Origin of the sequence: Undibacterium sp. 14-3-2 (assembly GCF_016595265.1) — a bacterium.
Lineage (GTDB): Bacteria > Pseudomonadota > Gammaproteobacteria > Burkholderiales > Burkholderiaceae_D > Undibacterium > Undibacterium aquatile.
Genome location: NZ_JAENGS010000005.1, coordinates 288,357 through 377,972, shown reverse-complemented (window position 1 = coordinate 377,972; position 89,616 = coordinate 288,357). Strand labels below are relative to the sequence as shown.

The following is an 89,616-nucleotide window of genomic DNA, read 5'->3' as shown; positions in this document are numbered from 1 at the left end:
GAAAAATGCTGAATCTTGAGGCCTGCTTCCCAGCCGTTGCTGAACACGTAGCCTACGCCGATGTGGTCTCCGAACTGGAATGCGGTTGAAAAGGCACGGCCGTTGTTGTTATAGACGTGGGAGCCTGGTTTGCGACTACGCTTTATTGCCAGCAATTCTGGCTAAGACTTCGTAAAGTATAGCGCGGTTGATTGGTTTGGTGAGGTATCCATCAAGGCCGGATTTTAATGCTTCTTCTTTTTCGTCCAACATCGCCGAAGCTGTTAATGCGTATATCGGTATTTTGTAGGCGGTCTTTTTTTCTTCTTCAAATTTGCGTATTTCTTTTTTTGCTTCCATGCCGCCCATGACTGGCATTTGCATGTCCATTAAAATCAGATCAAATTCATTTTCTTTCCAGTAATTGATCGCTTCCACGCCATTATTTGCCAGAGTAGTGGAGTGTCCTTGCCGTTCAACTAAATTTGTAATCAGCGTTTGATTAACGAGATTGTCCTCAGCAATTAAAACTCTTAACTGACGTTGAACTGGACTTTGATGTAGATGTTGTTTCCGTTCACCTGGCAGGATTTTTTTCTCAGAAAATTTCAATGGCAAACTGAATGTGAATTTACTTCCTTTTCCTACTTCACTTTGTATGGAAATACGCCCACCCATGAGTTGTGCCAGTTTATGACTGATACTGAGCCCCAGGCCTGTGCCGCCAAAGCGACGTGTGGTAGAGGCATCTTGCTGAGAAAATGCGTCAAAGATGTAGGTTTGTTCTGATGCCGGGATACCAATACCTGAGTCAGTAACTGAAATGAGTAACTGAGGCGCGTCTTTTACATCGCGACTAACGGCAACATCGAAATGAACGCCTCCCCGATCTGTGAATTTCACTGCATTCGCAAGCAGATTGTGAACGATCTGGCGGATGCGAACTGGATCGCCGACGATGACATCAGGTAAATTTTCAGCGAAATGACATTGCATACTGAGGTTTTTCTTATGAGCGCTAATTTCGTGTAACTTGAATATTTCATGCAATAAGTCATGCAGCTCAATATCGATGAACTCCAGTTCAATTTTGTCGGCCTCTATTTTGCTGAAATCGAGAATATCGTTGATGATGACCAGCAAATTTTTAGCGGAACTATGCGCCATATTCAGGAATTCTCGTTGCTCAGTCGTGAGTGGAGTATCCATGCTTAGCTCCAGCATGCCGATCACACCATTCATTGGTGTCCGTATCTCGTGACTCATATTCGCGAGGAATGCACTCTTTGCCTTGTTGGCTCCTTCCGCAGCTTCTTTCGCTGTTATCAGATCCTGTCGTATCTGTTCGGCTTCAGCTACCAGTTTTTCTATGCTGCTCAGAATGACGGAAATATTCTCTCCTTCTATAGGTTTATCTTTGACGTCAGGTAGCAGGCTGATCAGAATTTGCTTGAGTGAAGTGAGGGTGTTTTCGCGTTCATTGAGTTCAGTGCGCAGTTGACTCGCAGTGTTTTGCAAGGCGATCAGTGTTGCTCTGATTTCCAGTGGCGCATTCTGGATCAGTTTGGCATATTCGCTGTCGTGACCGCTCAGCGTTCCCAATTGTAAAACCTTTGATTTTTGCAGACTTCCCAGCCAGAGTTTAAGGGGGAACCAAATCAATATCAGACCGAACAGGAAACTCGCTAATGTCAACGCTGACGCTACCTGCATCATTTGCCACATTCGATAAGCAATTTGGGCGTCATCGTAAACCAGTCGCAATACTCCGTAATCTTCGCCGCCGACTTTGATGACGCGATTATCATCATACAGATGATCTTCTACCCGACGAATAATCCACGAAGGAATATCATTTTTATTGATGTTGCTTCTCTGAGAGCTTTCGATAAGACCTTGCTGCATGGGGATGAATTTTGCTGCAGCAAAATTAGGGCTGAGTACCATGCTGTCTAGCGTATGTTTGATACTGTCATAATCCCCGATGACGGCGCTGTCGGTAACGGTTCTCGCTGCGACTTCTAGCATGGAGCTAGCGGATTCCTGCACCTCTTCAATTTCCTGCGTAAAACGTGTTTCGTAATATAAAGCAACGCCGGTACACATCAATAACAGCCAGGTGGCGGAGTACAGCAAGTACACCCGCAGTACCAGCGATTTCGGTAGAAAAAATCTTGAGAGTCGCACTTGATGGGCTTTTTAAGAAAGATTCAACGTAAGCTTGCGGGAGCCGATTGATAAAATTTTCTGTAACTCGCGTATTCACTGCCATCCGATGGGATGAAGTAGGTATCGCTCGTCAGGCCGATTTTTGTGGACGCCTGATGCAATATCTCTTTTCCTTGCGGATCATTTTTCATATTGAAGAAAGCGTCAGAGACTGCTTTTAAATCGGCTGGTTTTACTTTATTCGACGCCATCAATGCCAGATCATAATAAGGTTCAGACGACCATAGAATGCGAAATTTTTTCTTTTCGCGGGTTGAATAAGCGGAGATTAATTGCGAATTACCACCTGTCGCCTGCACTTTACCCGCCAGTAACTGCGCGAGGGCGCCGTTCTGATTACCACCAAAAATAACATTCACGTCGATACCTTTGCTGATCAGGTGTGCCATCGGCACTTTGTAAGCGACCAGCGCTTCCGGGCCAGGAAAAGTGATGTCCTTACCTTTCAGCTGACTGATGTCGGTAATTGGCGAATCTTCAGGTACGACGATTTGCCCGCTGACGGGTGGCACATTTCTGCGACCAAACACTCTCCAGCCTAACTTTTCGCGATCAGGGGAAAATAAATGATTGGTAAATGCAAAATCGACTTCTTTGGCCAAAACAAAACTGGTTGTATCAGCAGATGTTCTGCCTATTTTTAAACTTAGTTTGACGCCGCTTTTTTCTGAGACATAATTAATGATCGGATTCCAGTATGCGGCGGTCAGATTGATGTCGTATTGATTGACCGGCGAGAAGCGGTACACGGTATTTTCAGCGTATCCATTCAAAGGAACGCAAATATAGACGATCAAGGCGACAGAGAGTAATTGTTGCCAGTAGTGGCGAAAAATAGTCGGATTCAACATGATTGACCTGATCAGATATGGTTGTCAGTGGTTGTCAGTGGAAGATTATAGTCATGTTGAAAAATGACAATGTAAATTCTCTATTCGCCGGATTGCTTACGAGTGAACCGCCGTGAAGGAAATAGAGGATATCTTGCGCTTCAGTTTCATATCCGTGTCAACATGCGGCGGCACTTTTGCGTTATCACTAAATGCGATCTTTTTGGGAGTCAGACATGCGAACTAAAATACTGGTAACGACGTTGGTGATTACGGCACTTTCAGGCTGTGCAAATCAACGCTATAACGAAAACTACCCACAGCAATATCCGCACCAGCATTCCCGACAATATCCGGATCGTCAGCCGAATACATATCCTCAGTATCAGAATCAATATCAGAATCAGCAAAATTATGGCGAACTGGCAACGATCGTCGGTATGCGTAATGTTGCTGTTGACGGCAATGTATCGGGCGCGGGAACCGTGGTTGGCGCGCTGGTTGGTGGTGTGCTTGGCCATCAGGTCGGTAAAGGCACTGGCAATGATCTAGCAACGATAGGCGGTGCCATTGCTGGCGGTATCGTCGGTAATCAGATGGAGCGTGGTTCGGCAGGGCAGAAAATGCGCACCGAACTGACCGTACAATTTCCTAACGGTGAGACACGCACCATGCTGATCGATAACCATGCCGGTTATCGCGTCGGCGACCGGATACGGGTGACAACGCAAAACGGTCAGCTCGTCCCGATGCAGTAAGTTATCTATCGTGTCTATCTTCGGAAAACGAAGGGGCTATCACAGCATGGTCACGTTTTTAAGATAACAAAAATCAATGTTGAGCGTCGGTCAGGCGCTCAATTTTTACCATCAACAATAGAGTCAGATTAAGCCTTGGCGGCTGAAATCTGTTTAACCTCGTGCGTCACTTATCTAGTGCGGTAGTTTGTTACATTTCGCTTCTACTGGTAGGGTCCCGTCCTCGAATCTAAGACATTCATCGCATAGCTCGTTGTGAGTTCTTCGCGTATGAATGAGCCAGCGTGCGTTTTTCGAGCACATTCAGCGAGTTCACTTATAAATTGCTTTGATGCTCATTGTAAATGTTGCATCTGTGTGATCTATTTATTGTTGTTTTATACTTTCTTACCGCTTATTAAAAAGCATCATATATTTCTTGAGTTATCATAATTTAATTAATAACAATCTGTGAGGGGTGCAATGACGTTTGCCAAGTTGAATCAATTCGTCTTCGGTGTTGTGGCATTGTTTGCCATTAGTGGTGCTGCCCAAGCGGAACTTTGCCCGGGTGTGCAAAAGATCAGCCTTATGTATGGCGGCAATGAATTGACCCATTGGGAAGGTAACTCCAGTCAGATCCACAAGCTGACGTTGCCCAATGGTTTTGTGCTGGGTGTGAAAACTGAGCAGGGTGCAAGGGAAATTTATGAGCGCGATTTTCAGCGCAGTCTGACGCAGACGACAGAATTGGTCAAAATCAGTCTGTATGATTATTCTGCCGCCGTACCACGTTATCTGACATCGACCTGGGGCGGCAGCCAATCCCAGCAGGGCTATGGCCCCAAGGGCGGTGCTGACCGCGTGGATGAATTGGGCAGCGGCATCGTCCTGAATCTGGAGAAGCCAGCCTGCACTATTACCAAACTGGATCTGGCTGCCATCCCGACGGAAAAAGAACTGGGGCAAAGCAGTGAATCAATGATTCCGGATGAAAAAACAAAACAATGGATGCAGGTTGCCCAGCAGGACATCGCAAAAAAACGTTATGTGCTGTCGATGTTTAAAGATAGCCTGCCACCTGAGGTGAGAACCAGGTTAGCACAGTTGCTGAACAAGGTCGGTATTGAGCTGGAACTCATAAAGTCTGGCGATGCGCATGACGCTAAAGCGTATATGGTGGGCTATGCTCAAACCATGCTAAGCGCAATTGAGACTCAATTCGGCAAAGAACATGGTAGAGATATCGAGCGCCAGTTAAAGTCTGAATTTGGGTTTTGATAAATTACGTGTATTCAATGATTGTTAGCCAAGTTAGCTAGTACTGTGTCATCTAAAGGTAGCAGTGTGTCATTGCTGCCTTCGGGATACAATGCGGGAATACGTACTTCATCATTCCTGAACATGTGATATGACCGAAAAAAAATCTATGTTGAGCGTCGATCAGGCGCTCAATTTTTTATTGTCAGCGGCACGCCCGCTGACTGACACCAATCCCATTCCGACGATCGATGCGCATGGCCGCGTGCTGGCACAGGCACAGTCTTCACTGCTGCACGTGCCACCGATGGACAACACGCAAATGGACGGCTACGCGGTGCGGGCAGCCGATTGCGTCAGCGGCGAAGCGCGCCTGCGGGTCGCTCAGCGGATTCCAGCCGGACATATAGGCGCGCCATTGGAAGCCGGAACGGCTGCACGTATTTTTACCGGAGCGATGATCCCAGCCGGAGCTGATGCCGTCGTTATGCAAGAGCAATGCGTGGTTGATGGTGACTATGTCGTCATCCGTCATCAACCGCAAACAGGCGAATGGATACGCCGTCAGGGTGAAGATATCGCTGCTGGTGCGACCATATTGCAGCCCGGAACCCGCTTGCGGGCGCAGGAACTTGGGCTGGCGGCCTCGGTTGGACTGGCGCAATTACCCGTCATCCGCAAACCACGGATTGCGGTGTTTTTTACCGGTGACGAACTGGCGATGCCTGGTGAAGCGTTGAAGCCGGGGGCGATCTATAACTCCAATCGCTTTACGCTCACCGGCCTGCTGCAGGACATGGGCTGCGACATTACGGACTACGGCATCGTGCCGGATACACTGGCGGCGACGCGCGACACCTTGCGTAAAGCGGCACAGGCACATGATTTGATTATTACCTCCGGTGGTGTTTCCGTCGGTGAAGAGGATCACATCAAGCCGGCGGTGGAAGCCGAAGGGCGCCTGAACATGTGGCAGATCGCTGTCAAGCCGGGTAAGCCGCTGGCATTCGGTGAGGTTGGCCAAGCGTTTTTCCTCGGTCTGCCGGGAAATCCGGTGTCGAGTTATGTGACTTTCCTGTTATTTGTGCGCCCGTTTCTATTACGTATGCAAGGTGTTGAACAGGTCGCGCCGCAATCTTACGTCATGCGTGCCGATTTCAACTGGCCTAAACCCGATCGCCGTAATGAGTTTTTGCGCGCCCGCATCAATCCGCAAGGCGGGCTGGATTTATTCCCGAATCAGAGTTCAGGCGTGCTGACATCTACCGTCTGGGGCGATGGCTTGATTGACGTGGCACCGGGGCAGATCATTCAGGCTGGCGACCAGGTACGTTTTTTACCGTTCGCATCATTTTAGATTTTTCCGCCTTATCGATAAAATTGCATCATGAAAATTCAATTACGTTTTTTTGCCAGCGTTCGTGAAAAACTCGGCTTATCTGAAGAAACCGTTACTTTGCCGGATGAAATTACCACCGTCGGCGGCGTGCGTGCTTATCTGCAGTCGCGTGGTGGTCTCTGGGCCGACGTGCTGGCCGATGACCGCGCGTTGCGCATGGCGTTTGCGCATGTGATGTGCGATGCGGAAACACCCATCAGCGAAGGCGGTGAAGTGGCATTTTTCCCACCTGTGACCGGAGGTTAAATCATGACTGTGCGCGTGCAGACAGCAGATTTTGATCTGAGTACCGAAGTCGCTAACCTGCGTAAAAACAATAACGCGATTGGTGCCATCGTCAGTTTTGTCGGCGTTGTGCGTGATCTGAATGATGGTCAGAATGTGTCAGCGATGGAGCTGGAACATTATCCCGTGATGACGGAAAAAGCGCTTGAGGACATCGTTGTGCAGGCGAACGCGCGCTGGGCGCTGCTCGATACGCTGGTCATCCATCGCGTCGGCGCTTTGATGCCTGCCGATCAGATCGTGCTCGTGGTTACTGCATCGAAACACCGTGGCGAAGCATTTGCGGCCTGCGAATTCATCATGGATTATCTGAAAACGCAGGCGCCGTTCTGGAAAAAAGAGCAGACACCGGAAGGTGCGCGCTGGGTTGACGCGCGCGAAGCCGATGATCAGGCGTTGGGCAAATGGGGCATCACCGCAAATAATGCAGTGCCAGGTTCTGGCTCACCTGACGGGGCGTCAGCATGAACTCGCTGGGCTGGCTGGCGGTTGGCAGCGGTGCCGCACTGGGAGCATGGCTGCGCTGGGGACTGGGCTTGTGGTTCAATGGCATATTGACGCAATTGCCGGTGGGAACGCTGGCCGCGAATCTGGGCGGTGGTTATATCATCGGGCTGGCGGTGGCTTTTTTTACGGCTTACCCCGATTTGTCTCCGGCGTGGCGATTATTTCTGGTGACAGGCTTTCTCGGCGGCCTGACCACGTTTTCGACGTTTTCCGCCGAATCCATGACCCTGCTGCAGCGAGGCGAGTTTGGCTGGGCGCTGGCACATATCAGCGTGCATTTGCTGGGCTCTATTCTGTGCTGTTTTGCCGGCTTTGCCAGCTACCGCGCTATCGCTGGTTAAATTATTGAAAAAGGGGGAGTATGTGCTGTTTTTGCCTTATTCTCAGCGAAAAAAAAGGGCTTTAAAATATACTCGGGGGAGTATATTTAGCTCGGAAAAGGCTGTTTTTTCTTGTTTTTGGCTTGCTGCAACTATTTCGCTGTGCAGTGCCGGGTGTCTCTGCTCATACTTTCCCTTCCATAAACCACTGTAAACCACATCATCTGACTGAACTGACACCGTGACGACCGAAACCGTGAATACCGTTTTCCCTGAAATCGAACCTTACCGCACTTGCACGCTGGCGGTGGATGAGCTGCATACCTTGTACTGGGAAGAGTGCGGCAATCCTGATGGTCAGCCTGTGCTGTTCCTGCACGGTGGCCCCGGTGCAGGAACCTCGCCGTCGCATCGACGGTTCTTTGATCCGGCACATTACCGCATTGTGTTGTTCGATCAACGTGGGGCAGGTAAATCAACGCCGCTGGGCGAATATCGGAATAACACCACACCGCTGCTGATTGATGACATAGAAAAAATCCGCGTTATGCTCGGCATACAGCAATGGCTGGTCTTTGGTGGTTCCTGGGGTTCCACACTGGCACTGGCCTACGGCGAAGCGTATCCTGAACGCTGCCTTGGTTTTATCCTGCGCGGCATTTTCCTTTGTACCAAGAAAGAGGTGGATTGGTTCGTCAATGGGATGGGATATTTTTACCCCGAAATTCATCAGCGCTTTGCTGAAGCGATTCCTGTTGAAGAACGTGGTGATCTGCTGCAAGCGTATGTTAAACGCCTGTTTTGCGATGACCCTGCGATCTATATGGAAGCGGCACGTAACTGGAGCCGCTACGAAGGTTCTTGTCTGTTTCTGAAACCACAAGCCGAGGCGATTGCTAGTTTCGAATCCGATGAGGTCAGTCTCGGCATCGGTCGCCTGGAAGCGCACTACATGCAGCACGGCGCTTTCATGGATGACGATGCCTTAATCCGCAACATAGCCAAAATCCGCCATCTGCCGGCCGTGATCGTGCAAGGGCGTTATGACGTGATCTGTCCACCAGTATCAGCCTATCGCCTGCATCAGGCGTGGCCGGAAGCAGCCTACCATGTGATTGGTGACGCCGGTCATGCCGCGATGGAGCCGGGGATTGCCTCTGCGCTGCTGCAGGCCACCGAAGATTTCAAAACACAGCGCCGATTTTCCTGAGTCCGGCCGCATCTGTTGTATTCGTTAATTGATTGCCTCTGAGCTGTTCTTTTGAACAGCTCAGATTGCTTCTGGCTAGCCGCCAATTGCGCGGTCAGAAAGTGCCGCCGGAAAAGCGTGATATGGCGCAAACAAAGCGTAATTCAAGGCATATATTTTTAAATTTGATTTGCCGAAAAATAAGGCAGGCAGTATCTTGGAGAATGCTTGAAATCAGCATAGCCGTCCCAAATTGTAGCGATAATTCATCATACAGGAGCAGCAAATGCGTCTCGACAAACTCACTACCAAGTTGCAGGAAGCACTGGCTGACGCGCAAAGTCAGGCAGTCGGCAATGACAATCAATATATAGAGCCAGTACATGTGCTGCTGGCCTTAATCAATCAGGATGACGGCGGCAGCCGTTCGCTGCTGCAGCGCGCGGGCGTGAATGTCAATGCGCTTGTGAACGCGCTGAAAAGTGCGGTGGATCGCCTGCCGAAAGTCACCGGCACCGATGGTCAGGTACAGATAGGCCGTGAATTAACGGGCTTATTGAATCTGGCCGACAAAGAATCGCAAAAACGTGGCGACGAGTTTCTTGCCAGCGAAATGGTGTTGCTGGCGTTGACGGACGATAAGTCTGAAGCGGGTAAACTGGCGCGTGAAAACGGCCTGACCCGTAAATCCTTAGAGGCGGCCATTTCAGCGGTGCGCGGTGGCGGTAACGTCAATTCGCAGGATGCCGAGGGACAGCGCGAAGCATTGAAAAAATACACACTCGATCTGACCGAACGCGCACGTCTGGGTAAGCTTGATCCTGTGATCGGGCGCGATGATGAAATCCGTCGTGCGATTCAGATTTTGCAGCGTCGCAGTAAAAATAATCCGGTGCTGATCGGTGAACCCGGCGTTGGTAAAACCGCGATTGTCGAAGGTCTGGCGCAACGTATCGTGAATGGCGAAGTGCCGGATAGTCTGAAATCCAAACGCGTATTGTCGCTGGATATGGCGGCGTTGCTGGCGGGTGCGAAATTCCGTGGTGAATTTGAAGAGCGCCTGAAAGCGGTGCTGAAAGAAATCGCGCTCGATGAAGGGCAAACCATCGTCTTTATCGACGAGTTGCATACCATGGTCGGCGCGGGTAAAGCAGAAGGCGCGATGGATGCCGGCAATATGCTGAAACCGGCACTGGCACGCGGTGAATTGCATTGCGTCGGTGCGACCACGCTCGATGAATATCGCAAATACATAGAGAAAGACGCTGCATTGGAGCGTCGTTTCCAGAAGATTATTGTTGATGAACCCAGCGTCGAGGCGACAATCGCGATTCTGCGCGGCTTGCAGGAAAAATACGAAGTGCATCATGGCGTCGATATTACCGATCCGGCGATCGTCGCGGCGGCAGAACTCTCGCATCGCTATATTACCGACCGCTTTCTGCCTGATAAGGCAATTGATCTGATTGATGAAGCTGCTTCGAAAATTAAGATCGAGATCGATTCGAAACCAGAGGTGATGGATAAGCTCGATCGTCGTCTGATTCAGTTGAAAATTGAACGTGAAGCGGTCAAACGTGAAAAAGATGAAGCGTCCCATAAACGTCTGGCGCTGATCGAGGAAGAAATCGAAAAACTATCGCGCGAATATGCCGATCTGGAAGAAGTCTGGAAGGCAGAAAAAGCGATGGTGCAGGGTAGTACGCACATCAAGGAAGAAATAGAAAAAATCCGCGTGCAGATGGATGAGGCAAAACGCAAGGGCGACTGGCAAACCATGTCTGAATTGCAGTATGGGCGTTTGCCGGAGCTGGAAGCGCAACTCAAACAAGCCGATACGCAGACAGACAAGGATCAGCAGGCCGGCGGTGGTAAGTTGCGTTTGCTGCGCACGCAGGTCGGGGCCGAAGAAATCGCGGAAATCGTGTCACGTGCGACCGGCATTCCTGTTTCCCGCATGATGCAGGGCGAGCGGGAAAAACTGCTGCACATGGAAGATGCTCTGCATGAGCGCGTGGTTGGTCAGCATGAGGCGATCGTTGCCGTATCCGATGCGATCCGTCGTTCGCGTGCGGGGCTGGGGGACCCTGGTCGTCCGTACGGTTCTTTCCTGTTCCTTGGCCCGACTGGTGTCGGTAAAACAGAGTTGTGTAAAGCCTTGGCTAATTTCATGTTCGATACCGAAGAGTCATTGATTCGTATCGATATGAGTGAGTTCATGGAGAAACATTCAGTGGCACGTCTGATCGGTGCGCCTCCAGGCTATGTCGGCTATGAAGAGGGTGGTTATCTGACGGAAGCGGTGCGCCGCAAGCCGTACAGTGTGATCCTGCTCGACGAAGTGGAAAAAGCGCATCACGATGTCTTCAATGTGTTGCTGCAGGTGCTGGACGATGGTCGTATGACGGATGGGCAAGGTCGCACAGTGGACTTTAAAAACACGGTGATTGTGATGACATCGAATCTGGGCTCGCATCAGATACAGGCGATGGAGGGGAACGATCCTGAAGTAATAAAAATGGCAGTGATGGGTGAAGTCAAAACCCACTTCCGTCCTGAGTTCATTAATCGTATCGATGAAATCGTTGTATTTCATGCATTGGATGCGAAAAACATCGGCGCGATTGCGAAGATACAGCTCAAAACGCTGGAGCAGCGTTTGCAACAGATGGATATGGGCTTACAGGTCAGCGATGCTGCCTTGCTGAAAATTGCCGAAGCTGGTTTCGACCCTGTGTATGGCGCGCGTCCTTTGAAACGGGCAATACAGCAGGAAATCGAAAATGTCTTGTCTAAGCAAATTTTGCAAGGAAAATTCGGGCCGAAAGACGTTATTTCAATTGATGCGAAAGATGGTGAACTTGTTTTCGGTAAAGTGTGATTAAATAGCCGTGAGCAAGTTACGGCGGTGCGCAAGCACCGCCTTTTTTTTGCTTTTTTTAGTTTGATTATTTATTAAAAAAAGCAGACGGTGATTCGCCAAAAGTTTTTTTGAACATGGCTGAGAATGCCGACTGACTTGTATAGCCCAGTTCCGCTGCGACCTGGGCAATAGATAAGCCGCTGGCAATCAGCGGTGTCGTACGTGCCAGGCGCATTTGCTGACGCCATGTGCCAAATCCCATCGACAGTTCCTGCTCAAACAAACGGGTCAGGGTTCTGGACGACGCACCGACTTTGTTCGCTAACACTTCCAGAGTGTCGTTCGAGGCAGGATCGGCGAGCAGCAATTCACATAAACTTTTCAGCCGTTTGTCTTTTGGCATGGGTAAATAAATCGGCAATGGTTTCGCAGCCTGCAATTCATCCATGATGACTTGTGACAGATGATTTTCCCTCGGGCCGGGCTCATCAAGTTGTTCCATGCTGGCAATCAGCTCTTTGAGCAAATTGGATACTTCCAACACTATGCAATGCGGACTGCTCAGCGGCGAGTGATCGGCGTGAATATGAATCACACGTAAATGTGTTGCCGTCAGCGGGCGCACTTCATGCGTGATCGCAGGTGGAATCCAGATTGCCCGCATTGGCGGTACGAACCAGACACTTTCTTCTGCGACCACCTGTAGCATTCCGTTCGGCGTGTAGGTTAATTGTCCCCACGCATGATGATGTGCTTCAAGTGTCTGTCCTGCTTGCAGATTGCGGGCGACCAGCCTTACCGGTCTGGCCTGAGTTGGAAAGCAAACTGGCGGCGAGGTTTGCGTATGCGTGACGATGGTAACGGCCATGATGTGTAAAGAGTAAGTTGGCGTAAATGCGATAAAACTTGTCCTGCTATCTTAAATGAGCCTGTTGAATTTTGCTTACACTTTCTGCTTGTTACAAATGCAGGGTGTCGTCGCGCACGTTTTCTCATGTCTTCTTAATTATTTTTACGTGCAGCCCTGGAATAAATAGAATTTTCTCTGAATGGAGTTGCAATGACAGCTGTAAGCGCTACCCCGGTAAATTTTAAACAAGATGCGATGGTGATAGGTCTGGTCGGCGTCGCCCACGCTATTTCGCATTTTTTTCATATGATTCTGGCACCTTTGTTCCCCTGGATTAAAGAAGCCTTCAGTTTGTCGTATGCCGAACTTGGCTTGTTGATGACGGTGTTCTTTGTTATTTCAGGCATAGGGCAGGCGTTGTCCGGGTTTGTCGTCGATAAACTCGGTGCGCGTACGGTCTTATTTTTCGGTATCAGTTGCCTTGGATTTGCCGCACTGGTGCTGTCATCGGCACAAAATTATGCAATGTTGTTGCTGGGGGCGATGCTGGCCGGTGTTGGTAACAGTGTGTTCCATCCTTCTGACTATACTTTGCTGAATAAACGGGTGTCACCAGCGCGGCTGGGATATGCGTTTTCTGTGCACGGCATCAGCGGTAATCTGGGCTGGGCTGCGGCACCTGTTTTTCTGGTCACGATTGCGCAATTCACGAGCTGGCGCACAGCCTTGTTTTGTGCGGCTTTTCTGCCTTTTATGGTGCTGACGCTCTTGTTTATATATCGCGATTTATTGCATACCGATATTGTTCATCCTGCGCATCCACATGCCAGTGCCCATGCGAAAGAGGGTGTGCTGGATTTCCTGAAACTTCCCGCCATCTGGATGTGCTTCGGTTTCTTTTTTATGTCAGCGATGGCACTGGGTGGCATACAAAGTTTTTCTGCTGCGGGTTTGCGTGACCTGTATGGCATGTCCTTAAACGCAGCGACCACGGCTTACACCATGTTCATGCTGGCGTCGGCATGCGGCATGTTGCTGGGCGGTTTTCTGGCGGCCAGAGCCAGTCACCACGACAGAATTATTACGCTCGCTTTCAGTCTGGCCGGTGTGTTTTCACTGTTGCTGGCAACCGGTTGGTCGAATACGCTGATGGCGATAGTGCTGATGGCGGGAATCGGTTTTGGTTCCGGCATTGCAGGCCCATCCCGTGATTTGTTGATTCGCGCTGCAACGCCTAAAAATGCGACTGGCCGCGTGTATGGCATTGTCTATTCCGGTCTGGACTCCGGATTGGCGGTCGCACCGTTACTGTTTGGCGCCATCATGGATGGCCGTCATTCTTCGTGGGTGTTTATCTGTGTCGGTGTATTTCAGGTGTTGACAATACTGACTGCAGTCAATGTTGGCGGTCGTACCCGGGCATTGGCTGCAGCATAGTCTCAGGCTAAAATGATTCGGTCTGCCACTTTTGGCAGGCTTGAATAATAAGAAAGAGGACAACTCATGAGCTTTGCAAGCTGCGATATCTGTGATGCTAACGAAGATAAATTGGTAAGCGGTGAGCTGGCAGCACTGCCACCGGTATTCAAGAGTTACGGGGCGACGACAAAATTCAGCGGGCCCGCCACGACGCTGAAAGCGTTTGAAGATAACGGCATGGTGCGCACCGTGCTAGAGACGCCGGGTAACGGTCATGTTCTCGTGATTGACGGTGGAGGCAGTCTGCGCTGTGCTTTGGTTGGTGGCAATCTGGCGATGCTGGCTGAGAAAAATGGCTGGGCCGGTATCGTCGTACATGGTTGCATACGCGATGTCGATGAAATCAACGCTTGTAACATCGGTGTCCGCGCGCTGGCTGCGATGCCGGTCAAAAGTATCAAGCGGGGCGGCGGCGAGCAGAATCTGCGTATCTCGATCGCTGGCGTTGCGGTCTCTCCCGGGGACTGGATCTATGCCGACGCCGATGGCGTGCTGGTTGCCAGACAACAATTACACTGACCGACAAACGCTGTGATACAGAAAAAGACTTAAGGAAAGTTATCTGCATGTGGATAGACACACACTGTCATCTTGATGCTTCTGAATTTGCAGGAGCATCCCTTGCTCTGGCTGAGGCAGCGGCGAAATCAGGTGTGTCTGCAATCGTGATTCCTGCGGTGCATAAAAATAATTTCGCCGCCGTCGAAGCTTTATCGCAGCAACGCGAGGACTGCTTTTGCGCGCTCGGTATTCATCCCATGTACGTGCCGACTTCGGATGAGAAAGACTTATTGTTTTTGCGTGAAAAAGTGGCTGCATTGATGAGCCGGGACAACATGTCGAATGTGGCGTCAGATGTGCAGAATCAACAGCCTGCGAATCGCTTTGTCGCCATCGGTGAAATCGGGCTCGACTTTTTTGTCCCCGCGTTGAAAGAAAGTCCTTTGCGGGAAAAACAGGAATTTTTTTTTAGTGAACAACTGAAAATTGCGCGTGAGTTTGAACTTCCGGTGTTACTGCATGTGCGACGGTCGCAGGATACCGTACTCAAGTATCTGCGTCGTATCCGCGTACCGGGTGGCATTGCCCATGCGTTTAATGGCAGCCATCAGCAGGCGCAGACCTTTATCGATCTTGGCTTTAAGCTGGGATTCGGAGGAGCGATGACCTATACGCGGGCGTTGCAAATCCGGCGGCTGGCGACAGAGTTACCTCTGACCGCACTGGTGTTGGAAACAGATGCGCCGGATATGTCTCCGAGCTGGATTCCGCACGCGATGAATACGCCGGCAGAATTGCCTGCAATCGCTGCGGTGCTTGCCGGGTTGCGCGGTGTCACACCAGTCGACATTGGCATGGCAACGACCGCCAATGCACAGGCGGTGCTGCCGCGCATGCGCAGATCCTGATATGCAGGCGCTGTGCATCGGCCTGGCGATCGGTGTCACTTTGTTGCAGCAGCAAGCTGCCTTGCTGGAGGTGCATACTCTTTTTCTGATGTTGTTTGCTGCAGTCTTGCTGATGCTGGCAGGCTATCGTTTTTCTATCTATCAGAAATTGCCTGCGGTCGTAAGAGTGTTATGCCAGATGCTGTTTGCTGGCATTGTTGGTTTTGTCTGGGCCAGTCTGTTCGCCCATTTTTATCTGACGAAGTCTTTGCCTGCAAAGTATGAAGGTAAAGATCTGGTTGTGCTGGGAACGATAGATAGTTTGCCCGCTGATTTTGATCAGGGTGAACGATTTAACTTTGCTGTGGAGCGCGTCATCAGTCCCGATTTATCGGTCGATGAACGTCAGCATTTTCCTGATAAACTCGCTTTGTCGGCGTATCAAGGTACGGAAGATTTGCATGTGCGGCCGGGCGAACGTTGGCAATTCAATCTGCGTTTAAAACGCCCACATGGTTCCGCCAATCCGCATGGCTTTGACTACGAGGTTTGGTTGCTGGAGCAGGGAATACGCGCAACGGGAACCGTCAGACCAGCATCATCTGCTTATCCTAATCAACGTCTGCAAGAATTTGTCTGGAATTTTGGCAATGTCGTTGAACGTTGTAGGGCTATGCTACGCGATCGTATTCATGCCGCGTTGCCCGGGAAAGCCTATACCGGAGTGATTGTTGCCCTGGTAATCGGCGACCAGCGCGAAATTTCGCAATCGGACTGGACGGTGTTCAATCGCGCGGGAATAGGTCACTTAATAAGCATCTCAGGATTACACATCACGATGATCGCCGGTTTGTTCGCCGGGCTGATTTCTTTTCTCTGGCGACATTCATTTTTTCTCAACTTATCACTGCCTTTGATGGTGCCTGCGCAAAAAGTAGCGGCGCTTGCCGGAGCTGTTATTGCGTTTCTGTATGTGGCATTAGCGGGATTTGGTGTGCCTGCGCAGCGTACCTTATACATGCTGTGCGTAGTTGCGCTGGCCGTCTGGAATGGTCGGGTGACCAGCTTTTCATCGGTATTGTGTCTGGCACTGGGATTGGTTGTGGTACTTGATCCGTGGGCCGTGCTGTCGGCCGGATTTTGGCTTTCTTTCGGCGCGGTCGGCGTTATTTTATTTGCTGTAGTTGGCTATGAATACAGTGGTGCTGTCACCCGGCGACAGCAGCTTGCATCGTCCTTGCGTGTGGCGACGCGAACGCAGTATGCCGTGACCGTGGGGTTGGTTCCTCTGACGATGTTTTTGTTTGGGCAGTTTTCCCTGATCAGTCCGCTTGCCAACGCCGTCGCGATTCCTCTGATCAGTTTTGTCGTGACACCTCTCGCTTTGCTGGGAAGCGTTCTGCCTTCAGGTGCGTCTGCTGTGGTGTTGTCGCTGGCGCATGACACTGTGCAAATGCTGGCAACTGTTCTGAGTTGGCTGAGCACTTTCCCGGCAGCCGTATGGACTGCGGCTTATCCGCCGTTCTGGGTGTTTGCGCTGGCACTGGCAGGTGTTGTCTGGATGCTGCTGCCGAATGCCTGGCCTATGCGCTGGCTGGGGATATTTTGCTGCCTGCCTTTGATTTCTCATCAATCCGTGCCGGTCGCTGACGGACAACTGCGGGTGACTGCGCTTGATGTTGGGCAGGGCATGGCTTTATTCATTGAAACCAGCGCTCATCGTCTTTTGTACGACACAGGTCCGGCTTATTCTGCGGAATCGGATAGCGGCAGCAGAATTATTTTGCCTTACCTGAAAGCACATGGCATCAATGGGCTGGATGCCATGATAGTGTCGCATAACGACAGCGATCATTCGGGCGGTGCATTGAGCATACTGAAGCAAATGCCTGTCAGTCTGGTGCTGAGTTCATTGAATTCTGACAGTGCGATTGTGGTTGAATCGCGACAGCACCAGCGTTGCCAGTCTGGTCAGGCATGGAGTTGGGATGGTGTCTTGTTCGAGATATTGCAGCCAGTCGCCGTGAGCTATGACAGCATGAAGTGGAAGCCAAATGCGCGCAGTTGCGTCTTGAAAGTATCGACCAGCCATTACGCCATGTTACTGCCGGGAGATATCGAAGCAGTGCAGGAAGATGAGTTGGTGAACAGTATTCCGGATAAGCTCAGAGCCAATGTTTTGCTGGCGCCGCATCACGGCAGCGCTACATCGTCCACGCCAGCATTTCTGCAAGCTGTGCAGCCAGAGCTGGCTATTTTTCAACTGGGCTATCTGAATCGTTACCACCATCCTAAAACTGAAGTTTGGAATCGCTACGCCGATTTTGGAATAAAACGTCTAAGAACAGATGAATCGGGTGCAATCACATTACAATTCGGTACATCATTGCAGTTTTCTCAATTCAGACAGGAGCATGCGCGTTATTGGTACGCACAATAATGCAGTATTCATTATGGTGGAAAAAACCGCTAAGCCAGTCCTTCATTTTGTTCATGGGAATAGTTTCCCTTCCGGTACTTACAGGCTTTTTCTTGATCAGTTGCGTGATGTCTATGATGTGCATTCCACGGATATGGTTGGTCATAACGCTGCTTATCCAGTGACGGATGGCTGGCCTTGCCTCGTGCAGGAATTGATAGCAACTCTGCTTGAACGCTACACACAGCCAGTGATACTGGTGGGGCACTCTCTGGGCGGCATTCTCTGCCTGCTTGCTGCTTCTGAACGTCCAGATTTGGTAAGGGGCGTGGTTGTTCTGGATTCGCCTATCGTTGCAGGCTGGCGCGCTTTCCTGCTGCGTATATTCAAGGCATTTGATCTGGATAAAAAAGTGTCGCCAGCACGCTTTGCTGAAAAGCGCAGGCATATCTGGAAAGATAAGGAAGCAGCCTACCAGCATTTCGCTGCCAAAGAATTATTCGCCATCTGGCCGCCTGAGGTGTTATGGGATTACATACATGCAGGCGTTAAGCCTTGTCCTGAAGGTGTGACTTTACGTTTTACACGCGAAGTGGAAACAGCAATTTATCGTACCTTGCCGCACAATTTGGGACGTTTGCTGCGGCAGCCACCGCAGGTGCCTATCGGTTTTGTCGGTGGAACAGAGTCTGTTGAGTGTCGTCAGGCGGGAGACTTTTACACTAAAAAACTGATGGGTAAGCACTACACCCTGATACAGGGTGGGCATCTGATCCCGATGGAAGTGCCCTTGCAAACAGCGGCTGCGGTTCGGCAGATGCTGACTGAATTAAATTTATATCCAAAATAAAAAATGATGAGATCAAGAAAATTAGTTTTATCTTTGTCTGTGCTGACGACGTTGTGTCTGAGCAGTTTTGCTTTTGCCGACGACAGCGTTATCTTGCCATCCTGGTCTGAATTTGTGCAGGTCAGGGAGGCTGGGAAAACCATCTGGCAACTGGAAATTGAAAATGATAGTCTGTTGATGAATAAGGACGATCGTTTTTATACCAGCGGTAATCATTTGCAGCAAAGCTTTGTCCGTCAGACGGCCGAGCAATCGACCGAATACGGATGGCGTATCGGGCAGGATTTATATACGTCGTCCGATATCAAACTACTGCCATCGCAGTTGGCGCGAAATGACCATCCCTATGCCGGCTGGTTATATGCCGGGGTGTTCGGTCAGAAAACGCAGATGACAGGGCGTAGTTGGCGCTGGAGCGTGGATGTTGGCTGCCTCGGACCTTGCGCTGGCGGTGAGTGGACGCAAAATCATCTGCACCGTATTTTGCAGCAGGCGCAGCCTCAAGCCTGGAGCACGCAATTGCGCAACGAGTGGGGTCTGGTTTTGGGTGGAGAAATGTCGCCGGGGCGTTTATTGCCGTTTGAGGGAGTGGATATTTCGCCACGCTTCAAAGCGCGGTTCGGCAATCTATTTACGGATGCCAGCGCACAGCTGGAATTGCGTGCCGGCACATTGAATCGTCTGCCGCATCAGCCTGCTAGTTATGCGTTTGCCAGAGCAGAGGCAAAAGTCGTGGGCTATAACGCAACAATACAAGGCGGCTACTTCAATAACGAACAGGGAAAGCTCACACCTAAACGATCTGGCGGCGAAATAGAGTTGGGTTATTTATGGCAGGCTGAAAAATATGCTGTCAGTGCATCCGTGTTGCGAAGAGCAAATGAAATCAAGGAAATATCGGATGCGACTGGCGCACAAAATTTTGTCAGATTGCAATTTTCTTATGCGATGTAAGGCAAAATAAGTTGTTAGTGCGAAGGGGGAATTCGCGTACATGTCCGAGAGTGATGTATAATTCGAATTTCCCGCTTGTGCCGTTCGGCACCTTCTGCAATGACTAAGTTTGTATTCGTTACGGGGGGCGTAGTCTCCTCATTGGGTAAAGGCATCGCTGCCGCCTCTCTCGCCGCCATCCTTGAATCGCGCGGCCTCAAAGTCACTATGCTCAAACTGGATCCGTACATTAACGTTGATCCGGGTACCATGAGCCCATTCCAGCACGGTGAAGTATTTGTGACCGATGACGGTGCTGAGACCGATCTGGATCTGGGGCACTATGAGCGTTTTATTTCTTCAAAAATGAAGAAAGTAAACAATTTCACGACCGGTCAGATTTATGAATCCGTGATCCGCAAAGAACGTCGCGGCGAATATCTCGGTAAGACCGTGCAGGTGATTCCGCATATCACCAATGAAATTCAGGAATTTATTTACCGTGGTGCTGAAGGCGCAGATGTGGCGCTGGTTGAAATCGGCGGTACCGTCGGTGATATCGAATCATTGCCTTTCCTCGAAGCCGCACGTCAGTTGAGTCTGCGCGCAGGGCGTAACGCCGCTGCCTTCGTACATCTGACGCTGGTGCCTTACGTCGCCGCTGCCGGTGAATTGAAAACCAAACCAACGCAGCACAGCGTACAAAAACTGCGCGAGATCGGTATTTTCCCGGATGCCTTATTGTGCCGCGCTGACCGCCGTATCCCTGATGATGAACGGGCGAAAATTTCTTTGTTTGCCAACGTTGCAGAAGACGCAGTGATTTCTGTGTGGGATGCCGACACCATCTATAAAATTCCCCAGATGTTGCATGATCAGGGGTTGGATAAAATCGTCTGTGACAAACTTGCTTTGTCACCGAAACCAGCAGATTTGTCCATGTGGGACAAACTGATCTATGCACTGGAAAATCCAAAAGAAGAAGTCACTATCGGCATGGTAGGTAAGTATGTCGATCTGACCGAGTCTTATAAATCGCTGACAGAAGCGTTGCGTCACGCCGGTATTCATACCGAAAGCCGTGTGAATATCGAGTACGTTGATTCCGAAGAAATCGAAGCACATGGTACTAAAGCGCTGGAAAAATACGATGCGATTCTGGTACCAGGCGGATTCGGTAAACGCGGTGTTGAAGGTAAGATCCTTGCTGCGCGTTATGCACGTGAAAATAAAATTCCTTACCTCGGCATCTGCCTAGGTATGCAGGTTGCACTGATTGAATACGCCCGGAATAAGGCTGGCCTGACCCTGGCTAACTCGACCGAGTTCGATCCTGAAACAGAACAACCAGTGGTTGCTCTGATCAACGAATGGCAGAACCATGACGGCAAAGTTGAGAGCCGTGATGAAAATTCGGATCTCGGCGGTACCATGCGTTTAGGCGCGCAGACTTGTGACATTAAACCCGGCACACTGGCAGCAGAAATTTATGGCACTGCAGTGACCGAGCGTCACCGTCATCGCTACGAAGCGAATAATCATTACCTTGATCGCGTAGAAGCGGCTGGTCTGGTTGTTTCTTCCCGCACGGCGACAGAAGGTCTGTGCGAGATCATGGAATTGCCGCGCGATGTACATCCTTGGTACATGGGTGTTCAATACCATCCTGAGTTCAAGTCAACTCCACGTGATGGTCATCCATTGTTCATTTCTTTCGCTAAAGCTGCACTTGCCCATAAAAAGGCTCAAGGAAAATAAGCATGAAATTATGCGGATTTGATGTTGGTCTCGACCAGCCATTCTTTTTGATCGCGGGCCCTTGTGTGATCGAGTCTCAGCAAATGGCGTTTGATACTGCAGGTCAGTTGAAAGAAATTACGCAAGCATTGGGGATTCCGTTTATCTACAAATCCTCTTTTGACAAAGCGAATCGTTCGTCCGGTACTTCTTTCCGCGGCCTCGGCATGGAAAAGGGATTGGACATTCTGGCGGAAGTTAAAAAGCAAATTGGTGTTCCAGTATTGACGGACATCCATGCGATTGACGAAATCGCACCAGTTGCGGCGGTGGTTGATGTGTTGCAAACGCCCGCTTTTCTGTGCCGTCAGACTGACTTCATCGAAGCTTGTGGCCGCTCCGGTAAGCCCGTGAATATAAAGAAGGGGCAGTTTCTGGCACCGCATGATATGGTCAACGTGATTGCTAAAGCGCGAGCAGCGGCCAAGGCGGCGGGCCTGAATGAAGATAATTTCATGGCCTGTGAACGTGGTGCTTCGTTCGGCTATAACAATCTGGTGTCAGATATGCGCTCGCTGGCGATTATGCGAGAAACCAATTGCCCGGTCGTTTTCGATGCAACGCATTCCGTGCAATTGCCAGGCGGGCAAGGTACAACATCAGGCGGGCAGCGTGAGTTCGTGCCTGTGCTGGCGCGTGCAGCGGTAGCGGTTGGCGTTTCTGGTTTGTTTATGGAAACACATCCGAATCCGGCAGTGGCAATGTCTGATGGCCCGAATGCAGTACCTTTGGGACGCATGAAAGAATTATTATCCACTCTGATTGATCTGGATCGTGTGGTTAAAAAGAACGGATTCCTCGAATCCAGCTTCGCATAAATTGACATGTGCATGATTCGCCGCTGTTGACAGTGAATGGCAGCTGGCGAAAGATAAAGTGACGTTTTCTCCGCGATGTCCGGCTCTGTGATGAGTAGGGCGTCGCGATAGTTTTATCTGCAGCTTGGTTTTCCGCTGTGTGCAGAGTCAGAACAGGTTTTACTTTGTTATCTATATTGATCGTTGAGGAGAATTAAATGAGTGCCATCGTTGATATTATCGGTCGTGAAATTATCGATTCACGCGGTAACCCGACAGTTGAATGTGACGTTTTGCTGGAATCAGGCGTCATGGGGCGCGCGGCGGTACCATCCGGTGCTTCTACCGGTTCACGTGAAGCAATTGAATTGCGCGATGGCGACAAATCCCGTTACCTTGGTAAAGGCGTTTTGAAAGCCTGCGAACACATCAATACTGAAATCGCTGAAGCGATCATGGGTCTGGATGCGAACGAGCAAGCTTTTCTTGACCGCACTCTGATCGATCTCGACGGTACAGAAAACAAAGGCCGCCTCGGTGCCAATGCGATTCTGGCGGTATCGATGGCAGTGGCGAAAGCCGCGGCAGAAGAAGCTGGCTTACCTTTGTATCGTTATTTCGGCGGTTCCGGCGCAATGCAATTGCCTGTGCCTATGATGAACGTGATCAACGGTGGTGCCCACGCAGACAATAATCTGGATATTCAGGAATTCATGATTATTCCGGTTGGCGCACCGACGTTCCGTGAAGCGATTCGCTACGGCGCGGAAGTATTCCATGCCCTGAAAAAAATTCTGCACGACAAAGGTCTGACAACAGCCGTCGGTGATGAAGGTGGTTTTGCTCCTTCCGTTGATAATCATGAGTCTGCGATCAAAATGATCATACAGGCGATTGAAGCAGCAGGTTACGAGCCAGGTACACAGATCGCTCTGGGTCTGGATTGTGCTGCATCTGAATTCTACAAAGATGGCAAATACCACCTCGAAGGCGAAGGTCTGACTTTGTCTTCCACCGATTTCACTAATCTGCTGGCGACCTGGGTCGATAAATATCCGATCATCTCTATCGAAGATGCGATGGCAGAAGGCGATTGGGAAGGTTGGGCGATTCTGACAGAAAAACTGGGCAAAAAAGTACAGTTAGTTGGCGACGATCTGTTCGTGACGAACACCAAAATTCTGAAAGAAGGCATACAGAAAAATATCGCCAATTCTATCCTGATCAAAATCAACCAGATCGGTACGCTGACTGAAACTTTCGCTGCGATTGAAATGGCGAAACGTGCTGGTTACACAGCCGTGATTTCTCATCGTTCCGGTGAAACTGAAGACAGCACGATTGCTGATATCGCGGTTGGTATGAATGCGTTGCAGATCAAAACTGGCTCCATGTCGCGTTCTGATCGTATGGCAAAATACAACCAGTTACTGCGTATTGAAGAAGATTTGGGTGAAATTGCGAGCTATCCAGGCCGTGATGCATTCTACAATCTGAAGTGATCTGGTAACATGGTGCAAAAAAGGGGAACGCTGTTCCCCTTTTTACTATTTTTATTCTGATGTGAGTCTTTGTGCGACTGATTGCTGTTTCCTTCGTTATTTTGCTGGCGCTGATCCAATATCCTTTGTGGTTGGGGAAGGGCGGCTGGTTGCGTGTGTGGGAATTTGAACGTCAGGTCGCTCAGGCGCAAAGTCAGAATGAAAAACTCAAAGAACGTAATGCCAAACTGGAATCGGAAGTCGCCGATCTGAAAACTGGTACCGACTCTGTCGAAGAGCGCGCCCGATTTGAATTAGGCATGATCAAAAAAGATGAGATTTTTGTTCAGATTCTGGATAAAAATGCGCCATCTCCGGCCTCTGTCACCAGCACTTCTCCCGCCGAAAAGTCGCAAACCGTCATTAATCACTGATTCATCCCCGATTCGACGCTGATGCAACGTGGATGTTGTTGCTATTCTTTTTTTCTGTTTTTTTCTTAGTTTTTTCTTTGCTTTATTAACGTGAAGTTGCCGCGTCTCGCGTTATCATAAGAAAACAGTTGAAAAATATCCAATGATGTCAGTCTTTCTGTGTGCCTGAATTCTGCATGATGAAAACGGGAAAACAGCTTGAATGTAATGATGCAGGAGTCGTGAATATGATACGAGTAGTCGCTGTCGTTGGTGCCGGTGCGATGGGGCGCGGCATTGCGCAGATCAGTGCTCAGGCTGGCTTGCAGGTATTGTTATTCGACACAAATGCGGCGGTTGTAGAAAAAGCCCGGGCTGATATTTTTGCGCAGTGGGATAAGTTGCAGCAAAAAGAAAAAATCACCCATCATCAATGTTCTGTCGCTAAATCAAAACTACATATCGTCGATGAGTTGCAGGCACTGGCTGCCAGCGATCTGGTGATCGAAGCCATCGTCGAAAATCTTGACATCAAACGCGATCTTTTCCGCCAGCTTGATCAGATTGTTCGTGACGATTGCATACTGGCGACGAATACATCGTCTCTTTCTGTGACTGCCATCGCCGCTTCCGGCAAGTTGCCGCAACGCGTGGCCGGTCTGCATTTTTTTAATCCCGTGCCGCTGATGAAAGTGGTTGAAGTCATTGACGGCTTGCTGACCGATGCGACGATAGCTCCACGGCTGATGAGTTTTGTTGGCGAACTCGGTCATACGCCCGTCAGGGCAAAAGATACCCCCGGCTTTATCGTTAATCACGCTGGCCGCGCATACGTGACGGAGGCTTTGCGGCTGCTACAGGAAAACGTGGCGGGCTTTTCCCAGATAGACCAGATCATGCGCGATACTGCCGGGTTCAGGCTGGGGCCGTTTGAATTGATGGATCTGACCGGCCTCGACGTCTCACATCCTGTGATGGAAGCGATCTACCACCAATATTATGAAGAACCACGCTATCGCCCTAGCGTGATTGCCGCACAACGCGTGCAGGCGGGCATACTCGGACGCAAAACCGGGCGCGGGTTTTATACGTATCCGCCAGAGCCTGTCGCGCCACGGCTGCCTGACAGCACAGCCTGGACAGGGAAAGTCTGGCTCAGTCATGAAAATGTGCTGGCGCTGGATGCCCTGACTGATTTGTTTGTGCGTAGTGACGTCATCATCGATGAGAATGAGACGCCATCGCCAGAGTCGATCTGCATCGTCAGCCCTGATGGCGAGGATGTGAGTACCTGTGTTGCGCGGCTGGGATTAGACGCTCGCCGTACGTTGGGAATCGATAGTCTGACCGGCTGTCACGGTCACCTGACTCTGATGTTGAATCCGGCATCCGATCCGGCTTTTGCACGGCAATTGGCGCTGAGTTTAAGCAAATACGGGCAGCCTGCGAGCCTGATACACGATAGCTACGGCTTTGTCGTGCAGCGTATGCTATCAAGTATCGTCAATGTTGCTTGCGATATTGTGCAGCAGGGCATCTGTACACCGCAGGATCTGGATAAAGCGGTCGTTGCTGGCCTGGCTTATCCAATTGGACCGCTCGCGTGGGGCGACAAACTGGGTGCTTTGCGTATACTATTGATACTAAGAAATTTGTTGAACAGCACAGGTGACCCTCGTTATCGCCCTAGTCCGTGGCTGGTGCGCAGGGCGCAACTGGGTTTATCGCTGTTGCACGTATCACCTGCAGAAGGAATCTCTGTCAGTTAAGAGATTCCGGTACGGTAGCCCGATACATGGAAAACAAATTTCAAGAGACAGCAATCAGAGTGGAAAACAGTGCATGAATCAGGATAAATCATTGGTGTATGAAGGCACATCAAAATACGTTGCCAGCTTCATCCGTCCGATGTATCGCGGTTTATGTGTTTGCGAGACTTTGATTTAAAAAATTCAAAAATCATTCAGGAGAATTTGATGGCCAAGGCAGTATTCAGTTGGGAAGATCCTTTATTGTTATCCTCGCAGTTAACTGACGAAGAGCGCATGGTGCAAGACGCCGCCCGCGCTTATTGTGAAGAGAAGCTGGCGCCGCGTGTACTGGAGGCTTTCCGTCACGAGCGCACTGATCCATCGATTTTCCGCGAAATGGGTGCGCTTGGTTTGCTTGGCTCCATGATTCCTGCCCAATATGGTGGCGCTGGTCTGAATTACGTTTGTTATGGTCTTGTCGCACGTGAAGTCGAGCGCATTGATTCCGGCTATCGTTCGATGATGAGCGTACAAAGTTCGCTGGTAATGGTGCCTATCAATGAATTCGGTAGTGAAGCACAGAAGCAGAAATATCTGCCGAAACTGGCATCGGGCGAATACATAGGCTGTTTCGGCCTGACAGAACCAGATCATGGTTCCGACCCCGGCAGTATGGTCACTCGCGCCAAAACCGTACCGGGCGGTTATTTGCTGACGGGTGCCAAGATGTGGATCACCAATAGCCCGATTGCCGATATTTTTGTGGTGTGGGCAAAGACCGATGATGGCCGTATCCGTGGCTTTATTCTGGAAAAAGGCTGGGAAGGTCTGACCGCCCCGGCGATCCACGGCAAGGTAGGCTTACGTGCATCCATTACCGGTGAAATCGTGATGGATGAGGTTTTTGTTCCCGAAGAAAACCTGTTGCCGCATGTCGAAGGCTTGAAAGGGCCATTCACCTGTCTGAATTCAGCGCGTTACGGTATTGCCTGGGGTGCGCTCGGTGCGGCAGAATTTTGCTGGCACACGGCACGCCAGTACACACTCGACCGCTTGCAATTCGGTCGCCCGCTGGCAGCAAATCAGCTCGTACAGAAAAAACTGGCGGATATGCAGACCGAAATCACACTGGCGTTGCAAGGTTGCCTGCGCCTCGGACGCATGAAAGACGAAGGCACCGCCGCAGTCGAAATCACCTCGATCATGAAGCGTAATTCCTGCGGTAAGTCGCTCGAAATCGCCCGCACTGCACGCGATATGCTGGGCGGCAACGGTATTTCAGATGAATATGGCATTGCGCGCCATCTGGTGAATCTGGAAGTCGTGAACACCTACGAGGGCACGCATGATATTCACGCCCTGATTCTGGGTCGGGCGCAAACGGGGATCGCTGCTTTCTGATTGCGTTGCCAATCAAAAAAAACCGCAGTGTTCGCTGCGGTTTTTTTATTTCTGGATACTGCTGGCAATTGCATCTTATCGACCGGGTGTGGCGCACATATCTGCTTTCCAGATTCAATGAAATAGCAATTTCATGGGAGTATATTGCGTTTTATGCTTATTCTTAGCGTAAATGCTGGGCTTTAAAATATACTCCTGGGAGTATATTTACCCTGTTTTTATCTGTTTTCATTTATTTTTTCCTGCCCGTGACGAGTTTGGAGCAAAGCTGGCGTCAGTGATTTGCCAGTTTTGGACAGGCAGCGCTGAAGAAAAAAATGACGACGAAATAAAAAAAAGCTGCCAGAGTGTGGCAGCCTTCTTTGAAAAAGTACGGCAGATCAGTGCTTGCTGTCGCCCGGGGGCAGGATGCCTTCTGCCAATGTTTTAGCAACGAATAACTGGGCACAATCAACCGGATCGAAACCGTAATGTTTACCGCAAAAATCGCAATTGATATCGAGTTTGCCGAATTCTGCAATCGCGCTTTCCACTTCATCTATCCCCAGCATTTTCAGCATGTCGCCGACTTTTTCGCGGGTACAGCTGCAATGAAAACTCGGTTGCAGTGGGTCGAATACGCGCAGGGTCTGTTCCCAGAATAAGCGGTGCATCAGCGTTGCAATATCGTGATTCAACATTTCGTCTTTTTTCAAAGTGTCGCCCAGCATGACGGCATGATTCCAGGCTTCGGCTTCGTCTTCAACCTGCGATTCGCTGCCACCGGTTTTCGGTAACTTTTGCAGCAACATACCGCGCGTGACTTTATCGTTGGCGGCCAGCCAGAGTTTGGTGTCGAGCTGTTCTGAACGCTGCATATAATTTTCAATGACGGTCGCGATGCTGTCGCCATCCAGAGGGACGATGCCCTGATATGCCTGTTGCCCCGGCAGCTTGTCATTCGGGTCGAGGGTAATCACAAAGCGTCCATGCCCGTGTGCATGCACCAGATCTTTCAGCGTTTCATGGTCTTCAATCACAGCATCGTCCGCCAGTTTGGCGGTGGCGCGCAGACGCAGTTCAGAGTCGCATTCAACCACCATCAGTTTGACCGGGCCATCGCCGTGGATCTGCATGATCATCGTGCCATTGAACTTCAGATTGGCAGAGAGCAGGGCAGCGGCGGCCATCAGTTCGCCCAGCATCGTTTGCACCGCAGGCGGATAGGTTTGGTGCGACTGCATTTGTTGCCAGGCGCTTTCCATTTCGACCAGCTCGCCGCGTACGCCAGCGTGTTCGAACATAAATTTTTGTAAGGTGTCTGTCATGGTGATTCTGTTTTTCTGAAGCGGGTAAACATTTTCAGGATGTCGCCAATACAAGCCAGCATCCTTTCATTTTTAATCAAGATTAATCAATACTAATCAATACGTTTGAGTTGTGTTTTATACGCCTGGCCACGGCTGGCATAGTTTTCAGCGTTGTAGCGCATGCCCAGAATGTCTTGTTCTGTCAGTTGGCGCACGGCTTTGGCCGGTGTGCCGATAATCAGCGAATTATCGGGAAATTCTTTGCCTTCGGTGACTAGCGCGCCAGCACCCACCAGACAATTTTTACCGATCTTCGCGCCATTCAATATCACGGCTTGTATGCCAACCAGTGAGCCATCACCGATGGTGCAGCCATGCAGCATGGCCTGATGGCCTATCGTCACGTTTTTGCCTACCGTCAGCGGATAGCCGGGGTCGGTATGCAGGATGCAGCCTTCCTGCACATTACTTTTTTCGCTGATCGTGATCAGTTCATTGTCGCCGCGTATCGTGACATCAAACCAGATGCTGGCTTGCGCTTCAATTTTCACCTTGCCGATAATTTTTGCGGTATCGGTGATGTAAGCGGAGGCATCGATTTCCGGCGCGATATCGCCTAATTGGTAGATGGGCATGATAATTCCGTAAAATAGCGGCTGATAAAACTTTGTTTGCGGTCGCGCACACAGGCAAGCGCTGAAGTGTGTGACGATAGTAACAAAGACTGCGTTCCGAACTGGTATCGATGCAGCATGACCGTGACTCGGATGAAGCTGCGGACTGGCTTTGCTGATGCATCGACAAGTATTTAACCCGTTATTTTAACGCTCCGCGCCCGATGATGCCGGAGTAATTAGGATTGACGGAAAATTGCCCCGGCAAGGCATGGCGACGAAGACAGTACGAATAGTACGGCTAGGAGCCATAACGCCGCTGGGACGGTTTTGCGACAGTCCTATCATCAATAAGAAGAGTATTTTGCAAACACATTCACCTACAGAATTACGCGCTACGGCGCTGTCCGCTTTGCTGGCCAACGACACCGGCGTTAAATGCGCGATCCTGCGGGCGATACCAGATGACGTGCCCATCGATACGCAACAGCAGTTTGCCATCCCCGACGGCATTCCTGGGCGCCCTGCCAAGCCAGAGCTGATTCCACCCGGCCAGGTCGGGCGCAGGTCGATGCAGACGTTGGAGGGCAGACGCATACTGATCCATGCACTCGCGCATATCGAGATGAACGCGATTAATTTGGCGGCGGATATTCTGTGGCGTTTCGCCGGGATGCCGGAGCAGTTTTATCGTGATTGGCTGAAAGTAGCGAAAGAAGAGGCATATCATTTTCAGTTGCTGGAAACGCATTTGCATTCGATGGATAGTTACTACGGCGCGTATCCGGCCCACAATAGTTTGTGGGAAATGGCAGAAAAAACTCGCGACGATTTGCTGGCAAGGCTGGCGCTGGTGCCGCGCACACTCGAAGCGCGCGGGCTCGATGTCACGCCCGGTGTTTCTGCGAAACTGGCGCAGGCAGGGGATAAAGCCGGGGCCGATATTCTGATGATTATTTATCGCGATGAAATCGGCCATGTCGCGATTGGCAATGCCTGGTACAAACGTTTGTGTGATGAGCAAGGGCTGGATGTGATTGCGACCTATGCGCGCCTGGCTGCGCAGTACGCGGCACCGAAATTACGTGGCCCTTTCAATCTGGAAGCCAGACGCAGCGCCGGTTTTAATGAAGATGAGCTGACGGCATTGCATCAGGCTTAATCTGCGTTTCCGGGCCTGATTTGCCAGTTGTCGTTCAAATGGTATTAACGCAAAAAATCCCCGGAAGGCCGCCTTCCGGGGTAAAACCCTCCTGCTATTACTCTTGCTCACGGCGCATAAGGGATAAACCGCCGCGCGTATTTGCTCTGCATTTGATCTGTAATCTGCGCGCCATTGCCTCAATCTAAACTCAGTCGCCCGCCTTGATGCTGCCTATGCCTTCGACCGATTTACTCAGGCTGCGCGGATTGCCGTAATACGTCAGACTGCCTATGCCCTGTACCGAAGCATTCAGCCTGTCACGTGCATACACAGAAACGGCACCCACGCCTTCGATGTTCGCATCGACACGCTCGGCCAGTAATTCTTTGGTATCGACTAAACCGATACCGCGTGCCGCGAGATGCAGCGAGCGTGTTTTGCCACTGGCCACCAGCTTGCCGGCACCTTCATAAGAAATAGAAAAATCATTGGCATTGATATTTTTCAGCCGCGTCACACCCGCACCTTCCATTTTGAAACTATTTAATTCCGGCACTGTGATGATGACTTGTGCGTCATCGGCAATCCGCACCGAATTTTTTTCTTTATACGAGATCAGCAGTTCATTGCCGAATACTTCCGTCACCACCTTGCCGGTAAATTTGTCATTGCCACGGATAGTGATGGACTGCGCTTTGCCGACTTCAACCGTGACATTAAACGCACTGCGGCTGCGGATGGTATTGAAGGCAGGCACATCGCGGCTGACATCTTCAGCCGATGCCAGGCATGAGATGAACAGTAAAGGCAAAATCAACATATGGCGCATGAGGCTCTCCGGTAAAGTTGAAATGGTGGTGATTCAGTAGGAATCCTTGCGTCAACGATGCGTGATCGCTGAGTGATGGGGCAGAGTATGTGCCGCGAAAAATGGAAAGCCCAGCGATTTGCGATGGAATGCAAAATCCGTGGTTTGGCCTGCGCAATCACAGGCTCGTCCGGCGGCGCAGTGTGATGAACGTTTGCCCATTCTGTTGTTTGAGTACGCTAAAAGTGATGTGAGTTGATATTGCTCTTCTTCTGATTTCTCTACCCACGGGAATTTAAAAAAAATAATAGCCATGAGCATTTTTAGACGGGGGCGTTGAGTTGTTAAAATTACATAAGCATGTTAACGTCGGGTTCTTTCGCTTGAAAATTAGTTAATTCTATTTCAATATTCTATCGCCTAACTCCATGAGCCAAAATAAATGACTATTTACTTCGACCTCGCTGATGAAAAACTATTTGGCAACGAAGCCGGTGAAGATGAAGACCAAGCTTTGCTCAATGAGCACTTTGTAGATCACGATAGCTTTAACCATTTCTTTGACCCAAACAAACACCTCTCTGTGGCTAGCGCGCGGAAAGGCATGGGAAAGTCTGCCCTAATATCTCAACTAAAGTATCGACTGGAAAACGAAGATGCTTACGGTAAACCTGTGGTTGTTAAAGCAAAAGGAAACGAATTGCTCGGTCTAGGTGATTTTACGAGCAAAGACCAAGCGTATTTGGAAAATTATTGGAAAAGAATAATTTGTAAGAAAATTATCATAGAGATAGGTCGGACAATTGGATTTGCCTTTTCAAGCGATGCGATATCTATGGTGGAGATTGCAGAGATTGATGGGTTAAAAGGAAGGAACCTTGTGGGAGGATTGATTTCAAGAATTAAAGCAAAAATTCCTTTTCTTGACGCAGAAATAAAATCATCCATCCCGGAAAACTATGAGTCACTTCTCGCAAGCTATCAATCTGGATTCTCAGAACGAACAGTATGGCTTTTGATTGATGATATCGATGCGAAATTCCAAAATACCGTAGATTACCAAGCACGAGTAGGTTCGTTTTTTAGTGCCATTCGTGGGCTTGCGTTTGAACAGAATAATTTACGCATTAGGGCAACCGTTCGAAGCGATGTATGGTCGTGCCTACGGCACCTAGAAGACCTCGACAAGCTTGACCAGTATCTGATTGAGATATTTTGGAAAAAGAAGCAAATGCAAGATATTCTCGTAAAAAAGATTATTTCTTATGTAAATAGAAAAGATCCCAATTCCATTGAATCAAGATATTCGCCATCGAGGGATTACAACAAGATTCTCGATTTGATTTTCACTTCGCCAATCGTATGGGGACACGATTCAGATGCAAAGCTATTTGAAGCTATTAGTGCGTTTTCCAATCGCCGTCCTCGTTGGATGGTGCAACTATGCCGCATGGCAGCAGCTAAAGCCCACGAATCAAGAAAAAGAAAGATCAATCTCGACCATATTAATTATGTGCTTGTAGATTTTGGCAAAAAGCGGAGAGACGATCTCATCAAGGAACACAAACATCAGTTTTGTGACTTAGAGATTCTTATAGATGCGTTTCGCGCCACCGAAAAAGAGTTTCGTTACTCCGATATCCACTCCGTGCTTGAGGAAAAATTCATCAGAGGTCGCCCTACGTCGGAGATTCCGCTGGTCGATGGTTCAAAATATGTAAATCCAGAAGACCTTGGACACTTTGTATACAAGCTAGGGTTGATTTCAAGGCTTCATACAGATGGTAAAACATTTACACACTTCTCTGATGATCCAGATCTGTATCGTTCAGCAGAAAACAGAAAAGACAATATTGTTTGGTCGATACATCCATCGTACAGAACATTCCTAAATATTCGGTAAATATGTCATTTCTTACGCACTGGGCTAACATGATTCTACCGGACGCGGCGCTATAAAGCTGCGCTCCGGCTTCCGTTAATTCGAACGACAGTCTCATCCACAACGCGCAAAACAACACTCTTCTTAAACGTTCAGATAATCGCGAACTCGCTCCCATGTTTTTCGTAATGCAGTAAATCCATCCAGACACCGTGACGCAATACGGCTTGCCGCGAGTGGCCGTATTGTTGGAATCCGCATTTACGCATCACGGCCTGTGACGGCAGATTATCTGCAATCACCACGGCTTCAATGCGCCAGAGATTGAGTGAGCGGAACGCTTCTGCGACCACATGACTGACCGCCTGACTGGCGTAGCCTTTGCCGCCGTGCTGTGCGCTGAAGCGATAGCCGAGTGAGGCTTTGAAATAGTGTTCGCGCTCTGCGCCGCGCAGAGTCACCCGTCCGACGATGGCATCGTTGACCCAGGCCAGATAGTGATATTCCTTTTGTGCATTTCTTGCCCATTGCGCCTGTTCCAGACTGCTGCGAACGGCTGCGGCGGTATAAAAAGCATCGCCGCGGCTGGCGATCCATTGTTCAAAATGCGTGCGGTTGTCGAGTTCAAAGGCGAGCAGGGCATCGGTGTGCTCTGGCATGGCGAGTGTGATGCGTAAGTGGTGGTCCATGTGCGTGTCAGATCGGGGTGTTATCGATGTATTAGCGATGTTTCAGCGACGTATTAGCGGTATTTAAGATGAAATATAAGCATGCCATCCGTTGCTGTTTGCAGTTTATCTGAATCCGGCGGGCTGCTATGATGAAACGGTATTTAAACGGTATTCAACCTGAGAGAAAATCATGCGCGTTTATCGATTGGCGGTTATTCATTATTTTCTGCTTGCTCTTACTTGTGCCATGCCTTTGACGATGCATGCGCAGACGCCGGAGTTATCGCCAGATGGTGCGCGCAGTGTGTTGCTGACGGGGTTCGCGGTGAACAAGCAGGCGCAACTGAAAGACATCGATAATATTGCGCAAGGCTTGCCAAGGGAAATCGGACATCGCCTTGAAAAGCAGCTATGGAAAGTGAAAACGACGCCGGATTTGTTATCGACGGATTGGCGTTTGTCGCCGGCGAGCCCGCAACTGCTGGGGCAAATTGCCGGTTTATATGATGTGCGTTATGTGGTGGCCGGTGAAGTCCGCGATGCCGGTATCAATACGCAGGCTATGTTGTGGGGATTGCGGGAAAAGCAGAGCCGGGTGATTGATATTGAGATCAGGGTGTATGATGCGCGCGCTGGCAGCCTGCTGGGGCGTTTTGATTTCAGCGGCAAGGCCAGCGGTGATGTGCTGATCGGGGCGGAACATGTCTTCGCAGGCGAGGCTTTCAGAGCCACACCTTATGGTAAGGCGATTGATGAAGTGATAGAGCAGGCGACGCAGGCACTGAGCGCCACCTTGCTAAGTCAGGCGCAATGAGCCGCAGCTCCTTTGCTGCTCTCATTCGCTATGTTTATTGGCGCGTTCCAGTTCCTGCAAACGTAATACCCGTCTTTGCACTTTGCCTGTCGTCGTCATCGGCAGGGCGGCGATAAATTCAATTTCTTTCGGATATTCATACGGTGCGAGTTTGCCACGCACATGCGCCTGCAATTCCTTGGTCAGCTTGTCATTCGCTTTGATGCCGGGGCTTAACACAACATAGGCTTTAACCAGATTGCCGCGTTCTTTGTCTGGCTTGGGTACGACTGCGACATTCGCGACCGCCGGGTGTTTGATCAGGCAGTTTTCTATTTCAGACGGGCCGATTCTGTAACCGGCGGCTTTAAACATATCGTCGGCACGCCCCTGATACCAGAGGTAACCGTCGTCGTCGCGCAAAGCCAGATCACCGGTACGGCACCAGTCGCCGGTAAATTTATTACGGGTCGCTTCATCGTTTTTCCAATAGCCGAGAAAAAACACTGGGTCGGGGTGACCATGAATGTCGTAGCGGTTCACGGCGACTTCACCGGTTTCGCCGGTGCTGACTTCATGCCCGTCATCGTCAATCACTACAACTCTGTGACCAGGGTAGGGGCGTCCCATGCTGCCTGGCTTTGCGGGCCATTGCTGATGGCTATTGCCGACGATGTAATTCATCTCGGTTTGTCCGAACATTTCATTCGGCGTGACTTTCAATGCTTTTTCGCACCAGTGAAACACGGTGTCGCCAACCGCTTCCCCAGCGCTCATAATCGCGCGTAATTTCAGCCTGTATTTGTCGCGTGGCGCAGGTACTACCTTCATCATCATTTTCAGAGCAGTCGGAAACAAAAAGGTGTTGGTCACCTTGTATTTATCGAGCAGGTAAAACGCGGTTTCGGCGGTAAATCTGCCGTGATAGCCGACGATAGGTTTGCCAAAATACAGCGCCGGCAATAATGCATCCATCAGGCCGCCAGTCCACGCCCAGTCTGCGGGTGACCAGAATACATCGTGTTTTTTGGGAAACCAGTTTTGCGAAGCAACAAAGCCGCTGAGATTGCCTATCATCGCCGAATGCGGAATCAATGCGCCTTTCGGTGCGCCGGTGGTGCCGCTGGTGTAAATCAGGATCGCGGGGTCGGTCGCCCGTGTTTTTTCACAGGTGAATTCGGCGGGCATGTCGGCGACATAGGCTTCCCATTCCAGTGGATGAAAATCGGCAGGTGCACGCGGGCAATCGACTGTGATCACCGTTTTTAAATGTGGGCAACGTGCTGCAATCTCCAGATACGCATCGAGGCCACTGGCATCGAGCACCAGCGCAACGGCTTCACTGTGTTGCAAGCGATACTCAAGCGCTTCCGGGCCAAACAAAAAAGAGAGCGGCATCGCAATCGCCCCCAGTTGCAGGCAGGCCATCAGCGTAATGGCTGTTTCTGGCCGTTGCGGCATGATGCTGGCGACGACATCGCCGCGATCTACGCCTTGCAGACGGAGTAAATTAGCGAGCTGATTTGCCTGTCTTTGCAGTTCTGCATATGTCAGACGTCCGCTGATTCCTTCGCTGTTTTCGTAAAAAATGGCAACACGTTTGGGGTCGTCTGCCCAACGATGGCAGCAGACGTCGGCGATATTAAAATGTTCGGGAACACTCCAGTGGAAGTCTTGGTAAAGATGCGGATAGTGATCTGTGGGTGTTGATTTTTTCTTTGAGGATGTTGTTTTCAGCGGCTTCATTCTGTCTCCGTTATAATTATCGAACGGTCGTTCTATTGTTGTTGTTGCTTTGACGTCCTACATTTGCATCCTACTGCATATCTCTGCGTCTGAAGATGGATGGCACAGAGTTTCTTGATGAAAAAAATTAATTTGCCATGACAATTGCCCGAAATGCCTCCCGCTCTGAATTCATTCCCATTCGTGGTTTGCAATACCATATCCGCCACTGGGGTAATGAAGATGCGCCAAAAATCTTTATGTTGCATGGTTGGATGGATGTGTCGGCCTCGTTTCAGTTTGTGGTTGATCATTTGCAGCAAGACTGGCATGTGATTGCGCCTGATTTGCGCGGCTTTGGTCTGACGGAAGCGCCGGGCAGCGATACCTACTGGTTCCCTGATTATCTGGGCGATCTGGATGCGATTTTGCTGCACTACGCTCCGGAAGGTGCAATCAATTTGCTCGGTCACAGTATGGGGGCGAACGTCGTCGGATTGTATGCCGGTGTGCGTCCTGAGCGGGTGTGGCGATTGGTGAATCTGGAAGGGTTTGGTTTGCCAACGACATTTCCGGCAGAGGCACCTGGGCGCTACGCGAAATGGCTGGATGAATTGCGCCAGCCGCCGGTATTGCGCACTTATGCCTCGCAAGCAGACGTGGCAGCGCGTCTGCAAAAAACCAATCCACGTTTATCGGATGAGCGCGCCAACTTTTTATCGGCGTTCTGGTCGAAACAGAATGCCGACGGGCGCTGGGAAATTCTCGGTGATCCTGCGCATAAACAAACCAGCCCTTTGCTGTTTCAGGTAGAAGAGGTGATGGCCTGCTGGAAAAAAATCAGCGCACCGGTACTGTGGATGCAGGCCGATGACACCGATGTCTGGCACTGGATGGGGCCAAGAGAGCAGGCGCAGATAGAAATTGACCGTCGCCTGACCCATATTCCTGATCTGCAAAAAGAAATGATCGCTGATGCAGGACACATGTTGCATCACGATCAGCCAGAATTACTGGCACAATTGATCGAAGCGTTTTTCTTAAAATAAAGCACGTCCGGCACGCTATCGATGGCCGTGTAATTTGTATCAGTGCTGCGGTCTCAAACGATATGTTTTAAAAGATGTCATTTAAAGGATGTGTTTTGCCGGATCAGAATTTATTTGTCTCAACTGTTGACGAAGCACGGTCAGAGCACGCGTCTGACAATGAACAGTTTCAGCGTTGTCTGGTCATGGCGGGCGGCGGTTTTCGATTTGGCTATTATCTTGGCATGTATCGCGCATGTCAGTTGCAGGGAAAAGCGCCGGATGTGATCGTTGCCAGTTGCGGTGCGGCGATTGCCGGAGCGTTGATTCGCCATTTGCCGGACGATGAGCAACGCCTGGCATGGATCAGTTCGCCGCAGATGCATACATTCTGGCGTGGACTGCAAGCGAATCCCGATATCAGTTTATGGCGCGCAATCCGGGCGTTAGCCCAGCGCGCTTTGTTTGCCAACGATGCCAGACGTATTCCTGATCTGTTTCAGGATTATCTGTTCGATATTCCACCTGATTTACCGCTGCCGCCGGAAAACACTTATCCTGGCGCGCCAGCGCTGGCGATTATTGCGGGACGCATGTTATACGGGCAGGAAGACGTTGGCGAAATCCGTGCAGGAAAAAAAATATTTGCGGAAACTATTTTTACGGAAGCGCGAGTTGCCGGTTTGTTAGCTGGTATGCCTTCGCCGATTGCCAGTGATGCCCACAAAAACAGCGTGGTTGCGCCGCAAATCGAGTTCGCGACACAGATCGCTGTTGCCGATGCGGTGCGCGCCTCGATTGCGGATATGTATTATTTCCGTTGCCACCAGATCGGTGAACATCATTATTCGGGCGGCGTGATTGATCTGTTTCCGATAGAAATCGCCCGCCGTCTGGCGCAGGAAGTCATGATGGAGCGCAAAGGCTGGTATGACAGGCATATAGAGTTGCCCGCTTTGCGTATGGTGTTGGGCATCAACGGCAATCAGCGCCTGCAGCATGTCTTACAGCAAGAGGCGGATGTCTGGATCGATACCGCAGATATGGAAACGGCGTTGGTGCAGCATCAGATCAGCAAGCAAATTCAGTGGCTGCGTAATCGTATTGTCTTGCGTGTGCCTGAACGATACGATGACTTTGTTGCGATGGTCAGTCTGCAATGGGAATACGGTTATCAACGCGCCTCGCAGGCTCTGGCGCAGGCTGCTGGCAAAAGGTGATGACTGCGGTCTGAGCCAGTTCAGGTGCGGCTAATTTCTTTTGATAAGGTAAATTTTGAGCTGTGCTCAGTCTGATACGTGTTTGTCCGCTCGGTCGGATGCTGACATCTGGAGTACACTGACAGTCTTCCTGTTAGCAGCAACTTTGCGTATTTCTGATCATGAACGAAAAAAATTCCTACGGTTTTACTACGACTATTCTGCATAGCGATAGACAAAAAAACATTGAACACGGCTCTGTCCATAAACCTGTCCATACTTCGGTTTTATTTGGTTATAAGGATGCGCGCGATTTAGCCGCCGTCTTTCAGGGGAAACAATCCGGTTATCGTTACGGACGTCAGGGGAATCCTACGGTGTCTGCGCTCGAAGATAAAATCACCGGCATGGAAGCGGGAGTTTCAACGATTACCTTTGCAACTGGCATGGCGGCAATTGGCGCGGTATTTCAGGCATTGTTGCGCGCGGGTGATCATATTGTTTCGTCGAAATTCTTATTCGGAAATACGAATAGTCTCTGGCAAACTGTCAGTGCTCAGGGGCTGGATGTGTCTATGGTCGATGCAACGGCCGTTGCCAATGTTGAAGCCGCACTGACGCCCGCGACCCGTATGGTGTTTGTCGAAACCATTGCGAATCCGCGCACGCAGATCGCTGATCTCAAGCGCATTGGTCAATTGTGTCAGGCGCGCGGTATTTTATTTGTCGTTGATAACACGATCACCTCGCCGTATTTATTTCAGCCTAAGACCGTGGGCGCCAGCCTGGTCGTGAATTCGCTGACCAAATATATCGCCGGGCATGGCAATGTACTGGGCGGGGCATTGACTGACACTGGCTTATTTGACTGGGCTGCGTATCCGAATATTGCTGATAATTTCCGTAAGCAGGCACCAGCTCAGCAAGGAATGGCACAGGTGCGCGCCAAAGCCTTGCGCGATTTTGGCGCGACCTTATCTCCAGAAGCCGCGCATCAGATCGCTGTTGGCGCTGAAACCATGGCGTTGCGGATGGAGCGTGAATGTGCGAATGCGATGGCGATTGCGACGATGCTGGCAGCAGATTCCCGCGTGGCGGCAGTGCACTACCCGGGGCTGGCATCGCATCCGCAACATGCGCTGGCGAATGAATTGTTCCTCGCCTATGGCGCTTTGTTCAGTTTTGAGCTGAAGCCGGAAATCGATTGTTTTGATTACCTGAATCGTCTGAATCTGGCCATTAATGCGACCCATCTCGGCGATACCCGTACGCTGGTGATACCGGTGGCGCATACCATTTTCTTTGAAATGGGCGCTGAACGCCGTGCCGAAATGGGGATTGCTGATTCCCTGATCCGCGTTTCTGTCGGCATCGAAGATGCTCAGGATTTGCTGGACGATTTCAGTCAGGCATTAAATTCCTGAGCATCTGCGCTTGCTGTGACTGCTGCCCGGCGTCTGTTGATGCACAGAATACGTTCAGAAGGCAAAAATATACTGGGGGGAGTATGTTAAAACATGCCTCTATCCCCATTTAAATATGTAGGGAGTAATTGATTTCTGGTCGATACTCCCTATTTTTACTCATGTCAGCAGTGTGGCAAGGCTTTTGGCGCTGTTTATGTAGCGCAGCGACCTGCCAGAGATGTTGATATTGTTGTTTTTCCTGATGTAGTCGATGTTGATCTTTCTGGCAAAGGTAGGCGAATGATATTTGGTTTATCCTGGCGTATGACCATGCGCGACTGGCGTGCGGGTGAGTTGCGATTTTTGATCATTGCTTTGATGGTTGCAGTGGCTTCCTTGTCGTCAGTCGGTTTTTTTACCGACAGGCTGCGTAGTGGTTTGAACCGTGACGCGCATCAGTTGCTGGGCGCGGATTTGCTCGTCAGCGCAGATCAGCCAGTGAAGCAGGAATGGCGCACTGAAGCGCAACGGCGCGGCTTGCGTATCGCAGAAACTGTCGTTTTCCCCAGCATGGCGATTGCCGGTGAGGGCGATCAGGCACAAGCAAAGCTGGTGTCCTTGAAAGCGGTCAGTCATGCCTATCCTTTACGCGGTAATCTCAAATTACATCAATTAGCTGATGCGAAAAATACATCTGGTGCTGCTGAAGTCCTGACGCGGGATATTCCGGCATCACGCACCGTCTGGCTTGATCCTGCTTTACAACTGGCGCTGAACCTCAAGATCGGCGATCAACTGAAACTGGGTGATCTGGAATTCAGTTTTACACAAACGATTGCGAATGAACCTGATCGTGGCGCGGGCTTTATGAATTTTGCGCCGCGCGCGATGATTTCATTAGACGATTTAGCCGAGACTGGCTTGATACAAGATGGCTCGCGCGTAACTTATCGCTTGCTGATGGCGGGTGATGCGAAAGCGATTGCGGCTTATCAGGCACAACTCAAACAAAGCATAGAACGTGAACAACTGAAAGGCGTACGTCTGGAATCGCTGGATTCCGGTCGTCCTGAAATGCGCGCGACGCTGGATCGTGCCGAGCAGTTTTTATCGCTGGTGAGTCTGTTGTCAGCGATGCTGGCGGCAGTGGCGATTGCGATGGCGGCACGGCGTTTCATGCTGCGTCATCTGGATGCCTGTGCGATGCTGCGTTGTCTGGGGCTGACGCAGAATCAGGTCAGCGCCATGTATCTGATTGAATTTCTGATGCTGGGGCTGGTCGGCAGTGTGGCCGGCGTCGTGCTTGGTTATGCCGGACATTATGTGTTGCTGGAATGGCTGGGCTCGCTGGTCGCCAAAGATCTGCCGCTGGCGGGCTGGTTGCCTGCAGTACAGGGTGTTGCGACCGGTTTGTTGCTGCTGGTGGGTTTTGCATTGCCGCCGGTGCTGCAATTGCGCAATGTGCCGCACAACCGCGTCATCCGTCGCGAACAGGATGCACCGCAGCCGCTGACACTGGCGACTTATGCGCTGGGTCTGGCGATGTTTCTTGGCTTGTTGTTATGGCAGACGGGCGATCTAAAACTCGGCATGCTGACTGCGGCGGGTTTCCTCGGAGGCATGCTGTTGTTTGCACTGATTGCGTGGGCGGGCGTGCTGTCGCTCAAGCGTATGCGCAATCTGTTTCATTTTTCTGCATGGCGTTTCGCTGTCACTGCATTGCAGCGGCGCCCGGGTGCTACGGTGATACAAGTGGTTTCGCTGGCATTGGGCTTGATGGCGTTGTTGTTGCTGACCGTGGTGCGCGGTGATCTGATCACTGCGTGGAAAAAATCGACACCGCCGGATGCTCCGAATCAGTTTGTCATCAATATCCAGCCCGATCAGAAAGACGAGATCGCGCAGCGTCTTGCGAGCTTTGGGCAGCCACGCATGTACCCGATGATACGTGGTCGTCTGATCGCGGTGAACAGTAACGCGATTGGCCCTGATACTTATGTGGAGGATCAGGCGCGACGCATGGTGGACAGAGAGTTTAATCTCTCGACGATGGCAGAATTGCCGGAGCTGAATAAGCTGACAGCCGGAAAATGGTATGACGATGCCAACGCAACGGAACCTGAAGCGTCTGTGGAGGAGGGGATTGCCAAAACACTCAAGCTCAAACTTGGCGATCAGTTGACGTTTGATATTGCCGGGCAACAGACCACGGCGAAAATCACCAGTTTGCGTAAGCTGGACTGGGGTTCCATGCGTGTGAATTTTTTTGTGGTGATCAACCCCAAGGCCATGGTTGATATGCCACAAACCTGGATTACCGCATTTCGTGTCCCGCCATCGCAAATGGCGTTCATTAACCAGTTGACGCTGGATTACCCGAATCTGACGGTAGTGGATGTCGGCGCGATGATCAAGCAATTGCAGGATGTGCTTGATCAGGTCATCACGGCGGTGGAGTTTTTATTCATGTTCACACTGGCTTCAGGTGTTCTGGTGTTGTATGCGGCATTGGCAGGCTCGCAGGACGTGCGTATGCGTGAAGCAGCGTTGCTCAGAGCCTTAGGTGCGACCCGTTCGCAATTGTCCCGCGCTCAGTGGGTGGAGTTTTTACTGATCGGCGGCCTCGCTGGTTTACTCGCTGCCAGCGGCGCTTCGGCAATAGGCTGGGCATTGGCGAAATTCAGTTTCAATTTTGAATGGACGTTTTCACCACTGGTCTGGATCGCAGGCTTGTTTGTCGGCGCTATCTGCGCGATGATCGGCGGCTGGCTGGGTTTGCGCAATGTCCTGAATCAGCCGCCGTTGCTGAGTTTGCGCGAAGCCTGAAGACACAATAGCAAATACAAAATTTATAGAAAAAATGTGAAAACAGATTGTTGCGAAACATAAAGGAGTTTGCATGAACCAAAATACAAAAGACACGATCCGTTTGTACGTTGACGCAAAGTACACCAGCCCGTATGCGATGTCGGCCTATGTGGCCTTGCTTGAAAAAGGTGTGAAATTTGAGTTGGTGACTGTCGACCTGGCGGCGAAAACCCATCACCAGACTGCGTACACCAGCATTTCATTAACACAGCGGGTACCGACGTTGGAGCGTGGAGATTTCAGTCTTTCTGAATCGTCGGCGATTACCGAATATATTGACGAAGTTTTTCCGGGGACGGCTTTATATCCGAAGTCGCCAGAACTGCGTGCCCGTGCGCGCCAGGTGCAGGCATGGCTGCGCAGCGATCTGATGCCGATTCGCGTTGAACGCAGCACACTGGTGAATTTTTATGGACAAAAGTATCCTCCTTTGTCGGCGGAAGCTAAAGCTGCGGCAGACAGCCTGATATTTTTTGCCGAATCTTTATTGCCACCCGGAGCAGAAAATCTGTTTGGTGAATGGAGTATTGCCGATACCGATCTGGCATTGATGCTGAATCGTCTGGCGATGCATGGCGATGAAGTTCCGGCGCGTTTGCGTGACTATGCGCAGCATCAATGGCAGCGTGCTTCAGTAAAAAGCTGGGTTCATCAGAAACGTCCGGCTTTATAAAAACCTATCGCAGACGCGTATCTGAAGGCGGACAGATAAAATAACAGCGATACACACGTTTAGTGGCAAAGAGTGAACAATGAATCAAGACGAGCAAACAGCAAACGCAGCAACAACAACGGCGACAACGACGACAAGCGTTGACATCGAAGAAGAAAAATCTAATCTGTATGAACTGATCGGCGGCGCTGAAAAATTGCGCGAAATGGTTGATCGTTTTTATGATCTAATGGAGCTGGAACCTGAATTTGCGAGCATACGGGTCATGCACCCGACGCCGCTGGATAGTTCGCGTGACAAGCTGTTCTGGTTTTTATCCGGCTGGATGGGCGGGCCGGATTTGTATATCAGCCAGTTCGGTCATCCGCGTTTGCGTGCGCGTCACTTGCCGTATGCGATTGCCAGTGATGAGCGCGATCAATGGTTGCGTTGCATGGCGTGGGCGATGCAGGATGTCGGCATTGCAGAACCCTTGCAACAACACCTGATGCAGTCGTTTTATCAGACCGCGGACTGGATGCGCAACACGCCGGGCTAAGCTGTAATAAGGTATCAGGCAACGACGTAGCTTGATGCCTGGTTCAATGCCCGATACTGTCCTTGTTTTATTTGTCGTCGATATTCTTCACACATGACTTTATTTGAAATTCTGATCCTGATTGCATTGGCGGTTTTGATCGTCTTAACAGCGATCGTATTGTTGCGTCACCGTTCTGGCCCTGGTGATGCGCAGACGCTGGATTTGCTGGCGCTGCAAAATTTTTTGCAACAGGCGCAGCAACAGCAAATGTTGAGTCAGGAGCGTACTGAGCGTTCTTTGCGTGAGCAAGTGCAGTCAACCGCGCTGGCAACACGTCAGGAATTAGGTGCCAATTTCAGTCGGTTTCAACAGGGGCTGGCAACACAATTAACCAGTGTGGCGACGCTGCAGAAAAATCAGATCGACGGTTTTTCCCAGCAGTTAGTCAAACTTAGTGAAAGCAATGAACAGCAGTTGGAGCAGATGCGTCTGGCCTTGATACAGCAAAGCCAAAGTGCGCGCGAAGAGCAGGGTGTCAGTCTGAAAGCATTTGCGGACACGCTGAATCAGACCTTGACCAGCCTGACCGAATCCAATGCCCAGCGCATGGGGGAAATCCGCGCGACGCTGGAGCAAAAAATACAGCAACTGCAAATTGAGAACGCCAGCAAGCTCGAGGAAATGCGCAAGACCGTGGATGAAAAACTGCATGCAACACTGGAGCAGCGTTTAGGCGAATCATTTAAGCTGGTGTCTGATCGCCTCGAAAAAGTACATCAGGGGCTGGGTGAGATGCAGCAGTTGGCGATAGGCGTTGGTGATTTAAAACGTGTGCTCACCAATGTGAAAACCCGTGGTACCTGGGGTGAAGTGCAACTGGAAATGGTGCTGGAGCAAATGCTGACGCCAGATCAATATGCGAAGAATGTTGAAACGATACCGGGCACAGGCGAAAGGGTCGAGTTCGCGATTAAATTGCCGGGTAAGGAAGATGACAAAGCACCGGTCTGGATGCCGATCGATGCAAAGTTTCCGAAAGAGCAGTATGAGCGTTTGCTTGATGCAGCCGAGCGTGCCGATGCCGAGGGTGTGGCGACGGCCGGCAAAGAACTGGAGCGTGCCATACGTGGCGAAGCAAAAACGATTTCCGAAAAATATCTGTCGCCACCATTGACGACTGACTTTGCAATTCTGTTTTTGCCGACCGAAGGTTTGTATGCGGAAGTTATGCGTCGCCCTGGTCTGGCGGATGAATTGCAACGTTCCTGCCGCGTTTCTATCGCTGGCCCTTCCACGTTATCGGCCTTGCTGAATAGTCTGCAAATGGGATTCCGTACGCTGGTACTGGAAAAGCGCTCATCTGAAGTCTGGCAGGTGCTGGGTGCCGTGAAAACTGAATTCGGCAAGTTTGGCGATGTGTTGGCAGCGACTAAACTGACGCTGGAACGGGCGGCGAAAAATATAGACAATGCCGAAGTGCGTACACGTCAGATGACGCGCAAGCTCAAGCAGGTAGAGGCGTTGCCGACCGATGTTGCGCAAAGCCTGCTTGGTGTTGCTGAAGATGATTTAAGTTCAGACTAGCGATTTCGCAGCATAGCTCTTTTTATTCTGCTGCATTTTGAATAGCCCGTGCTCAGATGGATTGCGCCTGATCTGGGCTTGTTTCGTATCTGGCGATCGCATACGCGCTGCGGCCGCTTTGTTTCGCTTCGTACATGGCCAGATCCGTTTCAGCGAGCAATTTGTCTGCCGAAAAAGAGTCCCCCGAAGCGTAATTGATACCGATGCTAGCACCGGTGCTAGCGCTGATTCCATGACCAATATCGATAGGGCGACATGCTTCGGTAATGATCTTGCCGGCGATTTCTATCGCCTTCTCCTGATCGCTCATGTCGCATAACAGGACGACAAATTCGTCGCCGCCAAGGCGGGCAATGAAGTCGGTTTTTCTCAATATGCTTGTCAAGACGTTGCTGAAATGAATCAGCACCATGTCGCCCGCTTTATGACCGTAAGTGTCGTTGACTTCTTTAAATTTATCGAGGTCGATCAATAACAGGAAAAATGGCGACGGATGTCCGTGTGCGTTTTCCTTCATCAGGTGGGCGAGTTTTCGTTCCAGACCCAGCCGATTGTTCAGTCCGGTTAAATGGTCGGTGATCGCCAGTTGCTGCGCTGCTTCTTCTTTGTACTTGCGCTCGGTAATGTCGTTGATTAAGCCTTGCAGTAAATCATTTTCAGCCGCATGCAAAACAATATTGATCCATTTTTTCTCTTTCAGTCTGCCTGGCTCTATGCAAAAATCTTCCGATACCACCCGGGATTCATTTAAGGCCGCATCGATCATCAGATGCAGACGTAATTCCTGCCCGCTGATCAGCTCAAGCAGCGCCGCGGAAGGTGCACCGTTGTCAGTTGCAATGTTGAGCATGCGTGTCAGAGCCTGATTGTAAGAGAGCAGTTCACCCTTGCAGCTCATTTTGAAAATACCTGTTTCAGCATTTTCAAAAAAGGTTTGAAATTTTCTTTCTTCTAATGCATGTTGAATCCGCAGATTTTTTTCTTCTTCGAGAGATGAAACCAGATCAGCAATGATGTTATTGACGTCGTTAACTAAACGCCCCAATTCACTTTCTTTGTTGTTTTCAGGATGCTCCAGTAACTCACCTTTTTGTGGTGACAGGGCATGTAATCTGTCAGATATTATTTTGATCGGACGCGTAAAAAAAACGAAGACGATCAACGATAAAACAGATGCGATCAGCAAATTTTGAAACAGCAGCAATTCAACAATAAAAAGGGCTTTGTCGGTACTGTTTTTATTGACGGTTGCCTGATTGATTTCCATGTTTACCGTACATACTTTTTCTCTGGGATTGAACGGCGAGAAAATTTCCCTGGTGATGAAATCAGGATAGTCTTTTAAAACAAAAGGTAATTCGAATGAGCTTGAAACTGACTGTTTCTGTGAGGTAGCCAGAACTTTCTCTCCGCTATGGATCGTTACTTTGCTGACTACATTATTTTTACTGATGCCATTGACCACTTCATTTGCAAGATTTTTGTCAGACAGGTAGCAAGCAATGCTGGCGGTATTTTCTGCCGAATTCAGCAGATCCTGCATGGTGCTGATGGTGTGCTTTTGTTCGTCATCAAAAAAATAAACATAGCTGGCCAATGAAAAAAAGATACCGATGACCAAGCTGACTCCCAGCAAGGCGAGGGCGCTGCGGATGGCTATGTTATTTTGAATAAGGTGGCGCATGCACAAAGGAAATCAGTTGCTCAGAAGGAGTATGAGTTTAACTCTTTTGTCGATTTTCTTACTGTCAATATAGGCAATTGCACCTTTATTCTCACTGACGAGATTGATTGCGTCTTCCATGCTGTTGACTTGTAATGGCGGTTGCCCGAGTCCGGAGAAACGTAATCTGGCCCAATACGAGTTGATCTCTGCCAGCTCTTTACCTACCAGCAGAGAGTAAAACTGCATTTTTTCATGATGGGTATTACTCAGATCGATGGGCATGCCGGTTAAACCATTCGGTAACTTTCTGGTTCTTCCCATATAAATGTTGATGACTTCGTCTTTGCTGAGTTTGTCTATGCCGCTATTGGAGTTCGCAATCACGGCAAGCTCTGCTGATGCGTTTCCGCTGATATGCAGCAACGCCAGACATAAAAATTTGATCAGGTATCGCATGCAGATTCAGAATACAAAATTGTAGGCGACACTCAGCAGGTTCGCATGGCCATCCCATCCTTCTTGTGGATTGCGAACCAGGAAATGTTTCTGACTGCGGATATGATCGAATTGCACTTTGATATTGGCGTTGTCGCCGAGATCGTAACGGATACCTGCGGTAAAAGTCTGCTGACCGTTTGGTATCAGCTGTTTGTTGATTCCGGAGATTGTATTCTTCAGACGCGGTGACAGTGCCGGGTCTGTCGTTATTTGCTTATCAGCACCTTGCTGGCGGGAAGCTGAAACTGTAGCGTAGGGGGTCCATTTTTTTATGCGGTAACTCATCGTCAGATACGCTGCATCTGAGTTTTGCAACAGCACTGAATCAGATTCTATGCGGCCCAGCATGAACTGCGCCTGAAGTGGCCCCTGATCGAACACGGCACCGATTGATGTATATTTTAATTTTTTTCCATGCGTAGTCAGCTGATCTGCGATAGCTGACGATGCCGGAACGGTTGCGGCAATTGACGGGGATGTTAACTCTGCCACAATGGGGTCAAACTGTCGGTAGTCGTCGGCGAGTTTCAGTTCAGAATAGCCTGCCCTGATTGTCCAATTTTTTTGCTGGTACTCAAGATGAGCGCCGCTTAACTCCGAATGATTCAGCGAGTAGTGTTTTTCCGGTGACCCGAGGTAAATTTTTTCACGTGCTGATCCATAAAAAAATTTCGCCTTGAGATTGCCATTTCCCAGAGGGTGGGACAGCACTGAGTCAACACCATCAAAATAAGACACAACGAGTCTGCCGAAAAAGTCGATAGGTGGTCGTACCCATGTGTAGGAGTAGCCGATATTTCTGGAATCTGCCAGCATATAGACGTCAAATCCTAAACGCCCTGCGCGTAGTTGAAATTTGTCGTCGGGGCTGTAGCTGGCATAGGCCCAAGTCACAGTAGGGGTGAAATTATCTGCACTTTTCCGGCTGACGACCTGGATTGCCGCATCAAAATTGTCGCTGAAACTGCGGTTGATTTGCAGGCCCAGATTACTGTCGATACCAGCATCAGTCTGGCGCGTGTAGCCAACCCCGGATTCCTGCGATAAATCACGCACAATGTCTGCCTGACGTGTATCGCTGTGTGATATGCCCAGGGTGCCGAAACCCGTAATTGAATAGTCTTTTTCGTCAGCAGCGGCAGTGTTTTGTGTGCTGAGTACGGCAAGCGCCAGTATGGAAAATTTTAATGACCAGGCAGACATAGATGCATTTTTATATTGCGCTACCCGTTGTGTTTAGCAGCGGGTAGCGGATTCAGGCAGTGTTGAACAATGCTCTGATTCTTGTCTGAACAAAGGGCTTATTTCTTTTCAGCTGGTTTTTGTTTGGCGATGACCAGATCTTTGATGCCGTTGTACACGTCTTTCGTCAGAATTTTTTTCGTCAGCAATTCATCTTTACCTTTGTAAGGGCGACCTTTGATGATGGCATCAGAACGGACGTCGCCAATTTTTGGCAGGGTCGCCAATTCTTCTTTGCTGGCGTTGTTAATGTCGAGCAGTTCAGTCTTAGCACTTGCAGAAGCAGAAGCTGCCGCCGGCGCTGGTGCTTTCTTTACCTCATCTTTAGCATGAACGGCACCAGTTGCGAGCAAAGTAAAACCCGCACATATCAACAATTTCTTTAACGTATTTTTCATCTTAACTCCTATACCAGAGGTTGAATAACTAAGGCCGTGTTGTACGTGATACGTACATGATTTAATCGATAATTTGTCGACGAAAATGCTATTGGTATGGATAGCATACAGCAGCTATCCATACACGCGCATCTTATTGCGTTTGCTTTGCTGAAGTAATGAAGACCGGAGTCACAGGAACATTACTCAAACCACCTTGTGTTGATACTGGTACCACGCGGATCAGATCAACCACATCCAGACCCGCAACCACTTTACCAAACACTGCATAACCGGCATTCGTGCTGCTGTAATCAAAAGCGGTGTTATCGACAGTGTTGAAATAGAACTGAGATGTTGCAGAATCGGCGACGCTGGTGCGTGCCATGCCGATGGTGCCACGGGTATTGCTCAGACCATTACTTGATTCAAGCTTAATTGCCGCAGAGGTTGTTGCCAGTTGCAGATCAGAGGTATAACCACCACCCTGAACCACAAGATTGGCTTCAACACGGTGGAAGATTTTATTTGGATAAAATCCGCTCTCGACGTAATTAAGGAAGTTATCAACGGTGACTGGCGCTTTGGCCGGATTTAATTCGATGACGATATTACCTTTGCTGGTGCCCATTGTGACTTGTGGCTGAGCGCTCAGTGAGGATGTCAGTGACGCCTGATACAAACTGCCGCCGTTGGCATTGGTGATGGTTGCTACGCCTGTACCAACACCGACGATTTTGCACGTGAATGTACGTTTTGTGGCAGAACCGCCTGCGACTTCCGTCAGGCTAAGGCAGAGCGGGTTAACAACAGTAATTCCCTTATCCAGATTCTGGCCATTGACTGTCATCGTGTATGTTTTACGATAAGCAATCTGGGAATTTTCGACGCTGCCGACCGTGGCAAGCACGGTCGTCGTCTCTTTAGATCCACCGCAGCCGCTTAGTAAAACGAGGGATGTACATGTACCCAGTAACCATGTTGAAGCTTTCACTCTGATCTCCGTCTAAATAGAAAAATGAATTGTACTTTGTCTCATGCCAGAATAGCTGGAAATGATGGTTTTATAGCATTCCGTCGAACAGCAGAACAGTGACTTTGTCGCCAGCCGACACCTGATCCTGATCGTGCTGCAAAACGATCATGCAATTGGCTTCGGACATCGAGCGCAGGATACCCGAGCCTTGCGAGCCGGTCACGCTGACTTCTAACTCGCCATTGGTGTTCGTCGTGAGAATGCCACGTTGGTATTCAGTGCGTCCGGGGCGCTTGCGTATGGCGGTTTTGCTGATGACTGGAATCAACGGTAGCGGTGCTGCATTCGCACCCATCATGTGCAGCAAAGCCTGGCGTGCAAAGAAATAAAACGTCACCATCACAGCAACCGGATTGCCTGGCAAGCCGAACAGATAGGCGCTTTTTCCTTGCGAATGAATTTTGCCGAACGCCATAGGTCGTCCTGGACGCATGCCGATAGTCCAGAATGCGACATCGCCCAGCTTGCCCATGATTTGTTTGGTATAGTCGGCGGCACCGACGGAAACACCGCCAGAAGTGATGATGGCATCGGCGTTTTCGCAGGCGGAGCGGAAAGCGGTTTCCAGCTCGGCGGGATCATCCTTGATGACACCCATATCTATCATGTCGCAACCAAGACGGCTCAGCATGCCATACAAGGTATAGCGGTTGCTGTCGTACACACAGCCTTCATCCAGTGGTTCGCCAAGTGAGCGCAGTTCGTCGCCGGTTGAAAAAAAAGCGACGCGCAGACGACGCTGTACCGGCACTTCGGCAACACCGAGCGAGGCCAGCAGACCAAGATCTGCCGGGCGCAAAATTTTACCGCGTTGCAAAGCTGTTTTACCGTTCGCCAGGTCTTCACCTTTCAGGCGTCGGTTGTCACCAGTACGCACTTTCCCGGCTGGAATGCCGACCTGGTCGTCGCTGGCATTTACAGTAAATTCTTGCGGAATCACGGTGTCGCAGGAGGCAGGCATGATCGCGCCTGTCATGATGCGTACGCATTCTCCGGCAGCAACTTCGCCGTGGTAGGCGCGTCCGGCAAAGGCAGTGCCGACTACCCTGAATTCGCGGATGCCGCTGTCAGGCAGGTCGCAGCCGTTGAGGGCGTAACCATCCATCGCCGAATTATCGTGCGCCGGAACGTCAATGCCAGAAATGATATCTGTCGCCAGCACGCGGCCTAACGCCTGACGTATCGCCAGCTTTTCGATTGCCTGAACCGGTGTGATGAATTGCGCAATGATGTCTTGCGCTTTGGTGACGGGAAGTGCATGCGGATCGTAATCCGACATACAACTGACGATGTCGTGCAAGCTGGATGGGCTGGAAGCGTGAGTCATATCAGGTCTCGAATTGTCGTAGTTCTTGCAGGGTATTAATATTACGAAAGCCAGTATTGTCCTCGAAAACGACTTCAGCAATACGCAAATGTTGGAACCATGCGTCAACTTTGCGTCCGCCCTGCATCAGAAAAGCGGTCAGGTCGTCCAGCAGTGAGGCTTTCATCAGAGAAAATACCGGATGAGACTGACGGCGGGCAATGCCATCTTCATATTCTATGGTGACTGCGACTGCCAGATCGGCATCATTACTCAGCAAACCTAACGATAAGCGCTCGGCCAGATCGGTTGGTAAAAAAGGCGAGTCGCATGGCACTGTCAGCAGATACGGCGTTTCGCAATGCACCAGACCGGTCTGTACCCCCGCCAGCGGGCCAGCGTAGCCGTCGATCTGATCCGGCCAGACTTGCGTGCCGAAACTTTCATAGACCGCCAGATTCTGATTCGCGTTAATGATCATTTCGCCGACTTGCGGTGACAGCCGCATCAAGGCATGCAGTGCCATCGGCGCACCGCGAAAACTCTGTAAGCCCTTATCGACCTGGCCCATGCGGGTGCCACGTCCACCGGCCAGAATCAAGCCGGTGATCAGTTGTTTGTCTATGCCAGTCATGTTGTTTGTCTTTACTTTGAAGTGTTTATTTATTGTGGCGCTGATTTTTTGGACTGATCTGCCGCATTGCTGATTTTTAAGCAGAGCCGTTGCCGGTCAGCCGCCGATGTACGACATTTCTATCTTTTTACGCTGTTCCTGATCGGCATCCGTTTGTTGGCTGCGCAGTTCGGAATAACGATCACTTCTTGCTTGCCAGATGCTGGCGACGACGTTGGCGATCGCGAGGTCGGAATGGTTCGCCGGGTCGCGCAGCAATGCCCGCAAATCATGGCCGTGGGTGGCAAACAGGCAGGTGTACAACTTACCCTCGGTGGATAAGCGCACACGGCTGCAATCTTGGCAGAACGCATGGGTGACGCTGGAAATGACGCCGATTTCGCTCTCGCCTCCCAGATGCTGCCAGCGTTCTGCGGTTTCCCCTGCATAGTTAGCGGCCATGGCCTTGAGCGGCATGCCTGCATCCTGAATGCGCTGAACGATCTGCGCCGATGGGATAACTTCATCCAGTTTCCAGCCGTTCGACGCGCCGACATCCATGTATTCGATGAAGCGCAGTATATGTGGTGTGTCTTTGAAATAGCGCGCCATTGCAGCGACTTCGTGGTCGTTGACGCCAGCCTTGACCACCATGTTGATTTTGATTGGGCCTAGCCCTGCCGCCTGCGCCGCATCGATGCCATCGAGTACCTGCGCGACAGAAAAATCGACATCGTTCATACGTTTGAAAATGACGTCATCCAGTGAGTCGAGTGACACCGTTACGCGATTTAATCCGGCATCTTTCAGGCTTTGTGCTTTTTTTGTGAGTAGCGAGCCATTGGTTGTGAGCGTCAAATCGGGTGGGCTACCATCGGCCGTGCGCAGATTAGCCAGCATCTCCACCAGTTTTTCTATATTTTTTCTGAGCAGGGGTTCGCCCCCGGTCAGGCGAATTTTTTTGACGCCATGTGCAATGAAAATTGTCGCAATGCGGGTAATTTCTTCGAAGCTCAGTAATGAGGTATGCGGCAGATATTGATAGTCTTTATCGAAGACTTCTTTTGGCATGCAGTACACGCAACGGAAGTTGCAGCGATCTGTGACCGAGATGCGTAAATCGTGCAATGGCCGCGCCAGCGTATCGCTGAGAAAACCGTCAGGCTCGACGAGCCGGGTCGGTATTTTCAGTTGCGATAACTGCTGTCTCAGGTCGGTCAGGGGGATAAATTTTTCCGTCATTGAAGTGCTAGCTCAGACTGTTTTTTGCATAAGCCGAGACAATACCATGAGAACGAAAATAAGATTTCTCCCCGCTTGTTTCAGGTAGATTCAGATCAATTTTTGGGACAACAACCCAAGTACGCCAAATATGGCCAGCAAAGTTATTGTGCCGGGTTTGAAGCGAAATACGAGGATGCAGGCGAACAGCGTTAAGGCGATGGCGGGCACATCCCATTGTTGCTGTGCCGTATAAAAAACGTGGCTCGCAAAAAATACTGCCAGACTAACGATAACGCCGACCACGGCGGCTGAAATTGCACTCAGCGGCGCGGTGAAGCGCAGTTGGTTGCGGGTCGATTCGACCAGTGGGCCGCCTGCCAGAATGAAAATAAACGATGGCAGAAAGGTGAAGAAAAAAGCGACGCAGGCGCCCAGCAATCCGGCCAGTAACTGGCTGTCTGCGCCCAGTGGCATTTGATTCCAGCCACTGACGAAACCGACAAAGGCCACCACCATAATCAGCGGTCCCGGCGTGGTTTCTCCCAATGCCAGACCATCCATCATTTGCGCCGCGCTCAGCCATTGAAAATGATCGACCGCTGACTGAAAAACATACGGTAGCACGGCGTAGGCACCGCCGAAACTCAGCAATGCTGTTTTCGTGAATAACCATGCCATTTCGGTCAGTGGATTGTGCCAGCCCGTCGCATAAGCAATCAGGCTCCAGCCGCCAGCGCACAACAGCAGGCCAGCGAGCGTCACCAGGATCAGATGGCGCAGTGAAAAACGTGCATGCTCCGGCGTTGGCGTGTCATCGTCGATCAGCGCGTGCGGATGGGTTCTTTGCCCGCTGTCTGCATCAGGGTGTGCGGTTGGCAATTGACAATGTTGCCTGAACAAGGCGCCAGCGCACGCGGCGAACAGAACGATGGCGGGGAAGGGCAGCTTAAGCACAGTGATGGCAATGAAAGCGCAGGCGGCAATCCCTTTCAGGAAATGCGTGCGCAGGCTGCGGCTGCCGATACGCCAGGCTGCTGCCAGTACAATCGCGACGATCGCCGGTTTGATCCCATACAACACGCCGGAAACGATATGGTGTTTGCCGAAGACCATGTAAGCCCACGACAGACCAATCAGGATAAATAAGCTGGGCAGGATAAACAAGATGCCCGCCATCAGCCCGCCTAAGGTTCTGTGCATCAGCCAGCCGATATACACCGCCAGTTGCGTGGCTTCCGGTCCCGGCAGCAGCATGCAGTAGTTCAGCGCGTGCAAAAAACGCCGCTCGGAAATCCAGCGCCGCTGATCGACGAGTTCTGCGTGCATCATCGCTATTTGTCCGGCTGGACCACCGAAGCTGATAAAACCTAATTTCAGCCAGTACCAGAATGCCGTTTTGAGAGAAATAGCCTGATCAGGATGGGTGGTCGGTTCCATGGCGTTGATATTGATGTTGGCTCGTGAGGGTTGAATGCTTAAGCTTGCATCGGGGCGGTGATTTCGCGTCAGCATGCAGTTGTCGCGACGCACGGTGTAAAAAATGCCTGATTATCGTGGTAAATATACTCCCGGGAGTATATTTGCAAGCCCTTTAAACATGCTGAGGATAGCCCGATTTATCTAAATAACGGGGGGAGTATCCAATAAAAGTAAAAAAGTCGGCAAACTTTTTGAGTTTGCCGACTTTGTGTAACGCTGCATATCAGCGTTGGATAACCGCGTTATGTTGCGTTTCCGATTAATGGCGCGTTTCAACCAAGACCAAAGGCTCAGTCGATGCCGGAGGCAATGGCTTGCGTTCGCGTGGCACACGTGCCGGCGCTGTTGCCTGACTGACGCTGTCCAGCGCTGCACGCAGCTTCTCAGGGTTGGTTACGGCCAGTTCCAGACCTGCTGCGCTCAGCATTTGCTTCAGTTCTTCAACAGGCATGCTTGCTGCTGCAGGCTTGGTGCGGACTGGCGCAGGCGCTGGCACTGCTGCTGGTGCTGGTGTTGACACCACTGCCGGAGCAGATTCGACCAGCGTTGGCGCTGCTGGTGCTGCCGGTACTTCTGCTGCTTTTGCTGTTTCAGCTACTTCGGTTACGACAACTGCTACAGGTTCAACGCTGGTAACAACGGCTGGTGTTGGTTCAGCCGCAACTGCTACCACTTCAGTCTGCGTTGCTACTGCTGCGGTTACTACCGGTGCGATCACTGCCGGCGCCACGACTTCTGCTGGTGCAGAAGCAGGTGCTGCTTTTACTTCGGCAATCTCAACCGGCGCAGCAGCAACATTAACAACATCGATCGATGCAGGTGCAACTGGTGCGCTGCTAGCTTCTGTGACCGGCGCTGGTGCTGGTGCAGGAGCAACTGATACGACAGGCGCTTCCTGAACAGACTGAACAACTGGTGTTGCTGCGATGGCTGCTGCTGCAGTTGTAACAGGTACAACAGGTGCAACTGCTTCGATGACAGGTGCCGGCGTCACTATCGTTACCGGCACAACTTCACTGCTTGCTTCGGTTGCGACCGGGACAAAAGCTTCTGCGCCAGATTCAGCAATCACTTCGCCTTGCTCATTCAATTCACCTGGTTCGCGATCACGGCGATTGCGGTTGCGGCCACCACGACGACGACGACGACGGCGCTCTTCGCTTTGCTCCGCATTCTCGTTGTCAGCAACAGGTTCGACACCATTGACGGGCGCGGCTTCCGGAACAACTTGCACTGGCACCGGATCAAGATGCTTCTGAATCAGATCGTCGGTCTTTGCATCGGCTGTCAGTGCTTCTTTGCGTTCTTCGCGCTGACGTTGCTGACGTTCGCGGCGACCTTCCTGGCCTTCTTTCGGCTCACGTGGCTCGCGTGGTTCACGGGCTTGCTTCGCTTGCTTTGGGGGACGTGTCGATTCTTGCGTTATCGCTGGTTTGTCGCTATCCGCTTTTTCAACTTTGTCGTTACGGCCATTTGCGTTGGTCGGGCGATCTTCACGTTCATCGCGGTCACGATTGCGACGGTTGCGATTGCGTGGATTGTTGCGTGAGTTACGGCCATTACGGTCGCGCTCAGCCGATTTATCTTCGCTGACGACAGGTGTTTCGACTGTGGCTGGCGCTTCTGATTTGCCGAACAGGAATCCCATTACCTTGCTGAAGAAGCCTGGCGCAGGCGCTGCAGCTGCAACCGGAGTCGTTACCTCTTTGCGTTCAACGATAGGCGCCTGATCAGGCGTGATACTTTTCACGACAGCTTCCTGACGTGGTTTGATATCTTCTTTCTGGCGTTTGCTGTAGCCGATATCAGTATCTGCCTGCTCTGCCATGGCGTAGCTGGCGTGATGTTCTTCCAGGCGCGGATCATCTGTTTTCAGACGATCCAGTTTGTAATGTGGTGTTTCGAGATGCGTGTTCGGAATCAGAATCACCGTCACGCGATGACGAGTTTCGATCTTCAGGATTTCGCCACGTTTTTCATTCAGCAGGAATGCAGCAACATCGACCGGCACCTGAACATGGATCGCCGCAGAGTTTTCCTTCATCGCTTCTTCCTGGATGATGCGCAGGACTTGCAATGCAGAAGATTCAGTATCGCGAATGTGGCCAGTGCCATTGCAGCGTGGGCAAGTGACGTGGCTGCCTTCAGAGAGGGAAGGGCGCAGACGCTGGCGTGATAATTCCATCAGGCCAAAGCGGGAAATCTTGCCCATCTGTACGCGTGCACGGTCATAGCGCAGTGCATCTTTGAGGCGGGTTTCGACTTCGCGTTGATTCTTGGCGTTTTCCATGTCGATAAAATCGATCACGATCAGGCCGCCTAAGTCACGCAGACGCAGTTGACGGGCAACTTCTTCTGCTGCTTCCAGGTTGGTGTTGAATGCCGTGGTTTCGATGTCACCACCGCGAGTAGAGCGTGCTGAGTTGACGTCAACTGAGACCAAAGCTTCGGTGTGATCGATAACGATCGCGCCGCCGGATGGCAATGGTACGGTACGGCTGTAAGCAGTTTCGATCTGATGTTCGATCTGGAAGCGCGAGAACAGTGGTACGTCATCGCTGTAGCGTTTCACGCGATGCACCATATCCGGCATCACATGGCTCATAAACTGCTGCGCTTGTTCGTAAATTTCGTCGGTGTCTATCAGGATTTCGCCGATATCCGGCTGGAAGTAATCGCGGATCGCACGAATGACGAGTGAGGATTCCTGGTAAATCAGGAAGGCGCCAGGGGTTGATTTACCCGCGCCTTCAATCGCACGCCAGAGTTGCATCAGGTAGTTCAGATCCCATTGCAATTCATCGACATTGCGGCCTATGCCTGCGGTGCGGGCAATCACGGACATGCCGGTCGGCAGATCCAGCTTATCCATGGTGTCGCGCAATTCCTGACGGTCTTCGCCTTCAACCCGGCGCGATACACCGCCGCCACGTGGGTTGTTCGGCATCAGCACCAGATAGCGGCCTGCCAGTGAAATGAAAGAAGTCAGCGCGGCGCCTTTATTGCCGCGTTCTTCTTTTTCCACCTGCACCATGATTTCCTGGCCTTCGCGCAGGGCTTCTTTGATGGAGGTGTTGCGGACGTCGATACCTTCTTTGAAATAAGAGCGGGCGACTTCTTTAAATGGAAGGAAACCGTGACGTTCTTCGCCGTAGTTGACGAAGCAGGCTTCGAGAGAAGGTTCGATGCGGGTGATGACACCCTTGTAGATATTTGACTTGCGTAATTCGCGACCGGCGGTCTCGATATCAATGTCGATGAGTTTTTGCCCATTGACGATGGCAACACGCAGTTCTTCTTGCTGTGTTGCGTTGAACAGCATACGTTTCATGTTTTTACTCCGTGACCTGTTGGTCATCTTTTGTCACACATTCATGCAATGAGCATGTGACTGTACTGATATGGGGATGTATGCCAGGAAGGAGTGTCTGAAGGAGGGGGAAATGCCTGTGGCGCAGCAGGATAATATCGCTATCAGTGATTAAACTGCTTTGCGACGAAAATTAAATTCAATTTTTATTCTGCTTCGCGCCGGGCGCGTCTGATTCTGGTATGAAGTCGAGTGCACATGTCCCCCGCGTTGTCTGATCTTGCTATATTTGTGCAATAGCGAAGTACAACGCCAGGCGATGAGCAACTTTGGTGTCAGACCATCTTATTGTGTTGTGTCTGACGGAATCGCCTTTACTACCAAAATCATCATAGGCAAGCATGCTTATTCATCATAAACCAGCATCTCTTGCCTAACTTATCCTTACTATTCAAACGCTCTGATCCAACCTCGTTTCACTGAAGTCCGACAGCAACAGTTGGTTGCCACCTTGACCCGTCAACGACGTCGCATACACATCTTTTCCATCATATTTGCAAACTGGCGAGGCTGATGGACTGACCCCTGTGTAAAATAGCTGTTTATTTCTATTACACTGCTAAAGCGTAATTGCTGAAGCGAAAATGATTATATATTCAAAATGAAGGACTTAGCGATAATTAATGGGGGAAGGCATCAAAAACAGATGCAAACTATGCCCCCGCATGAGCCTTCAGCTTCTGCGCCCAGAGTACAGCTCCTGACAATCTCTGAAGAAGAGGCTGGTCAGCGGATTGATAATTTCCTCTTACGTATATGTAAAGGCGTGCCAAAAAGTCACGTTTACCGTGTATTGCGCTCTGGAGAAGTGCGCGTCAATAAAGGACGTATAGATCAGTTATACAGACTGGTGGAGGGGGATGTTGTCCGTATTCCTCCTATACGCATGGCTGAACAATCGACGCAAGTTGTTCCTAAACTTGAGTTCCCGATTCTGTTTGAAGATAATTATCTGCTGATCATCGATAAGCCTGCGGGGGTTGCGGTGCATGGTGGTTCAGGCGTCAGTTATGGCGTGATCGAGCAATTACGGGCGTCGCGGCCAGATGCCAAGTTTCTGGAGCTGGTGCACCGGCTAGACCGCGAAACATCCGGCATTCTGCTGATCGCAAAAAAACGGACAGCCTTAACAAATTTGCATGAACAGATGCGTGATGGCCTGACCGATAAGCGTTACTACACGCTGGTCTCGGGCGACTGGAAAAATGCCCGGCAACATGTGAAGTTGCCTTTGCATAAATACACCACGGCTGATGGTGAGCGACGTGTCCGGGTGCAGGCGGATGGCATGGCATCCCACACGATCTTTACACTCAAAAAGAAGTTTAAAGAATTTGCTTTGCTAGAGGCAGAATTAAAAACCGGGCGCACGCATCAGATTCGTGTGCATTTGTCTTCCAGTGGGTTTGCGATTGCTGGCGACGATAAATACGGGGATTTTCCTTTAAATAAAGCATTGCAGAAGGCGACGGCAACACGTGGCGCCCTCAAGCGTATGTTCTTGCATGCTCATCAGATTACTTTCACGCATCCCGAGACCGGCAAACAGATGACAGTCAATGCCCGGCTTCCGGAAGAGTGCGAACACTTTCTGCGCAGCCTGGAGGCGTAGCAGAAAAACTTGAACGTTTATTAATGGTATGATCGAGGTACTCACAAGCAACATCAGTCCCCACCTGAAATGGCGGGGAGTTCATTCTTAATATGGCAAAAAAGCAATTTGATTTTATCGTGTTTGACTGGGATGGCACCCTCATGGACAGTACTGCCACCATCGTCAAATGTATTCAGGCGGCAGCAAAAGATCTGGGCTTGCCCATACCTGGCGATCATTCGGCAGCGTATGTGATCGGCTTATCGCTTCTTGAGGCGATGAAAGCTGCGGTTCCCGATGTTGATCCGAAATACTATCCGCGCATGGTGGAGCGTTATCGTTACCACTATTTGTTAAAAGATCATGAGTTGCCGTTGTTTGATGGTGTGCGCGATATGCTCAATGAATTGTCTCAGGATGGTTATTTTTTGGCGGTCGCAACCGGAAAAAGCCGTGTTGGCCTGAGCCGGGCGTTACATACGGCAGAGCTGACATCCTTGTTTGATGCGACACGCTGTTCTGATGAAACGTTCTCCAAACCGCACCCGGCGATGCTGCAAGAGCTGACCAGAGAATTAGGGCAGGATATGCAACGCACACTGATGGTCGGTGATACCACCCATGACTTGCAAATGGCAAATAACGCCGGTGCAGCAGCCGTTGCTGTTGAGTATGGCGCACACGACGCGCATTTACTGTCTGGTTTCAATCCTCTGTATTCAGCAAAGACCGTAGCAGAGTTACATCAATGGCTCAGAGAAAATGCCTGAGTGGAGTCGCGTTGAATGAAATCTATTGCAATCTGTCAATCTGAAGAACTGATCAACGGTGGAAAAGGGGTGCGTTTTCCGCTGACAGCAGGCAGTGACGATGCCGTTGGTTTCGTCATTCGCTACGCCGATGAAGTGCATGCTTACCTGAATCGTTGCGCTCATGTGCCGGTTGAGCTGGATTGGAATCCGGGTGAGTTTATTGAATCCAGCGGCTTATTCATTATGTGTGCAACGCATGGAGCAATTTATCAGCCAGAAACAGGATATTGCTCCGGCGGACCTTGCCGCGGGAGTCGGCTCAGGAAAATTGAGGTCAGCGAGTCGGATGGAACGGTTTACTGGCATCCGGATGATTATATTCAGCCTGTAATTGCCTGAAAGAATACAAAGGTAAGATGATGAACGACCCGTTGTTTGAAAAAAAGCCAGCTGACAGTGTAGAAAATGCATCTGCATCCTGGGATAGGACAGTTTTAGAGAAACTGCTGTTCGAGTCTCTGCGTGAGCAGCGATTGCGACGTCGTTGGGGAATATTTTTTAAATTCACCTTTCTTCTGCTTATTCTTGGCGGCTTTTACTATTTTTCCGGTTTTTCAGATGCTCAGACGGAAAATCTGGGGCATCACACCGCCTTGGTTGAAATTGATGGTGAAATTGATGCTGGTGGCAGTGCCAGTGCTAAAGACGTGATTCCTGCATTAAATCGCGCATTTGCCGATGCTGGATCAGTGAGTGTGATATTGCGTATTAACAGTCCCGGTGGCAGCCCGGTTCAGGCTGGCATGATCAATGACGAGATTGTCCGCTTACGGTCGCATTATCCAGACAAAAAGCTGTATGTGGTAGTGGATGAGATTTGCGCGTCTGGCGGCTATTACATCGCCGCAGCTGCCGATAAAATTTATGTCAATAAAGCTAGTGTCCTTGGTTCCATCGGTGTTTTAATGGATGGTTTTGGTTTTACGGGCCTGATGAGTAAGGTCGGTGTTGAGCGCCGCCTGATGACGGCAGGTGAAAATAAAGGCTTTATGGATCCTTATTCACCACAGACCGAAAAACAAAAAGAATTATCTCAAGCCATGTTGAACGAAATTCATGCGCAATTTATTGATGTTGTTCGCAAAGGACGAGGTAAACGTCTGAAGGAAACACCGGAAACTTTTTCCGGTTTATTCTGGATCGGTAGCAAAGCTGTTGAGATGGGCTTGGCTGACGATTTTGGTACAGTTGAGTCTGTTTCACGAGATGTGATCAAGGCTGAAGATATCGTTGATTACACGCAGAAAGAAGGCTTGCCTGAACGTGTTTTGAAAAAATTTGGCGCCTCTGTAGGAAGCAGTGCAGTCAGTTCTCTGTTAAAGAGCAATAGTCTATCAATACGCTGATCTGAATTGATCTATTTTGTTTAGTTGGTTTTTTAAATCTGTCTTCCGGCATACATAGTTTTAATTTTCTTTTCTATCTTTTCCGCTTCATTTATATTGGGTACGTAGCTGGTTCAAAACAGGAGGTCGATATAGACAATATTTCGTTTCCATGTTCGTTGTTCTCTGAGATCCGGACTTCATCGTTGTGCCGGTTTTGTGCGAAGTAGAAGGATGACAATTTGAATTGCTATTTCCATCTTAGACATGGATCAGAGGTTTCTAGGAATCCTCACCTTTCAGGGCTTAAACTTAAAAGACGGTAGTGCAATGCTGCCGTCTTTTTTAATTTTTAAGTCGTGCAACCTGTCTTTCTTCAGCATCAGTGCTTCAGTCCCTTTCTGCGTTGCGTCAAATCAATCGGTAATATGCCATTTAATGTAAGATAGCTCACAATACCGCTTTGAATTCTAATTTCCCATGGCAATAACCTTCAGTCACTTATTAGCTCTGTTTTCTCCGGCGCAGCACAGCGCTGAGAAGATTGATTGCTATCATTGCGGTGAGAAAATGCGTAAGAACAAGGCTATTTACGTCAAATTCAATGGGAAAGAGCAGCCGGTTTGTTGTCATGGTTGCCTGGCTATTCTGCGGACTGTTGAGCAGAACAATATGATTTCAGAATATTTAAAAGCGAAGTCCGTTCAAACGGAAACTTAATCACATTCATGTCTGGTGTTGACCAATCTCCCGCATTCCCTGCAGAGTCTGCAGAAAGTAAGCAGCTGCAGCATGAAAAACTCAGCTTGTCCGGCATGCGTTGTGCCGCATGCATGCAACTGATCGAATTTCGTGTCCGTCAGCTTCCTGGTGTCACTGCATTCAAGATTAATGCCGCGAGTCATCGCGCCGAGCTGGCGTGGCAGGCGGATAAGAATAATCTCAAAAATATCATTAACTCGATTGTCCAGCTTGGTTACGGCGCGTTACCGGTCAGTTACGACACAGATGAAGCTGAAAAGAAAGAAAATAAATTAGCGATCTGGCGTTTATTTGTTGCCGGTTTTGCGATGATGCAGATCATGATGTATGCGTTTCCTGCTTACCTTGTTCCGGTTCCGCAAGTGGATGGAGATCTGACGCCTGATCTGGATAAATTACTGAAAATTGCGAGCATGCTGATCGCGGTGCCAGTGATAGGTTTTTCTTCGATGCCATTTTTCAAGTCGGCTTGGCGTGATTTACGTAACCGTCATATTGGGATGGATGTGCCTGTATCGTTAGGAATCTTGTTGACGTTTTTCGCAAGTGTCTGGGCAACTTTTGAAGGCGGAGCTGTTTATTATGACTCGGCCATCATGTTTGTTTTTCTGTTGCTTGGTGCGAGGCTGATCGAAAGCCTGGTGCAAAAGAAAACGACGGCGGCCTTGCGCGTGCTGACGCAACTGACAGAAGTAGCCGCACAAAGAATGACGAATTACCCACACAGCAGACGAACCCAAACTGTGAGTGCGTCAGACTTGCAGGTGGGTGACTATCTGTTAGTTGCGCCCGGAGAGCAAATTCCTGCCGATGGTGTTGTGCTGGAAGGGCGTAGCGAATGTGACGAGGCTTTGATGACGGGGGAGTCCCATCCTGTCGTTAAGGCCGTTGGTGATCAGTTAATTGCAGGAGCAATCAATCTGACTGGCACCCTGACGATGCAGGCATCAAAGGTTGGTAGCGATACGCAATTATCGACGCTGATCAGCCTGATGGAAAATGCTGCAACGGAAAAACCTCCTATCGTTTTACTGGCAGATAAACACGCCAGCCGCTTTTTAACAATTATCCTGATCATTGCTGCTTTCACTGCGATCGGATGGTTTTACATAGACTCGTCCAGGGCACTATGGATAGCCGTGAGTGTGATTGTGGTGACTTGCCCTTGTGCCTTATCTTTGGCGACGCCTGGTGTCATGTCAGCTGCAATTGGGTTGCTGGCAAAAAATGGCGTGCTGATCAGAAATGGTAAGGCGATACAGGCAATGGCGGAAGCGACACACTTTGTCTTTGATAAAACCGGTACGCTCACAGTCGGTAAGTTACGTGTATCCGATACGATGGTTTTACGGGAGCATGTACAGGCTGAGGCTATTGCATTTGCTATGGCTTCCGGCTCTACACATCCTGCCGCAAAGGCCATTGCAGACAGTTTAGCTGCGCAACATGCACAGTCGTCAGCTATGAACTCAGCGATGTTGCAAGAAATCGCTGGAGGTGGCGTGGAGGCGGAGATCTGCGGTAGGCTCTATCGCCTCGGCAATGCGGATTTTGTGTCTGAGATAACACATACCGATTTTTTTGCGCCTGCTGCTTGTGTGAACAAAACACTGTCAATGCTGGCAGATAAAGAGGGTGTGATTTTGTTGTTTGCCATGGCAGATGTCTTGCGCGATGATGCTGTTGAAGCAATACAAAAACTGAAGGCTGCCGGAAAAAAAATAGTGCTGTTGTCAGGTGACAGAGATGATGTGGTGATGGCGGTTGCGCAGCAATGTGGAATCACTGAAGCCCATTCTGGTTTGAGTCCGCGTGACAAATTCAACGTAGTGCAAAAGCTTCAGGCAGATGGTGCACGGGTTGTGATGGTGGGTGATGGCATGAACGACGGGCCAGTCCTGGCGATTGCAGATGTGGCTGTCGCAATGGGGCAAGGCGCACCGATTTCTCAGACCAGAAGTGATTTGTTACTCATGTCAAACCGATTAAATGACCTTACCTTTGGGTTTGTTGTCGCGAACAAAGCATTCCGCTTAATCCGGGAAAATCTGGCATGGGCAGTTCTTTATAATCTGATTGCGATTCCTGCTGCTATCATCGGCTGGCTGGAACCTTGGCATGCGGCATTAGGCATGTCTTTGAGCTCGCTGTTAGTCGTTTTAAATGCACTGCGTTTATATCTTTTACCGCAGCCAGAATTTGTGATGACGGAGACCTTGAATTAATTATGGATATTTTGTATTTGCTGATACCTGTAAGTCTTGTACTTGTTTTTGCAATTGGTGCCTTATTCTGGTGGGCGGTGAATCATCGTCAGTTTGACGAGCTGGATCAGGAAGGACAGCGCATTCTGGACGATGTCGAAGGCTGATCGGATCATTTTTCAGCGGCGATATTTCTGATTGCCTCTTGCATACTCTTGTCATCAATTCCGTGCAGGTGGATTTTCTGAGCCGCCATAAACTGAGAAAAATTTTTGTTAATTGATTTGTGATATGCCAGATCGTAGTGTTCCTCAAGTAATTTCCGCACCAGCGTCTGAATGTCATGCTGAGATGCAAGTGTTTTCCATTGAGTGATTTTTTCTTTGCCATGTATCGAGGTTAAAAAATCTAATTGCTGACCCAGATGTTCCGTATCAATAACGAAGTGTGCATAATCTTCCACGAGTAAATTAACCCGCTCCCGGATGTCGAGTTTCAGAGAGAGGCATGCTGCGGCTCTGATTCCTTCCATAATAGAATCCGGTACCCGCAGATTGCCAACTTTCTTGCTTTCGGCTTCGACGTATACATGTTGAGTTTTATTGATCTTGCGTAAAGTTTCCCAGATGCGACTTTCAAAATGTTTTTGTGAGGGTTGTTTTTCATTCGGAATATCACCCAGTACTGACCCTCGGTGACAAGCAAATTTTTCCAAATCCAGCACTTGTTGCCCAACGCTATTCAGTGCCGCCAGTAGTCGGCTTTTAGCACTACCGGTTGGCCCGCATAAAACCTTCCAGTTGATTCCTTGCGCGAGAAGCGGAATGTTTTCGTTAACATGCTGGCGATATGCTTTGTAGCCTCCATGTAGCTGCGCTGCAGGCCAGCCGATTCTGGAAAAAATGTGCGCCATTGAACCGCTACGATTACCTCCGCGCCAGCAGTAAATCAGTGGGCGCCATTCTTTTGGCTTATCCTGAAATAGATGGGTCAGGTGATTTCCTATATTGATCGCCACCAGCGCTGCGCCAAGGCGTTTGGCTTCAAATGCGCCGACTTGCTTGTACATCGTGCCGACACGGATTCTTTCCTCGTCATTCAGAACCGGGCAATTAATGGCACCAGGAATATGATCTTCAGCAAACTCGGATGGGCTACGGACATCAATGATGCAATCAAACTGATGTAAGTCGGATACGATGTCATCAAAAAAACAGACCTCAGGGTATTTCATAAATTATTTTCTGAGTAATGGGTAAAGACGTGGCCAGACATTATTGAGGATAATAGGGTGTGCTTTTGCTACAGGATGGATTCTGTCTGCCTGAAAAAAATCATTTGAATCGGCGACGCCTTGTAGCAGGAAGGGTACCAGTACGATTTTCTGTTCGGTGGCCAGCATGGAATATAAAGAGAAAAATTTCTGCGCGTATTCTTTCCCATAATTTGGCGGTATTTGCATGCCGGTAAGGATTACTTGTGCCTTTTCTTTTTTTGCGGAGGTAATCATGGCGCGAAAGTTATCTTCGGATGCTTTCAATGACAAGCCGCGCAAGGCATCATTGCCGCCGAGTTCGATGATCACAATGTCCGGATGATGTTTTTCCATTAAAGACGGGAGTCGGGTTTTTCCTCCGATAGTGGTTTCTCCGCTGATACTTGCATTGATAACCTGTGCACTTATTTTCTTTTCAGCCAGTTGCTTTTCCATCAGGCTGACCCAACCTTCTCCTCTCGCCAAGCCATATTCGGCTGAGAGGCTATCCCCGAGCACGAGTATGGTTTTTGATGCAGAATGAGCGTGCACAGTCGTCATTCCCAAACTGACAACAAACACTATTTTTAACAGTGCAGATAAAAATTGGTACACAGATCGAAAAGACAGCATGACACATCCTAAAGAATCAGCAAAAGTAGCAATTGAAGTAAAAAATATTGTTAAGCAGGTCGATGATGCGACTGGCCATTTAACGATACTGAATGGTATTGATTTTACCGCGCATGCGGGGGAGACGCTTGCGATAGTTGGTGCATCTGGTTCTGGTAAATCTACCTTGCTTGGTATTATCGCCGGGCTAGATGTGCCGAGTTCAGGTCAGGTGTTGTTAGATGGTGTTAACCTGTTTTCCTTAAATGAGGATGAGCGCGCCAGATTTCGTAAGGAGAAATTGGGTTTTGTTTTCCAGTCTTTTCAATTACTGGCGCATCTGACTGCACTTGAAAATGTGATGCTGCCGTTAGAGTTGCGTGGCGATAAACAAGCCAAAGAAAAAGCAGAGGCGATGCTCGATAGAGTAGGGCTTGCTGCACGCCTGCTGCATTATCCAAAGTACTTGTCCGGAGGCGAACAGCAGCGCGTGGCGCTGGCGCGCGCTTTTGTGACTGAGCCGCCGCTTTTATTTGCGGATGAGCCAACAGGTAGTCTCGATGCGCAGACGGGCGAATCGATTATTCAATTGATGTTCACGTTGAATCGTGAACGACATTCAACTCTGGTATTGGTCACGCATGATTTGTCGATTGCGGCGAGGTGCGGCAGAACATTGAAGATTTCAGCCGGGCATTTGGTGAACGAATAACCGGGTGGTCAGGAAATAACTGTTCCTTATATTTCCTGACCGTTGAGGTCAGATAGGATTATTTTTCCATCGTCAAAGATGCCGAGCCATCCGCCTCTGTGCTTGTTTGTATCAACATCCCAGTCCGGCAGTACATAACGATATTTGCCCGTTTCTGGGTGTCGTGCGGGTCTGTGCGTGTGTCCATGAATCATGATGCAGCAAGCTGACGCTTCGAACAGCTTTGCAATGGCCTCACTATTGACATCCATGATGTCGCTATCTTTTTTTGCTTGTTCGCTTTTGCTGTTCATACGCATGCTTTGAACAATCAATTTTCGCTCAGATAACGGTCTGCTCAGAAATTGTTTTTGCCACTCCGGATTGCGCACCATAGTCCGGAATTTTATATAGTCAGTATCGTCGGTGCATTGAGCATCACCATGACAAATAACGATATTAAGCCCGGCAATGCTTACCGTGCTGGGATCTGGAAGGAGTTTGGCACCGGTCGTTTCTGCAAAAAGACTGCCTGCTAAAAAATCCCGGTTTCCGGCGATCCAGAATAGCTCGACGCCTGACGTAGTCAGAACTTCCAGCGCAGTCACGATCTTTTGATTGTAGTCATCTGCAATGTCATCATCGCCGACCCAGTATTCAAATAAGTCGCCAAGAATATAGAGCTGTTTTGCTTGCGTTGCTTTTTGCCTCAGAAAAGCCAGAAAGGCACTGGTTGTCTTTGGCAGGGCGGGAGACAGGTGGATATCGGAAACAAACAGCGCAACCAATTCCGGTTGCGCTAGTTTTTGTGATTGCTGAGAGTTCACTGTGTTGCGAAGCTTTTATTTAGACCACTTCTGCTTTTTCGATGATCACGTCTTCAACTGGCACGTCCTGGAACATGCCTGAGCGTGAGGTTTTTACGCTTTTGATTTTATCAACGATATCGGTGCCTTCTGTTACTGTACCGAAAACGCAATAACCCCAACCGTCCTGACCTGGATAGTCTAAAAAGCTGTTATTGGCTGTATTGATAAAAAACTGAGCGGATGCAGAATGCGGTGCGCCGGTACGCGCCATCGCGATCGAGTAACGCTGGTTTTTGAGTCCGTTGTTAGCTTCATTTTCGATTGGTGCTTGCGTTTCTTTTTGTTTCATGCCGGGTTCGAAGCCACCACCTTGAATCATAAAGCCATCGATGACGCGGTGAAAAATAGTACCTGCATAGTGACCGGATTCAACATACGCAATGAAATTAGCAACGGTCTTCGGTGCTTTTTCTGCATCCAGTTCGATTTTGATAGCGCCTAAATTTGTAGTCAGAATGACAGCCATGATATTCCTTGGTAATGAAGTGAAGATGAAAGAAGATTATTTAACAATGCTTGCAGATTCAATGATGATGTTTTGCTTAGGCACATTTTGCATCATGTGCGCGTCGCCGGTCTCTACGGCTTTGATTTTGTCGACAATATCCATCCCTTTGATGACTTTGCCGAACGGTGTGTAACCAGCAGTCGCGAGCAAGGCTTTGTTTCTTGGTGCTTTAACCATATTGCCACGGTAGTTGAACTCTACGGGATCACCGTCTGGCAATATCTGGTGATTTAAAAATTCGTTATTTTTTACATTAATAAAAAATTGCGCTGTCGCAGAGTTTGGATCTTCGGTTCTTGCCATAGCAATAGTACCCAGCTCATTTTTCAGACCCTTATCTAAGGCGCGACGTGCTTCTAAAGGAATAGGTTTGCGTGTTTGCTTTTCCTTCATATTTTTATCATAGCCACCACCCTGGATCATGAAGTCATTGATGACACGATGAAAAATCGTTCCTTTGTAGTGTCCGGCTTTAACATACTTCAGAAAGTTGTCTACGGTATTGGGGGCAGCATCAGGATAAAGTTCCACCACGATTTCTCCCATGCTGGTTTTTATGGAGACTTTGGGTAACTCTTCGGCCATTAAAAGCTGTGAACTGAATAAAGTTACACCAGCAAAAATAAAACCAGAAATTTTTTTGTACAAGGATGTCATTTTTTTTCGCCTGTTATACGTTCGCTTCATACACAATTCGCCATTTGGCTGCTTCTTTCCTCCAGTATTGCCTTTTTCTGGTACTGGCCCTGGCTTTTCCTGAGGTAACTTCTTGTGTGAAGGTGCTGACTATCATTTCATCTTTGCCTGGATAAATAAAATGAGTCACGTCCTTCACTTTAACAATGGGAGTAACCCAGCTATCCCATGTTTGTCTTTGTTTGGAAAACCATGAGTTTAAATCTTCCCCTTGATTTGCCCTGAAATTTCTCGAGTAATTTGCAAAAATCCGGTTGGCATTCTGGCTTTCAAGATCAAGGCGCCAGTCTTCCAGTAACTTTGCCGCAAACTGTTTGTCAAGACTCCATTTTGCTTGATTGACGAATTCAACGTGCTCACTGATGATGACCGGAGTTCTGCCTATATCTACCGATGCAGCGATTTTTAAAAAATCTGGATTCGTCAGTACGACGCAGCCATCTGATGCTAACGGCGGTCTGCTGAAACTACTGGAGGGCATACCATGTAGCCAGATGCCAGAACCACTGCGACCATTAATTTTATCCCATTCGTTAGGATAGTTTAGAGGAAGTGCTCCCGGGCCGTAAAAGTCGGGAAGCTTGCTTCCGGATAAGCGGCTGGTAATGTAATAAACTCCGAGCGGGGTTTTTTGATCCCCCTCCTTAAATTTATTTGTACCAAATTTACCCTGACTGATGTAATGGTCACTGACAAGCCGGAGTTGTCCCGCATTGTTTTCGTAGAGATATAAGCGAGATTTTTTTGCGTCGACGAGAATCACTTGCTTTTGATCTTCACGTAGCTGAATAACTGGTCTTGGAAGCAAGTCTGGAGCCGGGCGTTCCCGAAAAGATCTGATTCTCGCAGCAGCTTCATCGCGTAGTTCTTTTAATTTTTCACCCTGAACATTCGCCCCCGCTCCAAAACTGGCTACCGGGCGGGTGTGCATGAGTAACAAGTCACCCCTGATCAGGTGCGCTAACTGAAAGTGGGGATAGGCGTCGATTAACTCGTCAATTTTAACTTGAGCGTTCTGAAGCTTATTTTCTGCAAGGCTTTTATAAACTTCAATTAAAAGCTGGTCAGGATTCGCTGTACTTGAAATTTGTTCAGAAGGCATTTTTTGCGGGCGCGTTCTGGCCATCGCATCAAATGTAACGATGCAGATTGAAATACAGTAGATAAGAAGGGCGCAAACAACCCGCTTCGTGGCTATGTTGACGACCGAAGCATTTCTATTGACAGCGAAAAACATCAGCTACCCGCGCGCTCCTGCTTAATTTGCCATTTACCATCTTGCTTCGTCATGTTGATGGTTTTGCGGCTGTTGGCAGTCAGGCGGTCAGAGGTGTATATCTGGCGGAATTTAACAGTTGCATTGTTGCCGTCGATGTTGACTTTGGCACTTTCAATTTTTACGCTGATGCGACCTTTGCCTTCAATTCTCTCGCGCCTTTCCTCTGCCCATGCTTTTCGCGATTCGCCTTTAGGTGTCTGGAAATCTTTGGCATAGTGTGCCAGATAGGCGTTGGTATCTTTGTTGCTCCAGGCCTTTGCCCAATTTTCAATGGCTTTCATCACGTCATCTTCATCCTTGTCCTGGATCTGTGACGCTTTTGATTTGCTTGTTGTTTCAGCTTTAACCGGTTCTGGTTCGGCCTTTACTGGCGCAGTTGCCTGCTTTGTTGGGCTGGCGACTGGTGCCTTCGCAGACGCAGCCTGTGCAATTTGTATTGCTGGCGACGGGCTTGTTTTAGGATTTGTTCCACCGGTGGTATTGCCAACCAGATTGCGAACTAAGGTCAGTTTTAACTTGGCAGTGGCGTTTCCCGAATCCAGTTGCAGCGCTTTGTCGTAAGCTTGGCTGGCTAACTTCGCGTAGACGTCACCTAAATTTTCGTGCGCTGTGCCATACGTAGGATTTGTTCTGATTGCCATTTCCAAAGATGCCCGGGCTTTATCATATTGTCCTGATGCTGCATATAAAACAGCAAGATTATTATATGGCTCAGGCAATTCCGGATAGTCGTCAGTTAACTTGGTGAAAATATTAATTGCTTCAGCGCTTTTGTTTTGTTCAGTAAGAATCAAGCCTTTTAAAAAACGCATTTGAGCGTCTTTAGGGCGAACGGCCAGGGCACCGTCTACTTTTTGAAGTGCTTCAGATATTTGGCCTGCGCGAAGCAATTTTCCGACATCGGCTGCATCGTCAGCGAAGGAGGGGGCGGAGAATAAGGCGAAAGATAAATTTGATATGACGAAAACACTTTTTAAGATTTGGCGCATGGCGTTCTGGCTTGGATTTATCTGAGATTGACTGAACATAAGAGCGGCAATGTTATACTAAAGCTATACGTAAGCGTCATCTTATCAAATAAGTGTGCTTATTGGGCTTTTGCTCGAGCAAACATAAGATATTCGTGAGTTCATCTTTATTTTTGGTCACAATGGAATACCTTATGTTTTGAATATTCCGCCTATTTCGAATAAGTCTGAGTTTTATCGATAGGGAAATAGCTGCAGATAACAGACGAAGACAGTATTTATCTGTTGATTTGGTTTGAGATTGAACGGATGCTGGACAGAATGGGCAATTTTGATATTTAATCTGCTCCGTTTGAATATTTACGGCATTTCTTTGAGAAAGTCCTGATTATTTATTTGCAAAGTTATTCCATCAACTGATTTTGTATTGTGGGGTTGCGGGCAGATTGAAGTTATAGCGCACGAGGGCTTCAACGCGGCAAGCGATCTATGCAGGTGAACTATATATATATTGACTTCGTCAATCCGTAAGAATTTTCTCAACTCGTGTGGATTTAAGGAGGCACGATGACTAAAACGACATTCCTGAGTTTTGAGCAGTCAATAGCTGAGCTCGAAACTAAAATTGAAGAGTTGCGCTTCGTACAGGATGACTCTGCTGTTGATATCTCCGAAGAGATTGACCGGCTTTCCAAAAAAAGTCAGATGCTGACTAAAGATATTTATGCAAAGTTGACTCCTTGGCAGGTATCGCAGATATCTCGTCATCCTCAGCGTCCATATACGATGGATTACGTCAACCACGTATTTACAGACTTTCATGAGCTACACGGTGACCGTAGCTTCGCTGATGATCAGTCGATTGTTGGTGGTTTAGCTCGTTTTAATGGGCAGTCCTGCATGGTCATCGGTCATCAAAAAGGACGCGATACAAAAGAGCGGGCCATGCGTAATTTTGGTATGCCAAAACCCGAAGGCTACCGTAAAGCCATGCGCTTGATGAAGCTGGCAGAAAAATTTGACATTCCTGTCTTCACTTTTGTTGATACTACCGGTGCGTGGCCTGGGATTGATGCGGAAGAACGTGGTCAATCGGAAGCAATCGGACATAATTTGTATGTCATGGCTGAGCTGAAAGTGCCGCTGATCACAACAATTATTGGTGAGGGCGGTTCTGGTGGTGCTTTGGCTTTAGCTGTTGGCGATGCAGTATTGATGTTGCAGTATGCGACATATTCCGTTATTTCTCCTGAAGGATGCGCCTCTATTTTATGGAAAACATCTGACCGAGCGTCTGATGCCGCAGAGGCACTGGGACTGACAGCTCACCGGTTAAAGGCAATGGGATTAATCGACAAAATTATTAATGAACCACTGGGTGGTGCGCACAGAGATCCTAAGCAGATGTGTTCTCTGGTTAAGCGTGCACTGGCTGATACACTGCGCCAGTTCCAGGGCGTTAAAACTAAAGATTTACTTAGCGCTCGCCATGAAAAACTGATGAGTTATGGTAAATTTAAGGAAACAAAGATTTCTGAATGAATCAACGTGGTAACAGCGGTGTTTTAACGCACCGCTTCTCTGAAGTACTGGACTCCTACTTTTCAGAGTTAGGAGTTGAGTCAGTCCCCGGGATGGCTATTGCATTTAGTGGCGGGCTTGATTCTTCCGCCCTCCTTATGCTGGCAATTGAGTATTGTCGTCTCCGTAAAATTCCCTTGGTTGCAATTCATATACATCATGGACTCAGCACAAATGCTGATTCATGGCTTGAGCATTGTCGATCAGTATGTCTTGCACATAACGTGACTTTTTTATATAAAAAAGTCACGCTCGATGTGACTAAAAAAGAGGGAGTAGAGAGCAGTGCACGAAGTGCCCGTTATCAGGCTCTTGGGCGAATTTGCCAAGAGCACCAGATCAATTTCTGCCTGACGGCTCATCATCAGGATGATCAGGCCGAAACTCTTTTAATGCAGATGTTGAGAGGTTCTGGTGTTGCAGGGTTGTCAGGGATGGATCGATTTAACACTGCAGAGAGTTTGCTTGGTGTCGGCACCCTGATGTTAATGCGTCCTTTGTTGCAAGAAACCAGGGGCGACTTAGAGCAATTTGTTGATTCGCGCGATATTTTACACATACACGATGAGTCAAATGATGACGCACGATTTCTGAGAAACGCGCTAAGACATAAAGTGATGCCCATGTTGGAGGAGGTGTCACCTGGGTTTTCTAAACGTATAGCAAGAACAGCAACGCACATGCGATCCACGCGTATATTGCTGGAGGATCTAGCCGGACATGATTTAAGTACTTGTTCGGATAATGATGGATTAAGTTTGCAGTCTATTCGTTCGCTGTCGCCTGAGCGTGTTAATAATTTGTTGCGACTGTGGTTTGCAAGGCTACGGTCAAGAATGCCAACTACCTCGAGGTTGACGGAGATACTCAAGCAATTGTTCGATGCGCGTGATGATGCCCGCGTTACAGTTTTCCACGATAATTTGGCGATACATCGATACCGAGACAGAATCTATGCAACCTCCAGACTGGATGAGCAGGATCGATCGGAAAAGTCTGAGGTATTTAAATGGTCAGGGGAAGATAAGTTAGAGTTCCCAGGCATGGGTGGTACTTTGTATTTTCAATATTCAGATTTTGGCGTTGATTGTGAGTGGTTAAAAGGGCGGTCACTTGAGCTTCATTTTCGCCGAGGTGGCGAGCGTCTCAAGTTGGCAGAAAATCGATCTACCCGCGATATGAAAAGTCACTATCAATCCTTAAAAATCCCGTTTTGGGTAAGGCAGCAGCTACCTTTCGTATCAATTGGAGATCAACTTATATTCGCTGCAGGGGTAGGGATGCAGTCCAGCTTCTGTTCGCAAGGGAGTGGAAGCCGGATTTTATTAAAGTGGGTTGCAGAACAATCGAATAAGGTATCCATGTGATGGAAAAGAATTTAAGGCAAATTGTTTTAGATACGGAAACAACTGGTTTAAGTGCGCGCGATGGCAATAGAATTATTGAGATCGGCTGTGTTGAGTTAATTAATCGGAAATTATCCGGTAATAATTATCATCAATATATTAATCCCGAGCGTGACTCTGAAGAGGGTGCGCTTGCAGTGCATGGATTAACCACGGAATTTTTAAGTGATAAGCCTAAATTTTCTGAAGTGATCAATCAGTTTTGTGAATATATTAAAGGTGCTGAAATTGTTATTCACAACGCGCCATTTGATATCTCTTTTCTAAATGCTGAGTTTGCCAGGGTCGGTCTGGGGCTGTTTACAGATTATGTCGAAATCGTTACTGATACCTTGGTTCAGGCTAAAGAGCTGCACCCGGGAAAGCGGAATTCTCTCGACGCTTTATGTGATCGTTACGAAATCTCTAATTCGCACCGAAAGTTGCATGGAGCGCTGCTTGATGCGGAGCTTTTGGCTGACGTATTTTTGGCGATGTCCCGAGGGCAGAATAGTTTTGAAATCGATTTACCTGTTGAAGAGAAATCGGTAATTGAAGAGGTTGTGTTTGTGGATATTCCTATCGACGAAGTCATTCTTAAGATGGCGTCATCTGATGAGTTAATTGAGCACGAAACACTTTTATCTGGTTTGGATAAGCAGTTAAAACAGAGTTGTGTATGGCGAAGTCCGCCTGTATAGATTCAAATATAAATAAGCCGTTGCTATTTCGTTATATTTGTTTTGTATTTTTACCTTCCTTTTCGTGGGTTCTCCACATCAAATCTAGGCAGTTTGTTGCGACATTGCACAAAAACAGAAAAAACTTTAAAAAAATCCAAAAATAATTAAAGTTTTTTCTGATGCTGCCGTTAGTAAAACAAGCAGAAAATATTTTTAAATTTATTTTCTAATTACCCTAAAGTTTTAAAAAATGCTGCCGTTAATGGTATTGAGCTCAGTTAATTCGGAGCGTTTAACTTCAATAAGTATTTGATTTTTATAGAATTTTAGTTTTTAAGCTTGTTTTAGCTTTCTTGAAATTAAAAAATAAAAAATCGACATAAATTCAAAAAATAAAGCTTGTAAGAATTTGTCTTACGAGCTCCTTCTGTTTTTCCTTCATCTAAATACCTTTTTTTTTCCTATACACCCGAAATTTGTGGTCACTCACAATGTATCTCAACGGCAAGATACTTCGCCTTTGAACATGTATTGGAGGGTAGGAAAATGACACAGAACGACATGATGGCTGAAATACGTGATGCAAACTTGAGTTACTTAATGCTTGCTCAGCAAATGATTCGTGCTGATAAGGCAACTGCCATTTTCCGCCTTGGGATAGGTAAGGAAATTGCTGACTTAATTGAGGGTTTGAATAATTCACAAATCCTAAAGCTGGCAGGGTCCAATATGATGTTGGCAAGATTTCGTTTTGAAGACAGCTCGATTCTTTGCATGCTCACTAATTATAATAAAGAGCGTTCTCTCGCTCATTCTCACGCAGCGATTTTAATGGCAGGTCAGCCTGTCGAAGAAATTCATTAAAACTGTGTGTTGAGTATCTTTTAAGTAATGACGAGAGGTTGATATGGCTAGCAAAAGTGTTTTGAATGAAGCATCAGAGATTCAATTAGCGGTAGATTTAGTAAATCTTGGTGCTCGCTTGCAATTATTGGAGTCTGAAACGTCACTCTCTCGTGAGAGGCTCTTAAAGATTTATAAAGAGCTGAAAGGTGTGTCTCCTCCGAAAGGAATGCTTCCATTTTCAACGGACTGGTTTACGACTTGGCAACCAAATATCCACTCATCGTTATTTATGAATATCTATAAATATTTGAATGAGCATGCTGAAGTTTCCGGTATTGAAGCTGTTGTTAAATCTTATCGGCTTTATCTTGAACAGGTTGGTTGTGTATCGCCTGACGACGCTGTGCTGTCTTTGACGAGAGCGTGGACTTTGGTCCGGTTTTTCGAAGGGAAAATGCTAACATTTGCAAAATGTTCTGAATGCGGTGGCCATTTTGTTGCACATTCATTGGATTTGAATAATCATTATAAGTGTGGGCTGTGTCATGTTCCCTCCCGCGCAGGTAAAACTAAAAAAACGAGAGAGGCTGACATTCCTTTGGAGATGGTGGCTTAATAATTAATTAAATAGGAGTTGCTTTGGAGGCATTGCGTGTTAGTCACAATAGCCATAGTCCTTCAAGCGCTCAGACCAGATATCCTTTACTAAAGGCGCTACTAGTTCAGATTTTATCGTTCGTCGTTTGCTTTTCTTTTGCGATCATTGTCAAAAATTTTTACGGATACGTATTTAGTCCGTTCACATTTCTTCTTCTTCTTTTATTTCATTCATTTCTGTCTCTCCTAATTTCACTTCTGCTTAAATTTGAGTGGTGGTGGAATGTTATTGCATTCATCTTTCCCATCTTTATCTTCCTCGGTTTGTATCTGCAGATTTCATCTGCGCTTAGCTTGGTTATATTTCTTTTTCTTTTTTTTGTTTTCGGCACTACTCTCACTACAAGGGTGCCATATTTTCCATCCCACTCGTCATTGTCTGAAAGGCTTTTGGAATTTTTCTCTGATAAAGAAAAGTTGCGGCTGCTTGATGCGGGAAGTGGTTTGGGCGGCTTGATTATTGATTTATCTAAAGCCAGACCGGATTGGAAGTTAACTGGCGTTGAAATTTCCTCATTTCCCTGGCTGTTTAGTTTTCTAAGGTCAAAAATCTTACGTCGTCAAAACGTCAAATTTCAACTTGGGAGTTACGAATATTTAAATTTTGAAAAATTTGATGTTGTTTTTGCTTATTTGTCGCCAGTAGTGATGTCAGAAATTTGGAAAAAGGTGCAATATGAAATGGTGCCTGGAAGTATTTTTATGAGTTACGAGTTTCCTATTGATGGTGAGCCCCCGAGTTTCGAAATTCAAGTGAGTGAAAAAGGGGAGATATTGTATGTGTGGCAAATGTGATGTCTAGAGTAAATTCTTTAAAAGAAACATCATTTCTGCATAGATTTACATCAATTTCTGATGATTCCTATTAGTTGGGCTGATATGATTGACGTAAGATATTTGAGCGTAATTTTCCAGTCAGGGAGTAAATTTCCGTGTTAGTTATTGTTGGTTATATTGTAATTTTAGGATCGGTGTTTGGTGGCTATGCGCTAGCAGGTGGGCATCTTGCTGTTTTATTTCAGCCATTAGAGTTACTTATGATTGGTGGGGCTGCTCTTGGTGCTTCTTTTGTAGGAAATAACGCTAAGAATTTGAAGGCAACAATTAAGACGTTGCCAAACGTTTTCAAGGGATCCAAATACTCAAAAGCTCTGTATATGGAGCTGATGACCATGCTCTTTGATGTGCTGACAAAAGTGCGGAAAGAAGGGTTGATGTCGATCGAGGGCGATATTGAAAAACCAGAAGAAAGTCCGTTGTTCAGTAAATACCCCTCAATTGTTCATGATCATCACATGATGGAATTTATCTGTGATTATTTAAGATTGATGGTGTCAGGAAATATGGATGCTTTTCAGATTGAAAATCTAATGGATAATGAATTGGAAACGCACCACCACGAAGGTGCAATGCCTTTTCATTTTATCGCTAGATTGGGAGATGGCTTACCGGCCTTCGGTATTGTTGCTGCGGTGATGGGTGTGGTACATACCATGGAATCTGTAGGTATTCCTCCTGCTGAATTAGGAATTTTAATTGCGCATGCTTTGGTTGGGACTTTTTTGGGTATTTTGATTGCTTATGGATTCGTGGCACCGCTTGCAAGTTTGCTGGAGCAGCAATTGGAGGAGTCATCAAAAACTTTTCAATGCATAAAAGTAACTTTGCTCGCCAGTTTGAATGGTTATGCCCCCGCATTGGCAGTTGAGTTTGGGCGCAAAGTTTTATATTCAACAGAGCGGCCAACTTTTAGTGAGTTGGAAGAGCATATAAAACAATCGAAGTCAAAATAGTGAGTCTAGCAAGGTTTTCCAATGGCAAATGAAGAGCTGCGGCCGATAATAGTAAAGCGGATTAAAAAGTCTGGTGGCGGCCACCATGGCGGCGCGTGGAAAATTGCCTATGCTGATTTTGTGACCGCAATGATGGCATTTTTTCTCCTTATGTGGCTTCTTGGATCTACGGCAAAGGGAAACTTGCAAGGTATTGCTGAATATTTTCAGACTCCGCTAAAAGTCGCAATGGCTGGCGGTGATGGTAGTGGTGATAGCTCGAGCGTAATTAAAGGTGGGGGGAAGGATCTTAGTTTGCGTGAGGGGCAGAACCGTAAAGGTGATATCGAGTCCCAGAAGCGCTCGTATAACCTTCAGGCTGCCGAGGCTGCGTTAGCAAAAGCTGATGCAGATAGGCTTAAAGCTTTGAAGGGAAAAATCGAAGCGGCAATTGAGTCCAATTCCACGTTGAAAATGTATAAAAAGCAGTTACTGCTGGATATAACCACTGAGGGTTTGCGTATCCAGATGGTTGATGAGCAGAATCGCCCAATGTTTGCATTGGCAAAAGCTGAATTGCAACCTTATACAAAAGAGATCTTGCATGAGATAGGTAAAGCGTTAAATGAGGTACCGAATAAAATCAGTTTGTCTGGACATACCGATTCGGCTCCTTATGGCTTGGGGGAAAAGGGATATAGCAACTGGGAGTTATCAGCTGATCGGGCGAATGCATCCAGGCGCGAGTTGATTTTTGGAGGAATGGACGAGTCTAAGGTTTTGCGGGTTGTGGGTTTATCCTCGTCTGTTTTATTTGACAAGCAAGACCCACTCAATCCGATTAATCGGCGGATTAGTATTATTGTGATGAATAAGAAAGCTGAAGAATCTGCATCGCAGGATGGTGGTGCTGTTGAGGTGGTAAATCAGGCAGATTCAAGCGCTGAAGTTTCTGTTAAGTCTGCAAAGTAACTTTTAATTGCACTTAGCCATTGAAAAATTATGCAGAGAGGATGCTTAAGATGTCCGAAAAGAAACTGTTGAGTTCTCAGGTAAAGCAGTTGTTAACGGGAGTGTCGGATCATGGAAACGCCCATCTTTCTGAGGTTGAAACCGACTTGGCGCAAACGGCAATTTTGCTCGGTGAGGCTATTGAAAAACTTAGTGCCAGTTTTTTTGCGCTTCACTCTGCGATTTTGAAGGAGCAAGAAGAAATTCAACTGATCATTAATTCGGGTCTGATTTCTGACGCCACAAGCGATAGATTGAAAACAATTCAAATTGAAATTGCTACCCATGTTAACGCTGCAGTAACTGGTTTGCAGTTTCAGGACATGACGAGTCAATTACTTTCCCGAACGATGCAACGCTGTGAGGGGCTTAGAGAAGTGTTAACAACATTAGGCTTATTTGGGGGAGATGTCACACTGGATATTGACAGTGATGATATCGCTTGTCTTTTGAAAGAAACCACCTCCCGACTCGAAAAACAAAGCGCTGATCTGCAGAATTTGTTGAGAAAGGCAGTTCATCAGAAACATTTGGAAAGCGGAGATGTTGAGCTGTTTTAAGTTGCACTTCGGGCTTTCAGGTATGTTGCATTTAATTCGAAAAATGGAGTAATTATGGCCAAAACGATTTTAGCGGTAGATGACTCTGGTTCATTGAGGCAGATGGTTGCATTTAGTTTAAAGGCTGCCGGGTATCAGGTAATTGAAGCGGTTGATGGGCAAGATGGCCTTGAAAAGGCCAGAAATCAAGTAGTGGATCTTGTTTTAACTGATCAGAATATGCCAAGAATGGATGGGTTGACTTTAATCAAATCGTTAAGAGGATTGGCCACTTACCAAAGAGTGCCAATTCTGATGTTGACCACCGAGTCTAGCGATGACATGAAATCTAAAGGACGTGCAGCTGGTGCAAACGGTTGGTTGGTAAAACCTTTTGATCCTCAAAAGCTCACAGAAGTCGTTAAAAAAGTAATAGGCTGATTTTCAGTTTATTAATGTATATCCCGGAGTTTAATAATGACGATTGACATGAGTCAGTTTTTTCAAGTCTTTTTTGACGAGGCGGATGAACTTCTTGCCGAAATGGAAAAGCTGCTGCTTGCCGTCGATGTTTTGTCCCCTGAGCCAGAGGACTTAAATGCTATTTTTCGTACAGCTCACTCAATAAAGGGAGGAGCATCTACTTTTGGGCTCAATGACATGAGTGAAGTGACTCATGTTTTAGAATCCCTGTTAGATAAAATCAGAAAAGGTGAAATGGCGTTGACTGCTGAGCACGTTGATGCATTTCTTATTGCAAAAGATATTTTGAAAATGCAGGTGAACGGTCATCGGCTTGGCACCCCGGTGGATCAGGATGCCGTTGGTGACGCCAGAATGCTGTTGCAATCTTTTTCAAATGAGGCTGTGCCAGTTGTCGCTCCTGTCCCACCTCCACCAACTCCGGTTACCGAGTTGGATAATACTGAATATAAATCTGCATTCAAAATTGCAATGACAGGTTTGAGTGAGAACGATGCAAAGGCGTTACAAGTTGAGCTGGAGTTGCTTGGATCGATTTCTCAGATCGAAGCTGAATCAGATAAAACTATTTTTTATCTGAGCACGAATGAAGCAGCTGACGATATCGTTTCTATTTGCTTATTTATTCTGAATCCGGATTGCTTTACCGTTACAGAAGTACCACTCTCTACGCAAGCTACCCAAAAAAATAAGGAGAAAACTGAGGATGAATTGGGGTACGGCTTTTTTGAGCCACTTGATTCTATGTTCCCTCCTTTAGAGTCCGCTTCGGATTCAGATAAAGCCACTGAACTGGTAATGCAAGCTAACAGTATTGCTTCGTCTGTAAATCATCTTGAGAAGAAAAGTTCAGTAAAGAAAGACGCAGAAAAGCATATTGCCTCTCAAGAAACTTCAACAATCCGTGTGGGAATAGAGAAAGTCGATCAGCTCATTAATTTAATTGGCGAGCTTGTCATTACTCAGGCGATGCTTGAGCAGCGAACACAGGAGTTAGATCCTATCGTTCACGAGCGCATATTGGGGAGTGTCGCGCACTTAACGCGGAATACGCGTGATCTGCAAGAGGCAGTCATGTCAATTCGCATGATGCCGATGGATTATGTTTTTTCTCGTTTCCCACGCATGGTGAGAGACCTTGCGACAAAGCTAGGTAAAAAAGTCGATTTTATTACCCACGGGGCATCGACTGAGCTGGATAAAGGTTTGATCGAGAGAATCGTTGATCCTTTGACGCATTTGGTGCGAAATAGTATCGATCACGGGATAGAAATACCAGCAATCAGAACGCAAAGTGGTAAAAGTGAAATTGGAAAATTGTCTCTGTCTGCCGTACATCAGGGTGGAAATATTGTCATAGAAGTGAGTGATGACGGTGGCGGACTGAATCGCGAAAGAATACTTTCAAAGGCTCGTGAAAATGGCTTAGTGGCGCCGGATTCGATGTCAGATTCTGACGTATGGCAACTTATTTTTGCTCCAGGATTTTCGACAGCAGAAATTGTGACAGATGTTTCCGGACGTGGTGTCGGTATGGATGTCGTTAAGAGAAACATCTCTGCGATGGGAGGTGTTGTTGATATTCGTTCTGCGATGGGGCTGGGCACTACCATAACTATTTCGTTACCGTTGACATTAGCGATTTTGGACGGGATGTCAATTAAGCTCGGTGATGAAATATACATATTACCACTTGGTTTTGTTGTCGAATCGCTGCAACCTGCTGCAGTAGATGTCAAAGAGGTTAGTGGTAAAGGAACAGTTGTTAAGGTCAGAGATGAATACTTACCCTTAGTTCCTCTTTATCAGCGCTTCAATTTAACGCCTAAATTTCTTAATCCGTCAGAAGGTATCCTCGTCATTGTTGAAGTGGATGGGAAAAAAGCAGCTTTATTTGTTGATGATTTGGTGGGGCAACAACAAGTCGTTGTTAAAAATATTGAGTCAAATTATAAAAAAGTGCCGGGAATTTCTGGCGCAACAATTTTGGGCGATGGAGGCGTTGCTCTTATTCTGGATGTTTCTGCGTTGCTCCGGTCAAATAGATAGTCATAGTTAGAAACGTAAATAAAGGATTGAAAATGTCACAATCGACACAATTAGCCAACGAAACTAAATCTTCCGCTCACGAAGGGAATTCTGATGTCGCGGGCAATGAGTTTCTTGCGTTTACCCTGGGAAATGAGGAATACGGCATTGATATTTTAAAAGTCCAGGAAATTCGTGGGTACGAAGCGGTCACCAGGATTGCAAATGCGCCCGAATTTTTGAAGGGCGTGATTAATCTGCGAGGAATTATCGTTCCGGTTGTAGACATGAGAATTAAGTTTAATCTGGGAAGCCCGACTTATGATCAGTTTACAGTTGTCATCATCTTAAACATTGAAGGCAGAATTGTTGGGATGGTAGTGGACAGTGTGTCAGATGTCACAACCTTATTGCCGAGTCAGGTCAGACCTGCGCCAGAAATGGGAACGACCTTCAGCACTGATTTTCTGATTGGTTTAGGGACGTTAGAAGATCGAATGCTGATTCTGGTCGATATAGATAAATTGATGTCTAGCCCAGAAATGGGACTCGTCGATCAATTAGCTTAGGTAGTAAATTTTTCTTTAAGATCATAATAAAAACAGAATAACTGTTTATCAGGGAGATAGTTGTGAATTTACGTAATTTGAAGATTGGTACTCGTTTAGCTTTAGGATTTGCCCTTATTCTCGGTGGTATTGTTGCGGTGATGTTGCTGGTCAATGCATTGAATGCGTCGAATCGTAAAGAGATGTCGGAAAACTTGCGCCTGGCAAACCAAAAGCAGGCACTGGCTAATCTGATGAAAAGCTCGCTTTATGAAAGTGGTATTGCAATGCGTAATATCGGTATCCAATCGGACGTCGGTGAGATGCAAAAAGAAGAAGGACGAGTTAAGGCACAGCGTAAGTTATACGATGATTCAAAAGAGAAAATTTCAGCTTTAGGATTAAGCGATGATGAAAAAAAGATCGTTGACGAGATAGCTAAATTAGATAAAGAAGCCTCAGGCCCTTTTAAAGATGCGGTCGGTCAAGCTTTGGCTTTTAACGCTGAAGGGGCAGTAAAAATAATTGCAACGGTTTTAGACCCAATTAGTAATAAACAAATTATTGAAATCAATAAGTTGGTTGAGCTACAGGCCGTCGCCGCTACTCAGGCATTTGATCGTGCAGACTCTGCAGCTAAAAAGTTGTCTTACATTCTTTACGTGATTCTGGTTTTTGCGCTCGGTATAGGTGCATTGATCGCGTGGATACTGACTAACAGCATCACTAAACCTTTATCTGAAGCGCTTGGTTTGGCTGAAACAGTTGCCAGCGGTGATTTGTGTAGTGATGTTGTTGTTGCAGGTAGTGATGAGGTCTCGTCGCTACTGCTCGCGCTGAGAAACATGAACAGCAGCTTGGCCGCAACCGTTGGCAAAGTTAGGGAAGGAACCGAAACAATTACTTTTGCTGCTCAGGAAATCGCGTCCGGAAATGCAGATCTTTCCCAACGCACTGAATCTCAAGCGAGTTCTTTGGAAGAAACTGCCAGTTCTATCGAAGAGTTGACAAGTACTGTGAAGCAAAATGCAGACAATGCGCGGCAGGCAAATCAGTTGGTCGTATCTGCGACCGGTGTTGCAGTTAAAGGTGGGGCTGTTGTCGGTCAGGTTGTGAATACCATGGGATCAATTAAAGACAGTTCGAGAAAAATTGTCGATATTATTGGTGTTATTGATGGGATTGCTTTTCAAACGAATATTCTCGCGTTGAATGCCGCAGTTGAGGCAGCCAGGGCGGGGGAGCAAGGGCGAGGCTTTGCGGTTGTTGCTGCTGAAGTGAGAAATTTAGCGCAACGCAGTGCTGGCGCAGCAAAAGAAATTAAATCCTTGATTGACGACTCGGTTGATAAGGTTGATCAAGGAAGTAAGCTGGTGGATGAGGCTGGTAAAACGATGGATGAAATCGTCACTAGCGTCCAGCATGTTGCCGATATCATGAGCGAAATAGCGGCTGCAAGTCAGGAGCAAAGCGCTGGAATTGAGCAAGTCAATCTGGCAATTACTCAGATGGATGAAATGACTCAGCAAAATGCTGCGTTAGTTGAGCAGGCGGCAGCTGCAGCTGAAAGTATGGAGGAGCAAGCTGTCGAATTGGCTAGAGCTGTAAGTGTATTTAAATTGTCTGATTCGCTGCAGCCAGTGGTCAGACCTGTTACGCAATATCGTGAATCGGTAGTCAAACCAAATCAGGTTAAACCAGCGGCATTGCCTTCGGCAACAAAAAACACAGAATCTTTCAATGTTAAGAAGGTTGCCGCAGATGACTCATGGGAAGAGTTTTGATTTTTAATTAATGCGTGTTCGTATGTGGACCCGGGTGTTCTTTGGTGCTTAATAAGTTCTGAGTTTAGTTTTGAAAGTCTTTGATGAGAAATATTGGCGCAAAAGAAAGATCAGAAAACTCAAAGGAGTTTGAATTTAACTCTCGTGACTTTGATCGTGTGAGAGAGCTGATATATAAGCGGGCAGGCATATCTCTCGCCGATAGCAAGCAAGAGATGGTTTATAGTCGTCTCGCAAGGCGCTTACGGGCGACCGGAATAAATTCATTCTCGGATTATCTGAACAGTTTGGAGAGAGAGCACGATAGTTTGGAGTGGGAGGCTTTTACGAATGCCTTAACTACAAATTTGACATCCTTTTTTCGGGAAGAACACCATTTCCCTATTCTTGCGGATTTTGTAAAAAATCGTAAGCAACCAATTCAAATTTGGTGTTCCGCCAGTTCTACCGGAGAGGAGCCTTATTCGATTGCCATGACTCTTTGTGAGGCCTTTGGTACTTTGCGTCCCCCAGCGCATATCGTGGCTACGGATATTGATACTAACGTTTTGAATACTGCGTCGAAAGGTGTTTATAACATCGACAGGGTAGAGAAATTATCTCCAGATCGGGTGAAAAAATTTTTCCTTAAAGGAAAAGGTAACCAAGATGGACTTGTCAGAGTAAGGCAAGAGCTAATCGATATGATTACCTTCAAACAGCTTAATTTGCTTGCTGATAGTTGGCCGCTGTCGGGGGAGTTTGACGCGATTTTTTGTCGAAACGTGATGATCTATTTTGATAAGCCCACTCAGGGCAAAATTCTCAGGAAATTCGTTCCATTAATGAAGCACGATGCATTATTGTTCGCGGGACATTCTGAGAATTTTTTATACGTGTCGGATGATTTTAAGTTGAAGGGGAAAACCGTGTACGAGCTTTCTTCTGGTAATGCTGCCAATGGACGAGTTGCAACAAATCATTTGCACAAAGGTAGCTTATGAGTAAGTTGAGTGAAGAGCATTTTGCAACAAACGTATATTTTGACAGGACGTTTGATTGTGACGCTGCAAAAATTTTGCCAGGAGAGTTTTATTTCACGAACAAAGACATGTTGATCGTGACGGTTCTTGGCTCTTGTGTTTCTGCTTGTATTCGTGATCGTGTGACTGGGGTAGGGGGGATGAATCACTTTATGCTCCCGGATACCGGTGGCGATGCAGATAATCCTGTTTCTGCCTCTATGCGTTACGGTACCTATGCAATGGAGGTGCTTATTAATGAGCTACTGAAAGCAGGTGCGAAGCGAGAAAACATGGAAGCAAAAGTTTTTGGTGGTGGAAACGTGTTACGTGGTTTTACAGCTATCAACGTAGGTGAGAGAAATGCAAAGTTTGTCCTGGATTACTTAAAGGCTGAGCGCATGCGTGTGATTGCGGAGGATCTGAATGATATCTATCCTCGCAAAGTATATTTTTTTCCAAAAACGGGTAAGGTTCTCGTCAAAAAATTAAAAGTAGAACACAATGACACACTGAGAAAACGTGAGCAGGATTATGCAAGTCGCTTAAAAACGACCTCTGTGGGTGGGGAAGTCGATTTGTTTTAATTTTGACCTGAATTTTTTGTAAGCTTCAGGCGAATATGGAATTTTTCCAGATGAAAATAAAAGTATTAATTGTTGATGATTCGGCGCTCATTCGTAGCGTCATGAGTGAAATTATTCGTAGCCAACCGGATATGGAAGTTGTTGGTGTCGCACCTGATCCACTGGTTGCCAGAGAACTGATTAAGCAGACTAATCCGGATGTTTTGACTTTAGATGTCGAAATGCCGAAGATGGATGGTTTGGATTTTCTTGAGCGCCTGATGCGTTTGAGGCCGATGCCGGTCATTATGGTGTCCTCACTGACTGAGCGAGGGTCAGAGATCACGATGAAGGCTCTGGAGTTAGGGGCTGTTGATTTTGTCTCAAAGCCTAAAATGTCGATTCAGAGTGGCATGCTTGATTATGCTGAGTTAATCGCCGATAAAATCCGCATTGCGTCAAAAGCAAAAATCCGACCAAGAGTGCTTTCTGCTGTTGATCATACTAAAGATACGCCGGGTGCTTTGCCATTGGTGCGTAATCCTTTAACCAGTAGTGAAAAACTGATTATTATCGGTGCTTCCACCGGAGGCACTGAAGCGATAAAGAATTTTCTTGTGCAAATGCCGTCAGATTGTCCAGGCATTTTAATTACTCAGCATATGCCAGAAGGCTTTACCCGCTCGTTTGCAAAGCGACTTGACGGTTTATGTAAAATTTCTGTATCTGAGGCTGTGGGCGGAGAACGTGTTTTGCCTGGGCATGCGTATATTGCACCGGGACATTCACATTTACTCCTTGCCCGTAGTGGCGCTAATTATGTAACCCAACTCGATACCGGAGAGCCTGTAAATAGGCATCGCCCATCCGTTGATGTCCTGTTCCGTTCTGCTGCTACTTATGCCGGTAAAAATGCTGTTGGTGTTATATTGACTGGCATGGGGAAAGATGGTGCTGCCGGCATGTTGGAAATGAAAAACGCTGGTGCTTATAATTTTGCGCAAGATGAAGCAACTTGTGTAGTATTTGGAATGCCTCGGGAAGCAATTGCAATCGGTGCGACACATGAAGTTGCGCCCTTAAACGAATTGCCAACAAAGGTATTGCATTATTTGGCAACACATGGAAGCCGTGCACTTAGGGTCTGATGGAGCGAGGAGACATGCTTTAATGCAATTTAACCCACCTCTTATTCTTAAATTGACCGATAATATTAGTAATTGTATTCAAAGAAATAATGGAGTAATTCATGGCCGATCAAAACCTGAAATTTTTAGTTGTGGACGATTTTTCTACTATGCGTCGCATAGTAAGAAATTTGCTTAAAGAGTTAGGCTACTCCAATGTGGACGAGGCTGAGGACGGAGCGATGGGGCTTGCGAAGTTGAAAAACGGCGATTTCGACTTTATTATTTCTGACTGGAATATGCCTAATATGGATGGCCTCACTATGTTGCAACATATTCGTGCTGATCCTGCGCTTTCTAAAATTCCGGTTCTGATGGTTACTGCAGAGGCGAAGAAAGAAAACATTATTGCTGCTGCACAAGCTGGTGCGAATGGCTATGTTGTTAAGCCGTTTACTGCCGCAACCTTGGATGAAAAGCTTTCGAAAATTTTTGAGAAATTGGGTAAGAGCGCCTGATTTAAGCTGCTGCCAAATGCGGATGCGTTAGTGAGTTGGTTTATCATCAGACTTTCTATCTGACAGTTGTCTTGGTTTTGTAGGCACTTTGTGGCAGAGTGCCTGCCGAATATTCTGAAATGAGATACTTGCCTTAGTCGGATGAAATTGAAAAAATGACTGAATTTTTTTAAAATTATCTGCAAAAACCTCAAGACAAAAAATGCTCTTGCCTATCAGTGAAATCAAATGCGCTGTTGGATGAATTCTGTTCCTGATGATTTTGTCTTTGTGGTTAAATAAATAATAAATTCTATATGATTGAAGATAATTTCATCTTAAGAGAACCGCTGCTTGACCCTAAGCAACGCGTGATTGGTTTTCAGTTTTCATGGCAACAAGCGGATTCCAACGCTCAGTTAGACAGCCAAAATCTTGATTATTTACTGGAATTTGTTGCAGGTCATCTGAATGATGATGACGGTTTTTTACTTGCGGACAGCTTGGTGTTTCTTGAAGCATTGCCTGAATTATTGCATGCTGATGGACTCAAATCATTTCCACCAAAAAATACTGTCTTGATTTTGCATAAAAAGTATTTTGCAGATGAATCTACCCTGGAGGCAGTGAAGGAGCTGCGGGCTTTGGGCTTTGGCATTTGCCTTCGTGGAGCTGAAGTTACAACGCTGGAGCGTTCATTTTTTGCATTTGTCTCTCATATTGAGGTGCAGTTAAATGCGGCTAACTTTGCGTCTCAGGCAAAAGTATATGCATCCTTGAAGCAATCGTCGGTCAAGATGGTGGCGCGTAATGTATCTACGTGGCAGGATTTTGATGCTTGTGCAGCTTTAGGTTTGGATAGTTTTGTTGGGAAGTTGCATTTGATTCCAAGACCCAGTTCCGCGCCAAAAAGCTTGAATCCAGCGCAGACTACGATATTGCAGTTGATGGAAATGGTCAGAAAGAATGCGGATGTCCAGCAGCTGGAGTTGGTTGTTAAACGCGATGCTACGCTGGCATACAAGTTATTGCGTTACATTAATTCTGCTGGTTTTGGCCTGCGCACAGAAATTCAGTCGTTGAAGCATGCGGTACAAATGTTAGGCTACAGTCCGCTATACAGATGGTTAACTGTTTTGCTTGCAACCGCAAGTACCAGCGGATATTCTCCGGTTCTGCTGGAAACTGCAATTGTACGCGGGCGCTTTGCTGAGTTGCTCGGTCAAATGAAAATGCCGAAGTCTGAAGCGGAAAATCTTTTTGTTGCAGGGATGTTTTCCTTGCTTGATCGCTTACTTGGTTTGCCGATGGAAGATGTACTCTCGACTATACAGTTACCCGAAGTTGTTACCGAGGCATTG

Annotated in this window: 81 protein-coding genes and 1 pseudogene (1 of these 82 cut by a window edge); 56 read left to right on the top strand and 26 right to left on the bottom strand. The window is 48.3% G+C overall.

Going from position 1 to position 89,616, the window contains the following annotated elements; translation table 11 throughout:
- The 3 genes and pseudogenes from Undi14_RS13655 to Undi14_RS13645 form a co-directional block, all read right to left on the bottom strand.
- Positions 1 to 122: pseudogene (locus tag Undi14_RS13655) on the bottom strand (acyloxyacyl hydrolase); the annotation flags it as partial.
- A 13-nt stretch (positions 123 to 135) separates the two neighbouring features.
- Complete coding sequence (locus Undi14_RS18275; protein ID WP_200180857.1) at positions 136 to 2,166, bottom strand: ATP-binding protein; 2,031 nt, start codon at positions 2,164 to 2,166, stop codon at positions 136 to 138.
- A 23-nt stretch (positions 2,167 to 2,189) separates the two neighbouring features.
- On the bottom strand, positions 2,190 to 3,059 hold the full coding sequence (locus tag Undi14_RS13645) for a phosphate/phosphite/phosphonate ABC transporter substrate-binding protein (RefSeq protein ID WP_200180856.1): 870 nt from the start codon (positions 3,057 to 3,059) through the stop codon (positions 2,190 to 2,192).
- 215 nt (positions 3,060 to 3,274) lie between these two features.
- Here Undi14_RS13645 and Undi14_RS13640 point away from each other — a divergent pair, with 215 nt between their 5' ends.
- From Undi14_RS13640 to clpB, 8 genes are all read left to right on the top strand, one after another.
- Positions 3,275 to 3,796, top strand: a complete 522-nt coding sequence (locus tag Undi14_RS13640; protein WP_200180855.1) for a glycine zipper 2TM domain-containing protein — start codon at positions 3,275 to 3,277, stop codon at positions 3,794 to 3,796.
- A 462-nt stretch (positions 3,797 to 4,258) separates the two neighbouring features.
- A complete protein-coding gene (locus Undi14_RS13635; protein WP_200180854.1) occupies positions 4,259 to 5,056 on the top strand; it encodes a hypothetical protein in 798 nt (265 codons plus the stop codon).
- A gap of 130 nt (positions 5,057 to 5,186) precedes the next feature.
- The gene (gene glp, locus Undi14_RS13630; protein ID WP_200180852.1) at positions 5,187 to 6,392 is read left to right on the top strand and encodes a gephyrin-like molybdotransferase Glp; all 1,206 of its coding nucleotides are present in this window, start codon (positions 5,187 to 5,189) and stop codon (positions 6,390 to 6,392) included.
- 30 nt (positions 6,393 to 6,422) lie between these two features.
- Positions 6,423 to 6,680 (top strand): molybdopterin converting factor subunit 1, encoded by a 258-nt coding sequence (moaD, locus tag Undi14_RS13625; RefSeq protein ID WP_200180851.1) that lies wholly within the window; start codon positions 6,423 to 6,425, stop codon positions 6,678 to 6,680.
- Between the two features lie 3 nt (positions 6,681 to 6,683).
- Positions 6,684 to 7,187 (top strand): molybdopterin synthase catalytic subunit MoaE, encoded by a 504-nt coding sequence (gene moaE, locus Undi14_RS13620; protein WP_200180850.1) that lies wholly within the window; start codon positions 6,684 to 6,686, stop codon positions 7,185 to 7,187.
- Between the two features lie 5 nt (positions 7,188 to 7,192).
- Positions 7,193 to 7,567, top strand: coding sequence for a fluoride efflux transporter CrcB (gene crcB, locus Undi14_RS13615; RefSeq protein WP_186897501.1), 375 nt, complete (start codon positions 7,193 to 7,195; stop codon positions 7,565 to 7,567).
- A 220-nt stretch (positions 7,568 to 7,787) separates the two neighbouring features.
- Complete coding sequence (gene pip, locus Undi14_RS13610) at positions 7,788 to 8,756, top strand: prolyl aminopeptidase (protein WP_200180849.1); 969 nt, start codon at positions 7,788 to 7,790, stop codon at positions 8,754 to 8,756.
- Between the two features lie 265 nt (positions 8,757 to 9,021).
- Complete coding sequence (gene clpB / locus Undi14_RS13605) at positions 9,022 to 11,616, top strand: ATP-dependent chaperone ClpB (RefSeq protein WP_200180848.1); 2,595 nt, start codon at positions 9,022 to 9,024, stop codon at positions 11,614 to 11,616.
- A 67-nt stretch (positions 11,617 to 11,683) separates the two neighbouring features.
- Here the strand turns inward: clpB and Undi14_RS13600 are convergent, their stop codons facing one another.
- Positions 11,684 to 12,466 carry a helix-turn-helix domain-containing protein gene (locus tag Undi14_RS13600; protein ID WP_200180846.1) on the bottom strand — a complete coding sequence of 261 codons (783 nt, stop codon included), beginning with the start codon at positions 12,464 to 12,466 and terminating at the stop codon, positions 11,684 to 11,686.
- Between the two features lie 192 nt (positions 12,467 to 12,658).
- Between Undi14_RS13600 and Undi14_RS13595 the strand changes: the two genes are divergently transcribed.
- From Undi14_RS13595 to Undi14_RS13540, 12 genes are all read left to right on the top strand, one after another.
- Entirely contained in the window at positions 12,659 to 13,885 is a 1,227-nt protein-coding gene (locus Undi14_RS13595) for an MFS transporter (RefSeq protein WP_200180843.1), read from the top strand.
- A 66-nt stretch (positions 13,886 to 13,951) separates the two neighbouring features.
- Positions 13,952 to 14,446, top strand: coding sequence for a ribonuclease E activity regulator RraA (gene rraA, locus Undi14_RS13590; protein ID WP_200180841.1), 495 nt, complete (start codon positions 13,952 to 13,954; stop codon positions 14,444 to 14,446).
- A 47-nt stretch (positions 14,447 to 14,493) separates the two neighbouring features.
- Complete coding sequence (locus Undi14_RS13585) at positions 14,494 to 15,336, top strand: TatD family hydrolase (protein ID WP_200180839.1); 843 nt, start codon at positions 14,494 to 14,496, stop codon at positions 15,334 to 15,336.
- A 1-nt stretch (position 15,337) separates the two neighbouring features.
- A complete protein-coding gene (locus Undi14_RS13580; RefSeq protein ID WP_200180837.1) occupies positions 15,338 to 17,755 on the top strand; it encodes a DNA internalization-related competence protein ComEC/Rec2 in 2,418 nt (805 codons plus the stop codon).
- Positions 17,730 to 18,584: an alpha/beta fold hydrolase gene (locus Undi14_RS13575; RefSeq protein ID WP_234030591.1), complete on the top strand. Its 855-nt coding sequence runs from the start codon at positions 17,730 to 17,732 to the stop codon at positions 18,582 to 18,584. The genes Undi14_RS13580 and Undi14_RS13575 overlap by 26 nt, the downstream gene beginning before the upstream one ends.
- Before the next feature lie 3 nt (positions 18,585 to 18,587).
- Positions 18,588 to 19,538 carry a lipid A deacylase LpxR family protein gene (locus tag Undi14_RS13570; RefSeq protein ID WP_200180835.1) on the top strand — a complete coding sequence of 317 codons (951 nt, stop codon included), beginning with the start codon at positions 18,588 to 18,590 and terminating at the stop codon, positions 19,536 to 19,538.
- Between the two features lie 99 nt (positions 19,539 to 19,637).
- Positions 19,638 to 21,275 (top strand): CTP synthase, encoded by a 1,638-nt coding sequence (locus Undi14_RS13565; protein ID WP_200180833.1) that lies wholly within the window; start codon positions 19,638 to 19,640, stop codon positions 21,273 to 21,275.
- 2 nt (positions 21,276 to 21,277) lie between these two features.
- A complete protein-coding gene (gene kdsA, locus Undi14_RS13560) occupies positions 21,278 to 22,132 on the top strand; it encodes a 3-deoxy-8-phosphooctulonate synthase (RefSeq protein WP_200180831.1) in 855 nt (284 codons plus the stop codon).
- A 197-nt stretch (positions 22,133 to 22,329) separates the two neighbouring features.
- Entirely contained in the window at positions 22,330 to 23,613 is a 1,284-nt protein-coding gene (gene eno / locus Undi14_RS13555; RefSeq protein ID WP_186885597.1) for a phosphopyruvate hydratase, read from the top strand.
- A 71-nt stretch (positions 23,614 to 23,684) separates the two neighbouring features.
- Positions 23,685 to 24,026, top strand: a complete 342-nt coding sequence (ftsB, locus tag Undi14_RS13550; protein ID WP_200180829.1) for a cell division protein FtsB — start codon at positions 23,685 to 23,687, stop codon at positions 24,024 to 24,026.
- A 227-nt stretch (positions 24,027 to 24,253) separates the two neighbouring features.
- Complete coding sequence (locus Undi14_RS13545; RefSeq protein WP_234030590.1) at positions 24,254 to 25,774, top strand: 3-hydroxyacyl-CoA dehydrogenase; 1,521 nt, start codon at positions 24,254 to 24,256, stop codon at positions 25,772 to 25,774.
- Between the two features lie 207 nt (positions 25,775 to 25,981).
- On the top strand, positions 25,982 to 27,157 hold the full coding sequence (locus Undi14_RS13540) for an acyl-CoA dehydrogenase (RefSeq protein ID WP_200180827.1): 1,176 nt from the start codon (positions 25,982 to 25,984) through the stop codon (positions 27,155 to 27,157).
- A gap of 380 nt (positions 27,158 to 27,537) precedes the next feature.
- Here Undi14_RS13540 and hslO read toward each other — a convergent pair whose 3' ends face one another.
- Together hslO and Undi14_RS13530 are read right to left on the bottom strand one after the other, a co-directional pair.
- Positions 27,538 to 28,464 (bottom strand): Hsp33 family molecular chaperone HslO, encoded by a 927-nt coding sequence (gene hslO, locus Undi14_RS13535; RefSeq protein WP_200180825.1) that lies wholly within the window; start codon positions 28,462 to 28,464, stop codon positions 27,538 to 27,540.
- 92 nt (positions 28,465 to 28,556) lie between these two features.
- Positions 28,557 to 29,081, bottom strand: coding sequence for a gamma carbonic anhydrase family protein (locus Undi14_RS13530; RefSeq protein ID WP_186885591.1), 525 nt, complete (start codon positions 29,079 to 29,081; stop codon positions 28,557 to 28,559).
- A 325-nt stretch (positions 29,082 to 29,406) separates the two neighbouring features.
- Here Undi14_RS13530 and Undi14_RS13525 point away from each other — a divergent pair, with 325 nt between their 5' ends.
- Entirely contained in the window at positions 29,407 to 30,222 is an 816-nt protein-coding gene (locus Undi14_RS13525) for a ferritin-like domain-containing protein (RefSeq protein WP_370589956.1), read from the top strand.
- Between the two features lie 190 nt (positions 30,223 to 30,412).
- Here Undi14_RS13525 and Undi14_RS13520 read toward each other — a convergent pair whose 3' ends face one another.
- On the bottom strand, positions 30,413 to 31,033 hold the full coding sequence (locus Undi14_RS13520; protein WP_200180820.1) for a GIN domain-containing protein: 621 nt from the start codon (positions 31,031 to 31,033) through the stop codon (positions 30,413 to 30,415).
- Positions 31,034 to 31,454: 421 nt separating this feature from the next.
- Between Undi14_RS13520 and Undi14_RS13515 the strand changes: the two genes are divergently transcribed.
- Positions 31,455 to 32,915: a P-loop ATPase, Sll1717 family gene (locus Undi14_RS13515; RefSeq protein WP_200180818.1), complete on the top strand. Its 1,461-nt coding sequence runs from the start codon at positions 31,455 to 31,457 to the stop codon at positions 32,913 to 32,915.
- A 131-nt stretch (positions 32,916 to 33,046) separates the two neighbouring features.
- On the opposite strand, the gene Undi14_RS13510 is transcribed toward Undi14_RS13515, so the two are convergent.
- Positions 33,047 to 33,583 (bottom strand): GNAT family N-acetyltransferase, encoded by a 537-nt coding sequence (locus Undi14_RS13510; protein ID WP_200180816.1) that lies wholly within the window; start codon positions 33,581 to 33,583, stop codon positions 33,047 to 33,049.
- A gap of 172 nt (positions 33,584 to 33,755) precedes the next feature.
- Between Undi14_RS13510 and Undi14_RS13505 the strand changes: the two genes are divergently transcribed.
- A complete protein-coding gene (locus Undi14_RS13505; protein WP_200180814.1) occupies positions 33,756 to 34,379 on the top strand; it encodes a flagella assembly protein FlgT middle domain-containing protein in 624 nt (207 codons plus the stop codon).
- A 21-nt stretch (positions 34,380 to 34,400) separates the two neighbouring features.
- On the opposite strand, the gene Undi14_RS13500 is transcribed toward Undi14_RS13505, so the two are convergent.
- Entirely contained in the window at positions 34,401 to 36,104 is a 1,704-nt protein-coding gene (locus Undi14_RS13500; protein ID WP_200180812.1) for an acyl-CoA synthetase, read from the bottom strand.
- 137 nt (positions 36,105 to 36,241) lie between these two features.
- On the opposite strand from Undi14_RS13500, the gene Undi14_RS13495 reads away from it, so the two are divergent.
- From Undi14_RS13495 to rmuC, 7 genes are all read left to right on the top strand, one after another.
- Positions 36,242 to 37,132 (top strand): alpha/beta fold hydrolase, encoded by an 891-nt coding sequence (locus tag Undi14_RS13495; RefSeq protein WP_200180810.1) that lies wholly within the window; start codon positions 36,242 to 36,244, stop codon positions 37,130 to 37,132.
- Between the two features lie 74 nt (positions 37,133 to 37,206).
- A complete protein-coding gene (locus Undi14_RS13490) occupies positions 37,207 to 38,331 on the top strand; it encodes a patatin-like phospholipase family protein (protein WP_200180808.1) in 1,125 nt (374 codons plus the stop codon).
- Positions 38,332 to 38,492: 161 nt separating this feature from the next.
- The gene (locus Undi14_RS13485) at positions 38,493 to 39,734 is read left to right on the top strand and encodes a cystathionine gamma-synthase family protein (RefSeq protein WP_200180806.1); all 1,242 of its coding nucleotides are present in this window, start codon (positions 38,493 to 38,495) and stop codon (positions 39,732 to 39,734) included.
- Positions 39,735 to 40,016: 282 nt separating this feature from the next.
- Positions 40,017 to 42,542: an ABC transporter permease gene (locus tag Undi14_RS13480; protein ID WP_234030589.1), complete on the top strand. Its 2,526-nt coding sequence runs from the start codon at positions 40,017 to 40,019 to the stop codon at positions 42,540 to 42,542.
- Between the two features lie 73 nt (positions 42,543 to 42,615).
- Positions 42,616 to 43,257, top strand: a complete 642-nt coding sequence (gene yfcF, locus Undi14_RS13475; protein ID WP_200180805.1) for a glutathione transferase — start codon at positions 42,616 to 42,618, stop codon at positions 43,255 to 43,257.
- 79 nt (positions 43,258 to 43,336) lie between these two features.
- Entirely contained in the window at positions 43,337 to 43,795 is a 459-nt protein-coding gene (locus Undi14_RS13470; protein ID WP_200180804.1) for a group II truncated hemoglobin, read from the top strand.
- 93 nt (positions 43,796 to 43,888) lie between these two features.
- Positions 43,889 to 45,361, top strand: coding sequence for a DNA recombination protein RmuC (rmuC, locus tag Undi14_RS13465; protein ID WP_200180803.1), 1,473 nt, complete (start codon positions 43,889 to 43,891; stop codon positions 45,359 to 45,361).
- Between the two features lie 52 nt (positions 45,362 to 45,413).
- Here rmuC and Undi14_RS13460 read toward each other — a convergent pair whose 3' ends face one another.
- The 10 genes from Undi14_RS13460 to Undi14_RS13415 form a co-directional block, all read right to left on the bottom strand.
- Positions 45,414 to 47,045, bottom strand: a complete 1,632-nt coding sequence (locus tag Undi14_RS13460; protein WP_200180802.1) for a GGDEF domain-containing protein — start codon at positions 47,043 to 47,045, stop codon at positions 45,414 to 45,416.
- A 12-nt stretch (positions 47,046 to 47,057) separates the two neighbouring features.
- Positions 47,058 to 47,483 (bottom strand): hypothetical protein, encoded by a 426-nt coding sequence (locus Undi14_RS13455; protein ID WP_200180800.1) that lies wholly within the window; start codon positions 47,481 to 47,483, stop codon positions 47,058 to 47,060.
- Positions 47,484 to 47,489: 6 nt separating this feature from the next.
- The gene (locus tag Undi14_RS13450) at positions 47,490 to 48,728 is read right to left on the bottom strand and encodes a porin (protein WP_200180797.1); all 1,239 of its coding nucleotides are present in this window, start codon (positions 48,726 to 48,728) and stop codon (positions 47,490 to 47,492) included.
- 98 nt (positions 48,729 to 48,826) lie between these two features.
- Positions 48,827 to 49,165: a helix-hairpin-helix domain-containing protein gene (locus tag Undi14_RS13445; RefSeq protein WP_200180795.1), complete on the bottom strand. Its 339-nt coding sequence runs from the start codon at positions 49,163 to 49,165 to the stop codon at positions 48,827 to 48,829.
- Positions 49,166 to 49,298: 133 nt separating this feature from the next.
- Entirely contained in the window at positions 49,299 to 50,138 is an 840-nt protein-coding gene (locus Undi14_RS18545) for a peptidylprolyl isomerase (protein WP_370589955.1), read from the bottom strand.
- Between the two features lie 70 nt (positions 50,139 to 50,208).
- Complete coding sequence (gene glp, locus Undi14_RS13435) at positions 50,209 to 51,507, bottom strand: gephyrin-like molybdotransferase Glp (protein ID WP_200180793.1); 1,299 nt, start codon at positions 51,505 to 51,507, stop codon at positions 50,209 to 50,211.
- 1 nt (position 51,508) lies between these two features.
- Positions 51,509 to 52,120, bottom strand: coding sequence for a molybdenum cofactor guanylyltransferase MobA (mobA, locus tag Undi14_RS13430; RefSeq protein WP_200180790.1), 612 nt, complete (start codon positions 52,118 to 52,120; stop codon positions 51,509 to 51,511).
- A gap of 96 nt (positions 52,121 to 52,216) precedes the next feature.
- Positions 52,217 to 53,341, bottom strand: a complete 1,125-nt coding sequence (gene moaA / locus Undi14_RS13425) for a GTP 3',8-cyclase MoaA (protein WP_200180788.1) — start codon at positions 53,339 to 53,341, stop codon at positions 52,217 to 52,219.
- Between the two features lie 90 nt (positions 53,342 to 53,431).
- On the bottom strand, positions 53,432 to 54,760 hold the full coding sequence (gene chrA, locus Undi14_RS13420) for a chromate efflux transporter (RefSeq protein WP_200180897.1): 1,329 nt from the start codon (positions 54,758 to 54,760) through the stop codon (positions 53,432 to 53,434).
- Between the two features lie 301 nt (positions 54,761 to 55,061).
- Entirely contained in the window at positions 55,062 to 58,133 is a 3,072-nt protein-coding gene (locus tag Undi14_RS13415; protein ID WP_200180785.1) for an Rne/Rng family ribonuclease, read from the bottom strand.
- 685 nt (positions 58,134 to 58,818) lie between these two features.
- Here Undi14_RS13415 and Undi14_RS13410 point away from each other — a divergent pair.
- The 7 genes from Undi14_RS13410 to ccoS all read left to right on the top strand — a co-directional run bounded on the left by Undi14_RS13410 (position 58,819) and on the right by ccoS (position 65,036).
- Positions 58,819 to 59,784 carry an RluA family pseudouridine synthase gene (locus Undi14_RS13410; protein ID WP_234030588.1) on the top strand — a complete coding sequence of 322 codons (966 nt, stop codon included), beginning with the start codon at positions 58,819 to 58,821 and terminating at the stop codon, positions 59,782 to 59,784.
- A gap of 92 nt (positions 59,785 to 59,876) precedes the next feature.
- A complete protein-coding gene (locus Undi14_RS13405) occupies positions 59,877 to 60,536 on the top strand; it encodes an HAD-IIIA family hydrolase (protein WP_186885569.1) in 660 nt (219 codons plus the stop codon).
- A gap of 15 nt (positions 60,537 to 60,551) precedes the next feature.
- Positions 60,552 to 60,917 carry a Rieske 2Fe-2S domain-containing protein gene (locus Undi14_RS13400; protein ID WP_200180780.1) on the top strand — a complete coding sequence of 122 codons (366 nt, stop codon included), beginning with the start codon at positions 60,552 to 60,554 and terminating at the stop codon, positions 60,915 to 60,917.
- A gap of 17 nt (positions 60,918 to 60,934) precedes the next feature.
- Positions 60,935 to 61,924, top strand: coding sequence for a S49 family peptidase (locus tag Undi14_RS13395; protein ID WP_370589954.1), 990 nt, complete (start codon positions 60,935 to 60,937; stop codon positions 61,922 to 61,924).
- 459 nt (positions 61,925 to 62,383) lie between these two features.
- A complete protein-coding gene (locus Undi14_RS13390) occupies positions 62,384 to 62,623 on the top strand; it encodes a heavy metal translocating P-type ATPase metal-binding domain-containing protein (RefSeq protein ID WP_200180778.1) in 240 nt (79 codons plus the stop codon).
- Between the two features lie 8 nt (positions 62,624 to 62,631).
- Entirely contained in the window at positions 62,632 to 64,890 is a 2,259-nt protein-coding gene (locus Undi14_RS13385; protein ID WP_200180776.1) for a cation-translocating P-type ATPase, read from the top strand.
- Between the two features lie 2 nt (positions 64,891 to 64,892).
- The gene (gene ccoS / locus Undi14_RS13380; RefSeq protein WP_200180775.1) at positions 64,893 to 65,036 is read left to right on the top strand and encodes a cbb3-type cytochrome oxidase assembly protein CcoS; all 144 of its coding nucleotides are present in this window, start codon (positions 64,893 to 64,895) and stop codon (positions 65,034 to 65,036) included.
- Between the two features lie 5 nt (positions 65,037 to 65,041).
- On the opposite strand, the gene mnmH is transcribed toward ccoS, so the two are convergent.
- Both mnmH and Undi14_RS13370 read right to left on the bottom strand, forming a co-directional pair.
- Complete coding sequence (gene mnmH, locus Undi14_RS13375; RefSeq protein WP_200180774.1) at positions 65,042 to 66,103, bottom strand: tRNA 2-selenouridine(34) synthase MnmH; 1,062 nt, start codon at positions 66,101 to 66,103, stop codon at positions 65,042 to 65,044.
- A gap of 3 nt (positions 66,104 to 66,106) precedes the next feature.
- Positions 66,107 to 66,757, bottom strand: a complete 651-nt coding sequence (locus Undi14_RS13370; protein ID WP_200180773.1) for an arylesterase — start codon at positions 66,755 to 66,757, stop codon at positions 66,107 to 66,109.
- Here Undi14_RS13370 and Undi14_RS13365 point away from each other — a divergent pair.
- Positions 66,756 to 67,448: an ABC transporter ATP-binding protein gene (locus tag Undi14_RS13365; protein ID WP_200180772.1), complete on the top strand. Its 693-nt coding sequence runs from the start codon at positions 66,756 to 66,758 to the stop codon at positions 67,446 to 67,448. The genes Undi14_RS13370 and Undi14_RS13365 overlap by 2 nt on opposite strands.
- Before the next feature lie 26 nt (positions 67,449 to 67,474).
- Here the strand turns inward: Undi14_RS13365 and Undi14_RS13360 are convergent, their stop codons facing one another.
- From Undi14_RS13360 to Undi14_RS13340, 5 genes are read right to left on the bottom strand one after another with little or no spacing between them, the layout of a single operon-like run.
- Positions 67,475 to 68,254 (bottom strand): UDP-2,3-diacylglucosamine diphosphatase, encoded by a 780-nt coding sequence (locus Undi14_RS13360; RefSeq protein ID WP_200180770.1) that lies wholly within the window; start codon positions 68,252 to 68,254, stop codon positions 67,475 to 67,477.
- A 19-nt stretch (positions 68,255 to 68,273) separates the two neighbouring features.
- A complete protein-coding gene (locus Undi14_RS13355) occupies positions 68,274 to 68,762 on the bottom strand; it encodes a peptidylprolyl isomerase (protein ID WP_186885559.1) in 489 nt (162 codons plus the stop codon).
- A 36-nt stretch (positions 68,763 to 68,798) separates the two neighbouring features.
- Positions 68,799 to 69,461 carry a peptidylprolyl isomerase gene (locus Undi14_RS13350; protein ID WP_186885558.1) on the bottom strand — a complete coding sequence of 221 codons (663 nt, stop codon included), beginning with the start codon at positions 69,459 to 69,461 and terminating at the stop codon, positions 68,799 to 68,801.
- Positions 69,462 to 69,474: 13 nt separating this feature from the next.
- A complete protein-coding gene (locus tag Undi14_RS13345) occupies positions 69,475 to 70,737 on the bottom strand; it encodes a murein L,D-transpeptidase family protein (protein WP_234030587.1) in 1,263 nt (420 codons plus the stop codon).
- Positions 70,737 to 71,768 carry a tetratricopeptide repeat protein gene (locus Undi14_RS13340; RefSeq protein WP_200180768.1) on the bottom strand — a complete coding sequence of 344 codons (1,032 nt, stop codon included), beginning with the start codon at positions 71,766 to 71,768 and terminating at the stop codon, positions 70,737 to 70,739. Before Undi14_RS13340 ends, Undi14_RS13345 begins: the two co-directional genes overlap by 1 nt.
- A gap of 546 nt (positions 71,769 to 72,314) precedes the next feature.
- Between Undi14_RS13340 and Undi14_RS13335 the strand changes: the two genes are divergently transcribed.
- From Undi14_RS13335 to Undi14_RS13250, 18 genes are all read left to right on the top strand, one after another.
- Positions 72,315 to 73,289, top strand: coding sequence for an acetyl-CoA carboxylase carboxyltransferase subunit alpha (locus Undi14_RS13335; protein WP_186885556.1), 975 nt, complete (start codon positions 72,315 to 72,317; stop codon positions 73,287 to 73,289).
- On the top strand, positions 73,286 to 74,695 hold the full coding sequence (gene tilS, locus Undi14_RS13330; RefSeq protein WP_200180766.1) for a tRNA lysidine(34) synthetase TilS: 1,410 nt from the start codon (positions 73,286 to 73,288) through the stop codon (positions 74,693 to 74,695). The genes Undi14_RS13335 and tilS overlap by 4 nt, the downstream gene beginning before the upstream one ends.
- A complete protein-coding gene (dnaQ, locus tag Undi14_RS13325; protein WP_186885554.1) occupies positions 74,695 to 75,414 on the top strand; it encodes a DNA polymerase III subunit epsilon in 720 nt (239 codons plus the stop codon). The genes tilS and dnaQ overlap by 1 nt, the downstream gene beginning before the upstream one ends.
- Before the next feature lie 528 nt (positions 75,415 to 75,942).
- A complete protein-coding gene (gene flhD / locus Undi14_RS13320) occupies positions 75,943 to 76,260 on the top strand; it encodes a flagellar transcriptional regulator FlhD (RefSeq protein WP_186885553.1) in 318 nt (105 codons plus the stop codon).
- A 43-nt stretch (positions 76,261 to 76,303) separates the two neighbouring features.
- Entirely contained in the window at positions 76,304 to 76,858 is a 555-nt protein-coding gene (gene flhC, locus Undi14_RS13315) for a flagellar transcriptional regulator FlhC (protein WP_186885552.1), read from the top strand.
- A gap of 431 nt (positions 76,859 to 77,289) precedes the next feature.
- Complete coding sequence (locus Undi14_RS13310) at positions 77,290 to 77,694, top strand: class I SAM-dependent methyltransferase (protein ID WP_186885551.1); 405 nt, start codon at positions 77,290 to 77,292, stop codon at positions 77,692 to 77,694.
- 137 nt (positions 77,695 to 77,831) lie between these two features.
- The gene (motA, locus tag Undi14_RS13305) at positions 77,832 to 78,692 is read left to right on the top strand and encodes a flagellar motor stator protein MotA (RefSeq protein WP_186885550.1); all 861 of its coding nucleotides are present in this window, start codon (positions 77,832 to 77,834) and stop codon (positions 78,690 to 78,692) included.
- Between the two features lie 21 nt (positions 78,693 to 78,713).
- Positions 78,714 to 79,643 carry a flagellar motor protein MotB gene (gene motB, locus Undi14_RS13300; protein WP_186885549.1) on the top strand — a complete coding sequence of 310 codons (930 nt, stop codon included), beginning with the start codon at positions 78,714 to 78,716 and terminating at the stop codon, positions 79,641 to 79,643.
- 50 nt (positions 79,644 to 79,693) lie between these two features.
- Complete coding sequence (locus Undi14_RS13295) at positions 79,694 to 80,242, top strand: chemotaxis protein (RefSeq protein WP_186897226.1); 549 nt, start codon at positions 79,694 to 79,696, stop codon at positions 80,240 to 80,242.
- Between the two features lie 54 nt (positions 80,243 to 80,296).
- Positions 80,297 to 80,662, top strand: a complete 366-nt coding sequence (locus Undi14_RS13290) for a response regulator (RefSeq protein WP_186885547.1) — start codon at positions 80,297 to 80,299, stop codon at positions 80,660 to 80,662.
- A gap of 36 nt (positions 80,663 to 80,698) precedes the next feature.
- Positions 80,699 to 82,753: a chemotaxis protein CheA gene (gene cheA / locus Undi14_RS13285; RefSeq protein WP_200180764.1), complete on the top strand. Its 2,055-nt coding sequence runs from the start codon at positions 80,699 to 80,701 to the stop codon at positions 82,751 to 82,753.
- 32 nt (positions 82,754 to 82,785) lie between these two features.
- Positions 82,786 to 83,301: a chemotaxis protein CheW gene (locus Undi14_RS13280; RefSeq protein WP_186885545.1), complete on the top strand. Its 516-nt coding sequence runs from the start codon at positions 82,786 to 82,788 to the stop codon at positions 83,299 to 83,301.
- Between the two features lie 62 nt (positions 83,302 to 83,363).
- A complete protein-coding gene (locus tag Undi14_RS13275; protein WP_200180762.1) occupies positions 83,364 to 85,064 on the top strand; it encodes a methyl-accepting chemotaxis protein in 1,701 nt (566 codons plus the stop codon).
- Positions 85,065 to 85,147: 83 nt separating this feature from the next.
- Complete coding sequence (locus Undi14_RS13270) at positions 85,148 to 86,047, top strand: CheR family methyltransferase (RefSeq protein WP_200180760.1); 900 nt, start codon at positions 85,148 to 85,150, stop codon at positions 86,045 to 86,047.
- Complete coding sequence (gene cheD, locus Undi14_RS13265; protein WP_186885542.1) at positions 86,044 to 86,652, top strand: chemoreceptor glutamine deamidase CheD; 609 nt, start codon at positions 86,044 to 86,046, stop codon at positions 86,650 to 86,652. Before Undi14_RS13270 ends, cheD begins: the two co-directional genes overlap by 4 nt.
- 50 nt (positions 86,653 to 86,702) lie before the next feature.
- Positions 86,703 to 87,779: a chemotaxis response regulator protein-glutamate methylesterase gene (locus tag Undi14_RS13260; protein ID WP_186885541.1), complete on the top strand. Its 1,077-nt coding sequence runs from the start codon at positions 86,703 to 86,705 to the stop codon at positions 87,777 to 87,779.
- A 101-nt stretch (positions 87,780 to 87,880) separates the two neighbouring features.
- Positions 87,881 to 88,276, top strand: a complete 396-nt coding sequence (cheY, locus tag Undi14_RS13255; protein WP_186885540.1) for a chemotaxis response regulator CheY — start codon at positions 87,881 to 87,883, stop codon at positions 88,274 to 88,276.
- Between the two features lie 296 nt (positions 88,277 to 88,572).
- Positions 88,573 to 89,616 carry the 5' portion of an EAL and HDOD domain-containing protein gene (locus tag Undi14_RS13250; RefSeq protein ID WP_186885539.1) on the top strand. It continues 171 nt past the right edge of the window, so the window shows 1,044 of its 1,215 coding nt (coding positions 1–1,044); its start codon is at positions 88,573 to 88,575; its stop codon lies beyond the right edge, outside the window.

Excerpts from the sequence above, each read along its gene's own strand:
- Undi14_RS13480 (WP_234030589.1), top strand. The coding sequence starts at position 40,017 with ATGATATTTGGTTTATCCTGGCGTATGACCATGCGCGACTGGCGTGCG.
- moaA (WP_200180788.1), bottom strand. The coding sequence starts at position 53,341 with ATGACGGAAAAATTTATCCCCCTGACCGACCTGAGACAGCAGTTATCG.
- flhC (WP_186885552.1), top strand. The coding sequence starts at position 76,304 with ATGGCTAGCAAAAGTGTTTTGAATGAAGCATCAGAGATTCAATTAGCG.
- glp (WP_200180793.1), bottom strand. The coding sequence starts at position 51,507 with ATGACTCACGCTTCCAGCCCATCCAGCTTGCACGACATCGTCAGTTGT.
- Undi14_RS13345 (WP_234030587.1), bottom strand. The coding sequence starts at position 70,737 with ATGTTTTTCGCTGTCAATAGAAATGCTTCGGTCGTCAACATAGCCACG.
- clpB (WP_200180848.1), top strand. The coding sequence starts at position 9,022 with ATGCGTCTCGACAAACTCACTACCAAGTTGCAGGAAGCACTGGCTGAC.
- Undi14_RS13510 (WP_200180816.1), bottom strand. The coding sequence starts at position 33,583 with ATGGACCACCACTTACGCATCACACTCGCCATGCCAGAGCACACCGAT.
- Undi14_RS13385 (WP_200180776.1), top strand. The coding sequence starts at position 62,632 with ATGTCTGGTGTTGACCAATCTCCCGCATTCCCTGCAGAGTCTGCAGAA.
- moaD (WP_200180851.1), top strand. The coding sequence starts at position 6,423 with ATGAAAATTCAATTACGTTTTTTTGCCAGCGTTCGTGAAAAACTCGGC.
- cheD (WP_186885542.1), top strand. The coding sequence starts at position 86,044 with ATGAGTAAGTTGAGTGAAGAGCATTTTGCAACAAACGTATATTTTGAC.
- glp (WP_200180852.1), top strand. The coding sequence starts at position 5,187 with ATGACCGAAAAAAAATCTATGTTGAGCGTCGATCAGGCGCTCAATTTT.
- Undi14_RS13340 (WP_200180768.1), bottom strand. The coding sequence starts at position 71,768 with ATGCGCCAAATCTTAAAAAGTGTTTTCGTCATATCAAATTTATCTTTC.
- dnaQ (WP_186885554.1), top strand. The coding sequence starts at position 74,695 with ATGGAAAAGAATTTAAGGCAAATTGTTTTAGATACGGAAACAACTGGT.
- ccoS (WP_200180775.1), top strand. The coding sequence starts at position 64,893 with ATGGATATTTTGTATTTGCTGATACCTGTAAGTCTTGTACTTGTTTTT.
- Undi14_RS13490 (WP_200180808.1), top strand. The coding sequence starts at position 37,207 with ATGTCATTTAAAGGATGTGTTTTGCCGGATCAGAATTTATTTGTCTCA.
- Undi14_RS13335 (WP_186885556.1), top strand. The coding sequence starts at position 72,315 with ATGACTAAAACGACATTCCTGAGTTTTGAGCAGTCAATAGCTGAGCTC.
- Undi14_RS13470 (WP_200180804.1), top strand. The coding sequence starts at position 43,337 with ATGAATCAAGACGAGCAAACAGCAAACGCAGCAACAACAACGGCGACA.
- Undi14_RS13545 (WP_234030590.1), top strand. The coding sequence starts at position 24,254 with ATGATACGAGTAGTCGCTGTCGTTGGTGCCGGTGCGATGGGGCGCGGC.
- eno (WP_186885597.1), top strand. The coding sequence starts at position 22,330 with ATGAGTGCCATCGTTGATATTATCGGTCGTGAAATTATCGATTCACGC.
- Undi14_RS13485 (WP_200180806.1), top strand. The coding sequence starts at position 38,493 with ATGAACGAAAAAAATTCCTACGGTTTTACTACGACTATTCTGCATAGC.
- Undi14_RS13500 (WP_200180812.1), bottom strand. The coding sequence starts at position 36,104 with ATGAAGCCGCTGAAAACAACATCCTCAAAGAAAAAATCAACACCCACA.
- Undi14_RS13585 (WP_200180839.1), top strand. The coding sequence starts at position 14,494 with ATGTGGATAGACACACACTGTCATCTTGATGCTTCTGAATTTGCAGGA.
- hslO (WP_200180825.1), bottom strand. The coding sequence starts at position 28,464 with ATGACAGACACCTTACAAAAATTTATGTTCGAACACGCTGGCGTACGC.
- yfcF (WP_200180805.1), top strand. The coding sequence starts at position 42,616 with ATGAACCAAAATACAAAAGACACGATCCGTTTGTACGTTGACGCAAAG.
- Undi14_RS13415 (WP_200180785.1), bottom strand. The coding sequence starts at position 58,133 with ATGAAACGTATGCTGTTCAACGCAACACAGCAAGAAGAACTGCGTGTT.
- Undi14_RS13405 (WP_186885569.1), top strand. The coding sequence starts at position 59,877 with ATGGCAAAAAAGCAATTTGATTTTATCGTGTTTGACTGGGATGGCACC.
- Undi14_RS13445 (WP_200180795.1), bottom strand. The coding sequence starts at position 49,165 with ATGAAAAATACGTTAAAGAAATTGTTGATATGTGCGGGTTTTACTTTG.
- Undi14_RS13530 (WP_186885591.1), bottom strand. The coding sequence starts at position 29,081 with ATGCCCATCTACCAATTAGGCGATATCGCGCCGGAAATCGATGCCTCC.
- Undi14_RS13295 (WP_186897226.1), top strand. The coding sequence starts at position 79,694 with ATGTCCGAAAAGAAACTGTTGAGTTCTCAGGTAAAGCAGTTGTTAACG.
- moaE (WP_200180850.1), top strand. The coding sequence starts at position 6,684 with ATGACTGTGCGCGTGCAGACAGCAGATTTTGATCTGAGTACCGAAGTC.
- Undi14_RS13495 (WP_200180810.1), top strand. The coding sequence starts at position 36,242 with ATGACAATTGCCCGAAATGCCTCCCGCTCTGAATTCATTCCCATTCGT.
- mnmH (WP_200180774.1), bottom strand. The coding sequence starts at position 66,103 with ATGAAATACCCTGAGGTCTGTTTTTTTGATGACATCGTATCCGACTTA.
- Undi14_RS13640 (WP_200180855.1), top strand. The coding sequence starts at position 3,275 with ATGCGAACTAAAATACTGGTAACGACGTTGGTGATTACGGCACTTTCA.
- Undi14_RS13570 (WP_200180835.1), top strand. The coding sequence starts at position 18,588 with ATGATGAGATCAAGAAAATTAGTTTTATCTTTGTCTGTGCTGACGACG.
- Undi14_RS13370 (WP_200180773.1), bottom strand. The coding sequence starts at position 66,757 with ATGCTGTCTTTTCGATCTGTGTACCAATTTTTATCTGCACTGTTAAAA.
- Undi14_RS13365 (WP_200180772.1), top strand. The coding sequence starts at position 66,756 with ATGACACATCCTAAAGAATCAGCAAAAGTAGCAATTGAAGTAAAAAAT.
- kdsA (WP_200180831.1), top strand. The coding sequence starts at position 21,278 with ATGAAATTATGCGGATTTGATGTTGGTCTCGACCAGCCATTCTTTTTG.
- Undi14_RS13505 (WP_200180814.1), top strand. The coding sequence starts at position 33,756 with ATGCGCGTTTATCGATTGGCGGTTATTCATTATTTTCTGCTTGCTCTT.
- Undi14_RS13575 (WP_234030591.1), top strand. The coding sequence starts at position 17,730 with ATGCGCGTTATTGGTACGCACAATAATGCAGTATTCATTATGGTGGAA.
- Undi14_RS13635 (WP_200180854.1), top strand. The coding sequence starts at position 4,259 with ATGACGTTTGCCAAGTTGAATCAATTCGTCTTCGGTGTTGTGGCATTG.
- Undi14_RS13595 (WP_200180843.1), top strand. The coding sequence starts at position 12,659 with ATGACAGCTGTAAGCGCTACCCCGGTAAATTTTAAACAAGATGCGATG.
- Undi14_RS13270 (WP_200180760.1), top strand. The coding sequence starts at position 85,148 with ATGAGAAATATTGGCGCAAAAGAAAGATCAGAAAACTCAAAGGAGTTT.
- Undi14_RS13455 (WP_200180800.1), bottom strand. The coding sequence starts at position 47,483 with ATGCGATACCTGATCAAATTTTTATGTCTGGCGTTGCTGCATATCAGC.
- Undi14_RS13600 (WP_200180846.1), bottom strand. The coding sequence starts at position 12,466 with ATGGCCGTTACCATCGTCACGCATACGCAAACCTCGCCGCCAGTTTGC.
- Undi14_RS13260 (WP_186885541.1), top strand. The coding sequence starts at position 86,703 with ATGAAAATAAAAGTATTAATTGTTGATGATTCGGCGCTCATTCGTAGC.
- Undi14_RS13350 (WP_186885558.1), bottom strand. The coding sequence starts at position 69,461 with ATGACATCCTTGTACAAAAAAATTTCTGGTTTTATTTTTGCTGGTGTA.
- Undi14_RS13395 (WP_370589954.1), top strand. The coding sequence starts at position 60,935 with ATGATGAACGACCCGTTGTTTGAAAAAAAGCCAGCTGACAGTGTAGAA.
- Undi14_RS13460 (WP_200180802.1), bottom strand. The coding sequence starts at position 47,045 with ATGCGCCACCTTATTCAAAATAACATAGCCATCCGCAGCGCCCTCGCC.
- rmuC (WP_200180803.1), top strand. The coding sequence starts at position 43,889 with ATGACTTTATTTGAAATTCTGATCCTGATTGCATTGGCGGTTTTGATC.
- mobA (WP_200180790.1), bottom strand. The coding sequence starts at position 52,120 with ATGACTGGCATAGACAAACAACTGATCACCGGCTTGATTCTGGCCGGT.
- Undi14_RS13580 (WP_200180837.1), top strand. The coding sequence starts at position 15,338 with ATGCAGGCGCTGTGCATCGGCCTGGCGATCGGTGTCACTTTGTTGCAG.
- chrA (WP_200180897.1), bottom strand. The coding sequence starts at position 54,760 with ATGGAACCGACCACCCATCCTGATCAGGCTATTTCTCTCAAAACGGCA.
- Undi14_RS13280 (WP_186885545.1), top strand. The coding sequence starts at position 82,786 with ATGTCACAATCGACACAATTAGCCAACGAAACTAAATCTTCCGCTCAC.
- cheA (WP_200180764.1), top strand. The coding sequence starts at position 80,699 with ATGACGATTGACATGAGTCAGTTTTTTCAAGTCTTTTTTGACGAGGCG.
- Undi14_RS13290 (WP_186885547.1), top strand. The coding sequence starts at position 80,297 with ATGGCCAAAACGATTTTAGCGGTAGATGACTCTGGTTCATTGAGGCAG.
- Undi14_RS13450 (WP_200180797.1), bottom strand. The coding sequence starts at position 48,728 with ATGTCTGCCTGGTCATTAAAATTTTCCATACTGGCGCTTGCCGTACTC.
- Undi14_RS13520 (WP_200180820.1), bottom strand. The coding sequence starts at position 31,033 with ATGCGCCATATGTTGATTTTGCCTTTACTGTTCATCTCATGCCTGGCA.
- Undi14_RS13515 (WP_200180818.1), top strand. The coding sequence starts at position 31,455 with ATGACTATTTACTTCGACCTCGCTGATGAAAAACTATTTGGCAACGAA.
- flhD (WP_186885553.1), top strand. The coding sequence starts at position 75,943 with ATGACACAGAACGACATGATGGCTGAAATACGTGATGCAAACTTGAGT.
- Undi14_RS13565 (WP_200180833.1), top strand. The coding sequence starts at position 19,638 with ATGACTAAGTTTGTATTCGTTACGGGGGGCGTAGTCTCCTCATTGGGT.
- Undi14_RS13390 (WP_200180778.1), top strand. The coding sequence starts at position 62,384 with ATGGCAATAACCTTCAGTCACTTATTAGCTCTGTTTTCTCCGGCGCAG.
- Undi14_RS13540 (WP_200180827.1), top strand. The coding sequence starts at position 25,982 with ATGGCCAAGGCAGTATTCAGTTGGGAAGATCCTTTATTGTTATCCTCG.
- Undi14_RS13355 (WP_186885559.1), bottom strand. The coding sequence starts at position 68,762 with ATGGCTGTCATTCTGACTACAAATTTAGGCGCTATCAAAATCGAACTG.
- Undi14_RS13410 (WP_234030588.1), top strand. The coding sequence starts at position 58,819 with ATGCAAACTATGCCCCCGCATGAGCCTTCAGCTTCTGCGCCCAGAGTA.
- cheY (WP_186885540.1), top strand. The coding sequence starts at position 87,881 with ATGGCCGATCAAAACCTGAAATTTTTAGTTGTGGACGATTTTTCTACT.
- Undi14_RS13400 (WP_200180780.1), top strand. The coding sequence starts at position 60,552 with ATGAAATCTATTGCAATCTGTCAATCTGAAGAACTGATCAACGGTGGA.
- rraA (WP_200180841.1), top strand. The coding sequence starts at position 13,952 with ATGAGCTTTGCAAGCTGCGATATCTGTGATGCTAACGAAGATAAATTG.
- Undi14_RS13645 (WP_200180856.1), bottom strand. The coding sequence starts at position 3,059 with ATGTTGAATCCGACTATTTTTCGCCACTACTGGCAACAATTACTCTCT.
- tilS (WP_200180766.1), top strand. The coding sequence starts at position 73,286 with ATGAATCAACGTGGTAACAGCGGTGTTTTAACGCACCGCTTCTCTGAA.
- motB (WP_186885549.1), top strand. The coding sequence starts at position 78,714 with ATGGCAAATGAAGAGCTGCGGCCGATAATAGTAAAGCGGATTAAAAAG.